The sequence below is a fragment of the Slackia exigua ATCC 700122 genome, assembly GCF_000162875.1.
Taxonomy (GTDB): domain Bacteria; phylum Actinomycetota; class Coriobacteriia; order Coriobacteriales; family Eggerthellaceae; genus Slackia; species Slackia exigua.
In genome coordinates, this window is sequence record NZ_GG700631.1 from 163601 (window position 1) to 278943 (window position 115343).

Sequence of the window (115343 nt, forward strand, 5' to 3'; positions counted from 1 at the left end):
AATCGAAGAGCAGGCACGCCAGAATGCGCGCAACCTGTCCGGCGGCCAGCGCCGCCGTCTCCATGCAGGCATGGCGATCATGCATAAGCCGCGCGTGGTATTCATGGACGAACCCACCGTGGGCGCGGACGTCGAGGCTCGCTCCAGGCTCCTCAAGACGGTTCGCGCGCTCGCCGACGAGGGCGCTGCGGTAGTCTACACAAGCCATTACCTCGCTGAATTCGAGGAACTCGGTGCAGACATAGCTGTGCTCAACGACGGCCGCATCGTTGCATCCGGCACGTTGGATGGAATCGTCCGGAAGCATGCAAGAGCATCTGTCGTGGTGAAGTTCGCCGGATCCTCGCCGGCGATTCCCGGCTGGAAGGCGGCCGCCGAAGGCATCCAACCCGTCGAAGAACCCACCGATCCGGGCCGCGCGATTGCCGACCTCCTTGCGAATCCGGCGGCAAGAGGCCTGAAAGTGGACGACATCCGGATAGAAAAAGCGAATCTGCAAAGCGCCTACCTCGCCATCATCGGAGAAAAGGAGGTCGACGATGCAGCTTAAACGCTTCGCCGCGGTCGTCCGGCTCAACCTCCTCCTGCAGCTCAGAAATCCGACCATCACCCTGCTCATGACCGTCATCCCGCTCGTCATGGTTCCCTTCATGGAACCCGCGTTCAAATCCATGCTTCTTGCGGATGGCTACACCGAGGCAACCGGTGTAGAGCAGGCAGTGCCGTCCATGGCCGTCCTCTTTGCGTTTCTAGCGGTGCAAACCGTCATCCAGTCGTTCTTCCACGAACGAACCTGGGGAACGTGGCCGCGCCTTGAGATGTCTGCCACCTCATCCGGGACGCTGCTCATGGGAAAGGCCCTCGTCGCCTACCTTATCCAGTCCCTGCAGGCCGTCGCCGTCATTGTTTTGGGAATGACCCTCTTCGGGTTCCGCCCTGCGGGCGGCGTCGGTGCCTTGCTCGTCGTCGTGCTGGCGTTTTCGGCGGTCCTCGCCGCACTCGGCGTGGCGATAGCCCTCGTAACGCCGTCGGAGGAGGTCGGCCTATCGCTGTCGAACGTCATCGGGATGCTGGCAGCAGGTGTTGGCGGATCGTTCTGCACGGTCTCGAACTTTCCCGACTGGGCCCAGTCGATCGCTCGGCTTTCTCCCGCATACTGGGCGCTTAACGCCTCGCATGCCGTGAGCCTGGACGGAGCATCGGTGGCAGACATTCTGCCGCAGCTCGGGATGCTTGCGGTCTTTCTTGTCGCCATCGTCTTCGTCGTGGTGATACGCTGTCTGACCAAGAAAGGCGATTCGACACGAGGTTAGGAAACGATATGCCGGAACGCACGGGGGCTTCCGTCCGCGCCCATTCGCTGTCGCGAAGCAAAATCATTTCGGCTGCTCTGAAGATGGTGGACGAAGAGGGCCTGAACGCTCTATCGTTCCGCTCTCTCGGCAAGCGCCTCGGCGTGTCTCAGACGGCGTTCTACCGTCACGTCCCCGACAAAGCGGCCCTCCTCGATGGCGTCTCGGAAGAGATATGGCGTGAAGTCCTCGAAGGCTTCCCCAGCAAAACGACGAATAAGGACGGCACCGCCGTAGGATGGCGGGAAATCATGCGCGACTACGCCCGTGCGCTTCACGACGCGCTTCTGGCGCATCCGAATGCAGTCGAGCTCGTCCTCACGCATCCCATCTCAACCCCAGGACAGTTTTCGCTCATCGCGAAGGCGCTCTCCGCGTTTGATTCGGCGCAGCTCGTGCATCCCGACGACATGCTGGCACTCATCACCGTCGTCACCGTCTACACGACGGGCTTTTCGGCAGCAGAGGTGGCCCCTCCTGCCGGCGGAGAAGCGGGCCGTCCATCGTCGGGATTCGACGAAGCCCTCCCCTTGATGGCAAGGGACGACCGCCAGGCCCTCGAAGCCCTGGTCGGACAGGTCATGATCGGACAATGGAATCTCTCGGAGCAGTTCGAGGTCGGTCTAGAAGCCATGCTCGGCGGCTGGGGGAACCGACGGAACGCTGCGGCAAGATCTCCTGAAGGAATTTCGGAACGCGCAGGCGCATGCGGATGAAATCCGCTGAGCGATGTCGCCTTGAAACGCAAGAACCCGCCTGACGACTCAGGCGGGTTCGCATGGATTCCGAATGGTGCCCCTGGCAGGATTCGAACCTGTGGCTTTCTGCTCCGGAGGCAGACGCTCTATCCCCTGAGCTACAGGGGCACGTAGAATGGATGTCGGTTATTATACGACATCTTGCATGCATGCGACGGATGGGGAAACCGATGCTTGAAGAACTCACCATAGAGCGGCTGTCCTACGGAGACGAAGCCGTGGCGCACCTGAGCGACGGGCGCGTGGCTTTCATCGAGGGCGCCTGCCCGGGCGACCGCGTGCGCGTGGATATCACCGAAGGTAAAGAACGCTTCGTGCGCGGACATGTGACGGATATCATCGAAGCATCCCCCGATCGCGTCGACCCACGCGCACCCTTCGAGATCGAATGCGGAACCTGCGGCTGGCAGCTCGTCGCCTACGAGCGTCAGCTCGTCGAAAAACGCGACAACATCGTCGCGCAGCTTGTCAAAGTGGCGCATGTCGATGCGGAGCGCGCCCAGAGCATCGTCGCACCCTGCATTCCGAGCGATCGACCGTGGGGGTATCGCAACAAGCTCGAATTCGCCTGCGCGACCGACGCCTCGGGCTTCACGATGGGATACCATCGCAAAGGCGCCGACGGTATCGTATCGCCCAAGGAATTCCCCCTGGGATCGCACGCGCTCGCGAAGGCGCCGAAGGCCGTCCGCGGTGCGCTGCGCTTCCTTGCGGGCAGCAACGACCTGGGCATCTACCGCGTCGGTATCCGAGGGTCGATGCGCACGAAATCGCTCGAGGTAGCGCTCTGGACCGAAGGCGGCAACTTCCCGCGCGTCGCCGTGGCGGGCACGCTTGCACGCGCCCTCAAGGCGTCGAGCATCGTGCGCGTGGCGACCGGCGGCCCTCAGGGCGCACGCAAGGTCAAGGGCGTGGAAGTGCTTCACGGAACCGGGTATTGGAAAGAACGCCTCTGCCAACAGTCATTCAAGATTACGGCGCCGTCTTTCTTCCAAGTGAACACCGAGCAGGCGGAACGACTTGTGGAAACGACGCTCGAAGCGCTCGACGTGCGCGAAGGAGACGAGGTGGCCGACCTCTACTGCGGCGTCGGCACCTTCACCATCCCGCTCGCGCGCACGGGCGCCCATGTCTACGGCGTGGAGAGCTACTCGTCAAGCGTGCGCGACCTGCGGCGCGTAGCCGAGGAGACGGAACTCGATATCGACGTCATCGGCGGCGATGCCGCGCGCGAGCTGCCGATGCTTGGGCATCTCGACGCCGTGCTCGTCGACCCGCCGCGCGCAGGGCTCGACGCATCGCTCGTGAAGAGCATCGCCGAAGCGGGTCCGACGAAAGTCGCGTACGTGAGCTGCGATCCCGCCACCTGGGCGCGCGACGTCGCGCGCTTCGAGGCGCAAGGCTACGAACTCACACGCGCGACGCCCGTCGATCTCTTCCCTCAGACCTATCATGTGGAGACGACGAGCCTCTTGATCCGAAAGTAAGCGACGAAGGGTCGGCGGCATCGAGGCCGCAACCAAACGCAAGGATGCGGGCGCACCGAAAAGACTCGTTACGCCCGCATTTCATTGGAAGATCCGACCTTGGCCTTCAAACGATCTTCGCCTTCGAATGGTCCGGCTGCAAATCCGACCGACAAGCCTTAGCCGATCCTCCTACGCGATTCCAAGGCAGCTGCGCACTGAAATACGTCCGAATGCGCAGCATTCTCCCAGGTTGCCGCCGCCGTTGTACATGTTGCACCACACGCTGCCGAACTCTCCCGCGCTGAACAGGTGAGGAACGGGCTCGCCGTAAAGATCTATGATCTGTCCTTTTTCGTTGCGACGGGGGCCGCCGTCGGTGTTGAGCATCGTCGCGGAACAGTGGCATGCATAGAACGGCGCCTTTTTGATCGGGGTCAGCGTGTCGGCAGGACGATGGAAGTACGGGTCGTTGCCGGCATCGCATGCATCGTTCCACTGGTTGATGGTGGTCACGAGTTCGGAAGGCACCATCCCCAGCTTGCCCGCAAGATCCTCGACGGTATCGGCGGAAAAGCCATAGCCTTCGCCCGCCGGATCGAACGCAGGGGCGATCTCGTCGGCCATCATGCCCGCATAGCCATCGGCATCCAGGATATACCAGGTGGTTTCCGGCATGGGCAGATGAGGCCACTCGCCGCCGAACTGCATATGCCCGTGGCGCGAACCGACATTGGTCTCGAGCGTCATATCGCTCATCGTCGACCAGTCGATTTCATGGTCGGAGTCCCAATCCATGAAGAAACGGCGGCCGGCGGTCGACACCGTGATGCCGTACTTCTTGGGCGTACGCATCGTCACATCCGTGCCATCGATCGGGGAAACGCTGGTCCAGAATCCGGCGCAGCTGTTCATATGCCACATATCGGTACCGATGCGAGCGCAGATGTAATGGCAGTCGCCTTCATTCATCCGTCCGGCGATCGGACGTGCCGTGGTGCCCGAAAGGTAGTCGGCGCGCATCTGCGCATTGTTCTCGAAGCCTCCGCAGCACATCACGACGCCCTTGCGCGCCTTGATGTAGTACGTCTTGTCGTCGAGATCGTATACGCCGCCGACGACCTCCTTGCTGGCAGGATCCTGCACGAGGGCGGTCAGGCGCGCACCGAGCTTGTGGTCGATGACGTCGGAGCGGTCTTGAACGATGCCGTGCAGGAATTTGATGACGTGGTCGTTCTTCTCGCCCTTGAACCACAGGACACCCAGGTTGTATGCGTCGGGAAGCTCGGCGTACTCGGGATAGCAGGTTGCGCCGCTCCCATCGACGAAATGCTCCTCGAACATGACGTCGTCGGCGTTGAAGCCGGGCAGCGATTCGAGCCAGGTGCGATTCTCGTGGATGCCGGCCGCAAAGGCGTCGAGCACGGCATCGGGCGTATTGTCCATCGTGCCGCGAAGCTCGTAAAGATACCTGCGGAAGCCTTCGGCATGGTCGTCGTCGGTCCACAAAACGCGGCCTGCGGAAAACGGGCTGTCGCCCGAACCGGTCGGATTCGTGCCCTTCTCGAGAATGACGCACGACGCCCCATCGCCCTCCTGGGCGACGGTGATCGCAGAAGCCATGCCGGCAAGGCCGCCGCCCACGATGAAAACGTCAGTCTCTTCGTCCCACGAAATATCCTCGATCGACTGAGCGTCGTTGTTCTTGTTGGCCGTCTTCGGCGCGCATCCGCCGAGACTTGCCGCGGCGACGCCGGCAACAAGCGTGGCGCCTGCCGCCTTGATGAACGAACGACGGCTCTGCGTAAGGTTGAGAGACGTGCTGTAATCCATGGAACCCTCCTTAAATCCAGGGACCGCCCTTTTCGGTCCCTCCTTCAGGCGAAGACCTTAGCGCGAGGAGCCGCTCGCACGCACCACCCGAGACGGGGCCTTTTCATGAAAAGACACCGCCCCGAAACGGGTTGTTTTCACTAAAGCACCAGTTCATTTCCACGAGGTAATCGCCGAAGACCCGAAGGAGCATCCGATTTCAAGAAACCCGAAGGCGCGCCCGACCGAATGCAGAACGAACGTGCCGCCGCGTTACGGGACGTGGGATGCACGCGCACCCGATCCGCGCGCCGCATACGTCTTACGCAGGAAAAGACGCGCCTCTTCCGCTGGGGCGCACCTGATCGCGTACGGGATGAGCGGTATCATGATGAAGATATTCGAACGAAGATTCCTATGCAGCGCCAGTGCGCAAAGAATTTGAAGGATGGGAATTCATGGCACAGCAAGGGACGAATGATTCGAGGCAGGACGCCCGCAACGGATTCGCAGGATGGTTCCATGTTCCCTTCGTAGGCATAGCGTGCGTGCTGGCTTGGGCGTTCCAAGTGAATGCGCTTGCCGGCACGGGCGACGTTTCCGACCAGACGGCATGGATCGCATCGTATGTCGCCCTTTCGTTCGTTATGCCCGTCATGGGCCTGATTGCAAAGCGCATTCCTCGCGTCGTCTCGTTCAAGGCGATTCCCTTCGCCGCGGCCGCAGCAGGAGCCGTCGGCACCATCGGCATCTTTACGGCAGGCGTGACGTCGACGACCTGGCTGCTATATGTCTCGACCATCATGTGCGCCTGCGTTATCGGATGGCTCTATCTGCAATGGGCGCTCTTCTTCATCCGTTTGGACGTTTCCGAATCCATCTTCTGCCTCTTCGCAGCGAATATCATCGGCTCCCTCATGAAGGAAGCGATGCACCTGCTTCCTCCTGTCGGCTCCTGTCTCGCTGCCGCATGCCTGCCTGCCCTTTCGGTCCTGCTCTGCCTGCGCGCCACGACCCTGGTTCCCAAACCCGAGGCGCGCGGCCACCGTTTCGGGCCGGGCACGTTCAAAAGCCTCTGGAAGGTCGGTGCGACCATCGTCGTGTTCAGCTTCGTGACGGCATATCTTATCGGCAGCTTTTCCGGCAACCAGAGCATGCTTTCCCTCGGCGAATTCACAGCCGCACGCATATTCGAGATCCTCGTGTCCCTTGCCGCCATCGCAACGGCTCGAACATTGAAGGGATCGTTCAATTTCGCGCATCTTTGGCGCATCATTCTGCTCGTGCTCGCCATCGATCTTGTCTGCGTCATCGTTCTGCCCCAATACCCTATGCTGCGCTGCGTCGAGAGCAGCGTGTGGGACCTGCTCGTGATCTTCTCCTGGCTCACGATCGCCGACATCGCGCGCCACATGAACGAACCTCCGGCATTCGTATTCGGCATGACCTGGCCGGCCTATACGCTGCCGTTCGCCCTCGGAACGCTGGCAACAGGCTTCATGCGCGCGCACGCTATCGGCGGCGTCTCGGACGCATTCATCGCGCTGCTCATGTTCGCCCTGCTTGTAACGGCGCTTATCTACCTTGAAACAAGGGATCAGGATACAAAGCAGATATTCGCGGATGAAAAGGCGCCTGCGTCGAGCGCGTCGATGGACGAAGGCCGCACCCTCGAAGCACGCTGCAACGAGCTTGCAGGAGAATTCAAGCTCACCCCTCGCGAGGTCGAAGTCATGATGTACCTGTACAGAGGGCGTACGAAGGCGTACATCGCCGAGACCCTGTTCCTCACGGAGAACACGGTGCGCGGACATGCCAAACACCTCTATGCCAAACTTGACGTGCACAGCCGTCGCGATCTGCTCGACCTGATCGATGCCGTGGATACGGATTCGCAACGAACCGATGTCCGAAGCCTTCGAAGCGAGGGGTAGTCGAGCGTGCCGCGCCAGGATGGCATGCTTGGCAGACTTCGCCTGCGCACTAGGATATTTTGCTTCATGTCGAGCGCCTCGACGGGATTCTCGGATGCCATTCCAGCATGACGAAGCATCGTGCATACCGAGATGTCGTGTCCGCCGCGCCGCCTTGCGTGCCGAGTCGACTTTGCTATAATTCGACATCCCTGCTCAGCAATGGAACGTCGGGATGTGGCGCAGTTTGGTAGCGCGCCTGCTTTGGGAGCAGGATGTCGCAGGTTCGAATCCTGTCATCCCGACCATCGCATCGGCATCCAAGCGCGTATGCGATGCCGTCCACGGGCTTCTCTGCCCATGCGTTTCTCCGCTGCGACGTATCGCCGGTTCATCGATAGAGTCGACGTCATCGAGGCAGCCCTGATGGCCTGACCACGGATATCCTTGCTTCCCGGGCGAACGGATTGAAGCCGACATCGCCTAGACGGACGAGAGCCGCTTCAGCATCACGCACAGAAAAGCCGCCAGGAACGAGACGGCCGCAAGCGCAAGCATGACGGGGACAAGCCCGATCGCATCGCCCTCCAGCCCCAGGAGAGGTTCGACCATCCCTCCAGCGCACACAGCGATTCCATAGGAAAGACCCGACGCCATGCCTAGGTGGCGGGGAACGTAGCCCATACCGAGCGCCACCGCCGACGGATAGAACAGATCGAGCGCAACCGCCAGCACGAGCGTGAGGATAAACGCTACGGCCACGATGCCATTGAACGCGAACCCGACGATACCGATGCCCATGAGAACGCAGCAGGTCGTCATGAGCCTGATCGTCCCCGTCTTCTCGGCAACGCGACCGGAAAACGCCGTCGCAAGCGCAGCCGCGATGGAAAAGACCGATATGGCGGTGGAGCTTAGGACTTCGCTCTGCCCGAGCATCCCGACAAGGAACAGCGGAATGAACGCCATAAGGCCGTAGTGCAAGATGGAACGCATCGTAAGCACGCCCATGACGATGCCGAACAGCCCCCAATGCTCGCGTGCCGTCGAATCGCCGTCTGCAGGGGATGCCGCAGTTCCCAGAGCCTTGAAGCGTCCGTTGAACCCGAGAAGCAGCATCGCGCAGACCGTGGCCGGCGCGAGGAACACCGCCGTGCCATGCAGCCCGAAGGTGGAAACGAAGATCGCGCACAGGATGGGGCCGATGAAAAAGCCAATATTCCCGCCCACGGCGAAGATGCTCATGCCGTTGCCCTTGCGCTCTCCGGCGGCCAAATTCGAGAGGCGCCCTCCTTCGGGATGGAACATCGCCACGCCGATGCCGCTCACCGTGGCCGACGCCACGACCCACCAGTATCCGTGCTCCTGCACATACCCTATGCCTGCCATGCCGAGTCCAGCGATGAAGACTCCGAGCGCCATAAGCCAGGGCGACGGATGCTTGTCGCCCAGCCATCCGAACAGAGGCTGGATGACCGCAGACGCGATATTGGCCGCGAATACGAGCATGGTCGCCTCGAAATAGGAGTATCCGCTTCCCACAACGAGAAAAGGAAGGACGGCGGAAAGGGCCCCTTGGTTGATGTCGGAGCACACGTGCCCCGTCATGGTGAGGTAGTTGGCGAGCGCATCGCCGCCCGATCGTTCTGTCGCGTTCTTTCTCGCCGTCATCCGCGCAATCTTCCCCATAGATCCGCTATTCGCATTCGCATTCGCATTCGCATTCGCATTCGCATTCGCATTCGCATTCGCATTCGCATTCGATGGTATCCTCCGCACTCATCGGAGGCTATCCCTGCAGTTTCAGGTTTTTCAAAATATCGTCAGAGCTGGACCTGACGCGCGTGCGTTCGAGCGCCATTCCTCCACGCCTCGACGCCATGCCGAGGGCTTTCCGAAGAGACCGGAAGAAACCAGGCATCCGAATTTCGCGACGCCGCTGCCTGATGGATTATTCATCGGATTTATCCGATGACGCAGGGCTCTTGGGGTATAATCCCTCTGTTTCGCGGGTGTAGTTCAATGGTAGAACCTGAGCCTTCCAAGCTCATGACGCGGGTTCGATTCCCGTCACCCGCTCCACGAATGCACGAGAGCCGCCTTCTTCGGGCGGCTCTTTCTCATTGCAGTCCCGTCTGGAGCTTCGCCTTTAACGCACGCAGCGCGTTTCCTCGGTGCGATATCGCGTTCTTTTCATCCTGACCCACTTCGGCAAGCGTCTTCTTCTGCCCGAAGGCATCGGGCAGAAACAGCGGGTCGTAACCGAACCCTTCGCTTCCCCGCAGTTCATGGCCGATGCGCCCCTCGATGAAGCCCATCGCATCGGTTCGCGTGCCGTCTTCGTCGATGAAGACGAGCGCGCAGGCGAATCGCGCCGTGCGCGCGTCATCGGCCACGTCTTCGAGCCCGGCCAGCACCTTCGCATTGTTCGCCGCATCGTCGCCGTGCACCCCGGCATAGCGTGCGGAGAAGACGCCCGGCTCGCCGCCGAGCGCATCCACGATGAGGCCCGAGTCGTCCGCAAGCGCGGCAAGACCCGTATGCATATGCGCCGCCTGCGCCTTGATGAAGGCGTTGCCGGTGAAGTCGTCGGCGTCCTCCGCAGGTTCGGGGTATGGCTCGCATTCCGCAAGCGTCACGAAGCGCCAGCCGGGAAAGTCGAGCGCGGTGCGGATCTCTTCGACCTTATGCGCGTTGTTGGTCGCGATGACGACGATCTTTTCCATATCTGCCGATCTCCTTCGTTGAATGGCAGGCGATCGCATGCCCCGATCGCCGCGGTCGGGACGATGATCGGATGAGATGCGCCGTGCAACGGCTGCATCTCGGTGCCTGCGATGCCCGTACGACCTGAGAATGCCCTTATGATGAAGACATCTCTGTAGCGGACGCTATCTCCCGACAGCGGCGCGCTGTTTCTCGAGCAGACCGTCGATGCCCGCCTGCGCCATGTCGAGCATCTCATTCAGCGTCGCCCGCGAGAACGAGACCTGTTCGCCCGTACCCTGAACCTCGACGAGCTCGCCCTTTCCGTTCATGACGACGTTCATGTCTATCTCTGCCTGGGAATCCTCGCGATAGTCGAGATCGAGCAGCAGACGTCCGCCCACCATGCCGACGCTTACAGCCGCTACCTGGCCGAACAGCGGATTCGTCTTGCAACGTCCAGCCATGCGCCACATCTCGAACGCATCCCATGCCGCCACCCAAGCGCCCGTGATGGATGCCGTGCGCGTACCGCCATCGGCCTGAAGGACGTCGCAGTCGATCGTCATCGTGACTTCACCGCCCATGCGGCCCATATCGCAGACGTTGCGCAGAGAACGCCCGATCAGGCGCTCGATTTCCTGGCTGCGGCCTTTGCGGCCCTTGGTTTCGCGCGGAGTACGCTTGGTGCCCGCGGCGGGAAGCATGGCGTATTCGGCCGTGAGCCAGCCGAGGCCCGAACCCTTGCGCCAGCCTGCGACGCGGTCTTCGATCGTCGCGCTCACGAGCACATGCGTATCGCCGAATTTCACCAGGCAACTTCCCGAGGCGTTCTTCATGACGCCCCGTTCGAGCGTGACGTCGCGCATCGCGCGGTCAAGACGATTATCGACCCTCTGTGCGAACATAGGTTCCTCTTTTCTCATCAACGTGAATCAACGTGCGATCGGCATGCGTGCGAAGCGTCCGATGCCGAGGCTCGGCTATCGCGCGGTTTCGACAAGCCGGCACAGGTCAGCAAACGCGACGCAGTCTCCTTCGCTGCATTCCCTTCCAGGATTCCAGCATGCCACCGGCATGGCTTTCATTGCGAATCACAGCATACGTTTCTTCTCAGCCCGCTCGTCGCCGCACCTCGTTCTCTCTATTCCGATTCCGAAAGCTATTCCAATTCCGAAAGCGATACGTGGATAGGATGGGCGATCGGCCTGTTGAATACGCGCGAGCCGAAGTCATGGAAGTCGTCGAGCGCTTCCGAGGTGGTGTAGAACTCGTAGACGGGAACCGCATCGGGCGATGCGGTCTGACGACGGGCCGTCAGCGTTGCGCGCACGTCGTGCGCAAGCGCTTCGGACGAAGAGACGAGCAGGACCTTATGCCCCATGACGCCGCCGATCAACGCCTTGAGCAGCGGGTAGTGTGTGCATGCGAGCACGAGCGCGTCCACATGGCATCGGCGCAGGGGCTCCAGATACTCACGTGCGATCGCCTGGAACGAAGGGCGGATGTACGCCTTCGACGCCATGCTCGTCAGGTCTTCGATCGGACCCTTCGAAAGCCTGATGCCGTTCTCGACGATCTCGACGAAACGAGGAGTGGCGATACTGAAAACCGTGAGACCTGCGTCGATGGCGCGTATGGCGCGCGGATAGCAGTCGCTTTCGATCGTGCCTTTCGTGCCGATGACGCCGACGCGGCCGTTATGCGTGGCCCGCGCTGCCGCACGCGCGCCTGGCTCGACGGCTCCGCGGACAGGCACCGAGAAGGTCTGCTGCGCCCGCTCGAGCCCGGCGGCCGTCGCCGTATTGCAGGCGATGACGAGCATCTTCACGTTCCTGGCCGTGAGCCAACGGCCGATCTGCTGCACGAATTCCGCCACCTCATGCGGGTCGCGGGGGCCGTATGGGCAGCGTGCCGTGTCGCCGAAATACACGATGGATTCGTGCGGCATGAGCGCGGCGATCTCGCGTGCGACGGTCAGCCCGCCGTATCCCGAGTCGAACACGCCGATGGGAGCGTTGTCGAATTCAGGAGCGTCGGGTTTGAGAACGGCGTCGGATTCAGGGACGTCAAGCTCGGGGGCGGCGGACTTGAAAGCGTTGGCTTCGGGGGCATCGGATCCGAAGGCACCAAACCCAAAGCCGGGAACACTTTGCCCGAAGTCGCGAATCTCGGAATCATGGAGTTCGAGGTCGTTCCGGCCGGAACCCGCAGCGTTGCCGCACCTGTCAGAACCCGTAGCAGGGTCGGGCCCATTGGAACTGGAGCCCGCAGCGTTGCCGCGTCCGTCGGAACCCGAGGAGCTGCAATTGGATCCAGCTGCCCCCAACGCATCGTGGGCAGGTATTTTCAATGCATCATCACCCGACGCGCCTTCAAACAGCAGCGAATGCGACATATATTCAAAGGCCCCCGTCGGTGCGGACGCTTCCCTTATACGCTCTTGTTCTCTCATGTCATAAAGGATACCTCATGTGATGCAAGACGACACGCACCCATCCGAGTTCCAGACGCACGCGTCTCCCTGAGTTCCAAAATAAGGAAGTTCTGAGAGAAAGCGCATTCTGATTCGATCGCAAGACGATGATTATCGTTGCGCGCACAACGAATGGCAATTAGTTTCGTTGCTTTGACAACAAGACAAGATTTGCCTTCTCTCAGGACTTGAAAATACCGACATCGTCGCGCACATTCGCTAAGGCTTCTCTCGGATCTTTCGAATTTTGGAACCCGAACGATCGCCGATGCCACGCCCCGTTTCCAAGGCTGAACCTGGCCGCAATGTTGAAGATCGTAAGCTGAATCCTTCTCCAATGCCAAAATATTGAAGCTTAGTATACCCTCAAGGGGTATATTTTAGACTATTTTGTTGTTAATACAACGCAATAATGCTGTTCTTGGGACTATTTCGTTGTAGAAGCAACGCAAATTGGATTCAAAATTCTCTAAGCAGCCGTATTTTGACACCGGCATCGGATTTAGGAACCGAAAAGGGGCTATACCCCCCTCGATCGTAACGTTCCGTCCCCTTGATGCAGCGCATGCGCATCCACCGACCCCGCTCACTGAATTGAGCGGCATATAGGTCGTATCTATCCCCCGTGGTACAGCTCATTTGTGCATCTCCCCTGGCGCGGCCCGTCCGTCAATCCTCGTCGAATTCGCCCTCATCCTCTATACGGCAGGTGACGACGAACGCCTTGGAGAAGCGGCCGTACGGCTGGTCTATGCGGATGCGATAGCCGTGCATCCTGACGATACGCGCCGCGATGGCAAGGCCGAGGCCGCTCCCCTCGCCCGAACGGGAGGCGTCCCCACGCACGAACGGATCGAACAGGGATTGCGCATCGCCCTCTATGGGTCTGCCTGTGTCGGCCACGACGACATCCGCGACGCCGGCTTTCCGCACGAGCGAAACCAGGATCTCCGTCCCCTCATCGGTATGCCGCACGGCATTGGAGATCAGGTTGCCGATCACGCGCTTCAGCTGGACGGCGTCGGCGAAGACGGGAACCGGCTCCTCGGACACCTCGAGCGAAAGCTCCATACCCGCCGCCTCTACATCGGCATACAGGGCGGCCGCCTCCGCAAGCACAAGCTGCGGAAGATCGACGGTCGCGCGATCAAGATGGAATCCTTCGCTATCGAGCTTGACGAAATCGAAAAGCGTATTGACCAGGTCGGCCATCTTCGTCGCCTTCGCGACGATCGATTTCAGGTATCGATGCCGGTCGACGGGATCGTCCACCATGCCGTCGGCGAGAGCCTGGGACATGCCGACGACGGTCGTGATAGGCGTGCGCAGATCGTGCGCCATATCGCTGATCAGGAGGTTGCGGCGTTCGTAGAACAAGGCGCGCTCCTCCTCGCGCGCACGCTGCTCGGCATCGATCCTCCGCTGCGTGAGGGAAGCGAACGCGAAGGCTCCGGCGACGATCGGAAGAACGAGGAGCGCCACGCAGAAGGCGAGCATGAGGAATATGCCGGACATCTCCGCCAAAGCCACCGGAACGTTGTTTCCTCCGGCGATGGCATCCGACACGGCAGCGAGCGCAAGGCGCGCCACCTCTCCGAGGCTCGCCTTGCCGATATCCCCCTGGACCAGAATGGTCAACCATGGAATGAGGAAGCCTTGCTCGAGGGACGTCACCAGGATTTCGAGCACGGCGATGGCGACGGCGACGGCGATGAACCGTTGAACGAGAAACGCACGCAGGCTCGACGGCGCATCGGCCGCATCCGGCAAAGCCGCCCGTCTTCTCCCCATGCCTACGCCTCCATCCGGTAGCCGAGCCCACGCACCGTGGCGATATAGGCGCCCGGATCGTCCGAAAGCTTCGCGCGCAGCTTGCTGATCCCTACCATGACGTTATTGCCCGATGCGACGTATTCCTCTCCCCAGCCTTCCTCGAAAATCTGCTGCTTGGTGAAAACACGGCCAGGATGGCTCATGAACAGGGAAAGCATGCGGAATTCGACGGGCGTGAGATCGAGGGGCTCATCGCCTCGATGCAACACGCAGGCATCGAGGTCGAGCGTGAGATCGCGCACCGAAAGCACGCGCGCGACGCGAAGCGGAGCCTTCGCGGACGGGTCGTCGGGCGATGCGCCGGCAGGCATGCCGTAGGCGCGGCGCAAACACGAGCGCACGCGCGCGAGCGCTTCGAGCGGATTGAACGGCTTGGTCAGATAGTCGTCCGCACCCAGATCGAGCCCGATGATCTTGTCGGGATCCTGTCCTTTGGCCGACACCATGATGACGGGCAGGGCGCTCGTCTCGCGCACACGCCTCAGCACCTGGTAGCCGTCTATGCGCGGCATCATGATATCGAGCAGCACCAGGTCGATGCCGCCCGCCTTGACGGCCCCGAGGGCTTCGGCGCCGTCGACGGCTTCCCGCACGCGATATCCCTCGCTTTCGAGATATAAGCGCAGAAGCTCACGGATATCCTGATCGTCGTCGGCGATCAGGATGCAACGGGACGATGGGGACCCATAGGTCATGGCAGCTCCTCGAAATCCGATAGGGGAAACGGGATGTCCTGCGACCGCACGCGCGGGACGCACCGAATGCTTGCAGGCAATCGATATCTATCGAAGCGGACGGCTTCCACCATACCGCACGGGACGCTCCATGCCCACGCGGCGAATCGATCGTCCCCATCATCGAAGACGCATCCGGCTCCAAGCGCTCCGGATGTGCAGGGCTAATCGCACCCTGCGCTTTCATTCGATGCCATAAGCGAAGATCCCGGACGCGCATGGCGGAGCGACACCGTTTTCCGCGCGCTCCGCGTCTATGGAGGAGCGCTCGAACGCGCAGGCAAATCGAGGAATGCGCCGATCCTGCGATAGGAACGCGAGAGACGTCCCGGCCGCGCAGGGCGGCTCGGGACATCGGGACATCGATCGGGCATCGTTCGGCTCTCGCCCGATCGACCGGGGCGGAAAGCGCCCCGAGGTTCAGCGGCTTAGGCCGCCGGGATCTCGGCAGCGGCCGGCATCCCCTCGCCATAGCGCAGCGCCTCGAAGAGGGCGGCGTTCGTCATGCCGCGGTACGGCTCGACATAGAGAACGCTCAGCAGGCCGAACGTTGGGATGGATAGGATTTCCCAGCCGATGAACGACAGATCGAGGACGAAGGTGCGCCATTTCTGGCCCTGCATCATGCGACGGCTCTCGTCAAGCGCCTCGCGCCAGGCCATATCGGGCTTCTCGGTCAGCAGGTATGAAACCATACGGTACTGGTAGAGCTTCACGATGCCGGGAACCACGAGCACGAGCGTCCAGAGGAAGATGAAGACGTCGCGCAGGATCATGGTCTTGACGATATTGAGATAGGAATGGTCGAAGCCGAATGCGACCTCCTTGACTCGAGCGGCATCGTTCAGGTTGCGCACGAAGAACCGACGCACGCCCACTTCGACCGGATTGGCGACGAACGCCTGCAGCAGAATGGCGAAGGCCACGACCACGACGCCTATGATGATGCCTGCATAGAGCAGCGACCTGAGAAGGAGCGACCTCTCTTCGTCGGTCAGGCCGTCGGTCGTCTCCGTCGCCGATCCGTCGTTCGTCGATGCCAGGTCGGCATCGGATGCCGAAGCGTTCTCGCGCGCCATTCCGCCGTCCGCGACAGCAGCCGTGTCAGCGGCCGCGCCATCCGACGTATCGGCGGCCGTGCCGTCTTCTACCGCGCCGACCGACGTGATGCCATCCGCCATGAGAGATTCTCCCACCGCGGGATTCGAAGGCATACCCCCGGCCGAGTAGGCGCCTCCGCCGCAGGCGATCGCGAGGATCAGCGCGACGAACACGGTCTTCCAATAATTCGCTTTGAAAGTCGCCTTTCCCTTGGCCTTCAAATCCCTACGCGTCCACATGATTGCCTCCTGTGCCGAATGCCAACGCTTTGCGATGTCCCAAGCATACGAAGCGAATCTTTCCGAAGCCCGAAGGCGACCTTAACGCTTCCTTAATACGAGGAGCATATCGCGCATGCCGAGGAGGCGATAGGCGCACGGGCGACGGCATGTCCCTCTTCCAGGAACCTCCGCACGGAAGAGCCCCCTCGAGACCGTCGATCGGACGGCCCTCGGATCTGATCGGCAGGCAGCTTGTTGGAATCGCCCCATCGCAGCCGCGCATGAACGGCTCCTCCGGCAGGGCGGATGCCGCGATGCGGACGCCTATGCGATGCGCCAGCCTATGGCGCGCTCGCGCATCTGGACGAAGTCGGCATAGAGGCCCGGCGTCCCCATGAGCGCGTCATGCGTCCCCTGCTGGACGATGCGCCCATCATCCAACACGACGATCTGGTCGGCATGACGCACCGTCTTCAGGCGATGGGCGATCATGATGACCGTCTTGTCGTGGGTCAACGACTCGATCGCACGCTGCAGATCGCGTTCGTTCTCAGGGTCGACGTTGGCGGTCGCCTCGTCGAGGATGATGACGGGCGCATCCTTGAGCATCGCGCGGGCGATGGAGATGCGCTGGCGCTCGCCACCCGACAGGCGCGCCCCGCCCTCGCCGATCATCGTGTCGTAGCCGTCAGGCAGCTCGGAGATGAACGCATCGCAGCATGCGCGGCGCGCGGCTTCGACCACCTGCTCGTGCGTCGCGGCGGGCGACCCGAATTTGATGTTGTTCTCGATCGTGTCGTCGAACAGATACACGTTCTGGAACACCATCGAGAACTTCGCCAGAAGATCATCGAGCGCCCAGGAGCGCACGTCTTGCCCTCCGACCGTCACGCACCCGGCATCAACGTCCCAGAAGCGCGCGATAAGCTGGGAAAGCGTCGTCTTGCCCGAACCCGATGGACCGACAAGGGCACAGGTCGTCTTCGCAGGTATGGAAAGGCTCACGTCCTTGATGACGTCGCGCCCGCCGTACGAGAACGTCACATGGGAAAGCTCCACGTCAAGCCCTTCGGCATCGGCCTCGCCGCCGACGCGGTACGACCCTTCCGGCATCGCGGGAGTCGCGAGCATCGCGTTCACCTTATCCATCTGGATGTCTATCTGGCGCAGCAGGCTCGAGAAGAGCCCCGATATCTCGAGCTTGCTGAACACCATGAACGAGCATGCGATCAGGACCAGGCATGATCCTGCATCCATGGTCCCCGAGACCCAGAACCACGAGGACATCAGGCAGACGGCCACCGACGCCGCCTTCGTCGCGAGCGCTTGCGCGATGGCGAACCGGAGGAATTTGACTTCGGTCCGGAAGTTCATGCGCTCGCACTCGTCGATCGCGCCGACGAGCCCCGCCTCGACGCGGCCGACGAGCGAGAACGAGCGCACGACGGAAATGCCCTGCAGGTAGGCGAGCACGGCGCCGACCAACGCGTTCTGGGCCACGACGCGTTCGCTCGATATCGCCTGCGCGACGCGCTGCAGGGCCGCGGATAGGGCGAGCACGGCCGCACCCGCGGCAACGCAGACCGCACCGACGCGCCAATCGAAGGCGAGCATCATGAGCGTCACGATGCCGCTGAATACGAATCCTGAAATGACCTGCATGTACACGATGCCGCCGATGTTCTGCACGTCATCGAGCGTATTCGACATCGTGGACGTGATCTCGCCCAGGCTGTTCGCGTTGAAAAACCCCATGGGGAGATATCGCATGCGATCGCCTACCTGCCCGCGCTTCTCCCCGACCATCGAGTAGTTGCCGAAGCAGAAGTTCTTGCTCTTGAAGTGCGCGGAAACGAACGTCCCCGCTATGCAGACGACCATGGCCGCAAGGGCCTCCCAGGCCGTCGCCGCGGACAGCGTGCCGTTCGCTAGGGCGAAAAGCACGATGGCAAGCGCCATCATCTGCATGCCCTCGAAGAAGGAGCTGACGATCGACCACGCCATGCCGCGCTTCATCCAAGGCGAGAAGTTTCCGGCGAAGGCGAAGTACTTCCTGAACGTCTTAAGCATATGGCCTCCTTACGCCGCATCCTTCGCGCTGATGTGAGCGCGGTACATGTCCGCGTAGAGCGGGCAGTTCTCCATGAGCTCGGCATGCGTGCCCCGAGCGCGCACGGCGCCGTCGTCGACCACGACGATCTCGTCGGCACCGACGATGGTGGACAAACGATGCGCGATGACGATGAGCGTGCGGCCGGCGACGAGCCGTCCGACGGCTTCTTCGATGACCGCCTCGTTCTCGGGATCGGTGTACGCCGTGGCCTCGTCGAGGATGACGATAGGCGCATCCTTGAGCATCGCACGGGCGATGGCTATGCGCTGGCGCTCTCCGCCCGATAGATGCCCTCCCGCGCCTCCGACGCGCGTCCGATACCCCTCGTCGAGCCCGCGGATGAACTCGTCGCATCCGCTCGCCTCGGCGATTGCGACGACCTCTTCGTCGCTCGCCCCGGGACGCCCCATGCGGATGTTGTCCATGATGGTCTCGTCGAACAGATAATTATCCTGGGAAACGTAGGCGATGAGCCCTGCCTGCTGGTCGGGCGTCATATCTTCGAGCGGAACGCCGCCGATGGAGACGGTGCCCGCATCGGCGTCCCAGAAGCCCGCGAGCAGACGGCCGAGCGTGGACTTCCCCGAGCCCGACGGCCCGACGAGAGCGACCATGCTTCCCGGCTCGATGCTCAGATCGATCCCATGGATGACTTCCTCGTCCCCATAGGAGAACCGCACGCCCGCGAGTTCGATGCGGCTGCCGGAAAGATCGGCCTTCGTCGTCGAGCGACGCTGATCAGGCAGGTCGAGAACCTTGGATATATCGCCGACGATGGTGCCGATCTGCGCAAGGTTGTCGGCCAGCGACATGGAGGCCATCAGCGGAGGGAAGATGCCGAGCGCGAGCACGGCGATCAGAACCAGATCGGACGATGAGAGCGATCCGTCGAGCACGAAGAAGCAGCCGACGGGAAGCACCGTCACGAGCGTCGCAGGCCAGATGGAGATCGCGCCGTCCTGGAATATCTGCACCTTCGCCATCCAATCGATCGCCGAATGAGCGGCGTCGTGCACGGCCTTCGCGAACTTCTCGTACGACGACGCCTCCTGCCCGAACGCCTTGATGACCTCGATGCCGTTGACGTATTCGACGGCAGTCGCGTTCATGTGCGCGTTCGCGCTCACATACGCGCCGTACATCGTCTCGTAATCCCTCATCATCCCCATATAGCACAATGCGCCCACAGGCAGCGTGGCAAGGGCGACGAGCCCCATGCGCCAATCGAGGGCGAAGATGTATCCGACGACGGCAAGAGGCACGATCAGGCCCGACGTGAGCTCGGGAACCGCGTGCGCGAGCGTCGTCTCGATGGCGTCGGCCTTCTCCACGATGACGTTCTTGAGCGTGCCCGAAGGCGTGTCGAGCACATGGCCCATCTCCACGCGCGCAAGCTTCTCGGTCAGGCGCCGGCGGATCTTGCTGATCGTCGAGAACGTCGCCCTATGGGAAATCACGGTCGAAAGGTTATGGAACACGAGATAGACCGCGTGCCCTGCCGCCGCGACGAACGCCCATTGCACGTAGAACCCGAAATCGCGCATGCCGGAAAGCACACCGTTGATCATGGATCCCGCCGCGAAATACGGCACGACCGACCCTGCCACGCCTATGATGGCGAGCACGACGGAAAGCACGTAGCGGATCCTGTTCTCTTCGGACCATTCGAGCAGAAGCGCCACGGGATTCGGCCCCTTTTCCGTTGGCTTGTCTTTCACCTGGGATTTCTCTTCGTCCTTCGCCATCGCATGCGTCCTTCCCTGCTGCGCGAAAAAGTTTCCCTCGACTTACGGCACACGAGTATAACATCGTTATCTCTTACGCGAAGGAAAAGGCGGAAGATTCCCGAGGAACCTGCCGCCTTCGCGATCGCGCTCCCACGAGCGCAACCCTACGAAGAGGATCTTCCGGTCAGGATGTGCTCGAAGCCTGCATGGAAGAAATCCGCATAGACGCCGCAGCGTGCGACGGCCTCTTCGACGTCGGACACGTGCGCAGCGGCTTCGAGGAACGATTTCACTGCATATGCGGAAAGCGTGCGGATGACCTCGTCGGGCACGACCGCATAGTCCATGCCCGCCGCCCGCATCGATTCGATGTAGCGCATCGTGCCGTCTACTTCCAGCTCCACGAAACGCTCGTGGAAATCGGCCCAGCCCGTTCCGGAGGAACACTCCTCTATCAGGCGCACCTCGTCGGGATGGCGGTGGATGAATTCGATGAGCTCGCGCCGGACGCCGCGGTCGTAGACGACCATCTCGTCAAAGCCTTTGCGTTCAGGCGCCCGCCCCTGGAAATCGGAATCGAATGCCACGCAGCGCGAGAACAGCTCGTCTGCGAACGGACGCACGAGCGCATCGAAGAGATCCTCCTTGCTGGAGAAATACCCATAGATGGCGCCCGTGGTCATGCCGGCCGCAGACGCGATGGCGCGCATCGACGCGCCCTGGAACCCCTTTTCAAGGAATTCGGCGCGCGCCGCATCCAAGATGCGTTCCTTCGAGCTTCCGGCCGGTGCGCCGTGCGCGCCTGAACCTTTGGATTGCGTCGCGACCCTGCCCCTCGTCATGACGAACCGCCCCCTTCTGCCGCGAACATGTCCACGTATTGTAGCCGTTCGCGAAGACGCGTGGCTCGCGCGAAAACGGAGCAGCGCGCTCGCACGCGACGGACGGCTCTGGGAACGGCGCGCGCCGCGGCCGCCGTCCGTGACGGATTCGCATGGCCGAACGCGAGCGCCGAGACGCGAAACGTCATCCTCCGGCGCAGTTCCGCGCCCGCGCTACGACCGCTTTCTGCAAGATGGTGCCTGCGCCGGGAGCACGACCTGGCAGGCGGATCCGCCCGATTCGTTGTTGAAGAACCGCGCGCGTCCGCCGTGGGCGTGCGCGATGCGCCGCACGATGACGAGCCCCAGGCCATGCTCAGGCATATCGCGACCGGGACGCCTGTTCAAGAACGAAAGCTCGTCGGCACCGAATCCCACGCCGTCGTCGCGGATCTCGATGACGCACCGCATGCCGATCGACGATCCGAAAATGCCCGGCTTCACGCGCACGCTCGCCGCGATGGAGCAGCCGCGCGGATTATGCCTGACCGCATTGCCGACGAGGTTCGCCACCATGCGGCGCAGAAGCTTCTCGCTGCCGCGCACGACGGCGCCTTCGGCATCGGGTTCGACCGCAAGCTCGAACGCATGCGCGCCGGCCTCGACGGCCCCCATGCCGTCCGCATCGCGGGAATCGCCCGGAACATCCGCCGCGCTTTCCCGAAACGTTTCGCCCGCAACTCGATTGCGCGCCGATGCCGCAGACGAAGCCTCCATCCATGCCGATTCCTCGTCGTTCATCGCATCGACGACGACGCCGCGCACCACGGCCGCGATGCACACGTCGGATGCATCGACGGGCTGCATGGCGTAGCGAAGGCGGTTCGCCGCATTCAGATCGGAAATGAGCGCCGACATCTCGCCCGCCTTGCCCACGATGCGCTCGGCGCGGCGGCGATCTTCGACGGACGCCCTGCGTGCATCCGCAAGCGCCGACGCCTCCGCCATCACGACCGACAAAGGCGTGCGCACGTCATGCGACACGGCGGCGACCCATTCGGTGCGCGCCTCGTCGCGGCGTTTCCAGCGTCTTCGAGCGAACGCTCCGCCCACGACGACGGCGAGCACGAAATCGACGAGCGTCAGAAGCGCAAGGAATTCGAGGATGGTGCCCAGGGAGTCGACCGGAAAGGAGATCGGATACTTCCAGATCGTATCCGGCGGCGCGCCCACGACCATGATGCCATCCTCGTACACCCAGGTGGTAACCGGATAGTCATCCAAATACCATCGCGAGAACGACGCGACGTCCTGCAGGCCGTAATGCCGGTTCAAGGCATCGGGAACATTTCTCGACCAAACGACCTCGCCCGTCGCGTCGACGACCATGGCCCATTCATCCTGAGCATCGAGCGCGTCCGCGACATCGTCGGCCAGAACGTACGTCGACCCCTGGCCGCCCGTCCGATCGAGCGCGGCGGCGACCCGCTCGGCGGAAGGTTCGTCGGGGTTCAGGCCGGAAGATCCGCCGAACATCACGATCCCGGCAGCCGCCATGATGAGGTTCACGACGAGAGCAGCCATGGTCGCTACGACGGCGAAGGCGACGATGCGCCCGCTCTCACGCACGGGGATTCCGAGATTCATGCTCTTCTTCCGTCTCTTTCATCAGTCGGTATCCCAATCCGCGCACCGTGACGATCCAACGCGGATCGGAAGGGTCGTGCTCTATCTTCTCCCTCAGGCGCCGCACGAGGATCGCAAGCGCATTCGCGTTGCCGAACTCGTCGCCATACACGCTGCGCGCAAGCTCGTCGGACGTGACGATGAGCCCACGGCTGTCGGCAAGCCGCTTCAGGAGCGCATGCTCCTTCGCGGTGAGCATGACCGCATCCCCTCCCTCGCGCCGAACCTCCCCGGTCGAGAAATCGATCGAAGCGCCGCCCAGATGCAGAGGCGGCTGGTGTTCGGGCAGGTTGTAGCTGCGGCGAAGCACGGCGGTCATGCGAAGGATGAGCTCAGCCGGCAGAAACGGCTTCGCCACGTAATCGTCGGCGCCGAGGCCCAAACCCCTCAGGCGGTTTTCGTCCTCGTCGCGCGCCGACAGGAAGAGCGCCGGTGCCGCAGATGCCGCACGCACGCGCCGAAGCAGGTCGAACCCGTTGCCGTCGGGAAGCATCACGTCGAGCACGTAGAGCTCGGGCCGCCAGGTCGATGACGCGGCCATCGCATCGGCGACCGTTCCCGCCACATGCACGTCGTGAAATCCCTCACGCGCGAGCAGATCGGAAAGCACCGATGCAAGCGCCGGGTCGTCCTCGACCACGAGCACCCGAGCTTCATGCACGTCCCTCATGCCATACGCCTTCCATCGTCTGTCGCCCGATGCGAGAACGACCGCGCCTTCTCGCTTCTCCAGTGTATGCGCTGCACGGCGGATCTCCGGTCGAAACCTCGCAGTTCCCGCAAACGAAAGGTTCATGAAAGGCTGCGGAAAGGTCTGCGAAAAACGCGCGTCCTATCCTCGAGGCATCGCGAAGGACATGAGACGAAAGGATCGAATCCATGGCAGCGAATGCGATCGTCACGCGAAACCTGACGAAAACCTACGGAACCGCACGAGTCGTCGATTCCATCGACCTCAACGTGCCTGAAGGGGCCGTCTTCGGATTCCTCGGGCCGAACGGCGCTGGAAAGACCACGACGATGAAGATGATGCTCGGGCTTGCCGCCCCGACCGAAGGCGAGGTGGAGCTGCTCGGCCGCACGATGGACCGCGCGACGCGCATAGAGACGCTGCGCGAGGTCGGATCGCTGATAGAAGTTCCCGGATGCTATGCGCACCTGACGGCACGCGAGAACCTCGACATCGTGCGGCGCCTGAAAGGCCTGCCCGCCTCGAGCATCGACGAGGCCTTGGAAACCGTCGGGCTCGATGGCGTCGGGCGCAAGCGGGCGGGACAGTTCTCGCTCGGCATGAAGCAGCGTCTCGGGCTTGCGGCCGCGCTGCTCGGACGCCCTAGGCTCGTGCTGCTCGACGAACCCACCAACGGGCTCGATCCGGCCGGCATCCACGAGATGCGAGAGCTCATCCGCAGCCTCCCGCGCACCCGAGGCGTGACCGTGCTCGTCTCGAGCCACTTGCTCTCGGAGATCGATCAGATGAGCGACCACGTCGGCATCATCGCGAAGGGCCGCATGGTCTGGCAGGGCCCCATAGGCGACCTGCGCGCGCAGGCCAAACGGACGATTGCGCTGCGCACCACCGACGACGACCGCGCCATACAGGTGGTTCCGGGGCTTTCCTACGACGGCGATTGGCTCGTATCCACGCGTGCCGACGATGCCTGGTGCGCCCGCGCCTCCCTTGCGCTCGCCCAGGCGGGCATCGGCGTCATCCGCATGGAGGAGCATGCCGACGCGCTCGAAGACATCTTCCTGCGCCTGACCGGAAGCGAGGCGTAGACGCCATGACCGCATTGAGATTGGAATTCGCCAAGCTGCGCCGCAAGCATATCTGGCTCATCGCCTTCGCCTGCATGGCCGCCGCGCTGCTCTGGGTCGGCTCGACGGCCGCGCACGACGGTATCGGCGCGGAGAACGGGGCGCGCTCGGCGTTCTTCGGCGCGCCGTTCGTGAACGCCATGATCCTCACGGTGCTCGCGACGGTGGTGACTTCGCGCGTCTGCGACGTCGACCACGAGGCGAGGGCTTGGAACCAGCTCCTATGCCACGAGCGCGCATCCCAGGCCTACCTGGCCAAGTTCGCCTGCATCGCGATCGTGCTGTTCGCCGCCGCCGCGCTTGAGACGGCAGGCATCGGGGCGCTCGTGCATGCGTTCGCCTTTCCCGATATCCCCGGCGCATCGGAATTCGCCGCGCTCTTCGTCGCGCAGTACGTCCCTGCGCTCGGCGTGGCGGCCCTGACCGAATTCATCGCGCTCAAGTGGGAAAACCAGTTCATCACGCTTTCGGTCGGATTGCTGCTCGCGCTCGCGGGGCTCTTCGGGCTCTATCTGCCCGCCCCCTTCCCCCTGCTGATTCCAAGCGGGTATTTCGGAACGCTGTCGACCGTCGCCATGGACTGGAACCGCGATGCTGAGGTCTTGACCTTCTATTTCATACCCTTCGCCTGGCATTACCTCGGCATCCTCGCCGGCATGACCGCGGCCACGCTCGCAGGAGCCACCGCCTGGTTCGCGAGAAAGGACCTTTAGATGAACGCACCGTCGACGAATCCGCACGCGATGCACGCGCGCGCAGAGGCGAACGCCGCCTTGCAGGGGCATGATCCCAATCGGGGGGCGCGCGTATCCTCCACTCCCGTCGCCGCCGAGCTCGAGAAGCTGAAACACGCGCCCATTTGGAGCGCCTATATCGCGCTTCCCCTGCTCGCCGCCGCCATCGGCACCTTCAACTACCAGAACAACCTTGAAATGCTCACGCCCGGCTGGGAAAACCTCTGGACGCAGCACACCCTGTTCAGCTTCGTATTCTTCCTGCCGGCGCTCATCGGCGTGGGAAGCTCGTGGCTCATGAGGATCGAGCATACGGGCGGGAACTGGAACCAGCTCGCAGCCCAGCCCGTAGCCGCCTGGCGCATCGCGCTCGGCAAGGTTATCGTCGGCATGGCGATGCTGGCGATAGGGCTCGTCGCCACCGGAGCGTATTTCGTCATGGCGGGAAAGGCGATCGGCATCGACGGCATGCCGGGACCTGAATACCTGGGATACCTGGCATGCACATGGGTCGGCGGAGGCGCTGTCGTCGCGGTGCAGCTCGTGGTATCGCTCGTGATCCGCAATTTCGCGCTTCCCGTCGGCATCGCGCTCGCCGGCGGCGTGACGGGCCTCCTCGTCGAATTCAAGGCGAAGGCGTTCGCGATCGCGTTTCCCTATTCCCTGCCGCAGATAGCCTCGAACAGCACCGGCGGCGGAGGGCTTGCCGGCGCGGAGCTGGCGGCGTTCTTCGTCTCCTGCATCGCGTTCGCCGCGATCGCGATCGTCGCATTCTCGCTCATCGTCGAGCGAAACGACGTGAAGGCCGGCAGTTAGCCGCTACGCGTCGATGATGGCGAGAGCTATCGTCCGATGGGCTTTCGGCTTCCGATACGCCGCTACGCGAAGAGAACGGCGTCGTATCGCCGCTCGGCGGGCTTTTCTCCGTCGCCCCATTTGGCGAAACTATAGGGACACCCCGTATATGAGAGGAGGACGGCGAACCGTCCTCCTCTCGTTCCCACGTATGAACGTCCCCTCGCGAAACGCTGGAACGGCCCTACACCTCGGCGTAGAGGTCCTTGAGCTTGGCCAGATGCTGCCAGCGCGCCATGGCGTCCGCCTCGTTACGGTCGAAGAGCTCCTGGGCGCGATCGGGGAACTCGCGCGTCAGGCGGCTGTAGCGCGCCTCGTTCATCAGGAATTCCTGGTAGCCGCCCTTCGGCTCCTTGGAGTCGAGCGTGAACTTCTTGCCCACGGGAGCCGCCGGATTGAAGCGGTACAGGTTCCAATAGCCGCAGTCCACCGCACGCTTCATCTCTTCCTGGGCGTTCTTCATGCCGCCTTTGATGGAGTGCATCTCGCACGGCGAGTAGCCGATGATCAGCGACGGACCGGGATACGCCTCGGCCTCGGTGATGGCCTTGATGGTCTGGGCGGGCTTGGCGCCCATGGCCACCTGCGCGACGTAGACGTAGCCGTAGGCCATCGCGATTTCCGCCAGGCTCTTCTTCTTGATGTCCTTGCCGGCTGCAGCGAACTGGGCCACCTGGCCGATGTTCGATGCCTTGGAGGCCTGGCCGCCGGTGTTGGAATAGACTTCGGTGTCGAAGACGAAGATGTTGACGTCCTCGCCCGATGCGAGCACGTGGTCGAGTCCGCCGTAGCCGATATCGTAGGCCCAGCCGTCGCCGCCGAAGATCCAGACCGACTTCTTGGTCAGGAAGTCCTTGTGGCCGAGGATGGCCATCGCGTCGAGCACGTGCGCGCCGCCGCGTTCGACCTCGGCCTCGAGCTCGGCAATGTATGCCGTCGACGTCTCCTTGCTGGCCTCGGCATCGTCGCGTGCATCGAGCCACGCCTGCGCCGCCGCCTTAAGGGATTCGGAGGCCAGAGCGGATGCGAGGATGGCCTGCGTACGTTCGACCTGGCCGTTGCGCACGGCCTCATGGCCGAGCAGCATGCCCATGCCGAATTCGGCGTTGTCTTCGAACAGGGAGTTGCACCATGCCGGGCCGCGGCCGTCGGCATCGGTCGTGTACGGCGAGGTCGCCGCCGGATTGCCCCAGATGGACGAGCAGCCGGTGGAGTTCGCAACATACATGCGGTCGCCGTAGAGCTGGGTCACGAGACGCGCGTACGATGTCTCGGCGCAGCCGGCGCACGCACCGGAGAATTCAAGCAATGGCTTTCTGAACTGGCTGTCCTTGATGCCCATGCCCTCGAACTCGGGCTTGCGCGACACCTTGTCCACGCAGTAGTCGAAGGCGTTCTGCTTAGGCGTCTCCACCGCGATAGGCGACATGGAAAGGGAGTTCGTGGGACACTGATGCACGCAGACCTCGCAGCCCATGCAGTCGAGTGGCGAGACGACGAGCGTGTACTTCATGCCGCGCATCTTGCCGCCCTTGGCATCGATCGCGGTGACGGTATCGGGTGCCGCATCCGCCTCCTCGTCGGTGAGGAGGAACGGACGGATCGTGGCGTGCGGGCAGACGTACGAGCACATGTTGCACTGGGTGCAGGTGGATGCATCCCATGTCGGCACGTTCACGGCCACGCCGCGCTTCTCGTAGGCGGCGGCGCCGGTTTCGAACTGGCCGTCGACATGGTTCATGAAGGCGGAGACCGGCAGGCTGTCACCGTTCATGAGGCCGATGGGCTCCATGATCTCGGTCACCATCTTCACGAGCTCGGGGCGTCCGGCATGCGCGGAACCTGCAGGCTCGTCCGTCGCGTCGGCCCAAGAGGCAGGCACGTCGATCTTGCGATACGCGGTGGCGCCCGCATCGATCGCGCGATGGTTCATGTCGACGATGTCCTGGCCCTTCTTCAGATACGACTTCGTCGCCGCGTCCTTCATGTAGCGGATCGCATCTTCGGCGGGCAGAACCTTCGCCAGCGAGAAGAACGCCGACTGAAGGATGGTGTTGGTGCGCTTGCCCATGCCGATCTCGATCGCAAGGTCGATCGCGTTGATCGTGTAAAGCTGAATGCCGTTGCGTGCGATATAGCGCTTGGCCTCGGCATTCAGGTGATGCTCGAGCTCTTCGGGCGTCCACTGGCAGTTGATCATGAACACGCCGCCGGGCTTGACGTCCTGCACCATCTTGAAGCCCTTCGTGACGTACGAAGGATTATGGCAGGCCACGAAGTCGGCCTTGTTGATGTAGTAGGAGCTGCGGATCGGGGAATCGCCGAAGCGCAGATGGCTGATCGTCACGCCGCCGGTCTTCTTCGAGTCGTACTGGAAGTAGGCTTGGACGTATTTGTCGGTATGGTCGCCGATGATCTTGACGGAGTTCTTGTTCGCACCGACCGTGCCGTCGCCACCGAGACCCCAGAACTTGCTCTCGATGGTGTCGGGGGCCGCGGTGTTGGGGGCCGCGGGATCCTCGGGAAGCGACAGGTTCGTCACGTCGTCGACGATGCCGACCGTGAACTCGCGCTTCGGCGCGTCCTTCTTGAGCTCTTCGAAGATGGCGAAGACCGATGCGGGCGGGGTGTCCTTGGAACCCAGGCCGTAGCGGCCGCCGACGATGGTGATCCCCGCGCGTCCGATCTCATGGAGACCGCAGACGACGTCCAGGTACAGAGGCTCGCCGACGCTGCCAGGCTCCTTGGTGCGGTCCATGACGGCGACCTTGGTGACCGTCTCGGGAATGGCGGCGGCCAGTTTCTCGGGCACGAACGGGCGATACAGGCGGACCTTCACCAGACCGACCTTCTCGCCGTGCGCGTTCAGGTAATCGACGACCTCTTCGGCCACGTCGCAGATGGAGCCCATGGCCACGATGACGCGGTCGGCATCCGGCGCGCCATAGTAGTTGAAGAGGTCGTAGTTCGTGCCGATCTTGTCGTTGACCTGCTGCATGCAGCTCTCGACGATCGCCGGGAGCGCGTCGTAATGGCCGTTGCAGGACTCGCGATGCTGGAAGAAGATGTCGCCGTTCTCGTGCGAACCGCGCATGGCCGGATGCTCCGGGTTGAGCGCGTGGTCGCGGAACGCCTGGACGGCATCCATGTCGCACATATCGGCGAGGTCTTCGTAGTCCCATGCGGCGACCTTCTGCACCTCATGCGAGGTGCGGAAGCCGTCGAAGAAGTTCAGGAACGGAACGCCGCCCTTGATCGCCGCGAGATGAGCGACGGCGGCGAGATCCATGACTTCCTGGACGTTGCCTTCGGCCAGCATGCCGAAACCGGTCTGGCGGCACGACATGACGTCGGAGTGGTCGCCGAAGATGTTCAGGGCCTGCGTGGCCACGGTACGGGCGCTTACATGGAAAACGGCCGGAAGCTGCTCGGCCGCGATCTTGTACATATTCGGAATCATGAGGAGCAGGCCCTGGGACGCCGTGTAGGTGGTGGTCAGCGCGCCTGCGGAAAGAGAGCCGTGCACGGTGCCCGCCGCACCGCCCTCGGATTCCATCTCGGCGACCCTGACCGTGGTGCCGAAGATGTTCTTGCGGCCCTGCGCCGACCACTGGTCGACGAAGTCCGCCATGGGGCTCGACGGGGTGATCGGGTAGATGCCCGCCACCTCGGTGAACGCATAGGACACATGCGCCGCCGCCGTGTTGCCGTCCATGGATTTGAAAGCTCTGGCCATACGAGAATTCCCCTTCTTCGCTCTGTACGTCGCGAATATTAACGCGACCAGATGAACGCGCATCCGCGAACCAAGCGCGGGCGCGAAACTTCTCATAGAAGCGTTGATAATCATATCGAGCGCACGCGCGCGGACGCGGCCAAGAGCCGCGGCGCTTGCGCAAGCTTTCGGCAAGCGGAAGCCGCCCCCGACGAGAGATTCCTCCCGAAATGACCCTCTCTCCCGCAGCCTAGGGCGGCCATTCTCGGTGTTTGACGAGCCGTTCTTCTCGTGCATACGTACCCGCCGCTTCAGCAAGAGGTCTAGAATCCATGCGAACGCGCATCAATGGAACGTCGAAAGGGGGCAGCATGAACGCACGGAGACTTGCATCGAGAATCGCCCTGGGAATCGCCGCGGCACTCGCCGTCGCCGTCGTCGCCTTCCTCGTATGGGCCTCGCAGGCATACCATGCCGATGGGGTCTTCGACCAGGTCGAAAGTGTGAGTCAGGGCGCGTCCGTCCAAGACGGCCCGCGCATCGCCGTCTCGCAGGACGATCGAACAATCGCCGTTGCGGCCGACGGCGCGACAACCGGCATCATCCTCTATCCTGGAGCCAAGGTGGACGCCGATGCCTACACGCCCCTCGCCTACGACATCGCAGCGCGGGGGTATTGCTGCGTCATCGCGAAGATGCCTCTTGATCTTGCGATGTTCGACATCGATGCGGCGAGCGATATCGCGGCGGCGCATCCTGAAATCGACTCGTGGTGGATCGGCGGGCATTCGCTCGGCGGGGCAATGGCGGCCCAGTATGCGAGCAGCCATCCGGAAGACCTGCGCGGCGTCGTCCTGCTCGCCTCGTATTCCGCTACCGACATCTCCGACACGGACCTTTCGGCGCTGACCATCTACGGCACGCAAGACGGCGTGCTCGATCGCGACCGCCTCGAGAAAAATGCGGCGAACCTGCCGACCGACAGCCAGACCGCCATCATCGACGGCGGCAACCATGCGGGATTCGGCAGCTACGGCGTCCAAAGCGGCGACGGCGACGCATCGATCGCCCCCGAAGACCAGCAGCAACGCACGGCGGACGCCATTGCCGACTTTATCGAAACACGGGGTTGAGCCGCAGCCTTCTGCGAGCAGGGCTCCCAGACGTAACGGATACCCGCCTCGAAGGCTGCGTTATCGAAGCCTCTGCCCCCGACCCCCTCTATCTTTCTTGCCGCCGAATCCTATCGCTGAATGAATCCGCGCTCTCAATCCGTATGTTGTTGCAACAACATACATGCACCCGTCCGCATGCTAACGTCGAATAAAACCGATGCATCGCAGCACGCAGCGACACGCAAGCATGTGCGGCGATGCGATACCGAAGGAAAGGGAGCATCATGCGCTACATTCACGGCAACCCGAACGCAGAACTCTGGGAGAACCTCGTTGAGGAAGACAGCCTCACGGTGACCCATCTCGTGATCCCCGCCGGCGAGGATATTCCCGAGCACTTCGCGAAGGCCGACGTCGTCGTCGTGCCCGTCAAGGGCAAGGTCGACTTCATCGATACGAAGGCGGACACGAGCGAGCCTATCGAGCCGGGCGACATCGTCCGCATGGTTCCGGGCGAGCACCATGCGCTCCATGCAATCGAAGACGCCGAGCTCATGGTCGTGAAATCCCAGCTGCGGCCTTAAAGGCCCAGTCGAGGCACGCGTTGAGCGCCGCCGAAAAGCCCGGCGCCCGCGATGCCGTGCCGTCTCTTCCTGAGGCGCATCCCATCTGCGCCTCAGGCCCTCTATTTGAAGCGCCCGAACAGGCCCTTCCGCTTTGCGGGCTTTTTCCCGGATTTCTTCTGAGGCGCCGTCCGGGACGAAGCCGCGGCCGCATCCCCGTTCGCTTCGCCCATGCTGAAAACGAACGTGTCGCGAAGCCCGATCGAAAGCGTGACGCGTGCGGTCGAGAAATCGCCCACGGCTGCCGCGGATGCCGCATTCGTCGGGCCACCCGCGGATGACGCGTTCGCCGAACCGCCCAGCGGTTCCGCACCGGCGCGAGAGCCGCTCGCACGATCTGCAGGGGCAAGCGTGACGTCGGCGGCAAACCCTTTGGCCTTGGCCTTCGCCGCCTTCCGCGCGCCGCGCACGATGCACTCTCCCGCGAAGAAACGGTTCTCGAAGCCAAGAATGACGAAATTCGCACCCATGAAGCGCTCCGACAGCCCGAGTGCGAAGAAGTCAAGCGAGATCTCGAAGCCCGTTCCGTCGTAGTTGTATCGATAGGTGCGATAGTCGTCGCAGTTCACCATCGTGCCCTGCTCGACCGTAAGCGTATGGAACTCGATAGGCTTGGCAGGAAGCTCCCTGCGCTCGCCCGATTCCTCGTTATAAAGCCATGCACGAATCCGCTGGTCGCCGACATTGGGCATGCTGATGCGGCGCGTGTACAGGTGGCCGCGCAATACCATCTTCCCCTCGCCCGTCTCGACCGCATCGACCTGGCAGCGCGGCGGCACGTTCTCGAGCTCGCGGCCGGCGTCTCGGTCGGGAATGGTGAATATGTCGGACGAAAGCACCATGACGGGCGCTTCTCCGCTTGTGACGATGGGCGCGGTGGCATAGTTCGCCCTCTTATAATTCACGACGCGACGCAGATGGTCGACATCGCGGGCGAGCACGTCGTGAAAGACCTGGCGCTCCTTGAGCTGGACTTCGCGTAGACGCTCGGGCGCTATGTTGCGCTCCACGAATCCGGCAATCAGGTCGACGTAATCCGCCGCCTGCTCGTCGGAAAAGTCGTTCATGGCATTCAGGTACACCGTGAAGTCGACGGTAAGGGCCTTGAGCTCGACGGCACGACGCACGCCCGCATCGCCGACTTCGGCATCCACCCAGGACATGAGACGCTCGATCATCGCAATCTTGTCGGTCAGGTTCTTTCGGTTCGCGAAGCTTTGCGTGGTCGAAGCGCCCGACGTGCGAATGCGCCACCGGTATCCGATGCTGCGCACGACCGCGACGCGGTTCGCCTTGCAGTCGAGTGCGAACGCCACGGGAATGTCCTCGAAATACATCCCTTCAGGAAATTGGAACGCCTGCTCCTCGTAGTACGCACGACGAATGAGCTTGTTCATCACGAGAGAATCGTATGCGAGGCTCGGTGATTCCACCGCACTCGTGACCGTGCCCTTGATACCCGCGAACGCGCGGACATGGATGTCCGAAGCCGATATCTTGCCGTCGGTCGTGCGCACCACGTCGCACACCGTGACGTCGGCGTCGTATCGCTCGGCAACGCGGAAGAGCTTCTCGAAGAGACCGGGTTCGACGATGTCGTCGGAATCGACGAATTGCAGATACTTCCCCGTTACTCGAGCGGCGCCGAGATTGCGGGCATGCGCGACACCTTGATTCACGATCTTCACGTAACGAAAGCGCGGATGCTCGTCGGCGAAGTTCTTCGCCAACTCGGAGCTACCGTCCGTCGACCCATCGTCTATGATCAGGACCTCGCCTTCGAGAGACCCGAAACCCGCATCGACCGAGTTCAGGCACTCGATCAAATAATCCTTCACGTTGTAGACCGGAATGACGATGCTGACATCCATGAGGGCTCTCCTTCGTAGGCGATAGAAGGACTATACTTTGTATGCCCGACACGACGTGCGTTATGCCGGGCGGAGCCACGAAAAAACTCCCCGTACGCGGCAACGGCAGCGTACGGGGAGCAGATCATGGTTTTAAGGGAGCGGACGATTCGCCTTCTCCGACCGAACGGCCCCGCGCATACCTCCTATGCGTCCGACTTCCCATCTTCGGCCATGATGCCTCCGGCCGCCATGTAGCCTCCGACGAACGCAAGGCCAAGATCGGCATACATGCCGGTCAGAGGCTTGCCGGCGGCGTTGCCGTCGCCCGCCGAGCCGCCGGCCGTATGCCAGCCCGCGTAGAGGCCCTCGATGGCCGACCCGTCCTTGGCAAGGACCTGCATCGAGGGATTCACGCGCAGGCCGCACTTCGACCCGAACACGTGGCCGCCCAGCTTCGATCCGTAGTAGGGCGGCTCGTCGATCTTGATCAGCCATTCGGGCGGATACTTGTACGACGCCGCATAGTCCTCGCCGGCGTCGCACGCCTCGTTCCACTTCTTCACCGCGTCCACGAGCGTGCCCGCCGTCAGGCCGAGCGCCGCCTCGAGCTCCTCGATCGTATCGGCCTTCACGATGGCGCCTGCATCCACCATGGTATTGAAGCCGGTATGCCAGTCGCGCAGAGCCTCGGGCACGCGGTCGATGAAAGGATCGTCCGGCGCGACGATCTTCGCTTTGCGGCAGATGACCTGACCGAAGAAGTTGTCGGTCACGAGCTGGTCGTACTTGGAGTCGAAGCAGACGAAGGTCTTGCCGCCGGGCTGAGCCATCTCGATGCCGGCCGTGTCGCACAGGCCCGCCGACGACGGCGGGGCGTCGGTCACGTACGGGAAGCTGCGCGCGGAGGTGGAGATATAGGGCACGCGGTCGCCGTAGACGTTGATGCGCAGCCACGGCTGGCGCAGCGCCTGGTTGCCGTCCTTGTTGATATGGCAATCCATCTGCGTGTCGAATTCCTCGTAGTCGCGCCACCACACGCCGCCGTCGAACGCGCCCGTGGAATCGTAGCCGGCCAGATCGGCGCCGACGCCCTGGCCCATGCGGATGCACTCGCCCGTGCCGTTCGGAGGCGTGGCGATATTCGCGATGCCTCTGAGGCAGGTGGCGGAGTATTTGGCCATCATCGCGCGATTGACCTCCATGCCGCCCGCCGTGAGCACGACGGCCCGCGCGGCGCCGACGAACGACTGCTCATCGCCCTTGGCCACGCGTACGCCGACCACCCGCGCGCCATCGTAGACGAGCGCATCGATCGGAGAGCTCACGCGGACATCGACCCCGGCGGCCTTCGCCGTCTCCGCAAGTTCCTGCAAGGGAACGAGGTTCACGTTGATGCCGTTGGTCTCGGTCGCCATGCCTTCCCACTGAAGCAGGCCGTTTCCTGCAGGCGACGGATTCATCGGCACCCACTTGGCGCCGGCCTTCTCGTTCATCCAGTCGATGCACTTCGGGCCTTCGACCGCCATCGCACGCATGAGTTCGGGGTCGCCCGTCATCTGCTGGCAGTCGAGCATGAACTCGACGATGTTGTCGACATCGTAGGGATAGCTCGGGTACGCCCACTGCGCGGCTTCGGCCTGGGAATGCCCGCCGAAGTTGGAAAACACCGACGAATGCTGCGAGTTGCCGCCGGTCTCGGGATTGCGCTCGAGCATGACGACGGAATATCCGGCCTGCGCGAGGCGGATGGATGCGTTCATGCCGCCCGCGCCCGATCCAACGACCACGATATCGAATTCCTCATCCCAGCTGGCAGGCGGTTCGACGGGATCTATCGGAGCAGCGGCGGCCTCGAACGCCGCGCGTGCGTCCGCCGCCTCGTCCGATGCGGACGAGGCGGACGTGCCCGTCGCGCATCCCGCAAGCCCGGCAAGCACGCCGGCACCGCCTACGAGCGCGGCGCCCTTGACGAAATTCCTGCGATCCATATCCATGGGGTCCCTCCTTGTTCTTGCGTGCCGACGCCTCCCTTTGGCGCCGGCGTTCCCACCATGCAATGCTAGGGATGCTGAGCAGGACGTATGATGTAGACGCTTTTCGAGACGTGACGTAAAATCAGCTTCGACGCAGGAATTTTCGAACAAGGCGCAGGTTTTTCGCACGCCTTGCAGGAGGACGCATGAACACGCAGCACCTCGAGGAGTTCCTCATCCTCGCTCGCGAGCTGAACTGCACGATCGCCGCCCAACAGGCGTTCGTCGCACGCGCCACCCTCATCGAGCACATGGGCGAGCTCGAATCGGAGCTCGGATGCCGCCTCTTCGCGCGCAACGAGGGACGATACCGCCTCACGCCGATAGGACGACGATTCGTGCGCACGGCATCGGGCATGCTCGAAAACGTCAAGACCGTATGCGACGAATACCGCGATCTCGCCGGCAACTTCCTTTCGGTGCGCATCGCCGCGACCAACCTGCCATGGCTCGAGACGCTCGTGCATCGCGCTCGCAAGGCTCTCGCCGCCGAGAATCCGCGCATCGTCATCGAGATCACGCCCATGCCTGGCGCGTCGAGCACGCTCGAAGCGCTGTCCGACGACGACAACGACATCGTGGTCTGCGGCCGCAAGCATTGGGACGGAGACGTGACGAGCGAATCCATCCCCTGCGGGTTCGACGGCTTCAAGATCAGCGAGGAGACGATCGAGCTTTGGGTGACCGAAGGCAATCCCCTCTTCGAACGCGCATGCATACGGGCGCGAGATCTGGACGGATGCACCATCCTGCTTCCACCCGACATCTACGCCGGATACGTGCGCGACGGCGTGGCCGACCGATTCGCCGAACGCGGAGCGCACGTCACGCTCAGGTCCATGCCGCCGGGCGATCACTTCGATTATTTCGCCAACGGATTCGACGCCGACGTACGCGTGGTGCCGACGACGCTCAAACCGCGGTTCGGACTCGACCGACGCGAGGAATGCCGCACGTTCAATCTGGTCGATCTCCCGTTCGTAACCGATTTCTACGCGATCTACCGCTCGGCGCTTCTCAACGATCCCCTCGCTCGGAAGCTCGTCGAGACGATGCGGTCGCTGGCGCAGGAAGACGACCGGAAACGGCGGGCGCGCGCCTCCGCATAAGCCCGACGGGCCGCATATCGGGCGTTGAGCATAATGAAGCATGCGGCATGCCGAGACATCGACAATTGCGGAAGATGGGCGGCATGCGACAGGTCCCGACGAATTCCCGCGTGCGTTCTCGCCTATAATCAACGGAACGAAGCCTCGATCAAGGAGCGGCGCATGAAGAAGAGCATCATCATCGACGAATCGTTCTGGAACATCTTCCCCGATGCGAGCATCGCCTATGCCATCGTCCGCGACTTCAAGGCAGACGGCGACGTCCCGGAAAACGAGCGGGTGGAAATCGCCGCGCTGCTCAAGGAAGCGAACGAGATCGCCAACGGCAACCTCGTCAGCAGCACCATCTCGCAGAACCCCTGCGTCGCCGTCTGGCGCGACGCCTACACCAAGTTCAAGAAGAAGAAGGGTGCGCGCTGCAGCATGGAGAACCTCATGAAGCGCACGCTCAACGGCAATCCGGTCGGCAGCATCGCCCCGACGGTCGATATCTCAAACGCCATCTCCCTCAAGTACGCCTTTCCCGTCGGCCAGGAAGACCTCGACAGCATCGCCGAGGCGTTGCACCTGGGCGTGAGCGAAGAACCGCTCCCCTTCCTTCCTATCGGCGAAGAGAGCGAAGAGCCGTCGCTTCCCGGCGAGATGCTCTACTACGACGCGGAAGGCGCCGTATGCCGTTGCATGAACTGGCGCGACGGCCAACGCACCGCCGTCACCGACGCCACGCGCAACGCCACGTTGCTCATGGAGAACATCGAGCCCGACCGCATCGGCGATCTTCAAGCCGCGCTCGACGAATACTGCATGCTTGCCAAGAAGTACCTGGATGCCGACATCGTCGTCGCCGGCATCCTCGTCAAGGACGACCCGGCGGTCGAATTCGACTACTAGACCGGTCGCTATAAGCGGCCCCCATGCATCTGCCCACGCGAAAAACGGAAAACGAAAACCTCCGAAACGGAAGGCGCAACCGAATCCGCGTCGGATCGAGCATGCCGACCCATTACGTGCCCTCGAAAAGACAGGCCCTCGCCGGCAGCGAAGCATAATTGAGCGAATAGAGGAAAGACGTGATGCGGGAATAGAAATCCCCTGGCCCGCGGACCGGCGATTATGGAGATGCTCGAAGACCCGCATGAACGTTTCTTGTACGGCATTCGGCGGTTACGTGAATGTCAGGGCCGTACGCCCGGGACGAGTATCCTAGCACCTGTTCGAGATTGACACGAAGGCACCGTGTTCGAGAAGCCGCATCGTACGGAACGATGCCTTCCGAAACGCGGCCGTCGTGACTATCGAGACGCTCGGATGGAAGCGGCGATCCGTGCCGCGCGAAACGATCGAAAGGACTGATTCCTCCATGACGCAGCAGTCGCATGCCGAACGCGACAAAACGATGATCGGAAAGGCGGCCGCACGCTTCCTTCCCAGCCGCACGGATGCGCGCAAGAAAACGCGGCGCGGTGCGCTCATCGCCCTTCAGCTCGTGCTGCTCGTCGGAATCTACGAAGCCGGATGCCTCGTCGCGAAAGCGCTGCCCATAGATCTGCCCGGCAATATCGTCGGCATGGCGCTCCTGCTCACGCTTTTGGCGACGCGTGTGCTCAAGCACAAGCACGTCGGCGCTGCCTGCGATTACCTGATCGACAACATGTCGATCTTCTTCATCCCCGCCGGAGTCGGCATCATGGGATGCTTCAGCATGCTCGAGGATCAGGCGCTCAAGTTCGCCTTCGTCTGCGTGGCCACCACGATCATCGTGTTTCTGGCCACGAGCTACACGGTCATCGCAGTCCAACGCCTGATGGAACGCCGCGCCCGCCGCACCGCCCGCACGCTCGACGGCGCCGGCCTCGAGATCGAGGCGTAAGACCCATGATCGATCTCAACCTCCCGCTGCCCGCGGTCCTCATTCTCGGCACGCTCATATCCCTCGGCGTCTTCGAGCTTTCGGTCCTTCTCTATAAGAAGGTGAAGACCCCGCTCCTCAACCCGCTTCTGGTCACGCTTGTCGGCATCATCGTCGCGCTGAGCCTCCTGCGCATCCCCGTGGATTCGTTCGAGGCGAGCGTCCAGCTCTTCTCGTTCATGCTCGGCCCCGCGACGGTCGCCCTCGCCTACTCCGTCTACCGTCAGCGCCGCATATTGAAGGAGCACTTCATTCCCATCGTTGCCGGATGCCTGGTGGGAAGCATCGTCTCCATGGTGAGCGCCTATACGCTCTGCCGCCTGCTCGGGCTCGGCAACGACCTTGCGCTTTCGTTCATTCCCAAGTCGGTCACCACCCCGATCGCCATCGCGGCGTCCCAGGAGCTCGGCGGCATCACGTCGATCACCGTGGCGGCCGTCATCATCACGGGCATTCTTGGCGCCATCTTCTCGCCTATCATGGCGAAGGTGTTCCGCGTGCATGACAAGGTGGCGACCGGCGTCGCCATCGGTGCCTGCTCGCATGCCGTCGGCACCACCAAGGCACTTGAGATGGGATCGCTCGAAGGAGCCATGAGCGGCGTTGCCTTGGCTGTATCCGGCCTCATGACCACCGCCATCGTCATAGCGGCGCATATCCTCTTCCAATAGGCTCAGGCCCCTTCCTGCACAGGCGTTCCGGCAGGATGCATCCGGGCGCGCATCCGAGCCGAATCATCGGAAACGGTCCTCGGCCATTGAATGCGACCCTCGCCGCCTGGCCATCTTTGACGCATGCAGCCGAAGCGAATCGCAGGGACCTCGGTGCGCGACGCGCCGTCTCCAGCACGCATCCCGCCCTATAGCCCCTGTCTGCATTCGAAAGCGCCGTTGCGCATGAACAAGGAGGCCGGCCCCGAAACATTCGGGGCCGGCCTCCTTCGCCGTTCGGTCTGGAAAACGGCTGCAACGTACATGCCGCTGCAGCCGCAGCCTTGTTCGAAATCCTACAGAGCACCCACCAGATCGGCACCGGGCTTGAGCGTGTCGGCGCCCGGCTCCCAGCGTGCAGGGCAGACCTGATCGCCATGCTCGGCGACGAACTGGCATGCACGCACGAGGCGCAGCAGTTCGGCGGCATTGCGGCCGACGCCGCCGGCGTTCACCTGATACGACTGGATGCGACCCTCGGGGTCGACGATGAAGGCACCGCGCTCGGCCTGGCCGGCGCCGTCGATCAGAACCTCGAAATCGCGCGCAAGCGCCTGCGCCGGATCGGCGAGCATCGGGTAGTCGACCTTGCCGATGGCCTTGGATTCCTGGTGCCACGCCATGTGGACGAACTCGGTATCGCAGGAGACGGAATACACTTCGCAACCGGCGGCTTTGAACTCGTCGTACGAATTCGCGAGATCTTCGAGCTCCGTCGGGCAGACGAAGGTGAAGTCGGCCGGATAGAAGAAGAACACCGACCAATGGCCAAGCGTGTCAGCCTTGGTGACGGTTTTGAATTCATTGTTCTGGTAGGCCTGGACGGAAAAATCGGATACTTCCTTGCCGATGAGTGACATGGATCCTCCTTGAGGTCGTGATGGCGGGTACCCGCACGCATCGTGCGGGTACGTTCGATACCGAAGCGATCGAACTCTTCGGATGCCGTTATTTTAATAGGAATGAATCTCATTAAGAAATGGGAGCGCTGAATTCACGATTTCCGCATGGCGGATTCGATAGGCCTGGTTTCCAAGGAACCACGCCGGACGAGCCGCATCCGTCGCATCCCTGCATGCCCGAATGCCGAAATTCGCAACGATTCAGGTATTCCCTTCCACCCGGCACTTACGATATAATATTCTCATTCGAGAATAATTACGTTCGACACGAGATCGAGCCCAAGGAAATCTCGAAGCAAAAGGGGATTTCAAGACCGCATAACCCATGGCCGGCGCCGATTCCCCCGAGCGCACCGATTCCCCCCGTGTCGCGCTTGCACTCGGCGCACGGGCGCCATTACGGCCACGCTCGCACCCATCGTCGTCTCGGCGAGCGTGGCCCCCCCTCTCTCTGCGGATCGCTATACCGCGGAATCCTCCTCATCGCACTCGTGCGCGTCGAGATAATAGGCGTCGGCATGTGCGTTCAGCCAATCGAGGGCGTCTTCGATGACGGCGTCCTTGTCGTATTCGTTGAAAATCTCATGGAGCAGGCCCGCGTAGATGCGCAGGCTCTTATCCTCTGCGGCGATCTGCTCGTAGAGCTCCAGGGAATCCTTCGGAGCTACCAAGCCGTCGTCGCCGCCGTGCAGGATGAGCACCGGGTCGACGAAATCGGCCGTATGGGCGCGCATGTATTCGTGACCTTCATGCAGCGCGCGGAAAAGTCCGAGCGACATCTCCTTGACGACCAGCGGATCGGCCATGTAGCGCTCGCCGACCGAGGGATCCGAGCATACGCCGCCGGATAGCTCGTTCTGCATATAGGTCAGATCGGGTTCGTCGGTCGTAAGGGCGCCGTCGCACATATGCTTGTTGTCGCGCGTCCAGGCTCCCGACAGAACGAAACCGTCCACCTTGCCCGGGAACAGGTGCGCATAGAGCGCGGCGCAGTACCCGCCCATGCTGTGACCCACCATGAAGACCGGCAGGTCGGGATTCTCCGCAATGGCGCGATCGACCACGACGTCGGCATCCTTCGCGATCTCGTCGAAGGACGCGTAATAGACCTTCTGGCCGCCGCTGCGCCCGTGCCCGCGATGGTCGAAGCGGTACACCGTGTATCCTTGCGCGTTCAGACGCATGGTCAGATAATCGTAGCGCCCCTGATGCTCGCACAGCCCGTGCACGATGACGACGGCCGCGAGCGGCGTGTCGACCGCATCGGTCTTGCCGAAGAGCTCCGTGCCGTCGAATGACGCGAACGTGTATTCCTCTGCCATGGGAATCCTTTCTCGAGGATGTGCCGATGGCTCAAAGTATAGGTTGTGGAATCCTTGTGCGCACGTGCTATTCTTCCCTGTTTTAAATTGTATGCAATTTTATTTTGTACTATCTTTATGAAACCGAGAGGAAATGAGCGGATGCAGCTGAGCGCACGTACGGATGCGCGCAAGCCATACGCCTCGCACCCTTTCGGCCGGCGCACGGCGCCGGCTCGATCCTTGCATACCCGAAAGCCGCATGCATCGCGACCCCCTTTCCTCCCCTTTCCCGCGATGCAGACGGCGCCCCTTGAAGACGGACGGCTCTCATCCCCTAAGCGAGCCGTCCGTCTTTTTCATGCGTGGGAGATCTCGAGGCCATAGGGGCCTATCCGAAGCATCGGCTCCCCTTCCTCATTTTCGATTGCATTTGATGTAATTGTGACCAATTCAATAGCATCTTCGAATCCCATATGAGTGCGGCGGAAAACGAGCGATAATGAGCGTGATGGATTCGGGGATGAAACGCATGGATTCCATCCGCGAACCGATCCCGCGACATCTGTGCGATTCCCAGGCGCGCTGTTGCGGGGAATCCCATGAAAGGTCCGTATGGGCCGGAAAAAAGGAGGACATCATGAAGTTCTATTCCAGCGCCGATTGCGGCAACATCATCATGTATTTCGTCGAGAAGGGCCCGCGCGTCGTCTGCTGCGGCACGGAGATGACCGAGCTTATCCCCAACACGACCGACGCGGCTACCGAGAAGCACGTCCCCGTCGTCACGATCGAGGGCTCTAAGGTCACCGTCAAGGTCGGCGAAGTCGCCCACCCGATGCTCGAGGAGCACCACATCTCCTGGGTCGTCCTCGAGACCAAGAACGGCTTCCAGAAGGTCGAGCTTTCCGCCGGACAGGAGCCCGTCGCCGAGTTCGCGCTCGTCGAGGGCGACGAAGCCGTCGCGGCCTACGAGTACTGCAACCTCCACGGCCTCTGGAAGGCCGAGATCTAAGGCATCTCAAGCCTTAACGGCGATCGAGGGGCGGCACGCGACTTAAGCGGGCCGCCCCTCGTCTATGCAGAAGCCCATCATCACGACGGCGGTCTCGATATGCTCGCGCACGATGCCTTCCTGCGCGATCGACCGAAGGTATTCTTCGACGACGGCTTTCCGCCCTTCGTCGAGAGATGTCGATACCAGACGGTCGGCATACAGGCGAATCGCCTCCTCAAGCGGCCGATCGGTATTCCACACGTCGTGATACCGACGTATTTCGGGCGTATATCCCCGTAGCCATGCAAGCGAGAACGCGCTGAGGAAATCCGTATCGAAGGGATCGCGGGACTCCGGAAGGCCGCAGCGCCTGCGCGCCTCGAAGAGGACTTCGTCGGTTCTGCGGACGGGCCGCGCGAAACAGCACCATCGCTTCGCCAGCGACATCATCTTCAGGAACGCCTCGGCATCCCCGATCGCCGGCGTCATATGCGCGAACACGAGGTCGAAGCCCTCATCGAACGCCATGTCTCGAAAATCGCTCTGGACGAACCGCACGTTGCGCACATCGAGGGCGCATGCCTTCTCGCGGGCGGCCTCTATCATCTTCGGGGAGATGTCGATGCCGACCACTTCTCCCACCCGCGATGCGAGGGCAAGGCCGTAGATGCCGCTTCCGCATCCGATATCCAGAACCCTCATGTCCGGCGTGAACTCAACCTCGTCGTCAAGCATGCGTATGAACGGGTCGTCGCCGGTCGGAATCGGCATCTTCGCGAAGTTCGGCGCGGCGGCATCCCATACCTCCTGCCCGCGATAGCCGGCATCCTCGCTCTTCCAGCTGAGCGCGATGCGTTCCTCGTCGAACAGAATCGCGGTATCGTACCTCTCGATGTTCATGACCGTATCCTTTCTCTCTTCAGCAGGCCGCAGGAAGCGCGATGCGCATCCCGTCGACTTCGATCACGTTGAACGAAGCGCCATAGGTCTCGGACAAGTTCCGCGAATCCACGACCTCACGACCGCCGCAGGCCACAGGGACGCCGTTTCTCACGAGCAGGAACTCGTCGCAGAAGCGCAACGCCAGGTTGACGTCATGGAGCACGGCGATGGTCGCAAGGCCGTCCCGATGCGTGACGTCGCGGATGAGCCGCAGCACCTCGAGCTGGTTCTTGGGGTCGAGCGCGCTTGTAGGTTCATCCAGGATCAGGACCTTCGGTTCTTGGGCGAGGGCGCGCGCGATGAACGCCTTCTGACGTTCGCCTCCCGAAAGCTCGTCGCAGTACCTCCGGGAATACCCCTCGAATCCGAGACGGGCGATGGCTCGCGCGGCGACTTCCCTGTCGTGATCGGTCAACCCCCAGCCGACATGCGGGCGCCTTCCCAAGAGCACCTCGTCGTACACGGTGAGGTGCGGCACGGTTTGCTGCTGGCCCACATAGGCGATATGCCGGGCTATCTGCCGACGGCTCATCGAGGCGATCGCCTGTCCGCAAACCGACACCTCGCCCGCAGAGGGGCGTGCGATACCGGCAAGCAGGTCGAGCAACGTGGACTTCCCTGCCCCGTTATTGCCGAGGATCGCCATGAACGACCCCGGTTCGACATGCACGTCGATATCCTCGAACACGTTGCATGCGCAGCGCGGATAGGAATACGCGAGCCCGCATGCGGTCATGGATTCCCTATTCATCGCGCATACCCCCGATACAGAAGCACGAGGAAGAACGGCGCGCCCAGGAAGGATGTGATCGCCCCGATAGGAAGGATCACGGGCGAGATGACCATGCGGGCCGCAAGATCGCTTCCCAGCATGATCACGGCACCGAGCACGAGCGACGCCGGAAGCAGATACCGATAGTCGCTGCCTACGACCCTGCGGGCGATATGGGGTGCGATAAGGCCGATGAAGCTGATGAGACCGACGAATGAGACCACGGCCGCCGCCGCGAGCGAGGCGACGGCCACGCTCGCCACGCGCGTGCGCGCAAGATCCACGCCCAAGCCGCTGGCCGCGTGGGCGCCGTTCTGCAGCGCGTTGTAGTTCCATCGGTTCATGAAGAAGTATGCGCCGCAGCACGCGCATACGGCTGCCATGAATCCTATCTGGCTCCAGGTCGCCCGTCCCAGATCGCCGAACTGCCAGAAGACGGCCTTCGTAAGCTCGACGTCGCTGGCGAAGTACTGCATGATGGTCGACGAGCCGCCCCAGAGCGCGGAGAGGGCGACGCCGACGAGCACGATGCTTTCCGGACGCATGCCGCCGAGCCGGGAGAACAGAAGCACGATGATGCTCGACGCCATGGCGCCCGCAAACGCGAACAGCGCGATCGCGCCCATGCCTATGCCGGATGCCGATCCTGCAAGCGCAGGCACCACGACGATGATGGCGAGGCTGGCGCCGAACGAGGCGCCTTGGGAAATGCCGACCGTGGACGCCGAAGCCAGAGGATTCTCGAGCACGCTTTGAAGAACCGCACCCGCCAAGGCGAGCCCGGAGCCCGCGACAAGAGCGCATACGACACGCGGAAGCCTGATGGAACGCACGGCCGCGACATCGGTCGACTGGCCCTGGCCAAACAGCGCCGCCATGATCTCGCCTATGCCGATGCCCGACGCTCCGCAGGAGAGTTCGGCCGCAGCGGATGCAAGCATGAAAGCGACGAGAACCGCTATGGTCGCGATGCATCGCCGCTCGGCCGTTCGCTGGACCCGAAGAATCTCGTCCACCCGACCATCGGCCGGACGACAGGTCGGCACATCATCGTCCATCGAGGCGTTCATGCCGCCCTCCTTATAGCGATGTTACTTTTTTTATTTTCGTATCACTGTACGCAAAAGCATGATAGCATCGCTGAAGTGTTACGGAATTATAATTCATAATACTTTCGAGAAAGGAGCTCCGGTGGAAATCAGACACGGTTGGGCCGCACGAATGGCGGCGATCGCCTGCGCGATCATGCTCGCCCTCGCGGCGATGGCGTTCGCGGGGTGCGCGGAGACGAACGACGGCGGCGAAACGGAAGATGCCGCGTCCGCCATGATGACGGTCGTGGATATGCGCGGTCGCACCGTAGATGTGCCGCAGGACGTGCAGAGAATCGTCTGCGTCGGCATCAGCCTGCGCCCCGTGTGCTATCTCCAGGCCGTCGACAAGGTGGTCGGCGTGGAGGAATCCGAGCACGAAGATTACGTCCAGTGCGCGTACCGGCATGTCAACCATGCGACCTTCGAGAAGCTCCCCGTGATCGGCGACGGAGGGTCGAAGGGCGTGACGCCGAACGAAGAAGCCATCATGGAGGCGGCACCGCAGGTCATCGTCGCCGACGGCCTTGAAGCCGATGCGGCGGACGCGCTCCAGCAGAAAACGGGAATCCCCGTGGTCTGCCTCGACCAGCCCGAGACCTTCTTCGGGCAGGACTACTGCGACAATCTCCTCTTCCTCGGAAAGGTGCTCGGCCGCGAAGAACGCGCGCACGAGGTCGTCGACTATATCAAGGATCTCGAGTCCGATCTGAAAGCCCGTTCGGCGGCATCGAAGTCGGCAGGAACGGTCTCGGCTTATGCCGCGGGCATCAGCTTCCGCGGCGGGCACGGGTTCGACGGCACCGAAGCCCTGTTCCCGCCCTTCGACGTCTGCGGCATCGCGAACGTCGCGGACGGCCAGGGCGCGAACGGGCCCTATTCCATCGATCTGGAAGCGGTTTCGAGCGCGCAGCCTTCATACGTGTTCATAGAAAGCGGCAACCTCCCGCTGGTCAAGGAAGACTACGCCTCGAACCCCACGTACTTCGACGCGCTGAACGCGGTTAAGGAAGGCAAGACCTATTCGCTCATCTCCTACCGCTTCTACTCGACCAACGTGGAGCTGGCGCTTGCGAACTGCTACCAGGTCGGATCGGTGGCCTACCCCGATACGTTCTCGGATGTCGATCCCGAGAAGAAGCTCGACGAGATCAGCGAGTTCATGCTCGGAGCGCCTTTGTCGGCCGAGTTCGCGCAGAAGGAAGGGGCGCGCTTCCAGCAGGTCGACATCACGCAACCATAGGGAAGCCTGCATCCAGGCGGTCGCCGGAATCATCAAGATCCAGGCGACCGCCAGAATTATCAAGAATATGTGAAGGCACTTGCATGGACGGTGAGAAGGATTCAGTATTTCGCGTCAGAAGTTAGCCAAGGTTAACATTTAACTTCCCCCGACAATGCAAGGAGCATACCATGAAAGCACTCAACAAGGTCTGTCGAGCAACGACGGCCGTCGGCATAGCCCTCGCACTGGCAGGATGCGCAGGGCAGGCAGAGAAGGATCAGGCCGAGGATATGTCGCAGGAAACGATGGCCTCCCAGCCCGCCGCCATGGACGAGGCCTCCGCCGCCAAGACCACCCTCGCCGGATGGAAGGGCACCTGGAACGACTTCAGCTCCTACCTCGACAAGGACGAAGTCGCCGACGCCTACGACGAAGCCGCGAAAATGAACAAGACCACGGCGGAAGATGTGAAGGCCGAGCTTGAAGAGAAGCGCTCGTGCGAATTCCACGGCCTGAAGATCGAAGGCGACACCGTGAGCTTCCTTGACGGATTCGAATCCGAGGGCGGCACCGAGATCGCCAAGGCCACCTACGAGTGCGTCGACTCCAAAAAGGTCATGCACGGCGGCCACGAGCTGGAGTGGGACGTCTTCAAGGCCAAGGAGGCCGACGTGAAATACCCCGTTCTCCTCATGATGCCCGTCCATGGCGAGGAGGAGCTCACGCACTTCCACATGCGCTACGGCAATGACGTCGACGAGCTGATGGGCAAAGACGACTGGTATCCGACCTTCGTAGCCCCCAGCTCCACGATCGACCAGATCAAGGACGAGATCAAAGAATAACGCAGCGAGGGGCGCCGAAAGGCGCCCCTTACCGTTGAGGAGAACGCACGCATCATGAATCACACGCGCAGAGAATTCCTTCGCGTCTGCGGCTACGTGGGCGCAGGCATCGCGAGCGCCGCCCTGCTTCCCTCCTGTGCGGACGGCGCCGGTTCCAAGGCCTCCGCCCAGGCACGGCCGGTGGTCTACGCCTCTTTCTACCCTGTATACGACCTAGTACGCGAAGTGGCGGGAGATGCCGTAGAGCTGCACGCCTTCATGCCGACGAACAAAGACCCCCACGTCTGGGAGCCCACGCCCAAGAACCTCAAAGACCTCTCCCGCGCCGATCTGCTGGTCGTGAACGGCGCCAACATGGAGCACTGGGTCGATCAGGTGCGCGACAACCTTCCCGACCTGCCCGTGCTCACGCTTGCGGACAGCATCGATCTTATCACCTACAAGGGTGCGGCCGCCATGGGCGAGTTCCAATACATCGCGAGCCTCGGGGTCGGCCCCGGAACCTACGGCTTCGAATTCGGCCACACGCACCAAGACATCATGCGCGTCGCCTTCTTCAGGGCCGATGCGAACACGTCTGAAGCCGAGCTCGCGAAGCGCGGACGCGCCATCATGAGCGAGAAAGGCCGGACCGTCGCCCAGCACGACACCATCGATGTGGAAGACGGCGCGGTCTACGCCTTGGAGATGGGGCACGAGAGCGGATACATCGGCTTCACGCTGCCCGAAGGCGACGACTGGATCCTGCTTTCCGACCGCGCGAGCGCGAACCTGCTTTCTTATCGGCTGGTGACGCGCGAGAACGGCGACGAGATCCCGACGAAGCAGCTCATGGAAGGATCGTCGTCAGGCACCGACAAGGTAAGCTACGACCCGCATTCCTGGCTGTCGCTCCTGAACGCCAAGCGTTACTGCAACGCCATCCACGATCGCCTCTGCGAAATCCGGCCCGATCAGAAGTCGGATTTCTACCAGCGCAAAGTCGATGTCGTGGCGCGCATCACCGAACTCGATGCGTCTTACCAGGAGAAGTTCAAGGGTCTGACGCGCCGCGAATTCGTCGTCACCCACAACGCGTACGCCTACCTCTGCCGCGACCTCGATATCAAGCACTTCCCCCTGCAGGGGCTCACCTCGACCGAGTCGCCTGCGCTCAAAACCGTGCGCAAGGCCGTGGACTTCTGCAAGGAGCACGGCACCACCACGGTGTTCTACGAGCTGGGCGCGAATCCCAAAGATGCCGAGACCGTGGCCAACGAAATCGGCGGGAAGGCCGTGCCGCTCGCATCCATGGAATACGTCAGCGAGGAACAGGGCGCCCAGATGAACGGCTACGTCGAGATCATGCGAGCCAATATCGAGGCCATCTACCAATCCCTGGTATAAGCGCGCTTCGACATGGGCTCCCAAAGCGCGCCTTGGGAGCCTCGGCGTTGTTTCGAAGCACGCATCCCGGTTCGATCGGGAGCGCGAAGCCATGACTCAGGACGCATCTCGGCACGGCCTGCCGCGCGCCTCGAACGCCTCGGCGAGCCCCGCAGCGAATCTCGCGGGATGTGCGACGCGCGCATCCCGGCACCCACGAGAAGAAACCTATCACGAAAGGATACGCATGGATGCCATCAGGGTATCGAACCTCAGCTTCGGCTATACGGCGCAGCCCGTTCTCAAAGACCTGGGGTTCACCGTCGCCGAGGGAGCGTTCTGCTGCCTGACCGGCGAGAACGGATCGGGCAAGTCGACGCTCATGAAGCTCGTGCTCGGAGAGCTCAAACCGGATGCGGGCGCAATCGAGCTCTTCGGGAAGAGCATCAAGGCCTACGACGACCTCACCTGGATCGGCTACGTTCCCCAGGCCAACGTCCTCGGGGCCGTCGCCTTCCCCACCACCTGCCGCGAAATCGTCGTGCAGGGGCTCTACCGTCAGTTCGGCATCGTTCGCATACCGCGCAGGCGCCACTACGCCGTGGCTGATGCGGCGCTTGCGCGCATGGGGCTCGAAGGATACGCACGCACGCCCTTCAACCAGCTCTCCGGCGGCCTGCAGCAGCGCGTCATGATCTGCCGGGCCCTCGTGAACGACCCGAGGCTCCTCGTGCTCGACGAACCGACCGCGGGCGTGGACAGCGACAGCAAGATCAAGTTCCTCGAGCTTCTGGCGCACATCAAGGAGCAGCGCACGATCACCTGCCTCATCATCTCGCATGAGTTCCAGCTCATACGCGACTATGTGCCGCTGGACGCAAGCTATCGGATCGTAGACGGAAGGATGGTCGAGCATGCTTGAGTTCGAATTCATGCGACGGACCCTCATGGCGGGGATGATGTTCGCCATCGCCCTGCCGCTCATCGGCATCGTCATGATCAACCGCAAGACCTCCATGGTCAGCGACGCGCTTTCCCACGTATCGCTCACCGGCGTCGGTCTGGGCCTCATCTTCGGGTTCGACCCCGTATGGGGCGCCGTAGCGAGCTGCGTCGTCGCGGGGTTCTCCATCGAGGCGGTGCGCACGCGCCTTCCCCAGTTCGGCGACATGGCCGTCGCCATCATCATGAGCGCGGGCCTCGGCCTCGCGGTCATCCTCGCAGACCTGGCTCCTGGCGGCAACACCTTCGAGTCGTACCTGTTCGGATCCATATCGTCGGTGACCTCCGCCGACCTTGTCGGCACGGCCGCGGCCACCCTGTTCACGGTGGCCTTGAGCGTCGTGCTGTACGCCGGGCTGTCCGACATCGCCATCGACCGCACGCTCGTCCGCATCGCAGGCGTCGATGCGCGCGTGGTTGACGGCCTGTTCACAGCGCTTTCCGCGATTATGATCGGCTTGGCCTGCAAGGTCGTCGGCGCGCTGCTCGTCGTATCGTTGGTGACGCTGCCGGTGGCGACCGCGCTCATCCTCTGCCGCAGCTATCGGCAGACCTGCATCGTCGCGGTGCTGCTCGGCATCGTCTACACCATGTCGGGGCTCGTGTTCTCGTACCAATACGACGTGCGGCCCGGCGGATCGATCGTCATGGCCGCCATCGTCGGCATCCTGGCATTCCTTGCGATCAAGCAGATAAGAAAGCGCATGAAATCGACTCGAACGAAAAACACGGATACGGCGTCGATGGAAGGCATCATTCCTTCGTCGGCAGAGGAGGCGCAGATATGAGGAACATGGAGGAGAAGGTGCAGAAAGAGGAATCGCACCAAAGCGTTTCGACAACGCACGACGAACAAGCGATCAAGGAGCGCATCATGGGACGCCTGCTCGCCCACGAGCTATCCTACATCGCACTGCGCAATGGAGCGATGTAGCGCTAGGTTTGGCGCCGAGTCTTGCCGGGTCTGTCGCCAGGTATGGCTGAACCCATAAGCTGGATTTGCCTGGGCCTCTCACGTGCCTCTGAAATTGCGACGACGTCTGATTCACATGTTCCGACGTCACCGGGTTCGCATCGATGCCAAAATAATCGAGCTTTGAGAAAAACATCCCCTCTTTCTCGTCTCGATGCCAAAATAATCGAGTTCTGAGAGTCTAAAGGACTGAATTCGTTGTATACACAACGAATTCAGTCTTGTTTTATATACAACGAAAATGAGGCCTACGCGGCGAAATTAAGTCGTAATTATTCTCAGAACTCCCGTATTTTGGCAACGGAGGCTGCATTCACGATCGGTTTTCTCCGAACCTTTGATTATTGGAATTACATACATTGTATATCCAGTACATCAGCCATCTATCGACAGCGCCGAGCGACCTTGCCTTGGAAACTCGACCAAAACGAAGGCCCGGAACCCCCTCAAGGGGGGTCCGGGCCTGAAACCAGGCGCGTCAATCGGCGAAATCCGCGATCCGGGCAAACCACCCGCATCCGTCACCCAGGCATGCCACCTTCCGAACATGCCGTCCGGACTCACCATCCGCGCACTTCAACCGAATCCGTCGTCCAGGCGCGTCAACCAAATCCGCCATCCGCACACGTCAGCTGGACTCGCCATCCGCACGCGTCAACTGAACCCGTCATCCAAACGCGACTGCCCGAGACACAGCCGAGATGCCAACCAGCTACATTAGGCCGAGGCATCATCCTGAACTCATCCGGAACACATCCGGAATGGCAGCCAAGGGCGTCGGCTAACGCATGCGACGCCTCAGAGCAACGGCCCCACCCGCCACGAGAGAGGCACCGAGCATGACGCAGACAGCAGGCAGAACATTCGTGGCGTCGCTGGTCCGAGGAATGGCCGAACCCTTCCTCTTGGTGTCGGGATGCGTCGACTTGGCGGAACCGTCGGGCTTGGAGCCGTCGGGCTTATCGGCAGAACCACCGGGCTTGTCCGTGCCGCTCGGAGGATTCGAAGGAGGCTTCGAATCGGGTGCGGGCGTCTTGGCCTTCTTCACGACAAGCGTGCCGGAAGCGTAGGAGAAGTCGTAGTCGTCGGCAGCGCCGCCTGCGGGCGAGAGCTCGAAGGACCCCTCGGACGCAAGCGAGGCGGCGGGCAGGGGCGTGACGGCGGGAGCCGTGTAACCCGATGCCGTTGCGGCATCTTCTCCGCCGACGAATCCCGTAACGGACACGGCGTAGGCCGGGCTTCCGCCAGGCTCGACGGTCTCTCCCGCATAGGAGGCCGTGAGGGTCGCCTTACCTATGGACCAGGGAATGCTCATGGTGCTCGCACCGCCCCCAGGTCCGCGCAGCGCCGCCGCATAGGCGACGAGGCCGGCGCGCGCAGGAGCCCACTCGAGATTATCGGCATCGGCGATCGTGGCCGTAGCCACGTAATCGCCGGCGTGCGTCGCTTTCCAATCGCCGGAAAGCTCGTAGTCGTCGGAAGACGCGACGCCCTGCTGCTCGACGCCCGTGTAGGTCAGCCCCGACGCAGCCTGCGGACGAGCGACCTTCTTCTTGGCGATGGACCATGCGATATCGCGGCTCGCAGACTCATGCCCGTCGGCCCATACGTAGCCGGGCTTCAAGGTTGCCGTAGCAACGTAATCGCCGGCGTTGGTGGCAACCACATCGCCCGAGAGCTCGTAAGCCCCGCTCGTCGCGACGCCCTGCTGCTCGGCCCCCGTGTACGCCAGGCCCTCGATGGGTGCCGGGGCAGGAGCCTCGCCGGCAGGAAGCACGGTGAGCGTGCCGCCCTCGTAAGAGGCGAACTCGTAGTTGTCTGCCGAACCGCCGGACGCCTCAAGCTCGTAGGTGCCGGGCGCAAGCGTAGCGAGGTCTTCGTCCTCATGGCCCTTGACGGAAACCTTCGGCGCCTTATAGCCCTTTGCCGTGGAAGCGTCCTGCCCGCCGACGAAGCCCGTCACCACGGAGTCGGGAAGCTGAGCGGATGCATCGCCGTAGGACATCTCCATGTCAGGCGCCTTCGCCGTCAGAGGCGCAGGCGTGATCTTGATGAGCACCAGCACGCCATCGGTCGTACCATCCTTCCAGGCGAAGTTGCCCCCCTCGGCAACAACGTAAGGAGCAGCGGCTGCAGGATACAGACTCGCGTCGTAGGGCACGAACCGTTCAGCTCTTTGACCTACGCCTTGCCATGCTTCATGAATGAAAGGCTTCTTGAGTGACAATCTATCGCGAAGCGCAACATTCTCACCGAAGTTGAGGTACGGAGCCAAATCGATATCCTCGCCCGTATAGACGATGCTCACCTCGGTGGGATTCACGACGGACTGCTCGACATCCACCGTGCGCGGCGCGATGTCGAAAGCTACCTGCTTATCCTCCGTCGTCCCATCCGACCAGGTGCAGCCTTCGATGAGGTGCAGCGTCGTCTCGTAGCTCCCCGCATTGACCGCATGCGTATTGACGACCAGATACCCCTCGCCCGCCTCGACGGCGTTGTGCTCTTGATTATCGAACACCACGTTCGTTCCCGTCGGAATAGGGATGGTCTTGTTGCTCGGAGCCGACGGTCCGGAGATGCTCCAATCGTACGTGACGGGCGCGGTCGTGCCGTCTGACCAGGCGTAACCATCCTTCAACGTGGCGGTGACGGAGTAATGCCCGGGATAGAGGGCCGACGCCTCGCCCGAAAGGGTGTAGCCGGTGTTCTCGTAAACAGGAACGCCCTGCTCGTTGCCGTTGTAGGCGAACGAGGTCTCCTTGACCGCAGGTTTGTTCACCACGGTCTTATCCGTGACGAGCACCGGCACGTCGACGGAATCCGACTTCTTCGTCGCGGAATCGTAGTCTATATCGAGCTGCATCGCGATATCTCCGTCGGGGGCAAGCGAATACTGAAGCGGCACGATATAAAAGGAACTGCCCTTGAAATTGTACGTCGCCGTGCCGGTCGTCTGGGCATCGGTGAGCTTCACGAGCATCTTGTGGATGCGCGAGTCCTTGCCGTTGTAGCCAGGCTTGTTCCAGAGCGTCTTGCCGGTCGCGGTCACGCGCTCGATCGCGGTGTCGGGCAAGTCGGTGCATGTCCCCGCGTCCTGAAGCGTGAAGGCGGGATTGTACACCCTGAGATACAGGTAACGGGTGCCGTCTTGCTTGACGATAAGCGTCGCGTTGTCCTTCATGGGGCTCATGGGCAGGCAATGCATGGGAAAGTTCTTGGGATCGAGGGTCTCGCCCGGAGCGAGCGTGTGCACCTCGACATCCACGCCGTAGTCGGGGGTGTTCTCATCGTAGACGCCGAACGGGTTGTTGGGGTTGTTCGCATACACCGTGACGTCGGAAAGGATGGGATTGTACTTTCCCGGCATGGAGAAGTTCGCCGTCACCGTGTAGGTGCCGGGCGCAAGGGTTCCGGGTTCCTGCTTCGTGCCGGGCTTCTTCGCGGCATCGAAGGCTGCCACGGCCTGGTCGAGGGCATCCTTGGCGGCGGTCAGGGACTCGGAGGTCGGGTTCTGCGCGGCAAGGGATGCCTTCGCGGCGGCGACGGCGTCTTTAAGCTCCTGCGCCGCGGTTGAAGTCACCCATTGCGCATCGGGAGAGATGTCGGAGCCGTCGGCGGATTCGGCCACGCTCTCGAGATCTGCCTGCGCGGCATCGATGGATGCCTGCAAGGCTGCCTTGGCCTTATCGAGGGCGTTCGCCTCGATCGTGTATTCGATGGACTTGGGACCGGTCGTGCCGTCGGCCCACACGTAGCCGTCCTTGAGCGTCGCGGTTGCGGTATGCACGCCGGCATCGGCGGCCTTCTCGCCCGTCAGGGTGAAGCCTTGGGTACCCTTGCCCATAAGGACGCCCGTCTGCTCGGACCCGTTCGAGACGAGCCCTTCGACAGCCTTGGGCGTATTCACGACGATCCTGCCCTGCTCAAGCGCGGGAGCCGCCGTCGTGTCGCCCGTCCTGACCGCGCTGCCGTAGTCGATCGCGAGCTGCAGGGCGATATTCCCGTTCGGGGCGAGCTCGATGTTCAACGGCACCGCATAGAGCTTGCTGCCCTTGAAGTCGTAGGTCTTGGTGCCGGCAGTCTGGGTTTCGGGAAGCGTGAGCGCGACCTTATGGATGCGGCTGGTCCTGGCATTGTAGTTGCCTTCCCATATGCCGCCGCCACCCCAATCGGTAGGCGACACGCGCTCGACGGCCGCATCGGGCAGCGCGGCGCAGGTGCCGAGGTCCTGCAACGTGAAGATCGGATTCGGGAAGGGAACGAGAAGCGTGGCCTTGCCGTCGGTTCCCACATAGAGCGTCGCGTTGGCGCTGACCGGAACCTGCGGAATCGCGTTCTGCACGTCAAGCCCCACGTTCTCGTCGATCGTCGGGCCGAAGGGATTGTGCTGCGTGGTCGGATAGACCGTAAGCCCCGGAATCAGGGGATTGTACTGCCCCGGCATGCTCACGTTGGCCGTGACCGAATAGGTTCCGGGCGCGAGCGTCGCGGCCGGGGCGCGCAGGATGCCTGCGGATGCCGCCATGCCTGAAGCCTCCTCGCTCAGGCTGCCGTCCTGGTTGCCGGATGCCGCTCCCGCAGCTTCGTTCGCACCCTCGTCAGCAAGTTCGTCGGCAGGTTCGCCGGCGTTTTCACCCGCCGAGTCCGCGCCGTCCTGCCCGTCGGCGACGCGTGCCGCCGCCACGCCCGACGACGGTTCCGTCCCCGCATCCGCCCCTGGCGAAGCGGATGCAGGGGTCGGCACCATCGACACGGCCAAGACCACGGCGAAGACCGTGGCAAGCAGCCCGTCGAGGAATCTGCCTCGTGCCTTCATGCCCATGAGAGCCATCCTTTCCCTGCGCCGCGCGCATCCACGATCGCGCGGCCGAAATCCTTATCCCCTGCCGCATGTCGATTCCCTGCGAGTTGCGGCAGGTCCTTTGCTTCTCCGCCTGGCTGTCGGACGAACGATGCCCCGGCGTCCCTGGCGATAGTTAGCTAGAGATAACATTAATGGATGCAAACGCACGGAAAGGTTGCAGTGGTTACCCCGAAAAAGAAAAAAATCGCCCCTCGGAAAGGAGCGATGCGATGCGCTGCATCAATGGGAATGCGCGATGTCAGAATGAGGCTCGGCTTCGACGACCGTTCCCTACGCCCGCCGTGTCACGAGGGCGACGGCCTTCTTCACGACGAAGATGGCCAGCAGCAATGCCACGGAAAGCAGCACGATGGTTCCGCCGGGCTTCAGGCCGAGGACGTACGAAAGGATGAGCCCGAGCACAGCCGAGCCGACGCCGACAACGCTCGAGATGACGCAGGTCTGACGCCAGCTGCGCGCGACCTGAAGCGCGCATGCCACGGGAACGACCATCATGGACGACACCATGAGCGAGCCTACGGTGCGCGCCGCCACCGCGACGACGAGGGCCACGACGAACACGTAGAGCGCGTTGATAAGCGAGACCCGCACGCCCGATACGCGCGCATGGCGCTCGTCGAAGGCCATGAGGAAGAGCTCGCGGTCGAGCAGCACGCAGAACGCGAGCGCAAGGATGCTGATGCCGAGGACCGAGACGACCTCTCCCTCGCTGATGGTGAGGATGCTGCCGAACAGGAAGCTGTTGAAGCTCGCGGAATTGGGCACGAAGCCCGACAAGACGCCCGCCAAGCCGATGCCCGCCGCAAGCACGATGGCGACCGCGAGCTCGGACTGGTCCTTGAAGCGTTTGCGCACGCCTTCGACGCACATCGCGCCGGCCACGCACGCGACGGCCGCGCCGGCCACGGGGTTGATGCCTGCGATCAGGCCGCCCGCCACGCCGGCAAGCGACGTATGGGAAAGGGCGTCGCCGATCATGGACAGGCGGCGCAGGACGATGGTGACGCCGACCAAGGGCACGACGATGCCGAGCAGGATGCCGACGACGAGACCGCGCTGCATGAACACGTATTCGAACATGGCCTAACGCACCCCCTTGGATGAAGCACCGGCGCCTGCGGCGGTTTCGGCCTCGCAGGCACGCGATTCGTCGGCGTCTACGACGAGATCTTCCTCGCTCGCAGGAGACTCGCAGGCCGCCGCATCTGCGAGCGAGGCGGCGCCGGCCGCAGCGCCCGTACCGTCCTCGATGACGCCCTCTTCAAGGCGCATGACGGAGCACCCGAGCGACGGCAGCGCGTCCAGATCATGCGTGATGAGGAAGACCGCGATGCCCGCCTCGTCGTGCGCGCGGCGTACCAGGCCGTAGAACTTCGCGCGACCCTCCTTGTCGAGCCCGTTCACCGGCTCGTCCAACACGAGCAGATCAGGCGCGCCCACAAGCGCGCACGCAAGGCGGACGCGCTGCAGCTGGCCGCCTGAAAGCTCGCGAATGAGACGCTTGGAGAACGACGCCATATCCACCGCGTCGAGCGCGGAGAGCGCGGCATCGCGAAACGAACGGAATGCCGGACGGAAGCGCGGCATGGAAGCATGCTGGCTTGCACGCACGAGCTCGAGCACGGTGGCGGGAAACCGTCCGATGGCAGTCGGCGCCAGTTGCGAGACGTAGCCGATGCGCGCCCAGTCCTCGAACCGTTCGGGCGCGACGCCGAAGAGGCGGGCGACGCCCGAACGGGGCGTCGCCTCGCCTACGATGATCCTGGCTATGGTCGACTTGCCCGCGCCGTTGTCGCCGACGAGCGCGCGCATCTCTCCCGCCTCGATCGAAAACGACACGCCGCGCAGCACGTCGGTTCCACGGTAGGAGAACGTCACGTCGTCGAAGACGACGGGGTTGTCGAGCGATTCGATCACGCAAGCGCCTTCTTCAACGCATCGAGATTGCTGCGCATGACGGAAAAGTACTCCTCGCCGGCGGCGAGCTCTTCGTCGGATAGTCCTTCAAGCGGATTGAGCTCTTCCACCTGGGCGCCGGACGCATCGGCGATGGCCTGGGCGACCTTCGGGCTCACGAGCTCCTCGCTGAAGATGGTCTTGACGTTGTTCTGCTTGACGAAGTCGACGATCTTGGCCATCTGGTCGGCATCGGGCTCGGCATCGGCTTCGATGCCTTCGATCGGCATCTGGGTCAGGCCGTACGCATCGCACAGATAGCCGAATGCCTCATGGGAGACGACGATCGAATGATTCGACACGCCGGAAAGCCCCTTGGTGAATTCGGAGTCCAGAGCGTCGCATTCGGCCGCCCACTTCTCGTAGTTCGCCTCGTAGGTTTCCCTGCCGTCGGGATCGATCTCGATGAGGGCCTCCTTGATGTTATTCATCTCGATCTTGGCGTTCTCGGGCGCAAGCCAGACATGCGGATCGGTCTTGGAATCCTCGCCCTCGTGCTCGTGGGCATGGGCGTGGGCGCCGCCCTCGGCCGCATGCTCGGCCGCTTCCTCGGCAAGCGCCTCGGGAGAAAGCTCGAGCAGGTGCGCGCCCTTGCTCGCTTCCACGGCCACGAGCTTGTCGTTGGTGGTGGATTCGAGCACATCATGCACCCAATGCTCCATGCCCGCGCCGTTGTAGACGAGCATATCGGCCGTCTCGAAGGTCTTGAGATCGGCCGTGGAGGGCTCCCAGTCGTGCGGCTCGGTGCCGGCAGGCACGAGGCACGTCACCTGAACGCGGTCACCGCCGATCTTGCTCGCGAAATCGTACATGGGATAGAAGCTCGCGACCACCTGGACCCTCGAGTCGTCGACGGGCTTGGCGGGCGAAGACGTGCCGCATCCGCCAAGCACGAAGCTCGCGGAAAGGGCGCAGACGGCGGCACCGGCCACCAGGAACGTGCGACGGGAATACATCCCGGAAACATCAACAGACATGAATCCTCCCAGATTCTCTCTCAATGGACAGAAGCCTCCCCGCCCTCTGCGAGGAAGCGGGCGTCCGAACGCAGGCGTCCGACGCCGCATTCGCCGCTTCGACAACGGCGCGCGGCGGCGGCATCAGACGATCAGGCGCGTCCCCTGGGAGACAGGCGTAAGGAATGCAGCAGACGATGCGATGCGGCTGATCCAGGCATGCACGCGTTCGGCCTCGCGGCGCGCGGCGATGCATGCGCGTCGCACGTCCGCGGCAACGCGGTCTTCGATGCGGCGAAACGCGCGCATCGCCTCGCATACGGGGCAGTGAGGCCCGACGCAGCGATGGTCGGCAAGGGAGGCGGCGGAGACATGAGCGCAGGCATCGCGCGCTGCCAGACATGCCGCAAGGCCGAATGCGCGACGGGCGCCATGGAGAGATGCGGTCATCGTTCGCCTTCCCGCCTTGCAGCGCACGCGGAGCAGTAACCGTAAAGCACCGTGCGAGAACGATCGATGACGAACCCATGGTGGGATTCGACATGCTCGGAAAAGCCTTTGAGCATGGAACAGTCGAGAGGAAGCGCGCAGCCGCAATCCAGGCACAGAAGCTGGCCCTCGTCGGTGCCGTCCGTCTCGAGGATCCGGTAGCGCGACTCTCCGGTGCCGGGCGTCACGACCTTGGCCGCCACGCCTTCGTCGACGAGCGTCTGCAGCGTGCGATACACCGTCGTGCGGCCGACCGAGGCGCCGCCGTCGCGCAGAATATCGTAGACCTCGTCCACGCTCAAGAAACGACGCGACTGCTCGGTCAGGCAGGAAAGAACCGCAGCGCGCTGCTTGGTGTTGTACGAGCGTCTCTGCTGCGCCATGCCTGCCTCCTTGAATTTGAATTCAAAAACGGATTTCGATTCCGAATTATAGAACCGCACTGGCGGTCGTCAAGGACGAGGGGCCTCGCCCGCGTCCTTCGGCACAAGACCGATACATTCTTGCAATCCTCGAAACAACAGCTCATATTCATCCTGATGCGGAGCAACGGCCCGTATTCATCCTGGCATAGGAACGCGAGGGGCGATGCAGACAGAAAGGCTTCGCATCTCGCCGCCGAAGGGAAACGCCCATGTCCATGCCCATACGAGACAGGCTCTTCGAGCTGCAGGATTCGGATTACGCCGCCTTCCAGGCGAAGCTTACGCCCGGCGTGCCGCTCGAGCGGTTCATCGGCGTCCGCGTGCCCGACGCGCGCAGGCTTGCGAAGACTATCGCCTCGAACCCGGAAACGGCCGAATTCCTGACCGACCTGCCGCACGGCTGCTTCGACGAGGACATGCTGCATGCCCTGCTGATTTCCGAAATCAAGGATTACGAGACCTGCATCGCTGCGGTGGATGCGTTTTTGCCCTACATGGATAACTGGGCGGTATGCGACGTCATGTCCCCGAAGGCGTTCAAGAAGCACAAAGCCGAACTGCTCGGAAAGATCCGGATCTGGGCTTCCTCCAAGGAAGCGTATACCTGCCGCTTCGGTCTTGAGATGCTGATGACGCACTTCCTCGACGAGGATTTCGAGGCGGAGCTTCTGGAGATTCCCGCCGCCGTCCGCTCGGAGGAATACTACGTCAATATGATGATCGCCTGGTTCTTCGCGACGGCGCTCGCGAAGCAGTGGGACGCGGCCATCCCCTACCTGCAGCAAAGCGCGCTTGATTCCTGGGTTCACAACAAAACGATCCAGAAAGCGCGCGAGAGCCGTAGGATCGTCGACGAGCGGAAAGCCTATCTCAAGACGCTGAAGCGATAGCATATCGAAAGAATGTCCGCAGACCGCATCTATGCGATGCGGTCTGCGCCTATCGTTCCATCTACTTGTACGTGTAGAAGCCCTCGCCGGCGGCGACGCCGGTCTTGCCTTCGTCGATGTATTTCTTGAGAACTGCGGCGATCTTGCCCGGAGTGGTCTCGGGATCCTTCGCGAGAGGATTCATGATCACGATGTTGTACGCGGTCACGAGCCCGACGATGTCGAGGATACGGAACGGGCCGACGGGCGCGCCGGTGCCGAGCATCCAGGTCTTGTCGATCGTCTCGGGGTCGGCCACTTCGTTGGCGTACAGGGCCTCGGCGGCGCTCAGGAACGGCACGAGCATGCTGTTCAGGATATAGCCGGGCTGCTCCTTATGCAGCTTGAGGGGAACCATGCCGATGGCCGCGGCGAATTCGACGACCTGGTCGTACGCCGCCTGGTCGGTGCCGGGATGCCCCATGACCTCGGCGGTGTTGTTGCGCCAGATCTCGTTGGCGAAATGCAGGGCCAGGTACTTGGCGGGACGCCCGGTATGTTCCGCGAAGGCGCTTGGCAGCATCGTGGAGGAATTGGTGACCAGGATGGTCTTCTCCGGCATATGCTTGGCAAGCTCCTCGTAGAAGGCGATCTTCTGCTGCGGATCTTCGGCGATCGCCTCGATGATAAGATCGGCGTCCCGCGCGGCCTCTTCGTAGCTCGTCGTGAACGCGATGCCCTCGAACGCGGGCACGACCTTCGCCTTGAGCTCGTCGATCTGCTCGGGCGTGGCCTTCGGATCGTCCGCCAAACCGCGGCAATAGGCGGCAGGATTCGTCTTCATGGCCTCGAGCGTGGCCAGATAGGTGTTCTTCAGGACTTCGAACTTGGGCTTCGCACGATCGATCGACCCTTCGGAGCGAACCCATACCGTGACGTTGAATCCCTTGTAGGCGGACTGGAAGGCGATCTGGCTTCCCAGGACCCCGCCACCGGCCACGACGACGTTCTTGATCTCCATGCTCTGCTCCTTTCGCCAGAAAGCGGTTGAACGCTTCCCTTCCTCGAGGCCTTTTCGAGCCTTTTTAATTGTGTGCAATCGAATTGTAGGTTTGCAATCGTCTCTGTGCAACGGAAAACGCGCGCTGGGCGCATTTCGCGCGGCAAGCGGAGAGGCTCACGAACGCGGGGCGGATCGCCTCGCATGCGAACCCTCGCACAGCTTCGGGCCGTAAGACCCCGTCGCACTCGGATACCGAAACGCGCAATCGCACAAGCCCGAAACGAGAGGGGCGATCCCGTCGGCGCACGAACGTATCCCGCATGCAGCTCGACGCGCGGAATCGTTCGCCGAACGTCTATAGTGATAGCTCGACTCGAAGCACGGCGATCGCGCGGCGAAGACTCCGCGAGAACGCAGGCGACCGCACGTCGCACCTCATCACGAACGGAACCTATGGACACCATCGCTGGAAACAACAGTCCGAGCACCGACGGCGGCCTTCAGGCAGGCGGCCCGATCTCCGGAGCAAACTTCGAAGCAGACGGCCCGACTGCCGGCAGCGGCCCCGAAGCGGAAGGCCCGATCGCCGCCGACGGAGCCCAGGCCATCGGCTCGGCCGCCGACGGCGCGTGCGCGCCGCGCAATCCGACCGCATATGGCGAGCTGGGACGCAGGGCGCTCGAGCTCAACGACCGCGAGGAACTCTCGGCCGACGAGGTCATAGACGCATTCCTCGACTGGACGATCGAAGCCGGCATCGAGCTCTGGCCGCACCAGGAAGAGGCCTGCATGAGCCTCATGATGGGCGACCATGTCATCCTGGGCACGCCCACCGGATCGGGCAAATCCATGGTCGCGCTTGCGATGCACTTCCTCGCGCTTGCCATGGGGCGCCGCGCCTATTACACGGCTCCCATCAAAGCCCTCGTCAACGAGAAATTCTTCGATCTGGTCGAGCTGCTCGGCCGCGAGAACGTCGGCATGATCACAGGCGATACCCGCATCAACACCGACGCGCCCATCGTCTGCTGCACGGCGGAGATCCTGGCGAACCAGGCGCTGCGCGAAGGCGACGCGTGCGATATCGACTACGTCGCCATGGACGAGTTCCATTTCTTCGCCGACCCCGATCGCGGGTGGGCCTGGCAGGTGCCGTTGCTCACGATGCCTCGCACCCGGTTCCTGCTCATGAGCGCCACGCTCGGCGATATGACGCAGATCGCCGACGCCTTGGAAGCGCAGACCGGACGCACGGTGGATGCGATCCTTGACGCCGAACGCCCCGTGCCCCTGACGTACGAATACGTCGAAACCCCGCTCGAAGGGACGGTCGAGCTTGCGGTGCGCGCCGGCGATGCGCCCATCTATATCGTGCATTTCTCCCAAGACGCGGCGCTCGCCTGCGCGCAGTCGCTGTCGAGCTTCGGTCTGGCCAGCAAGGACCAGCGCGTCGCCATCAAAGAGGCCATGTCCGGCACGCGCTTTTCCACGGCATTCGGCAAGACGCTCAAACGCCTGCTCGAAGCCGGTATCGGCGTGCACCACGCCGGCATGCTCCCCCGCTATCGACTGCTGGTCGAAAAGCTCGCCCAGCAAGGGCTCGTCCCGATCATCTGCGGCACCGACACGCTCGGCGTAGGCATCAACGTGCCTATTCGCACCGTCGTGCTCACGGCGCTCTCCAAATACGACGGACGGCGCATGCGTCGCCTCCGCTCGCGCGAATTCCACCAGATCGTCGGACGGGCGGGGCGTTCGGGATTCGATACCGAAGGCAGGGTCATCGCCGAGGCGCCCGAGCAGGATATCGAGTATGCCAAAGCGCTCGCGAAAGCCGGCAACGACGAGAAGAAGCGCAAGCGCGTGAAACGCAAAGCGGCGCCCGAAGGCTTCGTCGGCTGGAACAAGCAGACCTTCGAACGCCTGATAGAAGCCGCTCCTGAAACGCTCAAGCCGCGCATGCGCATCACGCACGCCATCGTGCTGGCCGAAGTCGAGCAGGGCGGCGACGCGTGGGCGCGCACGTGCAGGCTCATCGACGATTCGCTCCAGACGACCGAGGAGAAGACCGCGCTCAAGACACGTGCCGCCGAGATCTTCCAGACGCTCATGGATGCCGGCGTGGTAGAACGCCTCACGGACGAAGGAGGCGGCACCGCATACGCCACGACGGTCGACCTTCCCGACGACTTCGCTCTCGATCAGCCGCTCTCTCCCTTCATGCTGGCGGCTCTCGAGCTGCTCGACCCGGAAAGCGAGACCTACGCGCTCGACGTCATCTCCATGGTCGAATCCACGCTCGAAGATCCGCGCCAGGTGCTGCGGGCCCAGGAGCGCCGCGCGAAGGACCGCGCGATGGCCGCCATGAAGGCCGAAGGCATCGATTACGAGGAGCGTCTGGAAAAGATCGCCGACGTCACCTACCCCAAGCCGCTCGAAGAGCTGCTCGAAGCGGCGTTCGCGCAGTACTGCGAGTCGGTTCCCTGGGCCAACGACTACGCGCTTCGTCCCAAGTCGGTTCTGCGCGACATGGTGGAGACCGCCGCGAACTTCAAGGGATACGTCACTTCCTACAACATCGCGCGATCGGAGGGCACGCTTTTACGGTATCTGTCGGACGCCTACCGCGTGCTCGCCAAGACGATTCCGGCAGATAAGCGCGACGAGCGCTTGGAAGACATCGTGTCGTGGCTCGGCTTCGTCGTGCGCTCGGTCGATTCCTCGCTCATCGATGCATGGGAATCCGCCGGCAAGGCGGAAGGCATCGCGGCCCCCGAGGCGGCAGACGTCGTCGTGCATGACCGGCGCGCCGTCACGCTGCTCGTGCGCAACGCGCTTTTCGCCCGCGTTCGCCTGGTCGCCCGCGGACGCGCCGTAGAGCTCGGCGAACTCGATGCAGACTGGGGCTATGGCACCCGCGCCTGGCAGCAGGCGCTCGACGGGCTTTTCGAGGCGCATGAGGAGATCCTGACCGATGCCGACGCGCGCTCGGCCGCTTATTTCACCATCGATGAATCCGACGAGGCTTCCCGCCATCTCTGGCATGTCATGCAGACCTTTTGCGATGCGGACGGCGACCGCGACTTCGGCATTCGCGCCGACGTCGATCTGGATGCAACCCAGGAAAGCGGCGAGGTCGTCTTCTCGCGCTATCGGGTAGGAGCGTTCGAAGATCTGCAGAATTAGAAGGACGGCCTACCTAGGTCCCGGCGGAAGGGCATGCGCGTGCTCAGACAGTCCTGAGCTCGCACGAACGCGCCACTGGCGCGTTCGGCTCGTGCGGAACTGCGCGCGTCGCATGCGCTTCCGTCGGGACCTTTTCGAGATGCGATAGAGCTGCGATAACCGCGATCTCTGCTGAGATGGCGGTTGAACGAACCGGGCATTCTGATACTTTGCTTCGTCTCCGCGCGCGCCGCATTTCAGGAAACCCGCATCCATACCTTCGACTCCATGGCCGCCGAAACGCTCGACGTGGTAGTTTGTAAGCATGCAGCTGGTATGCACGGGGGGGGAGGCGCCGCATGAATCCAGTTAAAGCGTTCCGCAGCAAAAACATCGCCATCGACACCGCTGCGCGCAGAGAAGGCTTCTGCGCGCATGCCGAACTCTTCTTCGTGCTCGACGGCCATGCGCTGTTTTCCTATGACGGCCGCGACGTCAAGCTCGACAAGATGGGCCTTCTCGTCATCAACCGCGGCACCGAGTACCGATACGAAGGATCGAGCGATCTCATCCTGGCCTCTCTCGAGCTGACGGGCACGACCTTCGAGACCGCATGCGACGGGATGCTGAGAACGATCGAATGCGACAGCAGCCGCGAAGACGACGAGCACCACGCCCGTCTTCGCGCGCTCCTCCGCCAGATGATAGTCGACCAGGACTTCGTACGCGACGATGAGTCGACGTATGCGCGTCTGGTGTTCGACTACTATTCTCTCTACTACAAGCTTTTAGAGACGCTCGTCGAGTTCTTCATGCCTAACGACCAGCCTCTTGGAAGCGAACGGAACAACCCTCCGAAAGACAGCGACCGCAAGGAGCGGATCGAGCGTTACCTCGACATTCATTACGCCGAGACGATCACCCTCGATGCTCTTGCCGAGGAACTCTACTTGTCGAAAGGCTACCTGTCACGTTTTTTCACGAAGAGCTTCGGAGTGAACTTCAACCACTATGTCAGAGAGCTGAGGTTGAAGCGGGCTCTGAACGAGCTTCTCTATACGGACAAGCCCATAACCCAGATTTCGTTCGACAACGGCTTCAGCGGATCATCGTATTTCAATCGAGCCTTCAAGAAGAAATACGGTGCGAGTCCCTCGGAGATGCGTGCCGAGGTTCGCGCGAAAGAACACCGCGAGCAGATGAGCGCCGAAAGCAGGAAAGCCCTCGACAATCGCATAAGCCGCATCCTGGACGGAAAGACGGAGCCTTTCGATTTCGCATGCGAAAGCCAGACATCCGAGTGCGACGTGCGCGAAAGCCTTCCGATCAAGCACTGTTGGAACAGCGTCATCAACGTCGGAAGCGCCGCGGATGTTCTGAAGACGGATATCCAGGAGCACATCATGATGCTGCACAAGCGTATCGGCTGTGCATACATCCGCTTCTGGAATCCCTTTTCCAGCGAGCTCCTGCTCGATGCGAACGAGACCATGGACGCGTACAACTTCATACGGCTCGACCAAATATTCGACACGTTGCTCAGCAATGGGATGAAGCCGTTCATCGTGCTGGAACCGAAGGCCGAACGAATCAATAAAACGCTTGATGACGTGATTTTCAGATCCGACCAAAAACGTTCCCTCGGAAGCGTTGAGTCGTGGAGCAGCATCGTCGTCGCGTTCATGAGGCACGTGACGCAGCGATACGGCGTTGAGGAAGTCGAAGATTGGATACTCGAGATACCCTTCGATGGATACGTCGTCGACGGCGAGCATCCCCTGGACGGGTATTGCAGCCTGTTCGGGATAGCGCAGCGCGTCGCACGGGAATACGCGCACGGCATGAAGGTCGGCGGTCCGTCCCTCCCTTCGATAGATGCGAGGATCAAGGGAATCCTCATGGGGCTGCGAGAACGCGGCCACGAACCGGATTTCGTATCGACGGTCAGCTACGCCTATGAGAAGAAGGAGGATGCATACCGATACTTCAAGCGAAGCGGAGACGAAGACTACCTGATCAAAGACATCGAGAGGATGGAACAGGCGATCATCGAAACCGGCATGCGCGATGTCCCGTTGTATCTGACCGAATGGAACGAAACCGTCGTCGACCGAAACTGCCTCAACGATTCGTGCTACCGCGGAGCGTACATCGTGAAGAGCATGATCGAAATCGATGGACGCGTTTCATTGGCGAGTTACTACAGCGGCACCGACCGAAGAACGGATTTCTTCGATTCGCACCTGCTTCTTCAGGGAGGGAACGGGCTGGTCACCAGGGACGGGATCATGAAGCCGGCGGGATTCGCCCTGACTATGCTGGGAGGGCTTGCGCACTACCTCGTCTCATCGGGCGACGGCTTCATGGTGACGACCGACCGCAGGCGCAATTACTACATCGTCGCCCATAACAAGAGGAAGCTCAGCTACCACTACTTCAAAACCGAGGAAGATTCCATCGCCAAAGAGCTGCTGTCCCAATGCTTCGAAGACGATACGGTCATCGAGCGGACTATCGTGCTTGCAGGTATGGAGAACGGCAGCTACCAGGTTCGGACACGGCGGGTCAACTCGCATGTGGGAAGCGTTCTCGATCTTTGGCGAGAGCTGGGATACAGCGATGCCCTCTCGAGCGGCGACGTACGCTACATCGAACACGTCTGCGAGCCGCATCTTCAGATCGAAACCGTGGAAATCCGAGAGGGACGCATGCCCTTGAAACTCGTCATGGAGCCTAACGAAATCGCGTTCATGGAAATCAGATGCCAACCCGCGCACCATCACGAGCCGAACCGAGCATGACCTTTCCGATACCTCGATCGAACGAGCGCCTTCGTATCCATCGATCGCACAAGGAGGCCGCGCCTGATTCACTCCAGCAGATCGGTTAGGTTCAGCAGCGCGCATACAGGTCGGCTCCCCCCTGCCGCCACGCAGCATGCAGCGCTGTATCCTTCAGCAACTGCAAGTTCATGGAGAAATCCCGCATCGCCGAGCCCCTCGGCACGCAAACAGCCGTTTTCGCTACGAATGCCGATGCGCGGCAACCTGTCGTCGATACCGCACCCGACCATCTTCGCGTAGCTTTCCTTCATGGTCCATAGGCGATACAGAAGCCTGATACGATCGTCCGCATCCTCCTCACTGGATATGAGCCGCCGTTCTTCTTCGGAGAAATACCGATGCGCCACCGTGAGAATCGCCTCGTCTTCACGGTAATGCTCTTGCACGTCGCAGCCTATCGATACCGTCGAAAACCCGCACAGCGCCCATTCTCCGCTATGGGATATGCTGAAGTGCAGATTTTCCCTTTCCGGAAAAAACGGCTTGCCTGCATCGTTCAACGCGACGTTCAGCCTTCCTTCGGCGTAATCGTCTCCGGCTCCTGCAGCCTTAAGCCCATGCAGCCAGAGCACCGAAGCAGCAAGCGCCTGCCGACGTTCCGAATCGACCTTTGCGGACTCCACCCTCCTCTTCCTCGACTCGGGAATCATCCTATAGAAGCAGGAAAAGAGCCCCACATCTTCAAGCGGGACCGTACGTGCCGCATAGATCGTCGTGCTGCATTCACCCATTCAGCCTCCTCAGCAAGGCTTTCTGGAAAACATCGACGCCGGCGCCGACATACCATACGCCCACCAGCATCGACATACCTATTTGAATGGAGAGGCTGCCGAGTTGGGCAGCCCCGCACGGCGCCATGACGGTAAGGCCGATGGCCCAGCCGCAAAGCCAGGCAGGAGTGAAGATCAGCTTCGGAAATAGCGCGCCGATGATAACCGCAAGACCGCCCAGAACGAAGAGCAAGATGAAGGTCTCGAGGCTTTCGTTCAGCGGCATCCAGGCCATGAGCAGAATGGCAAGAACGGCCCATGCGTCGCCGAGAAGAAAACCGACGGAGATCCTGGCCGCATCGGAAACCCTGTTCCCGTTCGTCACGTAAAGGCCGGCGCAAATCAGCGCAACCGCACCGGTGGCCACCCCGATATGCGGGGCGGCCACCGCCCAGAGCGGCGGAAGCAGGGCGATTCCAAGCGCCAAGGTCAGGGTGTTTTTCCACGTCTCGCTCATTCGTCCGTCCGTTCGCGCCTATCGCATGGCATAGGTCGTATGCAGAAGGCGATGCGCCCTCTCGCTCCCAGGCTTTTCCAGGTACTCGTCGTACAGAAGCTTGATGTACGGGTTCTCGTGCGACTTCCTGACCTCGCTCTCGCTGTCGTTGCCGTACAGAGCGGCGGCACGCGCTGCGGGAACGTCGGCCAGCCTGCGCGCATACGCGCCCTGATGGGGCTGCCCGCCGCCGTTGACGCAGCCTCCCGGGCATGCCATGACCTCGATGAACTGGTAGTCCGCTTCTCCGTTCTTGACTTTGGTCAGCAGCATGTTCGCATTCGCAAGCCCCGACACGACGGCCACGCGCACGTCAGCGCCGTCGATATCGACCGACGCCTCCTTGATGCCCGCCATCCCACGCACGGCAGCGAACTCGAAAGCGTCGAGTTCTTTGCCCGATATCGTTTCGCAGGCGGTGCGCAATGCGGCCTCCATCACGCCGCCCGATGCACCGAAGATGATGCCGGCTCCGGTGCCGAAGCCGAGCGGATGGTCGTATGCCGTGGCAGGATTCATGGCCTCCAGCTGGATTCCCGCATCCTTGAACATTTTGGCAAGCTCGTTCGTCGTCACGACGATGTCGACATCAGGCACCCCCGCGCCGTCTTCGTCATTCCTCGTGCACTCGAACTTCTTCGCCGTGCACGGCATGACGCTCACGGTCACGATATCCTCTTTATCGAGGCCCTCCCTTTCGGCAAGGAAAGACTTGACGATCGCCCCGTGCATCTGATGCGGCGATTTGCATGATGAGATGTTATCGAGCATATCGGGATAGAAATGCTCGGCGTACTTGATCCAGCCCGGGCAGCACGAGGTGATCATCGGAAGCACGCCGTCATGCGCAATGCGGTCGACGAGCTCGTTCGCCTCCTCCACAATCGTGAGATCGGCGCCGAACTTGGTGTCGAACACCTTGTCGAAACCGAGCAGCCTCAAGCCTTCGGCGATCCGGCCCTCCACGTCGATGCCGAGAGGGAACTCGAAATCCTCGCCAAGGGCGGCACGCACGGCAGGAGCGACCTGCACCGCGACATATTTCTTCGGGTCGGCGAGCGCCGCATTCACCTCGTCGATGCAGGTTTTCTCGACCAGCGCGCCCACCGGGCACACCGCCACGCACTGGCCGCAATTCACGCAGCTCGCCGCTGCAAGGCCGGACGGAGACGATGGCGCGATAGTCGCATCGAGTCCCGTTCCGGTGCAGGCTATGGCAGACACCGCCTGCATCTTCGCGCATACGTTCACGCACCTCTTGCACCTGATGCATTTGTTGTTGTCGCGAATCAGGACGACCGAAGACGTGTCGATCTCTTCGATGTTATCGTCCGGTATATCGGGCTCGTCGGTAAATCCGTAGTCCTTCAAGAGCGTCTGCAGCTCGCAGCTCGAAGAGCGCAGGCAGTGCAGGCAGTCCTTGTCGTGAACCGCAAGGATCCTGGAAAGCGCCTCCTTGCGGGCCTCCACGGCCTTCGGACTCATGGTCTCGATCTCCATGCCCTCGCCGATTCTCGTTGTCGAGGCGTTGACCAACTTGCCATCTACTTCCGCAACGCATACGCCGGATTCATCGACATCCACGATGCCCTGAAGGTAATAAAGCGTCGGAATAGGATGATTCAGATACTCCTTCTTGAATTTCATGGTCTCAAAAGAGGCGTCTAGGACGGTCATGCCCTTTTCCATGGCATAATCGTAGCCATTGAGCTTTATATTCACGACGTTCATTCGGCCTCTCCTTCCGCGAAGAACGTTTCCGGGTCGAATTCATCCACATGGCCATCCGGAATCCGATAGCCCTGAGGCCTGACCGGGTATCTCCACATCGGGATATCCTCCGTGAACAGTTCCATCTCTCCGTCTTCGCCCTGTCTGATGTTGATCCACTTGAGCCAATGCGCGTTGTCGGGCTCCGGGTAGTCCTTGCGAAAGTGGGGATACATGATGCCGCGGCTTTCCGTACGCATCTCGGCCGAGCGATAGATCATCTCAAGGCAAAGAATCGTATCGGCGGCCTCCAAGCACCTCGCAAGCGTATGCGGATCGTCGGCGGTCAGACGGGGGACGATCTCCTTCATCCTCTTGATGTCGCCGAAAACGTCCTGGATCGCGTCTTCGCTCTTAAGAACGCTCTTATTGACGTCGAAGATATACCGCTCGATCGTGTCGTAGATGACTTTCGGGCTGCACCCGTTCGGACGATTCAGCGGCGCGTAGATCTTCTCCTTGCATTCGGCTATCTGATCGAGCTGCAGATCGTCCCATTCTGCAGCAGCCGCATAAGGAGCTATGCTGTCGCCGGCCATCATGCCGGTCGTCGAAGCGTTTCCCAAGCCGTCGCCGCGCGTCCAGCCGAAATATGCATTGCCCTGCGTGGACACCTTTCCGGGGGCCCATAGGCCTTCCACATCGGTTCTGATCCCGGCATCGACCTTGACCGGCTCCACCTGAAGCACCGTCTTGATGGTCGTCTCTGGCTTCGTTCCGATGTCTCCGAGGTTCATCGCCGTCTTCTTGAACACGAGCTCTTCCCAGGCAAGCTTGTCGCGGAACATGCGCTGGGTCGATTCGTCCATGTCCGTGCCGCCGATCATCTCACGGACCTCGTCGGGCTTCTCGAGATCGACCCAAAGCGGGCCGTTGCCAAGAGCGACTTCCTTCACCATGGCATCCACAAGCGCAGGCGTGACTTCCCATTCGAGATGCCCGATGTATTTCTGGGTCAGGTTCTCGCCATGCTTGTTGCGAATCATGTTGAATCCGCCGTAAATCGGGGTGTTGGTCTTCTTGAACACGACGTCGACCTGGGTGGAGAATTCCACGTTGCGCATGATCGCGCCCACACGGTACATGGCGCCGACACCCGTGCCGTACCCCATGAATTCAAGACCGATCTTCTTGAAGTGGCATCCCTGCGTGGCCATGGCCACCGCCTTCGCATGGAAGACCATGCACTCCATATGATCGGCATCGAACCCGATGGCGCCGATGACCTTCTTCGAGGCGCTCGTCAGCAGTTCGAAGACATTGACGCGGCTCATGAGGCGAATGCCGAGCTTCAACGCGAAATCGCGAAGCTGCTTGCATACGTCGAGCGAGACGCCGCCCATATCGAGCGCATCCGGGATGAACGGAAGAGGAGCGGCCTTGCCGTCGTCATCGCAGGACGTGATGACGCCGCAATGCCTCATGTAATCGAGGTTGTCCCGATGCACGACGAGATAATCCCTGAGGAATTCCTGGTCGTTCAGAAACGGCGTATGCGCGTTAACCAGATAGGCAAGGGCATGCTGCACGCCGTTGGGATGTTTGGAAGTGGCGCGGATGCCGTTTCCTGCTTTCGTGGCCTGGCCGTTCCAGCCGATGACCCCCTTGTCGACAACCAGGATATCAAGCGATGGATCATTCTCTTTCGCCCTGATGGCAGTCACAAGTCCCGACATTCCTCCACCGACCACGAGGATGTCTGCGGTGTGAAGCGTGCCGTAATCTTCTACGTCGGCCACGTCGTTTCCCCCTTCTATTCCTGGTCCAGCGCAATGAGGCCGGCGCTATATTCCAGCGGGTCGACCTGCAGCGGAGAAATGACCTGAATATCGATGACGCTATTCAGGCAATCCATCTCGCACTGATAGCACAGCACGCAATCATCCGGATATCGAGGATAGGCATGCTCCGTGCCCGCATCCCACTGCCAGACGTCTTCCTGGCACCTCCGTATGCATCTTTTGCAGCCGCAGCAGCGGTCGACGTCCACGACGTAGCGCACGCTCTGCTGCTGGCCTTTGTTCTCGACGATGATTTTCATACGCGGTTCCCCCTTCTTGCAGATCGCGCATCCCGAAGGACGGCAGGACCTACGCGGCTCGGCTGCATTCCTGTTTCAGCTTCGCCGCCGATCGCGTTCAGTCATCCCACTCGAATCCATCCCACACCGGCTTGCCCGTATAGGTCTTGGCTTCCTCTTCGCCGCTCAGAACCCTGATCGCTCCGAAACCGAGCGCTTCCGTCTCGAAGCTGCCGGGATACACGTGCACAGGAGCGATCCAACCGACATACTCCTTGATCTGATCGCACAGCTCGCCGTCGTGGGCCATGCCTCCCGTAAGCAGGATGGCGTCGACCTCCCCCTTCATGGCGCCGGCCATCATCGCCGTCCACTTTCCGATGGAATACACCATGGTCCGATACACCAGCGCGGCTTTGCGGTCGCCGTCCGCGATCATGCCCTTCACCTCGCGCAGATCGTCCGTTCCGCACCAGGCGAGCAGGCCGCCCGTGCTCGACGCGTAAGTCTTGGCCTCATCCGGCGAGATGCCCTTTTCCATGCAGGCCAGAACGTCATCGATGCAGATATCCCCCGACCGGTTCGGAGATAGCGGCCCCTGCCCGTCGCCTGCGCGATTCCCGTCGATCATGCGGCCTTTTCTGTGGGCGGTGATGCTTATTCCGCCCCCCATATGCAGGATGATGTAGTTGCTGTCCTCGTACCGCACGCCGACGTTTCGGCTATGACGGATCGCCACCTGCTTCTGGTTGAGCGGATGCGATTTCGCCGGGCGGTAGATGCCGGGGATCCCGGTGATTCGCGCCTCGTCGCACAGTTCGTCCGTCGGCATGGGATTCACGAAGAACGCCGGAATGCCGTATTGCTTCCCCAATTCATACGACATGATGATGCCGAGCGACGCCGGATGCCGGATGCCTGCGACATCGTTCAGCGCATGCTCGTACACGCGCTCGTCGATGCGGTATGTGCCGCCTTCGCAAGGGTACAGCCCCACGCCGCGCCCGGAAACGGCATCGATATCCGACAGCTTGATGCCGTGCTCGTCGAGCGCCTTCAGAATCGTTTCCATGCGGACAGGCTCTTGATCGGCGAAGGTTTCGCAATCCGCGAAATCCTCCTTATGATGGTCGACCGCGATGTCGAGGATGACCTCGTCTCCTCTGACGACTCCCATCTTGGTGCTGCTCGAGCCGGGATTGATCGTCAGTACCGTGTATTCTTTCATGCGCACGCCTTCCTACAGCCGTTCTCGCACGATATCGACGAAATCGGCTACGGTGTAGAGGTTCTGCGCCTCCTGAATCTCGATGGTCACGTTCGTTTCGTCTTCGATGGTCGAAATCATCACGATCATCTTCATCGACTCGTTGGACAGGTCTTCGCGTAGGTTCGTCGCCAGTCCGATCGCGCTCTCGTCCACGCCGTACGCATCGGCCGCTGCCGAGATGACGGTCTTCGCCACGTCATCGTCGGCGTCAGCCGCATCAGGCGAAACGTTCGCAGGCGCATCGCACGCAACCAGCTCGGACGGTTCGGACGGGCGTTCCTCGAGGACGGGGACCTTTTTGAACTCGTTGTCCTCGACCAATTCCCAGACGACGATCTTCGTATCCTCGTCCTGCACGATAAGCGGTTTCACCTGAACCGTGTCTTCGGCAACCCATTTCGCGAAATCGTCGTACGCGTCGTAGTCGATATGAAGCAGGCTGGTTGCAACCGGATCGCAACCGGGCAGCACGACTTCGACCGCGAAATAGTCGCCATGCGCACTGCGGAAGTCGGGGTCTCCGAACGCACCGCGCGTCGACAGGACCTGTTTCACGACGCCTACGGCATTCGTGAGATCGACCCATTCGGTATCGAGATTCCCGCAGGAATTGCAGCAAAGGTAGGGAGGAAACTCGATATGGCCGCACTTCACGCATTTTCTGCCCAGCACGGTACCCTCTTCGAGCGCACTGTAGAACGTCTTGACGATGGGCTCCAGATCATACTTCGTCATCATGTCCATGCCACTCCCTTACTTCTTCTCCAACATGATGTTCAGCAGGTTTTGCGCCCCGCCGAAGCCGCGCAGCATCGCACGCTTCACCTCATGGCCGACTTGCGTCGGAGCATCGCCGCGCATCTGATGCACCGCTTCGTAGAGGTCGTGGAGACCGGATGCGCCCGCAGCGTGCCCGTATTGGCAACGTCCGCCGTTCGTGTTCACCGGACGGTCGCCCGTATACGACATGCGCCCTTCCCTCAGGTATTGCCAGCCCTCGCCCTTCGGCACGTATTCGCACATCTCCGCGGCAAGCATCTGGGACTGGTTGTAGAAGTCGTTGGTCAGGAAGAGATCCATGTCCGCACCTGTAAGACCCGTGAGCTCCTTCATCTGTCGATACGAGTTCGCCGTGCCCTGCATCTCGAGACGAGGGTTGGAATTCTCCAGACAGGAATGCCCCACGCCGAGAATCTCGATGGGATGATCGGTGTATGCATAGGCCATCTCGGTCGGGCAGATGATGAAGGCCGCCGCACCGTCGACGCGCTGCTCGAAATGAGCGCCGCGCATGTATTTGCCGATAAGCGGATTGAACTTCGAATGCAGGTATTCGTAGGACGAATCCATGCCCACCTCTTCAGCCAGCTCGTCGTACGTCTTATGCGCGATGGTGCTCAAGGGGTTTATCACGGCGGCTTCTCGGCTTTGAATGGAAAGCTGGGTCATGAAGGCATCCACGTCCTCGAGGCCGATGCCGTTTTCCTGAACGTAGTAATCGAGCCACGATTCCGAGTTGAAAGGCAGGGCTCCTCTGGTGAACAGCGTGTAGTCCCTCGGAAGCGTGGAACAAAGCGTTTCATGGAAGATTGCGTCGGTGCCGAAGCGCCTCTTCGTCAACACCCTGGTCGGATATGCGATGGAGTACGGCATCTCGATGCATCCGCTCAGCACCAGGTCATACTGGCCGGAAGCGACGACGCTGGCGGCGGTTTCGATCGCGACGTAGCCGGTCGCGCACGCCTCGCTATGATGGATGGATGCCTTGCCCTTCATGCCGATCCAATTCGCGACGTGCATGTTGGGCGTGGCGAAATTGCTCGTCCAGCCAGGACCCGCCTGGCCGTGCACATACATCTCTACATCGCTGCCGTCGACGCCGGCATCCCTCATGGCATCGCGCGCCGCATAGGCGAACAGCTCCGCCTCGTTCATGCCGTCCACATCGGGATCGTCCAGGACGCGCACGAAAGGCGTCGCTCCCACGCCGACGATCGACACGCTCCTCTGATATGGTTTCAGCTTGGGGATGTTGTCGTTGAAGCCCATTGATCCTTCTTTCCTTTGCTAATTCGCCGATGCCATGACGCTGCAGAACGCGAAATTGGAATAGATGCGATCCTCGGTGTCGCCGCGCGAACAATCGAGGACCGGCTGCGCGAAGCCCTGGTAAATGGGGCCGTAGCTGCGGCCAGGCGCGAATTGCTGAATGAGCTTCGTCGCGATGTTCGCGGCAGCGGCATCGGGAAACACCAGCACATTCGCTCGACCGGCCACATCGCTTGCACGTTTCACCTTTTTCGCGGCGACCCGTTCGACGATGGCGGCATCCGCCTGGAATTCCCCGTCGATCTTCAAATCAGGCCGCAGGGTCCGGGCTTTCTCGACGCCCTCGCGGACCTTCTGGACCGATGGGCTGTTGCCGCTGCCGTCGGTCGAATACGACAGCATCGCGCAACGGGCGGCATCTCCCGTAAGGGCCGTGAATGTATCGCAGCTTGCGAGGGCGATCGCGCTGAGGTGGTCGGACGAAGGTTCGACGTTGATGGCACCGTCCGACATGCCGAAGATATTGCCCTGCGCGCCTTCATACCCGTCTATTTCCATGATCAGCATGCCCGAAGGAACGACGACGTTCGGAGCGAGGCCGATGATGCCCTGGGTCGCCATCACGAATTCGGACGTCGTCGTATCGAGCCCTCCGAACGTGCAATCGGCGTCTCCCACCGCCTCCATCAGGAGCGCCATATACAGAGGATTTTCGATGCGCTTTGCCACCGATTTGGAGCTGAAGCCCCTCCGCGGAAGGGCAGCGAAGCGTTCAAGCAGGTCGTTTCTGTACGCTTCGTCACAGATGTCGACTATTGCGATGCCGGAAAGGTCGATCCCGTTCGCCTCCGCTGCGCTCATGCACGCGTCGGCATCGCCGACGAACGACACATCCGCGATTCCGTCGGCAGCGGCTCGGACGGCCGCTCTCATCATGCTGGGATTCGTGCATTCCGGAACGACTACCCGTTTCCGATTCTCCCTTGCCTTCTCGTACATCGTCTCGATGAAGCCCATGGCATCCACCTTCCCCTTATGAGCAATGCAACGTAGCAATCGACGTCGGGCATCAGCGTATACGCGATGCGCGCGCCGTGCTTTGCGCCACGTTTGCATTCTGTGTACCTTCGTTGCCGAGTTTCCCGTTCCGATGATGGAAGGTCATGAATCGTCGGACGATTTCTGACGACCCGCTTCGAAAGAACGCGGGTTTTATGGAGCGATCCGCTCCTCGCTTGCGAAACGCGACGGCCGCCTTCTACCATGACGTCGCCCGATATGAAGACGAGCGTGGTCGTGAATCTGACTGCAGGGCGCGAATGCATACCCTTTTTTTCTTTTCATGGCCGCGTCGTGTTCCCACGAGAGGAGAGCAGGTCATGAAGAGCAGGGTCGCCATCATGGGCATCGTCGTCGAGGACTCCGAGCATGTAGCCGAACTCAACGCGATACTGCACGAGTACGCACGCCACATCATCGGACGCATGGGGATTCCCTATCGAGAGCGCGGCGTGAACATCATAAGCGTGGCGCTCGACGCTCCCGAAAACGAGATATCGGCGCTGGCCGGCAAAGTGGGAAACATCGACGGCGTCAGCGTGAAAACGGCCTATTCGAGCGTCATCTCGCAAGATTGACGACACGATCATGGACACGAAGCCGCATGAGCTCATCCATGCGCTCGAGGCCGACCACGCATTGCCGACGGAAGGCTACGAGCGCCTCATAGCCGAATGCGACGCCGCCCTCGCCGCACATGCCGCCGAACGCGCCGCCGAAGCTCGGCGCGCGGTTTACGGCACCGATGTCTATCTGCGCGGCCTCATCGAGTTCAGCAGCTATTGCGTCAACGATTGCCTCTACTGCGGCCTGAGACGCTCCAACGGCCGCGCCGACCGCTATCGTCTGACGCCCGACCAGATCCTCGAATGCGTCGAGGAGGGCTACGGCATCGGGTATCGCACGTTCGTGCTGCAAGGCGGCGAAGACCCCCGGTTCACAGACGATATGCTCTGCGCCGTCGTTTCGACGATCAAGGACCGGCATTCCGACTGCGCCGTCACGCTTTCGCTGGGCGAGCGCAGCCGCGCGAGCTACCGCCGCTTGTTCGATGCGGGCGCAGACCGCTATCTCCTGCGCCATGAGACCGCGAGCCCCGATCACTACGCGATGCTGCATCCGCGTTCGATGTCGTACGAGAAGCGCATGCGCTGCGTATCCGACCTGCGCGACATCGGATACGCGGTGGGCCTCGGCTTCATGGTGGGATCGCCCGGCCAAGGCCCGCGCGAGCTGGCGCGCGATCTGAAGCTTATCGAGGAATTCCGCCCCGAGATGTGCGGCATCGGTCCGTTCGTGCCGCATCACGCCACACCGTTTTCCGATGCGCCCCGCGGATCGGTCGACCTCACATGCTATCTGCTCTCGCTCATCCGGCTCATCTCCCCCGGCCTGCTCATCCCGGCCACGACGGCGCTCGCGACCCTCGATCCCGCAGGGCGCGAGAAGGGCATCCTGGCCGGAGCGAACGTCATCATGCCCAACGTATCGCCCGCTTCGGTGCGCATGCGATACGACCCGTACGACAACAAGGCATGCACGGGCGAGGAGGCTGCGGAGGGCCGACGACGCCTGGACGCACGCATCGCCTCCATCGGCTACCGAACCGTCGTCGACCGAGGGGATCCGAAGCTTTCCCCGGTCTGACCGGGTGAATGCACCGAATGAAGGGACGCATCCAATTCAAGGGGGAAGGCAATCGCATGACGGTCCATCGATACGATCCTGCATCGCTTCATGCAGACGAATTCATCAACCATGACGAGATTCTCGAAACGCTCGCGTTCGCGCAGGCGCACAAAGACGATGTCGGCCTCTGCCGCGAGATTCTGAAGAAAGCCGAATCGCATCTGGCGCCTGCCAAGGACCATTGCGCGGTCATAACCCATCGGGAGGCGGCGGTGCTGCTCGCATGCGATGATGCCGGCATCAACGAGGAGATACGCCGTCTCGCCCATAGGATCAAGCTGGCCTACTACGGCAACCGCATCGTCCTGTTCGCCCCGCTCTATCTTTCCAACTATTGCGTGAACGGCTGTCTGTACTGCCCCTACCATGCCGAGAATCGAGACATCCCGCGCCACAGGCTGACCCAGGACGAAGTGCGCGCCGAAGTCGTGGCGCTGCAGGACATGGGGCACAAGCGCCTGGCCATCGAAGCGGGCGAAGATCCGGTGCACAGCCCCATCGACTACATCCTGGAATGCATGCGGACCATCTATTCCATCAAGCACGAGAACGGCGCCATCCGCCGCGTGAACGTCAATATCGCGGCCACGACCGTCGAAGAGTACCGGATGCTCAAGGAAGCCGAGATCGGCACCTACATCCTGTTCCAAGAGACCTACAACCGCGAACGCTACGAGGAGCTCCACCCCACGGGGCCGAAATCGGACTACTGCTGGCACACCGAGGCGCACGACCGCGCCATGGAGGGCGGCATCGACGACGTGGGTCTGGGCGTGCTGTTCGGGCTGGAAGGATACGCCTACGAATTCACGGGACTCATCATGCACGCCGAGCACCTGGAGGCCGTGCATGGCGTAGGCCCCCATACCATCAGCGTGCCGCGCGTGAAGCCGGCGATGGACATCGATCCCGACGCGTTCGACAACGGCATTCCCGACGACGTTTTCGACAAGATCATCGCGCTCATCCGCATAGCCGTGCCCTATACGGGCATGATCATCTCGACGCGCGAGTCCCAAAGCGTGCGCGAGCGCGCGCTGCGCTACGGCATCTCGCAGATTTCGGGCGGCAGCCGCACGAGCGTGGGCGGCTACACGCAAGAGGACCGCCCGCATGACACCGAGCAGTTCGACGTGTCGGACCAACGAACGCTCGACGAGGTCGTCGCCTGGCTCATGGACAACGACCACATTCCGAGCTTCTGCACGGCATGCTACCGTGCCGGACGCACGGGCGACCGCTTCATGCAATTCTGCAAAGGCGGACAGATCCTGAACTACTGCCACCCCAATGCGCTCATGACGCTCATGGAATACTTGGTCGACTACGCGACGCCCGCTACGAAGGAGAAAGGCGAGGCCATGGTGCGCCGCGAACTGCTGAAGATCCCGAACGAGGCCACGCGCGCACGTACCGAGCGGTATCTGAGCGATATCGCCGGCGGCCGCGGCAACGACTTCAGGTTCTAGGCGGGAGGATCCTATGGGATTGAACGGCGCGACGAGCGGCGAACGGATCCACATCGGATTCTTCGGCGCGTGCAACGCAGGCAAGTCGAGCTTGGTCAATGCGGTCGTCGGACAGGACCTTGCCGTGGTTTCGGAGGTGGCCGGCACGACGACCGATCCGGTGCGCAAGGCCATGGAGCTCGCGCCCTTGGGACCCGTGCTCATCATCGACACGCCCGGTATGGACGATGAGGGAGAGCTCGGAGCCCTGCGCGTCAGGAAGGCGCGCCGTGTGCTCGATTCGACCGATGCGGCCGTGCTCGTGGCGGATAGCGTCACGGGGCTTTCGGATGCCGATCGCACGCTCGTAGGCCTGTTCGAAGAGCGAGGCGTTCCGTATGCGATCGTCATGGGCAAGTGCGACCTCGTGGGCGAACAAGAGCCGAAGATGTCTTTGGAGGCGAACGCGAACCCGCCGCATGGGCGCCTGTTCGCAAGCGCCTTGATGGGAACGGGCGTCCACGAGCTCAAGGAGCTCATCGGCACGATCGCCGCCGGCGCGAAGGAACCCCGGCGCGTGGTGGGCGACCTGCTCGAACCCTGCGACGACGTCGTGCTCGTGGTTCCTATCGACGCCGCGGCGCCCAAGGGCCGGCTCATCCTCCCCCAGCAGATGACCATACGCGACGTGCTCGATGCCGGGGCGCATGCGCACGTGACGCGCGAGACCGAGCTTGCGTCCATGATGGACACGCTCGCGCATCCGCCGCGCCTGGTGATCACCGACTCCCAGGCGTTTCGCCATGTGTCCCGCATCATACCCGAGGATATCCCCCTCACATCGTTCTCGATCCTGATGGCACGATACAAGGGCGATCTTGATGCGCAGGTCGCAGGCGCACGCGCGCTCGATGGGCTCGAAAACGGCGATGCGGTGCTGATCTCGGAGGGCTGCACGCACCATCGTCAATGCGAGGACATCGGCACGGTGAAGCTCCCGGGGTGGATTCGCGACCATACGGGCCGCGACATCGACTTCTCGTTCACGTCGGGTACCGAATTCCCCGACGATCTCTCAGGCTTTCGGCTGATCGTCCACTGCGGAGGCTGCATGCTCAACGAGCGCGAGATGCACTGGCGGCTGCGCCATGCCGCCGCGCAGGGCATCCCGTGCACGAACTACGGCATGGCGATCGCCAAGATGAACGGCATCCTCGACCGCGCGCTGCGGCCGTTCGGCGCCTAGATCGCGCGGCCGGCGTCGTTGCCGGAACGGATAGCCATCGCGATATTGAAAGGAGCCGCCGCATCGCCGATCGCGTACGTCTCGACATTCGAAAGCCCGTCGATCAGCGCGGTGTTCGGCTGCATCTCCGCGCCATCGACGATGGCGTCGGCGGCGACGGCGACTTCAAGCCCCTGCCCGGTCCTGATGACGACGCATCCATCCCCGACCTCGGCGATGGATGCCTCGGGGAAGACGCGCACGCCGAGCGCATAAAGCGCCGTGGTCATGAAACGCATCGCGTGCTGCGACTGCTGCATGTCGAGCTCCTCGTTCTTGCCGGCCGTGACCATGACGACCCTCTTCTTATGCACGGTGAGCCAGAGCGCGGCGTCGAAAGCCTGAGCGTTCGAACCCATGACGACGACGTCGTCGCCCATCTCCGTCATCATGAAATCGTCGAAGGCGACGATCGGAACGCCGAACGAGGCGTCAAGCCCGCTGTCGACGCGCACGCCGCCGCAGGCCAGCACGACCGCATCGGGTGCTTCGGACGCGATGAGGTCCGCATCGGCTTCCTGGCCCGTCTTCACGTCGACGCCGGAAATCTCGAGCTGATGCTCCAGGTACGCTTCGAGATCGGTCAGGTTCTCATGCTCGCCCTTCACGAGGTGCGCGAAGGTGAGCAGGCCGCCGAGCTTGGCATTCTTTTCGAACAGCGTCACCTTATGCCCGCGGAATGCTGCGATGCGCGCGGCCTCCATGCCGGCCGGCCCGCCGCCGATGACCATGACCCTCTTGGATGCGGAGGCTTCCGGAAGTTCGTAAGAGGCAGGGCCGCCCTCGCGCATGACGCGCTGGGTGAGGGCGTTCACGCGGCAGTAGCCCATCATCGCGTTAAGCTGGTTGCTGCCGATATGGCAGTGCAGGCAGCGCGTGCAGGGAGCGATTTCGTCGATCTTGCCGTCACGCAGCTTGTTGACGTAGTCGGGGTCGACCGTCAGCGGACGGTTCATGATATAGAAGTCGACCTTGCCGTCGGCGAGCGCCTGCTCGAAGAAGTCGGGAGCATGCGCCGGATCCATGTAGGTGACCGTGCCGACAGGAATCTTCAGCTGCTGCTTGTATTCGGCGACGACGTCGAGCAGCATGCCTGCGCCGCTGTGATCTCCGATGAGCCTGCCTTCCCAGTGACGGTTGAAATCCCACTGCGTGCCATAGCCTGTCGCGCCCTCGATGCCGTTCAGGATGAAGTACAGATCGCTGCCGAACTGGCAAGGATGGTTACCTAAAGGACCTAGGCGCAGATGCATGGCGTCCGCGCCGGCGGCTTCGAAGAGCTTCGCGAACTCGATGCCCTCTGCCGTGCCGGTCACGAGGTTATGAGGCGTGGTCAGCGTGTTGTCGAGATTCATAAGCGTCGCGTTGTTGGTGAGGTTGTCGTTCTCCTCGATGCAGTCGATCAGGACCTGGACGTTGAAATCGTCGCCGCAGGCCTGCTTGATCTTCGTGATGCACTCGGTGACGAAACGCGCGCGGTTCTCGATGCTTCCGCCGTAGTCGTCGGTGCGCGTGTTATGGAAACGCGACAGAAACATCTCGCCCTGGTTGAAACCGGCGGCGTTGATTTCGATCGCTTCGAAGCCCATCTCTTTGAGCGCTTTGGCGACGGTCACTCCGGCATCCTCGATGGCCTGGATCGTGGCGACGTCCATGTCGGCCTCGGCGACGGACGTGCCGAAGACGGCCCATTGATAGCCCAGATGAACACCGTACTCTGCACAGGCTGCCACGAGCGACTTACCGAGCTCGATGGCTTCCGCGGAAAGTCCGCTGCCGTCGGACGGGAAGGAAAACGCCTCCCCCTCGATCCAGATGAGCTCGACGCCGCCCTTGGCGAAGTTGACGTAGTACTGGATGAGTTCGTCGGCCACGCCGGACAGATAGCAGGCGGAGCCGGCGGCGGACTTCACCATGCGGTTCGAGATCTCCATCGAGCCGATGGAAATCGGCGAGAAGAGCGTCTTGAAGTCGGTCGTGTTGCTGCGATAGTCGTAATCCTGCGGGTTGATGCGCGCAGTATAGAGCAGATCCTCGTCCGCAGGCGCAGTAGACCCGGCCACGCCGGTCTTAGCCCCATCAGAACCATCCGAGCAGCCGACCAGACCGGCCCCTGCGGCGGCGACGCCTGCGATGCCGACGCCTGCAAGAAAATTACGACGTGAAAGATCCATGGTGCTCCCCCTTTTTGGAAAAGTCCGCGCGCATCGCGGGATACGCGAGACCGGCAACGCCCGAGAGAGCGGAATTCCCGCGCATTCGATTCCCGTGCGCGGAAGCGCATCCCCCCTGCGTGCCGCTCCCCTTCGGCAACATTGCGCGACCGGTCCCCTCGACCGGCATGATGAGATTCTATGCGGATGCGAGAGGAATAGGAACTACCGAGTTCTTATCGAGTCATAAGAGAATCGTATGGCTCTGCTGAAAAGCACGATATGGGCGAAGCGCGCGTAATGAGCGTGCTCTATAGGCATCGGCAAGGCGGCCATGCATTGAGCCGGGGAATACCCGTATGCACCATTGATACCGAGATTCGTGCAGATACGCCTCAATGCGCCGACCCGGCGGGGATGCGCGTGCTCAAACAGTCCTGAGCTCGCGCGAACGCGCCACCGGCGCGTTCGGCTCGTGCGGAACTGCGCGCGTCGCATTCCCCGCTGGGTCGGCGCTTGTATGAACGCATCGGGCCCATTCCCTATCGAACCGGCATCTCTGTACCTATGAGCAGCCCAAACGCATCCCCGCCGTGCCGATGCACAATTCGCCTACCTCTGCGTGCCGTCTCCGAACAAGAGCTCGTGCTCAGGGCCGGAAAGCGCATCGCGCGCCTGATCGCGCAGGTTGTTCATGCCGCTCAGGAATTGGCGGTACATCACCACGGTCAGATACCGCCCCTTCGGCGTAAGCGTCAGCTCTTCCTCATCGTCGGTCGCGAAAGCTCCGTTCAGACGCATGAATGCCATCTCGGCCGGAAGCCCGCGCTCGATGCTGATGCCGAAATCTCTTTTGAACTGGCGTTTATCGAGCCGCAGCTGATAGAGCTGCAGCAGGAAACGGTACCGCATCAGATCGCGCGCACCCATCCTGCTCTTGCCCATGAGCGGCATGCGGCCCGCGGCGATGGCTTCGTTGTATTCCTCGATGCTGAAGGTGTTCACGTAAATGCATCCGTCAAGACACGAGATGGATCCGCTGCCGATGGCGGGATACTGCTCGCATGACACCTGGAATTCATCGAGGCGCGCTGCCGACATGGGTTCCGCCGCCCCCATTGCGTCGTCTTCTTTCCCTCGAACTGCCGCATGCACTGCGGCGTCAACCGAGGACGACGCGCGGTCGGGCGCCGCTTCAACCGCCGCGGCGTCTGCGCCGTTGCGCGTGAAGGTCCAGAGCGTCGTACGCTTGAACAGAGGATCTTCGCCACCTGCCAGAACGCCGTCGATCAGATGGTAGTAGCGGCGCTCGCGGTCGTAATCCATCGAGCCCAAGGTCTCCGTCATCTTGCGCGTGGTCGCGCTCGACACGTAGAGCGGCGAGAACGTGGTCTGGCGGCATCCGCACGTCGCGATCTTCTCAAGGTCGCTGATCAGGATCTCTTCGGTCTGCGAAGGGAAATTGAAGATCATATCCACGTTGAGCGAGTCGAAATACGGTATGGCCTCGGCGATGCGCTCGAGGATTTCGTCGCCGCTGCCATACTTCTTGTAGCGATCCATCTGCTTGAGCAGGCCGTCGTCGAAGCTCTGGACGCCGACCGACAGACGCTGCACGCGTCCGCGCAGCTTGTCGAGATACGGCTGGGCCAGATGGTTCGGATTCGTCTCAGTGCCCACGTCTTCGATATGGAATGCATCGCGCGCCAGATCGATGGTTTCGCACAGTTCGTCGAGCATGATCGTGGGCGTGCCGCCGCCGATGTACAGGTCGTGGAAGTCGTAGCCCAGATCCTTCAGCATGAGCATTTCCTTGCGCATGCTCTCGAAGTACGGGCGCGCCACCTTCTCGTCGAACCGATAGCGATTGAAGCTGCAGAACGGGCAGAGACGCTGGCAGAACGGCACATGCATGTACAGCATGTAACGTTGGCCGGGCTTCGCCTCGGGAATGCGGGATTCAGGAGCAGGAACCATCGCAAGGTGATTCTTCGTCATCCTATGGATGATCTTGGTCAAAACACGTTCGGAAAGCATGCGGGCTCCTCATGTAAAACGCGCCCCGGAGGGCGCGTCGTTGCGTCGTGCATAGTGCGGTGTTGTCATTCTAAAACCACATGCGTCGATTGGGAGCAACAATCTCGTATCGAATGGACCTCATGCCCGCGCGTATGGGAATCGTGCAGATGAACAAGCCGATAGGAATGCCGGAGGCCCTAGGGCCTCAACCTACAGGCGGCCCTTCAGATCCTCTGCGACGGCCTTGATGAACGCACCTGTGCTGAGCTTCGTCGGATGCTCGATCGACGTGATGCGCGCAAGATCGCCGGTCATCTTCCCCGACTCGATCGTGGCGACCGTCGCCTGCTCGAGCGCGTCGGCGAAAGCCGCGAGGTCGGCCAGGCCGTCGAGCTCGGCACGCTTGCGCAGGGCTCCCGTCCACGCGAAGATCGTGGCCACCGAATTCGTGGACGTCTCTTCGCCCGCGAGATGCTTGTAGTAATGGCGCTGGACCGTGCCGTGCGCGGCCTCGTATTCCCAATAGCCGTGAGGAGACGCGAGCACCGAGGTCATCATCGCGAGCGATCCGAACGCCGACGAGACCATGTCGCTCATCACGTCGCCGTCGTAGTTCTTGCAGGCCCAGATGAAGCCGCCCTCCGCCTTCATGACGCGCGCCACGGCATCGTCGATGAGCGTGTAGAAGTACTCGATGCCGGCCGCTTCGAAGCGTGCGGCGTAATCGGCATCGAAGATTTCCTGGAAGATATCCTTGAAGCGATGGTCGTAGGTCTTGGAGATGGTGTCCTTCGTGGCGAACCAGACGTCCTGGCTCGTGGCGAGCGCGAAGTCGAAGCAGGCCCGCGCGAAGCTTTCGATGGAAGCATCCAGGTTATGCATGCCTTCGACCACGCCAGGCTCCGTGAACTCGTGCACGAGCCGGCGCGTCTCGGTGCCGTCGGACGCGGTGTAGACGAGCTCGACCGTGCCGGGGCCGGGGATGCGCATCTCGGCATCCCGATAGACATCGCCGTACGCATGACGCGCGAGCGTGATCGGGCGCACCCAGTTCTTGACGCACGGATCGATGCCGCGCACCACGATGGGCGCACGGAAGACGGTGCCGTCGAGCATCGCGCGAATGGTGCCGTTCGGGCTCTTCCACATGCGTTTCAGGTCGTATTCCTCGACGCGGGCCGCATTCGGCGTGATGGTCGCGCACTTGACCGCGACGCCCAGGCGCTTGGTCGCCTCGGCGGAATCCACGGTGACCTGATCGTCGGTCTCGTCGCGATGCGCAAGGCCGAGATCGTAATATTCGGTCTTGAGATCGACGAACGGGCAGATGAGCTCGTCTTTGATCATCTGCCACATGATGCGGGTCATCTCGTCGCCGTCCATCTCGACGAGCGGCGTGGTCATCTGGATCTTGGTCATGCGCGTATCCCCTCCGAACAGAGCCTGAAGCATACCGAGGCATTGTACCGCGAGACCGCGAACGGCTTCCATGGCGCGAAGGCGGGAAGCATCCATCCGCGACGGAAGGAGCGCACGAATCCGCCGATACGGACCCCGGACGCACGAGGGGCGACCGACGCCAAGGCCGGCCGCCCCTCTCTATTCAAGTCGCAGAACCTTCCTGATCGGCAGAAAGGAACGCGCGACTCTTCGCCGATCGAAACCCTCTCAGGCTTCATGACGAAATGCGTGCGGTTCGTGCGCAGGTTACTTGGAAGCGCCGCCCGCGGAAGAGACTTCCTTCGGATCGCCCTTCGTGAACACGAGCGTGCTGGTCTTGTCGGTCATGGTGAGCTTGTCTCCATCGAGGGTCGCAGCCTGGGTGCTGCCGTCGATCGTGACGTCGATCTCGGTCGCGCTCTTGACGGTCCAGGTGCCCGTCATGACTTCGCCGAACAGATCGATGCTGGCCGTGCCGTCCTCGTCGAGGTTCATGAACGCATTGAGGCCCATGTCGCTCATCATCTTCATGTCGTCCTCGGTCACGGCTTCCTCGCCGGAGATGGACGAGATGTCCCACGTGCCGACGAACGGCGTCTTGTCGGCGTCGCCGCCGCCGGCACCGCCGCACGCGGTAAGTCCGAGCGCGAGCACGAGCGCCGAAACGGCGGTAAGGGCTGCCAGCAGGCCGACACGAACTTTGGTCTTGGATTCCTTCATAGCGGGAGTCTCCTCTCATAAACACTATCCCTTGGTTTCCCTCCGGTGATTTTACCTGAAAACAGATTCTTTTGAAGCTTAGGCGAGAAATGGGAGGGGAAAGGTCCCTATGGCAAGAAAAGCCGCGCGCCCATGAGACGCGCGGCTCGTTTTGCGAAGCCGGTTCTTCCCTCGCGCATCGTGCCGCCTCTCTGCGCGACGAACGAGCCCTAGGCAAGATCTTCGGACGAAAGGACCTTGAAGCCCGCAGCCTCGAGGGCGAACGCGGCTTCGGCCGCCTGGGCGCCGCCGTGGATCTTGAAGACGTCCACCGCCTGGCCTGCTTCGGTCGAGAAGCAGTATCCGTATTCGATATTCAGCCCGAGCCCGTCGAGCGCCTCGAGCAGTTCGGACAGGCCGCCCGGACGGTTCGGCACCGCTATGGCCGCGACCTTGGTCTTCGTGGCGCTGAATCCGCCTTCTCCCAACGCCTCCATGGCAGCATCGGCATCGTTGCAGATGATACGCACGAGTCCGTAGTCCGACGTCTCCGCGATCGTGAGGGCCCGCATGTCCACGCCCGCCCGGCCCAGGCAGCGGCACAAGGCCAGAAGGCGGCCTTCGCTGTTTTCAAGGAACACCGTGATCTGATCGACCATTACCGAATCCCCTCCCTCGCGTCGAAGACGCGCTTCGCCTTACCTTCGCTGCGCGGAATGCTCTTCGGCTCCACGACCTTGACCTCGATTCTAACCGACAACGCCGCCTTGAGCTTCGCTTGGATCTCGCGCTGGAGACGCTGGACCGCGGCGATGGAATCGAGCGCGAACCCGGGATCGGCCTCGATCTTGAGCGTCACGACATCAAGCGACTTCACGGTCTCCAGTTCGATCCGATACCACGACGACGCATCGGGAATGGTCTTGACGACGTCTTCGATCTGGCTCGGGAAGACGTTCACGCCGCGAATGACGAGCATGTCGTCGGTGCGGCCGTGCAGGCGGTCGATACGGCGATGCGTACGTCCGCAGGCGCAGGCTCCGGGAATGATGCGCGTGATGTCGCGCGTGCGATAGCGCACGACGGGACTCGCCTCGCGATCGACCGTCGTGATGACGAGCTCGCCCCATTCGCCGTCGGGCAGATTCTTCCCGGTGACCGGATCGATGACTTCGGCATAGAAGTGATCCTCGGCCAGATGCAGGCCGGTCTGCTCCCAGCATTCGATCGCGACGCCCGGACCCATGGTTTCGGTCAGGCCGTACACGTCGAGCACCTTGTATCCGAGCTTTCGCTCGAGTTCGGCGCGCAGGGAATCGCTGAAAGGCTCGGCGCCGTGGATGCCGGCGCGCAGATGGAATTCCTCGGAAGGATCGATGCCCGCCTCGAGGGCGGTGTCGGCGATGTGCATCGCGTAGCTGGGCGTGCAGCACATGATGGTGGTGCCGAGATCCTTGAGCAGACAAATCTGGCGCTCGGTGTTGCCCGAGGACGCGGGGATGACCGCAGCTTCCGAATGCTGGCTGCCGTAATGGGCACCCAGTCCGCCGGTGAACAGGCCGTATCCGTAATTCACCTGAACGACATCGTCTGCGCCGCCGCCGGCGTAGACGATGCCGCGTCCGAAGCATTCCGCCCAGATCTCCAGATCGCGCTGCGTATAGGCCGCAAGCGTCGCGACCCCGGTCGTGCCGGAGGACAGATGGATCTCGCGCACCTCGCTGCGCGGCACGGCGAGCATGCCGTACGGGTAGTTGTCGCGCAGGTCCTGCTTGCCGACGAACGGAGCGCGCCCGAGGTCGTCGAGCGATTCGACGGAATACGGGTCGAAGCCCGCTTCGTCGTACGCCTTCTTGTAGTACGGAATGTTCTCGTAGCAGCGTGCCACGGTCTTCTTGATTCCCTCGAGCTGGATCCCTTCGATCCGCTCATGCGGCATCGTCAGGATATCCCCCTGGTTCGCATCCATCGCGTCGCCTTCCTTCGATTCTGATTCGACGCATTTCGTGCGTCGATGGCGTGATGATAGGGCTTTCCCGCACACCCTGTTCGGTGCCTCTATGAGAATCGCTGGTTTCTCGGTATAGTTTCCTATACTCTATTTCAAATAGAATTTTCGAACGGAAACCGCGTGCGTCATCGGCGCATCGATATCGGCATGAAGCAGCCGGGCGACACGCCTTTCGACCAGAACGCCGATTGCGATGGGTTCGCCCATCCGACGGATTCCTTCGGCGTCGATCACAGGAAGCGAGCGACGATGGACAAGGCATTGCTGGGACGAAGGCTCCTTGCGCTGCGCATGCGCGCGGGGCTTTCCCAAGATGCGTGCGGCGCGGCCGTCGGCATCACGGGAAAGGCCGTCTCCAGGTGGGAGCGGGGCGCGTCGTACCCGAGCATGGATGCGCTCGTGCGCCTGGCCGACCTGTACGGCATGAGCCTGGCCGAACTGTTCGACGGACAGGCATCGCGCGAAGGATCGAACATCGCGACCATCGCCGTCACCGGAGGTCCGTGTGCCGGGAAGACGACCGCCATACCCGTGCTCGCGCATGAGCTCGAGGTGCGCGGATATCGGGTCGTCACGCTTCCGGAAGCGGCGACGCTCCTGATGGAAACGGGCATGCGGCCCGGCATCGACGTATCCGAGGGCACCTTTCAAGAGCGGATCCTCGATCTGCAGCTGTCCCTGGAGCGCGCCGCCCGCATCACGCTTGAGCGCAGCGCGGATTGCAGGGCGGTCGTGCTCTGCGACCGCGGCATCATGGACGGGGCGGCCTATCTTCCTGCAATGGAATTCCCGCTCATGCTCGCGCGTGCAGGCCTTTCCGTCGATGAAGCCTTCGAACGCTACGATGCCGTCATCCATCTCGAATCGCTCGCGGCGGAGGAATCCGCAGCCTATGGGATGGAGGGCAATGCCGCGCGGCGAGAAGACGTCCTGGGTGCGCGCGCCATGGAAGAACGGATCAGGCGTGCATGGGCGGGACATCCCCACGTGTCGTTCGTGCCTGCGCGCGATGGCATGGACGCCAAGATCGGCGATGCGCTCGCATGCGTCCTTTCAGCGGCCGGATGCAGCAGGGTGCTTCCGCATCGGCGCATCTTCCTGATCAGGAAGCCGAACGAAAGCGCCCTGCTCGAACGCGTCGGAACGTATGCCGAGGATGTCGAGCAAATCCTGCTGAGGCCGGCGGGCGCGACGGAACGGGATAGAGAACGCGTTGAGAAACAGGATGGCAAACGCGCATCGAACCGGGATAACGAACGCACCGAGAAGCGAGGCGGCAAGCGCAGATCGAACCAGGGTGGCGGCCACGCATCAGAAACCCGCATCATCCTCGAGTCCCATGCAAGGCTCGAGGCGATCGCACGCGATGCGGAAGCCGGCGACGCCGGCGTACGAAGCATCGGGAGACATGAAGGCAGCAAGGCGTCGGGAACCAAGAACGTCGAAGGATCTCGGCGCGAATACTTCCGCCTGACCTGCTCGACAGACATCTATGAAGGTACCGCGCGCGAATCGTTCGACGGCGCCTGCGAGCGTTACGCCCTCGCCATCGACGGGAAGCGCTTCTGCGATCTGCACGCGTTCGCGGATCCTTCCCTGCACGAAGTTCGGCACACGCGCATCCATCTTGCCGAGGGTGCTAGGCGATACGAGGTGCGAACGTATCCGTTCCTTCCCTACCAGGCCGTCGCCATCGTCGAATGCGACGAATCGGACCTAGATGAGAAACCGGCGGACCTCATGCCGCCCTATCTGCAGCTCATCCGCGAGATAGCCCCGTCGCCGGAATCGTTTTCGACCCATGCCTTCGCCTGCGCCCTCGCGCAAGGAAGGTTCTGAAGCGGCGATCGCAGGAGGTTGATAGGGATCGTCCTCTTCCAATACGGCGACTACACGTTGAGGTTCATGCGCCTCTCCTATCGATGGAAAGATCCATGCTGAGAACGTTCGTCACCAGGAGGGCGCGGGCGAAATCCTAATTTTCCCGAACGGGAATATACCGGAGAGCTTCGTGCGCGGTTCTACGCGGCGCGGTCGGCCGCGCGCTGGGCATCGACGGCACGGTTCCTGAAGAAGATCGCCCAGTTCACAGCCAGCGCCGCAAGATTCAAGAAATAGACGGCGAGCACCCAGTTCACCATGCCTCCGACGAACTTGGCAGCGATGCCGGCAATGTATCCGAATGTGATCAGAGCGAGAAATGCCCACGACGTGCCTGCCGCCGTCTGAGCCTTGTACGCCTTTATCGCATTGATGGGCCACGAAAGCCCGAAGCACACGAGCATGATCGCCTCAAGAACCGATGCCATGGGAAACCTTCTTCCTTTTCATTCCCTGCAACGACCCACTACCCTACTCCCGACGAATCGCGTCGCGAGAAAATCCATCCAATGCGTGCAGGGAAACGCGTGATGCGCATGGAAGACGATAGGCTCGTCGACTCGGTCGCCTTCGCCCATCGTGCGAAGGATATGGAAGCCTGGCTGGCTCGCAAAGCGCCGCACGCAAGAAAAAGCCCGGCCGAAATGATTCGGCCGGGCCATAGAGCGCATATGCTTGACATCGCAGCGATCCGCGACGACGTTTCAGGATATCTCTTCCCTTAGTTTCCGCTCCCGAAGATCGCGTTGTCGATCGCGCTCTGGGTCGCTTGGTCGACCGTCCACGTGCTGCCGGACTTCGTGAGAGAGGCCGAGATGGTCGTGCTCGTCATCGGCGTTGCGCTCATGGCATCGGAGATGGCGGAGCCGACCTGGCGGTACATCTCGTCTTCATCGGCGGATGCAGCGAAGGAGCTGGCCGCTTCCCCGATCTTCTGGGCATAGACGTTGTTGAACTCGTTGTAGTCCCTGACCTGCATCGTGACCTGAGCCGTCGCCGTCATGCCGTCGGAGGAGACCGACACGTTATCGATGGAATACGAATCGCTCGCGAGCATCCAGTTGACGAAATCGGCGCCGGTCAACCCCAGCTTATCGATGCTGACGTTCGTGGACGCTTCGATGGCGCTGGCGAACGCCTGCTCGAAGAACGCGTTCTGCGTGGCGGACGTGTCCAGGTTCTCGTCGAGATACGCCTTGAGCGCATCGCGCGCGCCGTCGGCATCGGCCGAAGAGGAGCCGGACTTCGCGGCGTCGTTCGAAGAGGTCGCCGGAGCCTCCATGGTCGAAGGCGCGGAAGTGGATGCAAGCTCCTCGGTCATGCCAGGCAGAACCGAGGCCAGGAAGACCGCCGAGACGATCCAGACGATGACGCCGAGGGCGATGCCGATGCCGCCCGTCACCTTGCCGGCCGTCGCCTTGCCGTCCTTGCCGCGCTTAGACGCTTGGACGCCGAGGACGATAGCGACGATGCCGAGGACGATAGCGACGATAGGAAAGAGAACGGTCAGGATGGCCAGGATGCCGCAGACGAGCGAGCCGATGGCAAGGCCGTTGCCGCCCGATGCCGGCTGCTGCTGATACGTGCCGGCGGCCTGCTGATACGCAGGAGCATCGTTCGTCGGGGCAAACGGGGGAATGGCGGTCGTCTGAGCCTGGTCTGCGGCAGGAGCGGCGGAAGGAGCCTGCGGCATAGGCTCGGTAGCGGCGGGTGCGGCGGGCGCAACGCCCTGAGGCTCGGAAGCCGCGGGCGGAACGGAAGGAGCCTGCGCCGGCTGCTCGGGTGCTGCGCCGGGCGCCCCTTCGGGCATGCGGTTTTCGTCGGTCATAGTTCTTCCCTTCAATCGTGCGGAACGCGATCCGGTCGGCGAAGCTACCCTGCTCGCCCGGATTCGCTGAAAAGTATACCCGCTCCTGTCTCCGTTTCGCGTGCAGTTGCCCCTGAAAGGAAAATGCCCATCCGAAGAGCATCGGATGGGCGTGCGCTCGCGGACGTGCCGGTCGAATGGAAAACCGCGTTCAACCGCGGCGTTCCTCGATCTCGGCCGTCACGTCGGCGATGAATTCCCCAAGGTCGCGCTCGACCGTCTCGTTGCTGCGGTCGCGCACCGAGATGTTGCCGGCGTTCTCCTCCTTCTCGCCGAGGATCAGCATATACGGAACGCGGTCGATGCCGCGCGCCTCGCGGATCTTGTAGCCGATCTTCTCGTCGCGCTCGTCGAGCTTCGCACGAATGCCCGCCGCACGCAGGGCGTCGTAGACGCCGCGCGCGTATTCGCGATGCTTCTCGGACACCGGCAGCACCTTGACCTGGCACGGAGAAAGCCACGTCGGGAACTTGCCCGCGTACTGCTCTGTCAGCATGCCGATGAAGCGTTCGAACGAGCCGAAACCCGCGCGATGGATCATAATCGGGCGCTTCTTCATGCCGTCGGCGTCGGTGTATTCGAGCTCGAAGTTCTGCGGGAGCTGGAAGTCAAGCTGGATCGTGCCGCACTGCCAGGTGCGCCCCAGGCAGTCCTGCAGATGGAAGTCGATCTTCGGGCCGTAGAAGGCGCCGTCGCCCTCGTTCAGGATGTAGTCCACGCCCATGGCCTCGAGCGCGGCGCGCAGGCCCGCCTCGGCGAGCTCCCAATCCTCGTCGGAGCCCATGGAGTCTTCGGGGCGCGTGGAAAGCTCTACGCGATACGGGAAGCCGAACTGCTCGTAGTACGTGGAGATGAGATGCGCCGTATCGGTGACCTGCTCGGTAATCTGATCGGGGCGAATGAACAGGTGCGCGTCGTCCTGCGTGAACGCGCGCACGCGGAACAGGCCGTGCAGCGCGCCCTTGAGCTCGTGGCGGTGGTCCTTGCCGGCCTCGGCGAGCTTCAGCGGCAGATCGCGATACGAACGCGGCTTGCTCTTGTAGATCAGGCACGCGCCGGGGCAGTTCATCGGCTTGACGGCGTACTCTTCCCCATCGATCTCCGTCGTGTACATGTTCTCTTTGTAGTGGTCCCAGTGGCCGGACGTTTCCCACAGGCTCTTGTTCAGGATGATCGGGGTGTCCACCTGCTCGTACCCGTAGGCGTCCTGCATGTCCATCCAGTACTGCATGAGGGAGTTCTTCAGACGCATGCCGTTGGGAAGCCAGAACGGGAAGCCCGGGCCTTCGTCGGCCATCATGAAGAGCTCCATCTCGCGGCCGATGCGACGGTGGTCGCGCTTCTCGGCCTCGGCGACCATGCGCTCGTGCTCGGCGAGCTCTTCCTTGCTGCGGAAGGCGATGCCGTTGATGCGCGTGAGCATCTTGTTGTCTTTGTCGCCTTTCCAATACGCGCCCGACACGGCGGTCAGCTTGAACGCCTTGAGCGCCTTGGTGTAGCAGATGTGCGGGCCGACACACATGTCGATGTATTCGCCCTGCTGATAGAACGTGATGCGCGAGTCCTCGGGCAGGTCGCCGATGTGCTCGACCTTGTACTTCTCGCCGCGTTCCTCCATGAGCGCGACCGCTTCGGCGCGCGGGAGCTCGAAGACGCTGAATTTCAGGTTCTCCTTGCAGATCTTCTTCATCTCGGCTTCGATGGCGGCGAAGTCCTCTTCGGAGATTTTCGTGTCGGCGAAGTCGATGTCGTAGTAGAACCCGTTATCGGTGGCGGGACCGTAGCCGAAGTCGGCTTCGGGATACAGGCGCTTGACCGCTTGCGCCATGATGTGGGCGGCGGAGTGGCGCAGGACGTCGAGCTCTTCATCCTCGGCGCATTCGGCGACCGTTCCGTCGTTATACAGGACCTTCATGGTAACTCCCCTTGCACGTACGATGCAGCAGACGGCCTGCTGCCGGCATGCGGCGCGCTGCCGTCCGCCTCCAGGAGAGGGGACGTTGCGCGGCCGCAGCCCGACAATGACCGCACCATCTTATCCGATTTGCCGCAGACCTGGAGGAAATCGTTCCGATCGCTACGAAGGACGCAGATCCGAGAGGTTCGACCAGGCGGTGCCTGGCACGGGAGACATGCATGGTATCGAAGCTCATGACGCGACACGTACGGCCGCAAGCCCGCCGTGCCGCATCGCACGAAGCCTTAAGCTGCCTGGAGGGGCAATGAACGCGCGCGCTCCGGTCATTCGAACAAATCGATGACCTCCTGCTTGGAATGAACTCCCAGCTTCGCGTAGATATGTTTTACGTGGGAAGCGACCGTGTTCTTGGAAAGAACGAGCTGGTCACGAATATACGGCTGTGACCTGCCGCGACCAAGATAGCCCAGCACCTCCTGCTCGCGCAGGGAAAGCCCGAACTCATCCGCAAGCTGGGCGCATCGCATATCGATTTCCTCTTCATGCGTGAGGGAAGCGTCCTCGTCGCGAAGCGCGCGACCTTGCTCGGAACGCCCCGCTGAAGACTGCCCCTCCTCGTCGAGACAGGCTCTTGTGTGAGAACGAGAAACCGCAGTTCGAAACTCACCCGCACCCACGGTCTCCCAAGCCGTTCCAAACGCTGGAAAGCGAACCCGGGCATAAGTCGAAGACGATCCGGGCGGCTGGCTCTCTGTGCGTGCGAGCAGCACTTGGGAGCATGCAAGCACGCACATCAGCACGAAGGCGAGCGCGAACATGCCGTCGGGAAGCATTCTCACCGAGTCGATGGCCCGCGCACCTGCCACATTCCCGACAAGCACGCCGAGCTGTATCGAACCCAGGCATAGCCCTGCGGCGCCATACGCATCCGCAATACGCCGCTTCACGATGGCAACCAAACACAGGAGCGAAATGGCCTGCATGGCGGTATCCGCCATGGACAAGATCGTCGAAGAGGCTATCGGCATCACACGACCATCCCACGGAAAGAACGCCAAGGCAACCGTCAGCAAAGGCGCGAGCCAACGAAACAGCTCCGTGAAATCGGTGGCATGCGAGAACTGAACGAACGAGAATACGAGCACGATTCCAAGCCCTGTCCCCAGAATCGTCGGCACATCGATGCCCCAAACGAACAGGGCATCCCCCTTGACATCCTGAAAGACTCCCAAGCATCCCGTGATCGCGTAGACGACCGCGACGACCATCATGGCCCGCAGGAACCCGGCGATCGAGAGACGGACATCAGCACCGTCGTCGGAAGAGGAAGCGCCTTCATGAACAGAAGCATCCTCGATCGTCATGCTCAAGAGCGCTGCGGAGATGACGGGAAGCGATGAAACGGCCGCCATTCCGACGGCGCCGTCGAGATAGGGAAAGACCAGAGCGCCGACAAGCGGCAGAGCGGTGCTCAGGCATATCCCAAGCTCCGCCTGCCCAATGGTCAGGCGGCTCAATGCGGAGCACCACATCAGCATGAGCAGAGCCGTGCCGACGCCCGACATGGTTCCAGCGCACGCATCCACGAAACCCGCTGCGCCTTCCCCGATCGACACGGCTGAAAGCAGCGTACCCAGCACGACAAGCACCGAACCTATCCAGCCGATCGCCCTCTCATGGGAGGGACGACGACGGGAAAACCAAAGTCCGAATGCGAACAAAGCGAGCGCGACCGATACCGCAGAGGCAAGCCATGACGGGTCGGCGTTGATGCCGACCCCTTCGCGATGAGGATAGAACGCCGGCGTCTCGTACATCGCGTAGACCCATATCCACACGAACCCTATGCCGCAATGATGAAGCCTTGCCTCGCGAAGCACGATGAGACTCCTCCCTCTTGGCACGAAAGGCCTGTGCCCTGAAAACCCGCTCACCTCTTTCAGGTGAAAACCCGCATCCGCCCTCATTCTAGGTGATTACGGAAAAGCCGACGCATGCCATCATACGAGTCGCGGCCATCAGGAAAGCCGTAGGCGCAGAGGGGACGCCGATCGCATCGGACCACCACGCAGATGCCGCATCGCCGCTTCGCCTGAAAACATACCGTTCGTCAAGGGAGGGAATATGGCACGTTCGTTCGATATGTCTCGTCGCTCGTTTCTCACGGGCGCCGCGGCGGTCGCTTCGCTGTCCGCTGTAGGCGCGATCTCAAGCTGTGCGCCTAAGGGGGAAGCGGCATCGCAGAACGCGGAAGATATGCATCAAGCATCGGATGCGCCGAGCTGGCTCGGCGAAGCGCCCGAGATTTCGGATGCCGATTGCGTCGACATCCTCGATTTCGAAGTCGTCATCGTAGGAGCGGGGACGTCCGGGTACTTCGCCGCCGCATCCGCCGCCGAAAACGGCGCGAAGACCTTGCTCATCGAAAAGAGCCCGGCCGGAAACGGCATTCGATCCTCCGCGCTCGGAGCCGTGAATTCCAAGGCGCAGAAAGAGCGCGGCATATCCATCGACATCCCCGACATCGTCAACAATCTTTCAAGCTATGCGCAGGGCCGCGCAGACATGCGCCTCATCAGGAAATGGGCCGAGAATTCCGGCGAAGCGATCGACTGGTACACGGATCTGCTCGCTCAAAACGGCATGGAGGTCCAACTCGAATGGAGCATGCCCGAAGGCACGAGATATCTCGAATGGCCGGTCGGACACGGCACCAACGGCGAATACCCCGCACGCGAAGGAGAAGTCTCCAAGATATTCGATGCCTACATCACGTCGTTCGACGGATGCGAGGAGCGATTCAGCACCGTCATGCGGCGCCTGATCGCCGATGAGTCCGGCCGCGTCGTCGGGCTGTATGCCGAAGGCCCCGACGGCATGATCCGCGTCAATGCCTCCAAAGGCGTCGTGATAGCAACCGGCGGCTATGCCTACGACAAAGCCATGTATATGGATCGCCATGCCGAGGAGTACGCAAGCCACGGAACCTTCGACGCCTTCCCCAGCTGCACGGGCGACGGCATCAAGTCGCTGCTCTGGCTCGGATCTTCCATGGACTCCATTCCTTCCGGCGTCGTGTTCAACCGCTGCCTGCTCACGGCCGAGCAGCACGAAGGAGACCCGTACAACGTCGGCATCAAGGAATACGGCTATTTCTTCTATAGCTCCCAGCCTTTCTTGCGCGTCGACCATAGCGGGCAGCGCTTCCATAACGAAAGCGAGCCGTACGAATACGTCATGAAGACCTCGGCCAACCGCCCGAAGGGCAACCGTTTCTGGCACCAGATCTGGGATGCCAACTGGAAAACCGATATCGACCGCTTCCATACCACAGGATGCTCGACCATCTGCTACCACGAGGGCGGCGACCATGACTCGTTCCCGACGATGGTGGAGGACTGGATCGAGCCGGAGATGGAATCCTTCGTCGAAGCCGGCTACATCGTGAAAGCCGATACGCTCGAGGAGCTCGGAAAGGCGCTCGGCATCACGGACATGGATGCCTTCCTCGCCACGTGCGAACGCCAGAACGAGAATTTCGATAATCAGGTCGATCCCGATTTCGGCAAGGAGGCCTTCCGCCTGAGCGAACTGCGCACCCCGCCGTTCTATGCCACGGTGAAGTCCTGCGGATTCTCGCTCTGCACCACCGACGGCATCAAGGTCGACGACGACCTGCGCCCCTACGGCGAGGACGGTCACGCCATCGAGGGCGTTCGCGTAGTCGGAAACGACCAAGGAGGCTTTTACGGAGGCGTGTATCCCAATCTTGCTGTAGGCCTCAATGCGGGGCGTTGCGCCACGTTCGGGCGCCTGGCCGGCAAGGCGCTTGCCCAGGCATAAGCCATCCACGATTCCACGACCGCACTCCTGCCCTCTCCACCCGCACCCCTCCTCCCGTCGAGCGCAAGAGAGCATCGCGAGAGAAGGCGCCGACATGTCGGCGCCTTCTTGCTCTTAGAGAAGAAGTTCGGTTTCAGATGATGGATCCTTGGATCTTTAATCGTGACAGGTGTGGCACGCGTATACGTTCGCATGGTGGCAGGATATGCAATACTCCGGTGCGGTCTCCGAGACGGATTTCTTCGTATGCATGACATGACAGCTCGCGCAGGTGGTCTCTGAATGGTCCTCGTTCGCAGGCAGCGCATGGGGATTCACGGTCTTCCCCTCGGAATCGGTCAGGACGGTCGAGTCGGCCGTCTTGGCGGCAAGATCGTCATAGCTGCCATGGCAACCAAGGCACGCATCCTGCTTGATGCCGGTCTTACGAAGCTTCGTGACCTTCTGCGCTTTCTCGGCATTGGCGCCTTCATGGACGACGGCCAAGTCGGACTCATCGGCATGGCAGGTCTGGCAGGTATTTCCGTTTGCGGCATGGATGCCCGCAAGACACGCAGGATCGGTCAGCGAGTTCGATTCTGCGGCATGACATAGGCTGCAATCATCGGCATAGCTCCACGCAGAGATCGAAGCTGCACTCGGCGCTTCGTTCGCGGCACTCTGCTGAGATTCGCTCTCGCGTTGGCCCCCGCATGCCGCCAGACACGTTGCGGCAAGCAACCCGATCGCGACGCATGAGATGAGAGTTTTACTTTGCAAGCTCTTCAAGTTCGTACCCCCCCTTGTGCGCCACGCAAGGTCCTCTCCTTGCGATTGCGCACGAACAAGACGAAGCCTCGCTCGTTCAGCGCCTATGGGAAGCATCCCGCCGCCGATGTCCTTCGGACGGCGAGATGCCGAGATATCTACTTGCCTTCCCAAGCCGTTTCCGCCGCGGCATTTTCTCCCGCGATGCGTCCGCACACGATGCATTCGGTGAGGTTTCCGCCGCCTTGATACACGAACTTGAACACGGAAGACATCTCCCCTGCCGAGTAAAGACGCGGGATGATCTCATTGTTCCAATTGACTACGTGGCGATCGCCGTCGGTCTGCAATCCGCCTTTCGTATTAGGCCCGCCCGCAACAAGAGGCATCGCATAGAACGGAGGCGTGTCGATGGGCTGAAAGCCTTTGTCGACTTCTTCGCCCGAAATGGGATCCTTCGTCTTGCTCGAGCGCCCGAACTCCTCGTCGACGCCCGACTCAACCATAGCTTGATACTTCTCCATGGTCTCGACCAGGACTTCAGGACTCATGCGACCCTTGTTGTCACCGTGGGAATCACGGATCTTCTCTGCAAGCTCCTCGATGCTGTCCGCCTTGATAAGCCAGCCGTTATCGACCGCGGTCTGATTGCTCTCGTCCCAGGGGATGACTCCGAATCCGCACGTAGAGAGCGTGATATTGACCAAAGGTCCCGATGTGCGCTTCGTCTCGTCGATGATCATGTACGAAGGGGTATTGGGGAATTCGAGCTTCTCGATGTCCATATGCACGGCGTTCTTATACGAGAAGTAACGGCTGGGATCCTTGGTGATCAGCACTTCGTTCATGAAGCGTCGGCCTTCGGCGTTGACGACGATCGTGCCCGCCCCGCCAACCGAATCGGTGATCGATCCGACATTCATGCCGTTCTTCACGACGTCCGGACATGCCCAGATAAGTCGCGACGCGGCCTTGCCGACCTTCGCCAACTGCGCGCCGACCTCGCAACCCATGCGAATGCCGTCGCCTTCGTTAGAGGTCGTGCCGTAGAATGCCCAACCGGTAATGCCTTGGCCCTCGAGGAACGCACGGCGCATATCCTCGCTGTATTCGAAGCCTCCGCAGGTGAGAATGACCGCCTTGGTCGCCTTGACGCGGACCTCCTCTTCACCCTGCAGGGCAACAAGCCCTATCACTTCTCCCGCATCGTTAATGAGAAGCTTGCTTCCTCGCATGCCGTAGTCGATCTCGATCTTCTCGGATCGTGCAGAAACGCCCGCCTTAAGGCAGTTGAAGAATGCGAGGCCGGCCGCCGTGTCTTCTTTCGGCATGTCGAGCGTAGGGAACTTCGGTCCCGTTGCAGCCTTGCCATAAGAGCTGTTATAGGACTTGTACTTCGAGGCCTCCGCTCCAGGAAAGCTCGGAAATGCAGCGCCGCCGCGTTCGATCACGTTGTAGTCGGGATCGAGGCTCTGCATGAATTCGACGTTTTTAGGCTCGTATTCGGCGAACTTGTCCACGATGCCGTCGATATATCGAGGAGACGATTCCCCTTCCGTCTTGGTAGGGAGATTCTCGCCCGAGAACATAGCGCGCAAGTATTCCTTAAGAGCCTCTTTATCGCCATCTTGGTCGGGAGAGTGGAATATGCCTCCGGACATGACCGTGTTGCATAGATGTTCAGCCTCGGCGTTCTTCTCTAGGACAAGAACAGAGGCCCCTGCATCTGCTGCCGAAATAGCAGCGCACGCTCCAGCGCCGCCGAATCCGACGATCACGACTTCGGCTTCCTTGTCCCATGCCTGTCCGCCCGAACCGCCCGAGCTAGAGCAGCCTGCAAGGCCGAGCGCTGACGCGCCCACGGCGGTACCTGCCGCAGCAACGCCCATGTTGCGTAGAAAGGCGCGACGAGATACTGTGTAAGTCATTGCTCTTCTCCCCTCCCCATTGCTTCCTTGTTCCCTGCCTTCGGAACATCTCCGAAGGCAGGGACAACGTATGCGATGCAGCATGTTCATGCATCGACGGACTTGGCGGATTTCGCCCTGAAGCACGTCGATCATCCGAATCGGACGATCGGCTCGTCTGGATGATCCTAAAAGGCCTACCGATCATGCGGCACCAGTTGGGGGGGATAAAATGCTGAAGGCCACGATCCATCGATTCGAATGGCCCGGCTCCAAAGAGCTCGCGTGCGCCCTATGCCTGTTGCTTGCCTTAGGTGCATTGGGAATTTGGGCGAACCTCGTGGGCTACGGCACCGCATTCATTCTGCCGGCGGAGACGAGCCCTGCTTTCGAAGCGACGCGCTACGCGTTTCACGGCGGGCGCGCGCTGGCTGCGCTGCTCCTTCTTTTGTTTCCGAAGACAGTCGACAGGGCTTCCGTCGCCGCATCCGCCATAATCCCTATCTTCATGAGCTTCTGCACGGTGGGCTTTTCCATAGCGCCGTTCCAAACGCTTTTATCGACGTATACCGTGAGCATCGTCGCATCGCTGGTTCTGGGTTTCGCCTACATCTGGGTGATCGTAGCCCTCTATGTATCGATCGCGCGATGCCTGCACCTTGGAGCCGGCATCTCCGTCGTTCTCTTCGGTCAGATAATCGAGCAGGTCGCCAGCACGGCGATCAACTACGGAAGCCCTCCTCTCATACAGCTGTATCTTTGCTGCACATGTCCGGCAGTCTCGACGATCGCGCTGATGACGACGCATCGCCTTAAAGCCGGAATGAAGCAGAAGCGTATCGAAAAAGAGCCTTTTTCGGATCGGGCGCTTCGACATGTCTCGGCATTGCTCCTCTCGGCGGGAATCGCCATCGTGGTTTTGGGAGCCTTAAGCAATGTCGGACTCTGGGGTACGGTACGGCCCGATTACGCCATGGACGGTTTCGTCGAATCCATGCAGCGGACCTGCATCGCCTGCGTGCTGCTGCTTGCGTTTTCGATCTCCCTGTTCAAGCCGATGCGACATCCGCTGGTCCATCGATATCAGATTCCGCTGCTGATACTCATAGCAAGCATCATGGTGGCCCTGCTTCAGCCTTACGCGGCCGACGCAGAAGGCAAGGCCATCGCCGTCGAATTGACGTCGGCCGAATTCTTCGCACACGTTCTGCTGTGGACGATCCTGATCGCTGCGATCAAAGAAACGGGGCGGCCCGCATATCGCTTGGCTGGAATAGCGCTCTTCCCTTATTGCATGTGCTCGCTCGGATGGATCGTCCTTATGGAAAACGATCAGACGGCATCGTTGATCTTCGCTCTGGCGGTTGCGTTCGCCATCATCCTTCTTATTTCCACGCGTTCGGGAAAACCCCCTGAGCATGAAGCCTTCGGCACAGGTTCCATCGACGAGAGCGCATCGACCGGCGCAAGCGGAACGGCCGCTTTGGAAGCGATCGCCATGCGCTGTGCATTCATCGGATCGGCATACGGCTTATCCAATCGCGAAATCCAAGTTCTCGAGCTCCTTGCGCAAGGACGTTCTCGACCGTTCATTCAGCAGAAGCTCGTTCTCTCCGAAGGCACCGTCAAAACGCATATTTCACACGTCTACGAGAAGATCGGCGTTTCTTCGCTTCAGAATCTTCTCGACGTCTTGTACGAAAACGACGCGAGAAGAACTGCCGACGGCTCGACGACACCGGGAACGTAGGAACCCATGACAGAACCCAAAGATTCCAAGACGCAGAGCGCAGAACCGTTTTCCGTCGTCAAAGCGTTGCACGGCCGCAGCGCGACCTATGATATGCTGGCCAACGTGCATTTCGTGCCCCTGACCGCCGAACAGGCGGATGGCTTCTCGGATGCACCTCTTCATGAAAGGGCCGCTATGCCGCGCCATACGAATCGGTGCACACGAGCGGGGAAGGGCTTGGAATCCTAGGGCCATGAATGCGGTTCTTGTTCTTCTCATCGCCATCGCGGCATGTTTTGCGCTGCGAAACCCCCTGAAGAAGGCGCCTCTCGCCTTCTACGTCCTTGCGGCGATCGTCGTCGTGACGTTTCTGATGCTCGATTCGCTCGATGCTTCGCGAAGCGTGCGCTTGGCCTTCTTCTGGACTATTCAGAAATGCCTGGTGCCGCTGGCATTGTTCATTGTGGTCATGTATATCGGCGTGCTTCCGCGCACATCGAAGGTCGCTCTCTGGCTGCGCCCCATCCGGGCCGAACTCTCTATCGTCGCTTGGATCCTCACGCTCGGGCACGTGGTCGTATACCTGCAGTCTTACCTTTCCCCCCTAATCGGAGGCGTAGGCGTCAGGAATAACGTCATGATAGGCATCGTTGTGGCAATCGGCCTATTCGTGCTGCTCATCTTGCTTGGCGTAACGTCGTTCAAGTCCGTGAAGAAGCACATGGACGCAAGGGGATGGAAGGCCGTGCAACGCCTTGCGTACCTGTTCTTCGGACTGGTGTACGTGCATCTGCTTCTGCTGCTCATGCCTGCCGCGATCGGAGGCGGCGACGCGGCGATCGCGTCGATGTTCATGTATACGGCGATCTTTGGAATCTACGCGGTAGCTCGTGTGCATCGATTCCTGACCGACCGCACGGAAGAGCAGAGCTGCGAGCTCTCGGAAGACGAGGCGGCAAACTGAAGAGACGCAGGAAGCAGAGCGCAAGCATGCCCGCACGGCAGCCTATGGTCTTGCAGATGCCGAAACACGAAGCTCGGAAGGAAGCTCAGGCACGAATGCGCGTCCCATCGGCCAGCCTGCCACGAACGGCTGGGCGTGGGCGATGTGCGTGGCGGACAGCCGTTATGCGCCTAGAAGCTGAAGAACCCGAGGGATTTCCCGATCGACGCCACGAGAATCACGAGGATGCAGACCGGCGCCACGTACTTGATCATGGCCGACCATGCATCCGCCAGGCGGAATTCCGACGAGCGGCGAATTTCGTCGATGATGACCCGAGGCTTCACGATCCATCCGAAGAACAGGCAGGTGATCAGCGCGACTGCAGGCATGAGCACCGAATTGGAAACGAAGTCGAGCGCGTCGAGGATCGTCGATCCCTCGCCCATCGGCTGGATGAACGAAAGCCCGCTGTACCCGAGCGCCACGACGATGCCGACGACAGACATGTACACGATGACGATGACGAGCGCGCGACGACGCATGGCACCGAGGGCATCGGCCAGAATCGACGTGCACGCTTCGACGAGCGAGATAGCGCTCGTGAGCGCCGCGAAGAACACGAGCAGGAAGAACACGAACCCGAGCGCACCCGCGACCGGCCCCATGTTCTCGAATACCTGAGGAAGCACGATGAACATGAGCGACGGACCTGAGTTCTCGGCGACGGCAGCACCCGAACCGAACGCGACGAAGGCGGCGGGCACGACCATCATGCCCGCGAGCAGGGATATGCCGAGCGTCATGCCGGCGGTCTGCACGGACGACGTGGGAATGGACACCTCGGACTTCACGTAGGAGCCGTACGTCACCATGATGGCCATCGCGATGGAGAGCGCGAAGAACGTCTGCCCGAGCGCGGCGACCACGAGGTCTATCGAGAATTTGGAAAAGTCAGGCTTCAGGTAATAGACGAGCCCGTCAAGCGCGCCGGGAAGCGTCAGCGTATAGGCAGCCACCGCGATGGACATGACGATAAGCGCCGGCATCATGATGAGATTCGCCTTCTCGATGCCGCCGTTCACGCCAAGAGCGACCGTCAGGAACGTGACCGCCAGAAACACCAGCATGAAACTCACGCTCTGCGGCCCGTTCGCGATGAAGGACGAGAAGTACGTCCCCCCGTCGGCCATCGCCGAAGGCGAGTCGAAGACGTAGGCGAACGCATATTTGGTCACCCAGCCGCCGATCACGCAATAATAGGGCGCGATGATGAACGGCACTGCCGACGACAGCACGCCGATGAAGGAATACCGATCTCCGAACTGGCGATATGCGCCGATCGCGCTCTGCCGCGTCTTGCGGCCGAAGGCGACTTCCAGCGTGAGGAGCGAAATGCCGAGCGTGAACACGAAAACGACGAAGAGCAGAAGGAACGCCCCGCCGCCATAGTGCGCCGCAAGATACGGGAAGCGCCACATGCTTCCCAAGCCGACGGCGGAAGCGGCAGCGGCCAGCACGAATGCAAGCTTGCCCGACCATTGCGCGCGGGAACCCGCTGCGGAATCGCCTGGAGATTTGGGCTCGATGATGCGGGTGTCCGAAGACATGGCAACGTCCTTTCCCTGCGCGGACGCGCATTCATACGCGACGCAGGGTTGACGTCGCACGAAACGATCGGCGTGTGGGGCGGGCGAATTCCCGGGGAAATGCCTGCCGAATTCGGGATTGTACGGCACGAGCGCGCCCTATGGCAAGCAAGAGGACAGAACGCTCCCCTCTTCCGAAGCGTACACCAGAGAAGAGGACGGTCGAAGATGCGCCGAGCGTCGACAGAGCCTATCTAGAACAGTACGCAGAAGCGGACATGCCGGCAATCGCGCCGTCTCCGACGGCAGTCGCCACCTGGCGCACCTTCTTGGATCGGATGTCTCCGGCCGCGAACACGCCATCCACGCTCGTGCGCATCGCCTCGTCGGTCACGATATAGCCTGCGGCATCCAGCTCGATCGCGCCGTCGAGCATGCCCGTGTTCGGCGTGGCCCCTGCATACGAGAACACGCCCGCGCCCGGGCACGACACGGTCTCGACCGACCCGTCGGCCAACGATTCGATGTCGATCTCGGAAAGCTCGCCCTCCCCACGCACCGCGACGATCTTGCTCGCAGGACGGACGACGATGGCGTCCGTCGCCTCGATGATACCCCTGAACTGGGACGAACACGCAAGCGCAGGCTCGACGCACACGATGGTCACGCGCGTCGCCGTCTTCGCTAGGAAGATCGCCTCCTTGGCGGCCCCGTTCGCGCCGCCGATCACGTAGACTTCGCGCCCAGCGAACCGAGCAGCGTCGCGCGGTGCGTTCAGCCTGGTGAAACGACCGGCAAGAGCATCTTCCCCATCGTAGCCCGCCGCTCGCGGCGTGCCGCCGTGCGCCAAGACGACGCATTTCGATTCATAGACGCCGGCATCGGTCACGACGCGACGAACGCCCGAGGCCGTCATCTCTATCGCACGCACGGCTTCGTGACGAATGTCCGCCCCGGCGGCCGTCGCGTCGTCCTCCAACGCCTTCGCGAAGTCGGCGCCCGGCATCCACTGCGGCGCGCCCGCGAAATGCGTGATAGCCGACACGTGCGAAATAGTTCCTCCGACCTGGCCTGCCTCGAAGATGACCGTCTTGCGTCCGTTGCAGAGCGCGTAGTACGCGGCGCTCAACCCCGCCGGACCGGCTCCCACGATGATGATGTCGTACATGATGCGATGCTTCCTTTCCCCATACCGGCGCGCATCGCCGGTTCGTCCCTCTGAGTCGCACGACACATCCTACGCCAGCACGCGGCTCTATGAAAGGCAATAGGCAGAAGATGAGAACTGCCTGTCATCTCCGCCGAATCCTACGGACGCGCATCTTTGCGGACGATCGAGCGAATCCGGCCTTTCGTCTGCAGATTGACCGAGGCCGAAGCCTCTATACGTCTATCCGCCCGCACCATGCTTTAGAATGCATATGCTACGCATCGAGCAACAATGCACATGCAGGGGAACGCACCGAACGGAATGCCTGCGCCGCATGCGAAACGTAAGAATCTGCGCCCGTCGACCAGGCCGAACGGCGCATTCCATCGACGCATGCGACCGTACGCATCCTCCGCGAGACGCACGGCGAAGATCGACCCGGGACGTGCGGCATCCCCTCCCCGATAGAAAGCCGGCCGATGTTCGATAAGAGACTTTTCGCCCTGCCCGCCGTCCGACGCGCGCTCATCATGCTTCTCGTCGCCGCCTTCGCGCATGCGCTCTGCGTGCTCGGAGAGGCATGGGGGCTCTCGACGGCCATCGCACGCATCTGGAACGGGGATCCCATATCCGATCAGGTCCTGCCCATCGCCGTCTTCGCCGCATGCTTCCTTGCATCCCAAGCCGTCGCCTGGATATCGGACACCCGCATGGAATCGTTCGCGCGCTCGCGCGTGAACGAGATTCGCGAGCGGCTGATGGAGCGGACGTTCTCGGGCGACGTGCGTCTGAAGGAGAAGGCAGGCTCGGCCGCCGTCGCGCAGACGCTCATCGAAGGAGCCGCGCAGGTCGAATCGTATCTCAAGCTCGTGCTGCCCAAAATGGTCGGCGTCGTCGTGATTCCCCTGATCATCTTCATCGCTGCGATTCCGCTCGATATCGTTTCGGCGTTCATCCTGCTCGTGCTGTTCCCTATCATCGTCTTCTTCATGATCTTGATCGGAAACATGGCGCAGGATAAGGCGCAACGCCAGTACCGTGCGTTCCAGACGATGTCCAACCATTTCATCGACACGCTGCGGGGGCTGCCTACCATCAAGGCCCTCGGCGCCGGACGGGCGCGCGGGATCCAGGTCTTCGAGACGAGCGAGGCATTCCGCCGCGCGACGATCGACACGCTCAAGGTCGCCACGCTTTCGGGCGCCGTGCTCGACCTCATCGCGACCGCAGGCGTCGCCGCCGTCGCGATCATGCTCGGCCTCCATCTGATCGATGGCAGCATCGCGCTCGCCCCGGCGCTCGCGGCGCTCTTCCTCTCGCCCGAATATTTCAAGCCCATCCGCGCCTTCGCCGGAGACTTCCATGCCTCGCTCGATGGGAAGAACGCTCTGGCGGCGATGCTCGACCTCGAAGAACGCACGGGAACCGGAACCGAGGAAACGCCGGCGGAGGAAAAGGCCGCGCCTGCGGTCTGGAACGATTCATCCGTCCTTTCCCTGCGCGACGTCTCGGTCGCCTACGAGGACGCCGGCTTCTCCGCGATCGAAGAGACGACCATCGACCTGCACGGACATGAGGTCGTCGCGCTCATAGGCCCGAGCGGGTCGGGAAAGAGCACGCTTGCCTCCCTTATTGCAGGCTTCCTGCGTCCTTCAACGGGCGCGATCGCCGTTTCCAGCGGAATCGAAGCCCCTATCGACGTCGACCTTTCCTGCGACGCCTGGCGACGCCAGGTCGTCTACATCCCCCAGAATCCCTATGTGTTCAAAGCATCATTGCGCGACAACCTGCGCTTCTACGCGCCCGACGCGTCTGACGAGGCCGTGCTCGAAGCAGCGCGGGCTGCAGGCCTCGACGCCCTCGTGGATGAGATGCCCGACGGCCTCGACGCCGTGATCGGCGAAGGCGGCAGAGGGCTGTCGGGCGGCCAAGCCCAACGTATCGCGCTCGCGCGCACCTTCCTCGTGCCCGAACGTCGCATCCTCGTCCTGGACGAGCCGACCGAGCATCTCGACGTGGAAACGGAGCTTGAGCTCAAACAGCGCATGCTGCCTCTGTTCGAAGATCGGCTCTGCATCATCGTCACGCATCGCCTTCACTGGCTCGACCAGGCCGATCGTATCTTCCGCATGGAAGGGGGCCGTCTTGTCGAAGTCGAAGGCGCCATGGACGAGCAGCATGCCGCAGATGACGGCGCGCACATCGCATATGATGCAGCCCTCACGTTTGCACCAACCGCGACCGGCGAAGCTGCGTATCTGGACGAGGCTCTTTCGGCCGGCCGTTCGTCAAGCGTCCGCGCATCCCGCGTAACCTGCAGCCTTGACGACCGGGCTTCCGACGATACGGCCTTCGCGCATGCGGCCGGCTCCGCCGATGCCCTCGCCCCGGGTACCGATGACCCGAAACGCGATCGCTGGGTGCGTCCGTACTTCTCGATGTTCCGCCCCGAGCTCATCCGTGCCGTCGCCCTCGGCGTGGCGGCCCTTGCCTTCGCAACGCTCCTCATGTTCTCGTCGGGCTACCTCATCAGCCGCGCAGCCGAGCGTCCTGACGCCATCCTGCTCGTCTACCTGCCCCTTATCTGCGTGCAGGTATTCGGAGGCGGCAAACCCGTCCTTCGCTATTTCGAGCGCCTCGTCAGTCACGACTGGGTCTTCCGCATGACATCGGACCTGCGCCTTCGCCTGTATGCCGCGCTCGAGAAGACTGCGCTTGCGCCTGGATCGCGCAGGAGCGCAGGCGAGGTGCTCGGGCTCGTATCCGACGACATCGGACATATCCAGAACCTCTACCTGCGCAGCATCTTCCCCGCCGTGACAGCGCTTCTGCTTTACCTGCTCGTCGTGATCGCGCTCGGATGTCTCTCGCTGCCCTTCGCAGCCGGCACGGCCGTCCTCCTCGGCGTTGCGGCTTTCGTCCTTCCCCTCATTTCCTTGCGCGCGAACCGCACGCATCTGGAACGCAGCAAGAACGCGACGGATGCATGCTACGCGAGCCTGACCGATGACGTCTTAGGCTCGAACGATATCGTGCTCGCGGGCCGCGGGGCGGAATTCCTCGAGACGCATCGCGCGGCGCAGTCCGCAATCGCACGCGAAGAATCCGCAGTTGAGCGCCGCCGCCACGTCATCGACGCCTCGATGGCGGCGGTCTTCTGCATCGGAACATGCATGACGATCGTCTGGGCGGGCGAGCGCTTCGCCGAACCGGGCGCCATGGGCAATGCGGCGAACTGGGTCGCGGCCTTCGTCCTCGGATTCCTCTCCCTTGCGGAAGCATTCTCCCCTCTTCCGCACGGTGCGGCCGTAAGCTGCACCTACGCCCAATCCATCACGCACCTGAACCGCATTCCCGAAGCGGAGGACGAGGCCCGCGCCATCAGGCGCGCATGCACGAAGCCTGTGAAAGGCGGTCGAAACGGCCAGGAGCGCGGATCCGACGATCGCAACGCCTTCCCGAACCGCAGGTGCCATGCGGATGCGCAGGGGGATGCCTGTCTTCTGAACGAAGCGGATGCGACGCATCCCGCGATCGACGTGCGCGAGGTCGCATACGTCTACGACGGCTCGGACCGCCCCGCGCTCGACGGCGTCACGCTCGACATACCCTTCGGCCAGAAGGTCGCCGTGCTCGGCCGGAGCGGGTCGGGCAAATCGACGCTGCTTTCGCTCGTACGCGGAGACGCGGCGCCGCAGAACGGGTCGATACGCATCGCGGGGCGCGAGGCGTCGTCCTTCGGAAACGGCATCGCACGCATCGTCGGATACGTGCAGCAGGATCCCTACGTCTTCGACCAGACGCTGCGCGCGAACCTGCGCATCGCCGATCCGAACGCAACCGACGAGGACCTGCGAGGCGTCATGGAATCCGTCGGGCTCGCACCGGCGCTTGCGCGCCTCCCCCGCGGTTTGAACACGCTCTGCGGCGAGGACGGCGCGCGGTTTTCCGGCGGCGAACGCCACCGCATCGCGCTCGCACGCGTTCTGCTGTCGAAGGCTCCTATCATCATGCTCGACGAGCCGATGAGCGGACTCGACCCCGATACGGAGGCCGGCCTGCTCGATACGTTCATGAATGCGGCGCAGAACCGCACGCTCGTCATGGTGACGCATCACCTCGCAGGCATCGAACGGTTCGACCGCGTAATCTTCATCGAAGACGGGCGTATCGCGATGGATGGGACGCCTGCCGCTCTCGCACGAAGCGATGCGCGTTTCCAAGCGCTTCTGGAATTCGACGCGAACTGCTAGGCGCGCTTAAGGACGATGTAGGCATTGAGATCGCCCGTCCGGCCGTCGGACTTGAATCGGTCCACGACGCGGGTATCGGGCATGCGGCGCCCAAGCGCCGCGACGAGCCGATCGATTTCCTCATCGTCGGCCTCATGACAATAGCGCACGGCCGCCTCGTCGCCCTGCCAACCGAGAAGGAAGTCGCCTGGCTCGAAGGCGATCGGCCGCCCGAGGTACCGCGCCAGGCGCGCATGGTCGCGCCGAGCCTTCGCCGCGCGTGCCGGATCGTTCGTGAACTGCCAGAACGTCGCCACGACGAAGCCTTCCGGACGCGTCGCGCGCATCATGGCCTCAAGAAGGCGCAGGCGGTTCTCGAAGCCGGGCACATGATGCATGAAGCCGAAACAGACCGCCAGGTCGTATGCGTCTTCGCACGAATGCGGAGATATCGGATCCTCGAGAAGCATCCCTATAAGATCGCGCTCTTCGAAGCGCACATCCCCGCCGGTAAAACCGCCCGATCCGAGGCGCGCGAGCTCGACGCATGAATCCACCGCATCGAATGCGAACGGCACGTGCGGATAGCGCGCTGCCAGGAACCGTTCGAACCGAAGATTTCCGCAGGCTACGTCGAGCACGCGTACGACAGAAGAACTACCGTACGCGATGCGTTCAATCCCATCGGAAGCTTCACCGCGCTTGGCGATTCCGACCTCATCGAAGGCCTCGCCATGCCCAACGTGCCCGATCGCTTCGCGAACGGCCGGCACGACCCTGTCGCATGCGCGGATCCACCCTTGCCAGGGAGCATGCCGGGTATCGGAGAAGGAATCGGCGTGCAGCCGATAGAAACGCTCGTTGAGCGCAGCAAGGTATCGCGCGTCGTCGGTATTCATGCGCAGGATTATAACGGACGGCCGCCCGTAAGCGGACGGCCGCCCGTGCGTGCCCGGCCCTGTCTTTACCGGGTGCATCTCGGGATGCAAAAGCTCCGGTCGCCCGAACGCGCCCGATCCTGCCGAAGCGGCACGCCGCGAAGACGCATGGAATCCGCCTGCCGGCCCTGCACGCCTCCGCACGCATCCATTAGAATCCCTGGATATGGAAGAACTCCTCCTCGACATCATCGACCGTATCCGCACCCGCGGCTCCCTCGGCCCCGAGGAGGTCGCGCGCCTCGTGCAGCGCCGCAACCACGGCTATTCCGACGGCTGCACGCACGTCTCGAAGCGCGGCCTTCTGCCGTTCTACCTCAAGACGAAGCGGAACGACCCTGCACGATGGCGCTCGTGGAACGTGAGTTCGGAACTCGAACGCGAGCTGCTCGCCGCCATCCAGATGAAACCGCGCCGCACCGCATCGGGCGTGGCCACCATCACCGTCATCACCAAGCCTTGGCCCTGCGCGAGCGCCTGCCTTTACTGCCCCAACGACGTGCGCATGCCGAAGAGCTATCTGGCGAACGAACCCGCCTGCCAGCGAGCGGAGCACAACTTCTTCGACCCGTACCTGCAGGTCGTCTCACGCGTGCGCGCCCTTGCCGCCATGGGACATCCGATCGATAAGGTCGAGCTCATCGTACTCGGCGGCACCTGGACCGACTATCCCGAGAACTACCAGATCTGGTTCGTGCGCGAACTCTTCCGCGCTCTGAACGACGAGGACGCGGAGTCCCACGCCGCCGCACGGCGCGAGAAGCTGCGTGCATTCGGATTGGAGAACGACCCCGGCATCCTCGCGCGGGCGACCCGCGCCGCGCAAGCGCGCGTCGATGCAGGAGAAGAGACCTACAACGATGCCGTGGCATCGCTCTACGATGCCTCCGACGCATGGCGCGCCGTCGACCGCAGCCAAACCGCCACGTTGCAGGAGCTCGAATCCGAGCAGCGGCGCAACGAGACCGCGCGCAGGCGCGTGGTCGGCCTCGTCGTCGAGACGCGCCCCGACGCCATCGATGCGCGAAGCCTCACGCTCGCGCGGCGCCTCGGATGCACGAAGATCCAAATAGGCATCCAGAGCCTCGACGGACGCGTGCTCGAAGCGAACGACCGCCAGGTAGACCTGAACTCCATCGAGCATGCATTCGAGCTGATGCGCGCCTTCGGGTTCAAGCTGCACACCCACTTCATGGTGAACCTCTACGGGCAGACGCCCGAATCGGACAAGCGCGACTACCGGGAGTTCGTGACGAACCCGGCATTCCTGCCCGACGAGGTCAAGCTCTACCCTTGCGCGCTCGTCGCAGGAACCGGCCTGGTCGACCTCTACGAAGCCGGCCTGTGGCGCCCCTACGGAGAAGACGAGCTGCTCGACATCCTGGTCGCCGACGTGCTGGCATCCGCGCCCTATACGCGCATCTCCCGCATGATCCGCGATATCTCCGCCGACGATATCCTCGTCGGCAACAAGAAGACCAACCTGCGCCAGATGGTCGAATCGGAGATCGAGGCGTGCGGGCGCGCGTCGGACGTTGCCGAAATCCGCTTCCGCGAGATGGGCACCGCGCGCATCGACGCAGATGCGCTCGAGCTCGAGATCATCCCCTACGAAACGACGAACACGAGCGAACGCTTCCTGCAGTGGAAAACCCCCGACGGGCGCATCGCAGGATTCCTTCGCCTGTCGATGCCGCACCAGGAGTATGTCGCCGCCCACGCGGACGAGCTTCCCGTACATTTAGGGGAAGCCATGGTCCGCGAGGTGCACGTCTATGGCAAGGCGGCGCGCCTGCATGCCTCAAGCGATGGTGCGCAGCATCTCGGCCTAGGAAAACGTCTCATAGAAGAGGCTGCGCGCATTGCGCGGGACGAAGGGTTCTCGCATCTCAACGTCATCAGCGCCATCGGAACGCGCGCGTACTATCGCAGCCTTGGATTCGAGGATGCGGAGCTGTACCAGCAAAGGATGCTTTAATCCGCCGCCGCGCCCTCAAGGCGCAGCCCATGCCCGGCTTAGACGCCATGCCTCGAAATAGGGCTCCACGAGGGCTCCACGGCCGATGCCGCACGGCTTGCCCGATCCCTCGAGCCGTGCGCCCTACATGAACTTCGTCTCGGCGAGCTTCCCGTCGACGAAATCGTTGAGCTTCAGCGCCGGCCCGCGCAGCGCGAGCGCGACCAGCAGCGTCGGTATCGCAAACGCAAGCAGCGCGACCACGTGGAAGGCGAATTCGCCGCCGTAGATGCCCGCCACGCACGCCGCCATCGCGTTCATGCCGTGGGTGAAGGGCAAGAACGGATAGACGGCCTGGAAGAACGGACCCGTCATCTCGATAGGGAACGTGCCGCCCGACCCCGCCACCTGCATCACAAGCAGAATGACCGCAACCGCCTTGCCCACCTCGTTGAACATCGCGGTCAACGTATACATCATCAGCATGAATACCTGACCGGCAACGATGCCGGCAATCACGAAGAGGACCGGATGGACGCACTGGATCTGCAGGACGAACAGATCGCCCAGGCATACGAGCAGCGCCTGTCCGAAGGAAAGCAGCGAGAAGATGCCGAACCGTCCGAAATAGCGCGCCGCGGGCGACGGCATGCCCAGCTCGAGCAGGCGCCGATCGGCGATGCGGGTCCTCATCATCGCCGCAAGGATGATGGCGCCGACCCAAAGCGAAAGGACCGTGTAGAAGGGAGCCATGGCCGAACCGTTGTTCGCGACCCCATAGACGGCCTGCCGATCGACGCGCACGGGCGAGGCCAGATATTCGGCAAGGGCATCCGACCCTCCGTTCAAGATCGTGCGCACTTCGTCAAGATTGCCCGACGCAAGGGCCGCTGCGAGCTTTCCACGGGATTCATCCAGATAGGAAGCGGTATCGTCAAGCTTGTCCGCCGCGTCGTCGAGCGACGAGGCCGCATCGGACAAGCGGGAGGAAAGCGATCCGGCATTGCGGGAAAGGCTTCCCGCGACATCCGCCAGATCGGACGCCACCGTCGAGGACTTCGTCGAGATATCCCCGAGCGATGCGGTCAGCGCGTCCAGGGATTTCCTGAGATCGTCCGACCCCGACACATCCGAAATGCTCGCCTTCGCATCGGCGATAGATGACCGTACGGTATCTATCTGCGCTGATGCATCTGACGTACCTGCGTCGAGAGCGTCCGCCGCGTCGCCGAGGTTCTGCTGCAGCGCTGCAAGCTCGGCGATGACGCGGTCGATCGCGG

87 protein-coding genes, 3 tRNA genes and 1 pseudogene (2 of these 91 running past the window's edge) are annotated in these 115343 nt (G+C 62.0%); 36 read left to right on the forward strand and 55 right to left on the reverse strand.

Annotated elements, in window-relative coordinates:
• The 3 genes in view from HMPREF0762_RS06835 to HMPREF0762_RS06845 are tightly spaced (at most 8 nt apart) and all read left to right on the forward strand, a layout consistent with a single transcriptional unit that may run on beyond the window.
• Nucleotides 1–550, forward strand: partial view of an ABC transporter ATP-binding protein gene (locus HMPREF0762_RS06835; RefSeq protein ID WP_006362840.1) — the 3' portion only. It extends 380 nt beyond the left edge of the window; the window shows 550 of its 930 coding nt (coding positions 381–930); its start codon lies beyond the left edge, outside the window; its stop codon occupies nt 548–550.
• Entirely contained in the window at nt 540–1313 is a 774-nt protein-coding gene (locus HMPREF0762_RS06840; protein WP_006362841.1) for an ABC transporter permease, read from the forward strand. The genes HMPREF0762_RS06835 and HMPREF0762_RS06840 overlap by 11 nt, the downstream gene beginning before the upstream one ends.
• 8 nt (nt 1314–1321) lie before the next feature.
• Complete coding sequence (locus HMPREF0762_RS06845) at nt 1322–2068, forward strand: TetR/AcrR family transcriptional regulator (RefSeq protein ID WP_006362842.1); 747 nt, start codon at nt 1322–1324, stop codon at nt 2066–2068.
• 74 nt (nt 2069–2142) lie between these two features.
• Here the strand turns inward: HMPREF0762_RS06845 and HMPREF0762_RS06850 are convergent.
• Nucleotides 2143–2218 (reverse strand) — tRNA-Arg (locus tag HMPREF0762_RS06850).
• Nucleotides 2219–2280: 62 nt separating this feature from the next.
• On the opposite strand from HMPREF0762_RS06850, the gene rlmD reads away from it, so the two are divergent.
• Entirely contained in the window at nt 2281–3597 is a 1317-nt protein-coding gene (rlmD, locus tag HMPREF0762_RS06855) for a 23S rRNA (uracil(1939)-C(5))-methyltransferase RlmD (protein WP_115314250.1), read from the forward strand.
• 171 nt (nt 3598–3768) lie between these two features.
• On the opposite strand, the gene HMPREF0762_RS06860 is transcribed toward rlmD, so the two are convergent.
• On the reverse strand, nt 3769–5409 hold the full coding sequence (locus HMPREF0762_RS06860; protein WP_006362844.1) for an FAD-binding protein: 1641 nt from the start codon (nt 5407–5409) through the stop codon (nt 3769–3771).
• Nucleotides 5410–5846: 437 nt separating this feature from the next.
• Between HMPREF0762_RS06860 and HMPREF0762_RS06865 the strand changes: the two genes are divergently transcribed.
• Together HMPREF0762_RS06865 and HMPREF0762_RS06870 are read left to right on the forward strand one after the other, a co-directional pair.
• Nucleotides 5847–7322, forward strand: a complete 1476-nt coding sequence (locus HMPREF0762_RS06865) for a helix-turn-helix transcriptional regulator (protein WP_006362845.1) — start codon at nt 5847–5849, stop codon at nt 7320–7322.
• 210 nt (nt 7323–7532) lie between these two features.
• Nucleotides 7533–7609 (forward strand) — tRNA-Pro (locus HMPREF0762_RS06870).
• Between the two features lie 175 nt (nt 7610–7784).
• On the opposite strand, the gene HMPREF0762_RS06875 is transcribed toward HMPREF0762_RS06870, so the two are convergent.
• Nucleotides 7785–8972 (reverse strand): MFS transporter, encoded by a 1188-nt coding sequence (locus HMPREF0762_RS06875; protein ID WP_245935533.1) that lies wholly within the window; start codon nt 8970–8972, stop codon nt 7785–7787.
• Between the two features lie 337 nt (nt 8973–9309).
• Between HMPREF0762_RS06875 and HMPREF0762_RS06880 the strand changes: the two genes are divergently transcribed.
• Nucleotides 9310–9383, forward strand: a tRNA-Gly gene (locus tag HMPREF0762_RS06880).
• A 38-nt stretch (nt 9384–9421) separates the two neighbouring features.
• On the opposite strand, the gene rdgB is transcribed toward HMPREF0762_RS06880, so the two are convergent.
• From rdgB to HMPREF0762_RS06945, 11 genes are all read right to left on the reverse strand, one after another.
• The gene (rdgB, locus tag HMPREF0762_RS06885; RefSeq protein WP_006362849.1) at nt 9422–10027 is read right to left on the reverse strand and encodes an RdgB/HAM1 family non-canonical purine NTP pyrophosphatase; all 606 of its coding nucleotides are present in this window, start codon (nt 10025–10027) and stop codon (nt 9422–9424) included.
• Between the two features lie 165 nt (nt 10028–10192).
• Nucleotides 10193–10915 (reverse strand): ribonuclease PH, encoded by a 723-nt coding sequence (gene rph / locus HMPREF0762_RS06890; protein ID WP_040619400.1) that lies wholly within the window; start codon nt 10913–10915, stop codon nt 10193–10195.
• 254 nt (nt 10916–11169) lie between these two features.
• A complete protein-coding gene (gene murI / locus HMPREF0762_RS06895; RefSeq protein WP_040619402.1) occupies nt 11170–12405 on the reverse strand; it encodes a glutamate racemase in 1236 nt (411 codons plus the stop codon).
• Nucleotides 12406–13152: 747 nt separating this feature from the next.
• Nucleotides 13153–14274: a sensor histidine kinase gene (locus HMPREF0762_RS06900; RefSeq protein WP_006362853.1), complete on the reverse strand. Its 1122-nt coding sequence runs from the start codon at nt 14272–14274 to the stop codon at nt 13153–13155.
• A 2-nt stretch (nt 14275–14276) separates the two neighbouring features.
• On the reverse strand, nt 14277–15011 hold the full coding sequence (locus tag HMPREF0762_RS06905) for a response regulator transcription factor (protein ID WP_006362854.1): 735 nt from the start codon (nt 15009–15011) through the stop codon (nt 14277–14279).
• 467 nt (nt 15012–15478) lie between these two features.
• The gene (locus tag HMPREF0762_RS06915; RefSeq protein WP_006362857.1) at nt 15479–16390 is read right to left on the reverse strand and encodes a DUF975 family protein; all 912 of its coding nucleotides are present in this window, start codon (nt 16388–16390) and stop codon (nt 15479–15481) included.
• A gap of 306 nt (nt 16391–16696) precedes the next feature.
• Nucleotides 16697–18442 carry an ABC transporter ATP-binding protein gene (locus tag HMPREF0762_RS06920; protein ID WP_006362859.1) on the reverse strand — a complete coding sequence of 582 codons (1746 nt, stop codon included), beginning with the start codon at nt 18440–18442 and terminating at the stop codon, nt 16697–16699.
• Between the two features lie 9 nt (nt 18443–18451).
• On the reverse strand, nt 18452–20230 hold the full coding sequence (locus tag HMPREF0762_RS06925) for an ABC transporter ATP-binding protein (RefSeq protein WP_006362860.1): 1779 nt from the start codon (nt 20228–20230) through the stop codon (nt 18452–18454).
• 146 nt (nt 20231–20376) lie between these two features.
• The gene (locus tag HMPREF0762_RS06930) at nt 20377–21054 is read right to left on the reverse strand and encodes a TetR/AcrR family transcriptional regulator (RefSeq protein ID WP_006362861.1); all 678 of its coding nucleotides are present in this window, start codon (nt 21052–21054) and stop codon (nt 20377–20379) included.
• Nucleotides 21055–21267: 213 nt separating this feature from the next.
• A complete protein-coding gene (locus HMPREF0762_RS06940) occupies nt 21268–22680 on the reverse strand; it encodes a sensor histidine kinase (protein WP_006362862.1) in 1413 nt (470 codons plus the stop codon).
• A complete protein-coding gene (locus HMPREF0762_RS06945) occupies nt 22655–23389 on the reverse strand; it encodes a response regulator transcription factor (RefSeq protein ID WP_245935532.1) in 735 nt (244 codons plus the stop codon). Before HMPREF0762_RS06945 ends, HMPREF0762_RS06940 begins: the two co-directional genes overlap by 26 nt.
• Before the next feature lie 209 nt (nt 23390–23598).
• On the opposite strand from HMPREF0762_RS06945, the gene HMPREF0762_RS06950 reads away from it, so the two are divergent.
• The 3 genes from HMPREF0762_RS06950 to HMPREF0762_RS06960 are packed head-to-tail and all read left to right on the forward strand — an operon-like array spanning nt 23599 to nt 26087.
• Complete coding sequence (locus HMPREF0762_RS06950) at nt 23599–24498, forward strand: ATP-binding cassette domain-containing protein (protein ID WP_006362864.1); 900 nt, start codon at nt 23599–23601, stop codon at nt 24496–24498.
• A 5-nt stretch (nt 24499–24503) separates the two neighbouring features.
• The gene (locus HMPREF0762_RS06955; protein ID WP_006362865.1) at nt 24504–25250 is read left to right on the forward strand and encodes an ABC transporter permease; all 747 of its coding nucleotides are present in this window, start codon (nt 24504–24506) and stop codon (nt 25248–25250) included.
• Nucleotides 25251–26087: an ABC transporter permease gene (locus HMPREF0762_RS06960; protein WP_006362866.1), complete on the forward strand. Its 837-nt coding sequence runs from the start codon at nt 25251–25253 to the stop codon at nt 26085–26087.
• Between the two features lie 223 nt (nt 26088–26310).
• Here the strand turns inward: HMPREF0762_RS06960 and nifJ are convergent, their stop codons facing one another.
• On the reverse strand, nt 26311–29862 hold the full coding sequence (gene nifJ / locus HMPREF0762_RS06965; RefSeq protein ID WP_040619406.1) for a pyruvate:ferredoxin (flavodoxin) oxidoreductase: 3552 nt from the start codon (nt 29860–29862) through the stop codon (nt 26311–26313).
• A gap of 350 nt (nt 29863–30212) precedes the next feature.
• On the opposite strand from nifJ, the gene HMPREF0762_RS06970 reads away from it, so the two are divergent.
• Nucleotides 30213–30974 (forward strand): alpha/beta fold hydrolase, encoded by a 762-nt coding sequence (locus tag HMPREF0762_RS06970; protein ID WP_006362868.1) that lies wholly within the window; start codon nt 30213–30215, stop codon nt 30972–30974.
• 266 nt (nt 30975–31240) lie between these two features.
• A complete protein-coding gene (locus tag HMPREF0762_RS06975; protein WP_040619407.1) occupies nt 31241–31540 on the forward strand; it encodes a cupin domain-containing protein in 300 nt (99 codons plus the stop codon).
• A 101-nt stretch (nt 31541–31641) separates the two neighbouring features.
• On the opposite strand, the gene HMPREF0762_RS06980 is transcribed toward HMPREF0762_RS06975, so the two are convergent.
• The gene (locus HMPREF0762_RS06980) at nt 31642–33450 is read right to left on the reverse strand and encodes a glycosyltransferase family 2 protein (RefSeq protein WP_006362871.1); all 1809 of its coding nucleotides are present in this window, start codon (nt 33448–33450) and stop codon (nt 31642–31644) included.
• A gap of 185 nt (nt 33451–33635) precedes the next feature.
• On the reverse strand, nt 33636–35426 hold the full coding sequence (locus HMPREF0762_RS06985) for an FAD-dependent oxidoreductase (protein WP_006362872.1): 1791 nt from the start codon (nt 35424–35426) through the stop codon (nt 33636–33638).
• A 185-nt stretch (nt 35427–35611) separates the two neighbouring features.
• Here HMPREF0762_RS06985 and HMPREF0762_RS06990 point away from each other — a divergent pair, with 185 nt between their 5' ends.
• From HMPREF0762_RS06990 to HMPREF0762_RS07005, 4 genes are all read left to right on the forward strand, one after another.
• Nucleotides 35612–36574 carry a LysR family transcriptional regulator gene (locus tag HMPREF0762_RS06990; protein WP_006362874.1) on the forward strand — a complete coding sequence of 321 codons (963 nt, stop codon included), beginning with the start codon at nt 35612–35614 and terminating at the stop codon, nt 36572–36574.
• Between the two features lie 162 nt (nt 36575–36736).
• Nucleotides 36737–37465: a B3/B4 domain-containing protein gene (locus tag HMPREF0762_RS06995; RefSeq protein WP_006362875.1), complete on the forward strand. Its 729-nt coding sequence runs from the start codon at nt 36737–36739 to the stop codon at nt 37463–37465.
• A 469-nt stretch (nt 37466–37934) separates the two neighbouring features.
• Nucleotides 37935–38444, forward strand: a complete 510-nt coding sequence (locus HMPREF0762_RS07000; protein ID WP_006362878.1) for a CidA/LrgA family protein — start codon at nt 37935–37937, stop codon at nt 38442–38444.
• Between the two features lie 5 nt (nt 38445–38449).
• The gene (locus HMPREF0762_RS07005; RefSeq protein WP_006362879.1) at nt 38450–39154 is read left to right on the forward strand and encodes an LrgB family protein; all 705 of its coding nucleotides are present in this window, start codon (nt 38450–38452) and stop codon (nt 39152–39154) included.
• 335 nt (nt 39155–39489) lie between these two features.
• On the opposite strand, the gene ahpC is transcribed toward HMPREF0762_RS07005, so the two are convergent.
• Nucleotides 39490–40053: an alkyl hydroperoxide reductase subunit C gene (ahpC, locus tag HMPREF0762_RS07010; RefSeq protein ID WP_006362881.1), complete on the reverse strand. Its 564-nt coding sequence runs from the start codon at nt 40051–40053 to the stop codon at nt 39490–39492.
• A gap of 503 nt (nt 40054–40556) precedes the next feature.
• Entirely contained in the window at nt 40557–41417 is an 861-nt protein-coding gene (locus HMPREF0762_RS07015; protein WP_006362885.1) for an alpha/beta hydrolase, read from the reverse strand.
• 619 nt (nt 41418–42036) lie between these two features.
• Here HMPREF0762_RS07015 and HMPREF0762_RS07020 point away from each other — a divergent pair.
• A complete protein-coding gene (locus HMPREF0762_RS07020; protein ID WP_040619545.1) occupies nt 42037–42411 on the forward strand; it encodes a desulfoferrodoxin family protein in 375 nt (124 codons plus the stop codon).
• A 42-nt stretch (nt 42412–42453) separates the two neighbouring features.
• Here the strand turns inward: HMPREF0762_RS07020 and HMPREF0762_RS07025 are convergent, their stop codons facing one another.
• The 3 genes from HMPREF0762_RS07025 to HMPREF0762_RS07035 are packed head-to-tail and all read right to left on the reverse strand — an operon-like array spanning nt 42454 to nt 45177.
• The gene (locus tag HMPREF0762_RS07025) at nt 42454–43293 is read right to left on the reverse strand and encodes a class I SAM-dependent methyltransferase (RefSeq protein WP_006362889.1); all 840 of its coding nucleotides are present in this window, start codon (nt 43291–43293) and stop codon (nt 42454–42456) included.
• A 19-nt stretch (nt 43294–43312) separates the two neighbouring features.
• A complete protein-coding gene (locus tag HMPREF0762_RS07030) occupies nt 43313–44086 on the reverse strand; it encodes an ABC transporter ATP-binding protein (protein ID WP_006362890.1) in 774 nt (257 codons plus the stop codon).
• Complete coding sequence (locus HMPREF0762_RS07035) at nt 44083–45177, reverse strand: FecCD family ABC transporter permease (RefSeq protein WP_006362891.1); 1095 nt, start codon at nt 45175–45177, stop codon at nt 44083–44085. The genes HMPREF0762_RS07030 and HMPREF0762_RS07035 overlap by 4 nt, the downstream gene beginning before the upstream one ends.
• 121 nt (nt 45178–45298) lie before the next feature.
• On the opposite strand from HMPREF0762_RS07035, the gene HMPREF0762_RS07040 reads away from it, so the two are divergent.
• The 6 genes from HMPREF0762_RS07040 (at nt 45299) to HMPREF0762_RS09255 (ending at nt 50569) form a co-directional block, all read left to right on the forward strand.
• Entirely contained in the window at nt 45299–46441 is a 1143-nt protein-coding gene (locus tag HMPREF0762_RS07040; RefSeq protein WP_115314248.1) for an ABC transporter substrate-binding protein, read from the forward strand.
• Between the two features lie 170 nt (nt 46442–46611).
• Nucleotides 46612–47268: a ZinT/AdcA family metal-binding protein gene (locus HMPREF0762_RS07045; RefSeq protein ID WP_006362893.1), complete on the forward strand. Its 657-nt coding sequence runs from the start codon at nt 46612–46614 to the stop codon at nt 47266–47268.
• Between the two features lie 54 nt (nt 47269–47322).
• Nucleotides 47323–48654, forward strand: a complete 1332-nt coding sequence (locus HMPREF0762_RS07050; RefSeq protein ID WP_006362894.1) for a metal ABC transporter substrate-binding protein — start codon at nt 47323–47325, stop codon at nt 48652–48654.
• A 226-nt stretch (nt 48655–48880) separates the two neighbouring features.
• A complete protein-coding gene (locus HMPREF0762_RS07055; protein ID WP_006362896.1) occupies nt 48881–49555 on the forward strand; it encodes a metal ABC transporter ATP-binding protein in 675 nt (224 codons plus the stop codon).
• The gene (locus HMPREF0762_RS07060; RefSeq protein WP_006362897.1) at nt 49548–50423 is read left to right on the forward strand and encodes a metal ABC transporter permease; all 876 of its coding nucleotides are present in this window, start codon (nt 49548–49550) and stop codon (nt 50421–50423) included. The genes HMPREF0762_RS07055 and HMPREF0762_RS07060 overlap by 8 nt, the downstream gene beginning before the upstream one ends.
• The gene (locus tag HMPREF0762_RS09255; protein WP_006362898.1) at nt 50420–50569 is read left to right on the forward strand and encodes a hypothetical protein; all 150 of its coding nucleotides are present in this window, start codon (nt 50420–50422) and stop codon (nt 50567–50569) included. Before HMPREF0762_RS07060 ends, HMPREF0762_RS09255 begins: the two co-directional genes overlap by 4 nt.
• Nucleotides 50570–51389: 820 nt before the next feature.
• On the opposite strand, the gene HMPREF0762_RS07065 is transcribed toward HMPREF0762_RS09255, so the two are convergent.
• From HMPREF0762_RS07065 to HMPREF0762_RS07090, 6 genes are all read right to left on the reverse strand, one after another.
• Entirely contained in the window at nt 51390–55433 is a 4044-nt protein-coding gene (locus HMPREF0762_RS07065) for an MBG domain-containing protein (RefSeq protein WP_115314247.1), read from the reverse strand.
• Nucleotides 55434–55745: 312 nt separating this feature from the next.
• The gene (locus tag HMPREF0762_RS07070; RefSeq protein WP_006362900.1) at nt 55746–56555 is read right to left on the reverse strand and encodes a metal ABC transporter permease; all 810 of its coding nucleotides are present in this window, start codon (nt 56553–56555) and stop codon (nt 55746–55748) included.
• Between the two features lie 3 nt (nt 56556–56558).
• Nucleotides 56559–57392 (reverse strand): metal ABC transporter ATP-binding protein, encoded by an 834-nt coding sequence (locus HMPREF0762_RS07075; protein WP_006362901.1) that lies wholly within the window; start codon nt 57390–57392, stop codon nt 56559–56561.
• Entirely contained in the window at nt 57389–58408 is a 1020-nt protein-coding gene (locus HMPREF0762_RS07080) for a metal ABC transporter solute-binding protein, Zn/Mn family (RefSeq protein WP_040619409.1), read from the reverse strand. Before HMPREF0762_RS07080 ends, HMPREF0762_RS07075 begins: the two co-directional genes overlap by 4 nt.
• A gap of 123 nt (nt 58409–58531) precedes the next feature.
• Nucleotides 58532–58837, reverse strand: coding sequence for a hypothetical protein (locus HMPREF0762_RS07085; RefSeq protein ID WP_040619410.1), 306 nt, complete (start codon nt 58835–58837; stop codon nt 58532–58534).
• Entirely contained in the window at nt 58834–59259 is a 426-nt protein-coding gene (locus HMPREF0762_RS07090; protein WP_238319028.1) for a Fur family transcriptional regulator, read from the reverse strand. The genes HMPREF0762_RS07085 and HMPREF0762_RS07090 overlap by 4 nt, the downstream gene beginning before the upstream one ends.
• Nucleotides 59260–59510: 251 nt before the next feature.
• Between HMPREF0762_RS07090 and HMPREF0762_RS07095 the strand changes: the two genes are divergently transcribed.
• On the forward strand, nt 59511–60191 hold the full coding sequence (locus HMPREF0762_RS07095) for a DNA alkylation repair protein (RefSeq protein WP_006362906.1): 681 nt from the start codon (nt 59511–59513) through the stop codon (nt 60189–60191).
• Nucleotides 60192–60252: 61 nt separating this feature from the next.
• Here the strand turns inward: HMPREF0762_RS07095 and HMPREF0762_RS07100 are convergent, their stop codons facing one another.
• Nucleotides 60253–61191, reverse strand: coding sequence for a 3-hydroxyacyl-CoA dehydrogenase (locus HMPREF0762_RS07100; protein WP_006362907.1), 939 nt, complete (start codon nt 61189–61191; stop codon nt 60253–60255).
• A gap of 435 nt (nt 61192–61626) precedes the next feature.
• Between HMPREF0762_RS07100 and HMPREF0762_RS07105 the strand changes: the two genes are divergently transcribed.
• Both HMPREF0762_RS07105 and HMPREF0762_RS07110 read left to right on the forward strand, forming a co-directional pair.
• Complete coding sequence (locus HMPREF0762_RS07105; protein ID WP_006362909.1) at nt 61627–64359, forward strand: DEAD/DEAH box helicase; 2733 nt, start codon at nt 61627–61629, stop codon at nt 64357–64359.
• A 338-nt stretch (nt 64360–64697) separates the two neighbouring features.
• Nucleotides 64698–67139, forward strand: coding sequence for a GH39 family glycosyl hydrolase (locus tag HMPREF0762_RS07110; protein WP_006362911.1), 2442 nt, complete (start codon nt 64698–64700; stop codon nt 67137–67139).
• A gap of 68 nt (nt 67140–67207) precedes the next feature.
• Here the strand turns inward: HMPREF0762_RS07110 and HMPREF0762_RS08990 are convergent, their stop codons facing one another.
• The 10 genes and pseudogenes from HMPREF0762_RS08990 to HMPREF0762_RS07155 form a co-directional block, all read right to left on the reverse strand.
• On the reverse strand, nt 67208–67912 hold the full coding sequence (locus tag HMPREF0762_RS08990; RefSeq protein ID WP_006362912.1) for a 4'-phosphopantetheinyl transferase family protein: 705 nt from the start codon (nt 67910–67912) through the stop codon (nt 67208–67210).
• Nucleotides 67828–68031 (reverse strand): Trm112 family protein, encoded by a 204-nt coding sequence (locus HMPREF0762_RS09490; RefSeq protein WP_407695451.1) that lies wholly within the window; start codon nt 68029–68031, stop codon nt 67828–67830. Before HMPREF0762_RS09490 ends, HMPREF0762_RS08990 begins: the two co-directional genes overlap by 85 nt.
• Nucleotides 67956–68408 (reverse strand): annotated as a pseudogene (locus HMPREF0762_RS07120) (DUF1097 domain-containing protein); the annotation flags it as partial. The gene HMPREF0762_RS09490 and the pseudogene HMPREF0762_RS07120, both read right to left, overlap by 76 nt.
• A gap of 18 nt (nt 68409–68426) precedes the next feature.
• Nucleotides 68427–70178: a [FeFe] hydrogenase, group A gene (locus tag HMPREF0762_RS07125; protein WP_006362914.1), complete on the reverse strand. Its 1752-nt coding sequence runs from the start codon at nt 70176–70178 to the stop codon at nt 68427–68429.
• A complete protein-coding gene (locus HMPREF0762_RS07130; RefSeq protein ID WP_006362915.1) occupies nt 70175–71956 on the reverse strand; it encodes an FAD-binding protein in 1782 nt (593 codons plus the stop codon). Before HMPREF0762_RS07130 ends, HMPREF0762_RS07125 begins: the two co-directional genes overlap by 4 nt.
• 14 nt (nt 71957–71970) lie before the next feature.
• Complete coding sequence (locus HMPREF0762_RS07135) at nt 71971–72258, reverse strand: 4Fe-4S dicluster domain-containing protein (protein WP_006362916.1); 288 nt, start codon at nt 72256–72258, stop codon at nt 71971–71973.
• 97 nt (nt 72259–72355) lie between these two features.
• A complete protein-coding gene (buk, locus tag HMPREF0762_RS07140; protein WP_006362917.1) occupies nt 72356–73465 on the reverse strand; it encodes a butyrate kinase in 1110 nt (369 codons plus the stop codon).
• A 12-nt stretch (nt 73466–73477) separates the two neighbouring features.
• Complete coding sequence (locus HMPREF0762_RS08995; RefSeq protein WP_211204469.1) at nt 73478–74245, reverse strand: phosphopantetheine-binding protein; 768 nt, start codon at nt 74243–74245, stop codon at nt 73478–73480.
• Between the two features lie 15 nt (nt 74246–74260).
• The gene (locus tag HMPREF0762_RS07150) at nt 74261–75556 is read right to left on the reverse strand and encodes a thiolase family protein (RefSeq protein ID WP_006362919.1); all 1296 of its coding nucleotides are present in this window, start codon (nt 75554–75556) and stop codon (nt 74261–74263) included.
• 18 nt (nt 75557–75574) lie between these two features.
• Nucleotides 75575–76573: a phosphate acyltransferase gene (locus tag HMPREF0762_RS07155; protein ID WP_006362920.1), complete on the reverse strand. Its 999-nt coding sequence runs from the start codon at nt 76571–76573 to the stop codon at nt 75575–75577.
• Between the two features lie 362 nt (nt 76574–76935).
• Here HMPREF0762_RS07155 and HMPREF0762_RS07160 point away from each other — a divergent pair, with 362 nt between their 5' ends.
• Genes HMPREF0762_RS07160 through hydF form a run of 4 tightly spaced genes read left to right on the forward strand, consistent with a single transcriptional unit; the run spans nt 76936 to nt 80998 of the window.
• A complete protein-coding gene (locus HMPREF0762_RS07160; protein ID WP_006362922.1) occupies nt 76936–77193 on the forward strand; it encodes a TM1266 family iron-only hydrogenase system putative regulator in 258 nt (85 codons plus the stop codon).
• A 10-nt stretch (nt 77194–77203) separates the two neighbouring features.
• On the forward strand, nt 77204–78262 hold the full coding sequence (gene hydE / locus HMPREF0762_RS07165) for a [FeFe] hydrogenase H-cluster radical SAM maturase HydE (protein WP_006362923.1): 1059 nt from the start codon (nt 77204–77206) through the stop codon (nt 78260–78262).
• Nucleotides 78263–78318: 56 nt separating this feature from the next.
• Nucleotides 78319–79773, forward strand: coding sequence for a [FeFe] hydrogenase H-cluster radical SAM maturase HydG (hydG, locus tag HMPREF0762_RS07170; protein ID WP_245935531.1), 1455 nt, complete (start codon nt 78319–78321; stop codon nt 79771–79773).
• A gap of 13 nt (nt 79774–79786) precedes the next feature.
• Nucleotides 79787–80998 (forward strand): [FeFe] hydrogenase H-cluster maturation GTPase HydF, encoded by a 1212-nt coding sequence (gene hydF, locus HMPREF0762_RS07175; RefSeq protein WP_006362925.1) that lies wholly within the window; start codon nt 79787–79789, stop codon nt 80996–80998.
• Here hydF and HMPREF0762_RS07180 read toward each other — a convergent pair.
• The 6 genes from HMPREF0762_RS07180 to HMPREF0762_RS07205 form a co-directional block, all read right to left on the reverse strand.
• Nucleotides 80995–83211, reverse strand: a complete 2217-nt coding sequence (locus HMPREF0762_RS07180; RefSeq protein ID WP_006362926.1) for an oxidoreductase — start codon at nt 83209–83211, stop codon at nt 80995–80997. The two genes, hydF and HMPREF0762_RS07180, sit on opposite strands and share 4 nt — an antisense overlap.
• Nucleotides 83212–83802: 591 nt before the next feature.
• On the reverse strand, nt 83803–85227 hold the full coding sequence (locus HMPREF0762_RS07185; protein WP_006362930.1) for a radical SAM protein: 1425 nt from the start codon (nt 85225–85227) through the stop codon (nt 83803–83805).
• A gap of 192 nt (nt 85228–85419) precedes the next feature.
• Nucleotides 85420–86628 carry an NADP-dependent isocitrate dehydrogenase gene (locus HMPREF0762_RS07190; RefSeq protein WP_174222058.1) on the reverse strand — a complete coding sequence of 403 codons (1209 nt, stop codon included), beginning with the start codon at nt 86626–86628 and terminating at the stop codon, nt 85420–85422.
• Between the two features lie 288 nt (nt 86629–86916).
• Entirely contained in the window at nt 86917–87369 is a 453-nt protein-coding gene (locus HMPREF0762_RS07195) for a glycoside hydrolase family 43 C-terminal domain-containing protein (RefSeq protein ID WP_006362932.1), read from the reverse strand.
• Between the two features lie 209 nt (nt 87370–87578).
• Nucleotides 87579–88007: a hypothetical protein gene (locus HMPREF0762_RS07200; RefSeq protein WP_006362933.1), complete on the reverse strand. Its 429-nt coding sequence runs from the start codon at nt 88005–88007 to the stop codon at nt 87579–87581.
• Nucleotides 88007–89317, reverse strand: a complete 1311-nt coding sequence (locus HMPREF0762_RS07205; RefSeq protein ID WP_006362934.1) for a phenylacetate--CoA ligase family protein — start codon at nt 89315–89317, stop codon at nt 88007–88009. Before HMPREF0762_RS07205 ends, HMPREF0762_RS07200 begins: the two co-directional genes overlap by 1 nt.
• Nucleotides 89318–89479: 162 nt before the next feature.
• Here HMPREF0762_RS07205 and HMPREF0762_RS07210 point away from each other — a divergent pair, with 162 nt between their 5' ends.
• The gene (locus HMPREF0762_RS07210; RefSeq protein WP_245935530.1) at nt 89480–91198 is read left to right on the forward strand and encodes an AAA family ATPase; all 1719 of its coding nucleotides are present in this window, start codon (nt 89480–89482) and stop codon (nt 91196–91198) included.
• A gap of 182 nt (nt 91199–91380) precedes the next feature.
• On the opposite strand, the gene HMPREF0762_RS07215 is transcribed toward HMPREF0762_RS07210, so the two are convergent.
• The 4 genes from HMPREF0762_RS07215 to HMPREF0762_RS07235 all read right to left on the reverse strand — a co-directional run bounded on the left by HMPREF0762_RS07215 (nt 91381) and on the right by HMPREF0762_RS07235 (nt 96905).
• On the reverse strand, nt 91381–91668 hold the full coding sequence (locus HMPREF0762_RS07215; protein ID WP_006362936.1) for a hypothetical protein: 288 nt from the start codon (nt 91666–91668) through the stop codon (nt 91381–91383).
• Between the two features lie 293 nt (nt 91669–91961).
• Nucleotides 91962–93068, reverse strand: coding sequence for a DUF4190 domain-containing protein (locus HMPREF0762_RS07225; RefSeq protein WP_006362938.1), 1107 nt, complete (start codon nt 93066–93068; stop codon nt 91962–91964).
• Between the two features lie 190 nt (nt 93069–93258).
• The gene (gene thrS, locus HMPREF0762_RS07230; protein WP_006362940.1) at nt 93259–95022 is read right to left on the reverse strand and encodes a threonine--tRNA ligase; all 1764 of its coding nucleotides are present in this window, start codon (nt 95020–95022) and stop codon (nt 93259–93261) included.
• A 326-nt stretch (nt 95023–95348) separates the two neighbouring features.
• Nucleotides 95349–96905, reverse strand: coding sequence for a helix-turn-helix transcriptional regulator (locus HMPREF0762_RS07235; protein WP_115314246.1), 1557 nt, complete (start codon nt 96903–96905; stop codon nt 95349–95351).
• Nucleotides 96906–97149: 244 nt separating this feature from the next.
• Here HMPREF0762_RS07235 and HMPREF0762_RS07240 point away from each other — a divergent pair, with 244 nt between their 5' ends.
• The gene (locus HMPREF0762_RS07240; protein ID WP_040619414.1) at nt 97150–98868 is read left to right on the forward strand and encodes an FAD-binding protein; all 1719 of its coding nucleotides are present in this window, start codon (nt 97150–97152) and stop codon (nt 98866–98868) included.
• A 156-nt stretch (nt 98869–99024) separates the two neighbouring features.
• Here the strand turns inward: HMPREF0762_RS07240 and HMPREF0762_RS07245 are convergent, their stop codons facing one another.
• Together HMPREF0762_RS07245 and HMPREF0762_RS07250 are read right to left on the reverse strand one after the other, a co-directional pair.
• Complete coding sequence (locus tag HMPREF0762_RS07245) at nt 99025–99627, reverse strand: cytochrome c3 family protein (RefSeq protein WP_248676513.1); 603 nt, start codon at nt 99625–99627, stop codon at nt 99025–99027.
• A 146-nt stretch (nt 99628–99773) separates the two neighbouring features.
• On the reverse strand, nt 99774–101543 hold the full coding sequence (locus HMPREF0762_RS07250; protein WP_245935529.1) for an FAD-dependent oxidoreductase: 1770 nt from the start codon (nt 101541–101543) through the stop codon (nt 99774–99776).
• 211 nt (nt 101544–101754) lie between these two features.
• Here HMPREF0762_RS07250 and HMPREF0762_RS07255 point away from each other — a divergent pair, with 211 nt between their 5' ends.
• Together HMPREF0762_RS07255 and HMPREF0762_RS07265 are read left to right on the forward strand one after the other, a co-directional pair.
• Nucleotides 101755–103272: a helix-turn-helix transcriptional regulator gene (locus HMPREF0762_RS07255; protein ID WP_006362946.1), complete on the forward strand. Its 1518-nt coding sequence runs from the start codon at nt 101755–101757 to the stop codon at nt 103270–103272.
• Nucleotides 103273–103507: 235 nt separating this feature from the next.
• A complete protein-coding gene (locus HMPREF0762_RS07265; protein ID WP_006362948.1) occupies nt 103508–104218 on the forward strand; it encodes a ferric reductase-like transmembrane domain-containing protein in 711 nt (236 codons plus the stop codon).
• Between the two features lie 170 nt (nt 104219–104388).
• Here HMPREF0762_RS07265 and HMPREF0762_RS07270 read toward each other — a convergent pair whose 3' ends face one another.
• Nucleotides 104389–105807, reverse strand: coding sequence for a sodium-dependent transporter (locus HMPREF0762_RS07270; RefSeq protein WP_006362949.1), 1419 nt, complete (start codon nt 105805–105807; stop codon nt 104389–104391).
• Nucleotides 105808–106036: 229 nt separating this feature from the next.
• Nucleotides 106037–106954, reverse strand: a complete 918-nt coding sequence (locus HMPREF0762_RS07275) for an NAD(P)/FAD-dependent oxidoreductase (RefSeq protein WP_006362951.1) — start codon at nt 106952–106954, stop codon at nt 106037–106039.
• 461 nt (nt 106955–107415) lie between these two features.
• Between HMPREF0762_RS07275 and cydD the strand changes: the two genes are divergently transcribed.
• Nucleotides 107416–111189: a thiol reductant ABC exporter subunit CydD gene (cydD, locus tag HMPREF0762_RS07280; protein WP_006362953.1), complete on the forward strand. Its 3774-nt coding sequence runs from the start codon at nt 107416–107418 to the stop codon at nt 111187–111189.
• Here cydD and HMPREF0762_RS07285 read toward each other — a convergent pair.
• The gene (locus HMPREF0762_RS07285; protein ID WP_006362954.1) at nt 111186–112067 is read right to left on the reverse strand and encodes a class I SAM-dependent methyltransferase; all 882 of its coding nucleotides are present in this window, start codon (nt 112065–112067) and stop codon (nt 111186–111188) included. The two genes, cydD and HMPREF0762_RS07285, sit on opposite strands and share 4 nt — an antisense overlap.
• A gap of 205 nt (nt 112068–112272) precedes the next feature.
• On the opposite strand from HMPREF0762_RS07285, the gene HMPREF0762_RS07290 reads away from it, so the two are divergent.
• Nucleotides 112273–114084: an elongator complex protein 3 gene (locus HMPREF0762_RS07290; protein ID WP_006362955.1), complete on the forward strand. Its 1812-nt coding sequence runs from the start codon at nt 112273–112275 to the stop codon at nt 114082–114084.
• A 123-nt stretch (nt 114085–114207) separates the two neighbouring features.
• Here HMPREF0762_RS07290 and HMPREF0762_RS07295 read toward each other — a convergent pair whose 3' ends face one another.
• Nucleotides 114208–115343, reverse strand: partial view of a YhgE/Pip domain-containing protein gene (locus HMPREF0762_RS07295; RefSeq protein WP_006362956.1) — the 3' portion only. It continues 1051 nt past the right edge of the window; the window shows 1136 of its 2187 coding nt (coding positions 1052–2187); its start codon lies off the right edge, out of view; its stop codon occupies nt 114208–114210.

Bases quoted from the DNA above. Each gene is read 5' to 3' on its own strand.
- HMPREF0762_RS06840 (WP_006362841.1), top strand. From the start codon at position 540: ATGCAGCTTAAACGCTTCGCCGCGGTCGTCCGGCTCAACCTCCTCCTG.
- HMPREF0762_RS06845 (WP_006362842.1), top strand. From the start codon at position 1,322: ATGCCGGAACGCACGGGGGCTTCCGTCCGCGCCCATTCGCTGTCGCGA.
- rlmD (WP_115314250.1), top strand. From the start codon at position 2,281: ATGCTTGAAGAACTCACCATAGAGCGGCTGTCCTACGGAGACGAAGCC.
- HMPREF0762_RS06860 (WP_006362844.1), bottom strand. From the start codon at position 5,409: ATGGATTACAGCACGTCTCTCAACCTTACGCAGAGCCGTCGTTCGTTC.
- HMPREF0762_RS06865 (WP_006362845.1), top strand. From the start codon at position 5,847: ATGGCACAGCAAGGGACGAATGATTCGAGGCAGGACGCCCGCAACGGA.
- HMPREF0762_RS06875 (WP_245935533.1), bottom strand. From the start codon at position 8,972: ATGACGGCGAGAAAGAACGCGACAGAACGATCGGGCGGCGATGCGCTC.
- rdgB (WP_006362849.1), bottom strand. From the start codon at position 10,027: ATGGAAAAGATCGTCGTCATCGCGACCAACAACGCGCATAAGGTCGAA.
- rph (WP_040619400.1), bottom strand. From the start codon at position 10,915: ATGTTCGCACAGAGGGTCGATAATCGTCTTGACCGCGCGATGCGCGAC.
- murI (WP_040619402.1), bottom strand. From the start codon at position 12,405: ATGTCGCATTCGCTGCTGTTTGAAGGCGCGTCGGGTGATGATGCATTG.
- HMPREF0762_RS06900 (WP_006362853.1), bottom strand. From the start codon at position 14,274: ATGGGGAGAAGACGGGCGGCTTTGCCGGATGCGGCCGATGCGCCGTCG.
- HMPREF0762_RS06905 (WP_006362854.1), bottom strand. From the start codon at position 15,011: ATGACCTATGGGTCCCCATCGTCCCGTTGCATCCTGATCGCCGACGAC.
- HMPREF0762_RS06915 (WP_006362857.1), bottom strand. From the start codon at position 16,390: ATGTGGACGCGTAGGGATTTGAAGGCCAAGGGAAAGGCGACTTTCAAA.
- HMPREF0762_RS06920 (WP_006362859.1), bottom strand. From the start codon at position 18,442: ATGCTTAAGACGTTCAGGAAGTACTTCGCCTTCGCCGGAAACTTCTCG.
- HMPREF0762_RS06925 (WP_006362860.1), bottom strand. From the start codon at position 20,230: ATGGCGAAGGACGAAGAGAAATCCCAGGTGAAAGACAAGCCAACGGAA.
- HMPREF0762_RS06930 (WP_006362861.1), bottom strand. From the start codon at position 21,054: ATGACGAGGGGCAGGGTCGCGACGCAATCCAAAGGTTCAGGCGCGCAC.
- HMPREF0762_RS06940 (WP_006362862.1), bottom strand. From the start codon at position 22,680: ATGAATCTCGGAATCCCCGTGCGTGAGAGCGGGCGCATCGTCGCCTTC.
- HMPREF0762_RS06945 (WP_245935532.1), bottom strand. From the start codon at position 23,389: ATGAGGGACGTGCATGAAGCTCGGGTGCTCGTGGTCGAGGACGACCCG.
- HMPREF0762_RS06950 (WP_006362864.1), top strand. From the start codon at position 23,599: ATGGCAGCGAATGCGATCGTCACGCGAAACCTGACGAAAACCTACGGA.
- HMPREF0762_RS06955 (WP_006362865.1), top strand. From the start codon at position 24,504: ATGACCGCATTGAGATTGGAATTCGCCAAGCTGCGCCGCAAGCATATC.
- HMPREF0762_RS06960 (WP_006362866.1), top strand. From the start codon at position 25,251: ATGAACGCACCGTCGACGAATCCGCACGCGATGCACGCGCGCGCAGAG.
- nifJ (WP_040619406.1), bottom strand. From the start codon at position 29,862: ATGGCCAGAGCTTTCAAATCCATGGACGGCAACACGGCGGCGGCGCAT.
- HMPREF0762_RS06970 (WP_006362868.1), top strand. From the start codon at position 30,213: ATGAACGCACGGAGACTTGCATCGAGAATCGCCCTGGGAATCGCCGCG.
- HMPREF0762_RS06975 (WP_040619407.1), top strand. From the start codon at position 31,241: ATGCGCTACATTCACGGCAACCCGAACGCAGAACTCTGGGAGAACCTC.
- HMPREF0762_RS06980 (WP_006362871.1), bottom strand. From the start codon at position 33,450: ATGGATGTCAGCATCGTCATTCCGGTCTACAACGTGAAGGATTATTTG.
- HMPREF0762_RS06985 (WP_006362872.1), bottom strand. From the start codon at position 35,426: ATGGATATGGATCGCAGGAATTTCGTCAAGGGCGCCGCGCTCGTAGGC.
- HMPREF0762_RS06990 (WP_006362874.1), top strand. From the start codon at position 35,612: ATGAACACGCAGCACCTCGAGGAGTTCCTCATCCTCGCTCGCGAGCTG.
- HMPREF0762_RS06995 (WP_006362875.1), top strand. From the start codon at position 36,737: ATGAAGAAGAGCATCATCATCGACGAATCGTTCTGGAACATCTTCCCC.
- HMPREF0762_RS07000 (WP_006362878.1), top strand. From the start codon at position 37,935: ATGACGCAGCAGTCGCATGCCGAACGCGACAAAACGATGATCGGAAAG.
- HMPREF0762_RS07005 (WP_006362879.1), top strand. From the start codon at position 38,450: ATGATCGATCTCAACCTCCCGCTGCCCGCGGTCCTCATTCTCGGCACG.
- ahpC (WP_006362881.1), bottom strand. From the start codon at position 40,053: ATGTCACTCATCGGCAAGGAAGTATCCGATTTTTCCGTCCAGGCCTAC.
- HMPREF0762_RS07015 (WP_006362885.1), bottom strand. From the start codon at position 41,417: ATGGCAGAGGAATACACGTTCGCGTCATTCGACGGCACGGAGCTCTTC.
- HMPREF0762_RS07020 (WP_040619545.1), top strand. From the start codon at position 42,037: ATGAAGTTCTATTCCAGCGCCGATTGCGGCAACATCATCATGTATTTC.
- HMPREF0762_RS07025 (WP_006362889.1), bottom strand. From the start codon at position 43,293: ATGAACATCGAGAGGTACGATACCGCGATTCTGTTCGACGAGGAACGC.
- HMPREF0762_RS07030 (WP_006362890.1), bottom strand. From the start codon at position 44,086: ATGAATAGGGAATCCATGACCGCATGCGGGCTCGCGTATTCCTATCCG.
- HMPREF0762_RS07035 (WP_006362891.1), bottom strand. From the start codon at position 45,177: ATGAACGCCTCGATGGACGATGATGTGCCGACCTGTCGTCCGGCCGAT.
- HMPREF0762_RS07045 (WP_006362893.1), top strand. From the start codon at position 46,612: ATGAAAGCACTCAACAAGGTCTGTCGAGCAACGACGGCCGTCGGCATA.
- HMPREF0762_RS07050 (WP_006362894.1), top strand. From the start codon at position 47,323: ATGAATCACACGCGCAGAGAATTCCTTCGCGTCTGCGGCTACGTGGGC.
- HMPREF0762_RS07055 (WP_006362896.1), top strand. From the start codon at position 48,881: ATGGATGCCATCAGGGTATCGAACCTCAGCTTCGGCTATACGGCGCAG.
- HMPREF0762_RS07060 (WP_006362897.1), top strand. From the start codon at position 49,548: ATGCTTGAGTTCGAATTCATGCGACGGACCCTCATGGCGGGGATGATG.
- HMPREF0762_RS09255 (WP_006362898.1), top strand. From the start codon at position 50,420: ATGAGGAACATGGAGGAGAAGGTGCAGAAAGAGGAATCGCACCAAAGC.
- HMPREF0762_RS07065 (WP_115314247.1), bottom strand. From the start codon at position 55,433: ATGGGCATGAAGGCACGAGGCAGATTCCTCGACGGGCTGCTTGCCACG.
- HMPREF0762_RS07070 (WP_006362900.1), bottom strand. From the start codon at position 56,555: ATGTTCGAATACGTGTTCATGCAGCGCGGTCTCGTCGTCGGCATCCTG.
- HMPREF0762_RS07080 (WP_040619409.1), bottom strand. From the start codon at position 58,408: ATGTCTGTTGATGTTTCCGGGATGTATTCCCGTCGCACGTTCCTGGTG.
- HMPREF0762_RS07085 (WP_040619410.1), bottom strand. From the start codon at position 58,837: ATGACCGCATCTCTCCATGGCGCCCGTCGCGCATTCGGCCTTGCGGCA.
- HMPREF0762_RS07090 (WP_238319028.1), bottom strand. From the start codon at position 59,259: ATGGCGCAGCAGAGACGCTCGTACAACACCAAGCAGCGCGCTGCGGTT.
- HMPREF0762_RS07095 (WP_006362906.1), top strand. From the start codon at position 59,511: ATGTCCATGCCCATACGAGACAGGCTCTTCGAGCTGCAGGATTCGGAT.
- HMPREF0762_RS07100 (WP_006362907.1), bottom strand. From the start codon at position 61,191: ATGGAGATCAAGAACGTCGTCGTGGCCGGTGGCGGGGTCCTGGGAAGC.
- HMPREF0762_RS07105 (WP_006362909.1), top strand. From the start codon at position 61,627: ATGGACACCATCGCTGGAAACAACAGTCCGAGCACCGACGGCGGCCTT.
- HMPREF0762_RS07110 (WP_006362911.1), top strand. From the start codon at position 64,698: ATGAATCCAGTTAAAGCGTTCCGCAGCAAAAACATCGCCATCGACACC.
- HMPREF0762_RS08990 (WP_006362912.1), bottom strand. From the start codon at position 67,912: ATGGGTGAATGCAGCACGACGATCTATGCGGCACGTACGGTCCCGCTT.
- HMPREF0762_RS07125 (WP_006362914.1), bottom strand. From the start codon at position 70,178: ATGAACGTCGTGAATATAAAGCTCAATGGCTACGATTATGCCATGGAA.
- HMPREF0762_RS07135 (WP_006362916.1), bottom strand. From the start codon at position 72,258: ATGAAAATCATCGTCGAGAACAAAGGCCAGCAGCAGAGCGTGCGCTAC.
- buk (WP_006362917.1), bottom strand. From the start codon at position 73,465: ATGAAAGAATACACGGTACTGACGATCAATCCCGGCTCGAGCAGCACC.
- HMPREF0762_RS08995 (WP_211204469.1), bottom strand. From the start codon at position 74,245: ATGATGACGAAGTATGATCTGGAGCCCATCGTCAAGACGTTCTACAGT.
- HMPREF0762_RS07150 (WP_006362919.1), bottom strand. From the start codon at position 75,556: ATGGGCTTCAACGACAACATCCCCAAGCTGAAACCATATCAGAGGAGC.
- HMPREF0762_RS07155 (WP_006362920.1), bottom strand. From the start codon at position 76,573: ATGGGCTTCATCGAGACGATGTACGAGAAGGCAAGGGAGAATCGGAAA.
- HMPREF0762_RS07160 (WP_006362922.1), top strand. From the start codon at position 76,936: ATGAAGAGCAGGGTCGCCATCATGGGCATCGTCGTCGAGGACTCCGAG.
- hydE (WP_006362923.1), top strand. From the start codon at position 77,204: ATGGACACGAAGCCGCATGAGCTCATCCATGCGCTCGAGGCCGACCAC.
- hydG (WP_245935531.1), top strand. From the start codon at position 78,319: ATGACGGTCCATCGATACGATCCTGCATCGCTTCATGCAGACGAATTC.
- hydF (WP_006362925.1), top strand. From the start codon at position 79,787: ATGGGATTGAACGGCGCGACGAGCGGCGAACGGATCCACATCGGATTC.
- HMPREF0762_RS07180 (WP_006362926.1), bottom strand. From the start codon at position 83,211: ATGGATCTTTCACGTCGTAATTTTCTTGCAGGCGTCGGCATCGCAGGC.
- HMPREF0762_RS07185 (WP_006362930.1), bottom strand. From the start codon at position 85,227: ATGCTTTCCGAACGTGTTTTGACCAAGATCATCCATAGGATGACGAAG.
- HMPREF0762_RS07190 (WP_174222058.1), bottom strand. From the start codon at position 86,628: ATGACCAAGATCCAGATGACCACGCCGCTCGTCGAGATGGACGGCGAC.
- HMPREF0762_RS07195 (WP_006362932.1), bottom strand. From the start codon at position 87,369: ATGAAGGAATCCAAGACCAAAGTTCGTGTCGGCCTGCTGGCAGCCCTT.
- HMPREF0762_RS07200 (WP_006362933.1), bottom strand. From the start codon at position 88,007: ATGGTCGATCAGATCACGGTGTTCCTTGAAAACAGCGAAGGCCGCCTT.
- HMPREF0762_RS07205 (WP_006362934.1), bottom strand. From the start codon at position 89,317: ATGGATGCGAACCAGGGGGATATCCTGACGATGCCGCATGAGCGGATC.
- HMPREF0762_RS07215 (WP_006362936.1), bottom strand. From the start codon at position 91,668: ATGGCATCGGTTCTTGAGGCGATCATGCTCGTGTGCTTCGGGCTTTCG.
- HMPREF0762_RS07225 (WP_006362938.1), bottom strand. From the start codon at position 93,068: ATGACCGACGAAAACCGCATGCCCGAAGGGGCGCCCGGCGCAGCACCC.
- thrS (WP_006362940.1), bottom strand. From the start codon at position 95,022: ATGAAGGTCCTGTATAACGACGGAACGGTCGCCGAATGCGCCGAGGAT.
- HMPREF0762_RS07240 (WP_040619414.1), top strand. From the start codon at position 97,150: ATGGCACGTTCGTTCGATATGTCTCGTCGCTCGTTTCTCACGGGCGCC.
- HMPREF0762_RS07250 (WP_245935529.1), bottom strand. From the start codon at position 101,543: ATGACTTACACAGTATCTCGTCGCGCCTTTCTACGCAACATGGGCGTT.
- HMPREF0762_RS07255 (WP_006362946.1), top strand. From the start codon at position 101,755: ATGCTGAAGGCCACGATCCATCGATTCGAATGGCCCGGCTCCAAAGAG.
- HMPREF0762_RS07265 (WP_006362948.1), top strand. From the start codon at position 103,508: ATGAATGCGGTTCTTGTTCTTCTCATCGCCATCGCGGCATGTTTTGCG.
- HMPREF0762_RS07270 (WP_006362949.1), bottom strand. From the start codon at position 105,807: ATGTCTTCGGACACCCGCATCATCGAGCCCAAATCTCCAGGCGATTCC.
- HMPREF0762_RS07275 (WP_006362951.1), bottom strand. From the start codon at position 106,954: ATGTACGACATCATCATCGTGGGAGCCGGTCCGGCGGGGTTGAGCGCC.
- cydD (WP_006362953.1), top strand. From the start codon at position 107,416: ATGTTCGATAAGAGACTTTTCGCCCTGCCCGCCGTCCGACGCGCGCTC.
- HMPREF0762_RS07285 (WP_006362954.1), bottom strand. From the start codon at position 112,067: ATGAATACCGACGACGCGCGATACCTTGCTGCGCTCAACGAGCGTTTC.
- HMPREF0762_RS07290 (WP_006362955.1), top strand. From the start codon at position 112,273: ATGGAAGAACTCCTCCTCGACATCATCGACCGTATCCGCACCCGCGGC.